This is a genomic window from Eubacterium sp. An3 (genome assembly GCF_002159465.1).
Lineage (GTDB): Bacteria > Bacillota > Clostridia > Lachnospirales > Lachnospiraceae > Anaerobutyricum > Anaerobutyricum stercoris.
Genome location: NZ_NFIR01000005.1, coordinates 1 through 115,343, shown reverse-complemented (window position 1 = coordinate 115,343; position 115,343 = coordinate 1). Strand labels below are relative to the sequence as shown.

Here is a 115,343-nt window from a genome sequence, read left to right as displayed (position 1 = left end):
TCTCTGCCCCTTGATGGAACTATCCGCGGCAAGATTACATTTTTACAGGTGGACGATGCGGGAGAGTATGATATCACGCTGGAAAATGTACAGTTTTCACCGGAAAAGAAAGTCTGGCGGAGTATCCGGGGAAGGTGCCGCGTGCTGCATTTAAAAACAGATGCTGTGACTGTCTGGCCAGGGGAATGGATCACATGTGAAGGCAGCCTGACAGCGTTGTCAGTACCTACAAATCCCGGGGAGTTTAACAGCGAGGTATATTATCAGTCCCGCGGTATTTCCTGTCAGTTTTTTGCCGATAGCGGGTACCTATATGCCAGAGGACGGTTCTCTCTGGCTGGCGTCGCCTGTAAAATCAAACGGCGCATCGACAGCGTCTATGACAGAATGATGGGGGAGAATCATGCGGCTCTGCTGAATGCCATGGTGCTGGGAGATAAATCTTCGCTCTCGGAGGAACAGAAGCGAAAATATGAGGATAACGGCGTGGCGCATCTTCTGTCGGTATCAGGACTGCATGTATCGATCCTGGCCGGAAGCTGGTTTCGTTTTCTGCGAAAGAGAAAAATTGGTTACGCTCCGGCTTGTCTGGGCGGCATGTTCTTTCTGGGATTTTATGGATGCATGACCGGATTTGGCAGCTCCATTGTACGAGCGATTATCATGTATGCGGTATATCTGGGGGCAGAATACTTTGGAGCACAGTACGACATGGTATCTTCCACAGGGCTGGCCGGTATCCTGATGCTTTTGGATTCTCCGTGGAGGCTTCGGGAAGGAGGTTGTCAGATGTCTTTTGCCGCTGTCATCTCCATTGCGCTGGTACTGCCCTGGATAAAGGAACTGGCAGAAAAACGAAGGGACGGGAACGATGGAAGAATTTATCGCTTTCCCCGTCTGCGAAAGAAGTTTAACGAAGCGCTCTTGTCCAGTGTGGTCATCAGTGCCGTGACGCTGCCTGTCGTTCTTCGGGTATTTTTTACCTTTTCCCCGTACAGTGTTTTTATCAATCTTCTGGTCATACCATCTATGACTCCGATGATGGTCAGCGCTATCGCAGCCGGGATTGCCGGGGTTTTTCTGCTGCCTGCGGGGACGGCGGGGACCGCGTGCAGCAGTGTGGTGGAAAGATGTGCAGCTTTCGCCGGAGACGTTTTTATAAAACTGTTGATATTGCCGGCGGAGGCAGTGCTCACTTTTTTTGATTTTTTTCTGGAACAGATGCGGCAGCTGCCCGGGGCGGTCCTGACGCCCGGCTGCCCCGCTCTCATGGAGATGGCGGCGATTTATGCGCTGGAAGGTATGATTCTTTACATTTGGTACCGCCGCCGCTGGAAACTGGGAGTGCGGGCGGCTCTTCTGCTCGGTCTCTGGTTTCTTCTGGTGCCCTCTGACGGGCGGCTTAAAATTACTATGCTCGATGTGGGACAGGGAGACAGTATTCTGCTTCAGCTGCCCGGGGGAGAGTCGGTGCTGATCGACGGAGGAAGCACTTCGCGTTCCGGCGTGGGTCAGTATGTGATTACGCCGGCATTGCAGTATTACGGAATAGCGGAGATTGATTATGTGGTCGCCACCCATATGGATGCCGATCATGTGTCGGGTATCGAAGAATTGATTGAGACAGGATATCCTGTCCGGTATCTGCTTCTTTCTGCCGGAGAATACGGGAAGCCGCCGGACGGACAGACCGGAGAAAGTTCCGGCGGACAAAAAAGAGAAGAAACGGAGCTCGCCGCTTTTGCGCGAAAAGCGGAGCGTGCCGGAATCAAGGCCGTGTATTTTCAGAGGGGAGACGGGATACAGTTTCAAAAAGGGGTGGCTCTTTGCTGTCTGCATCCCTTTGCAGGTTTTGAGGCGGATGATAAGAACGCAGCTTCACTGGTCTTTCATCTGAGTTACGGGAGATTTGACGCACTGTTTACCGGAGATCTGGAATCTTCCGGAGAGGAGGCGCTCTGCAGCTTTCTGGAAACCGGCGCTGAGCCGGAAGAGGGCAGGGGAGAAGGAACCGGCGCATCGCAAAAAGAAAGCGGCCAGGAGAAGGAGATAATCTGGGAACTGCTGAAGGTCGCCCATCACGGCTCCAGATATTCCACGGGCCGTACATTTCTTGAGACAGTTTCGCCGCAGGCTGCGCTCGTCTCTGCCGGAAAGAAAAACAGGTATGGGCATCCCCATGAAGAGACGCTGGAAAGACTGGCGGACTGCGGCGCAAAGATTTATATGACCATGGAAGCCGGGGCTATTTTTGTGGAGACAGACGGAATACATTGGGGAGTGGACACATTTTCTTTGTCTGAAAGACAGTTTTTTTAATAAAGTTGCTATTTTAGCTAAAATAACATATAATAATTTTAGCTAAAAGGAGGTGCTTTTTATGATGACAGCGACAACGACAGAGGTGCAGAACAATTTTGGAAAGTATTTGCAGAAAGTGCAGGAGGGGGAGGAAGTGGTCGTATTGAAAAATGGAAAAGCAGTTGCCCGGATTATGTCTTACGCGCAGAGTCTTTCTTTCCTGACAGATTCTCTGACGGGAGTTCTGGAGGGGGATTATGATGATAAAAAGACCCGGGAAGAGAGGATGAGCCGCCATGAAGCTGCTGATTGATACCAATATTATTCTTGATGTTTTGTGCAAAAGAGAAGGTTTGTATGAAGATTCCGCAAAAATATTCAAACTGTGCGAGCTCAGACAAATGGAGGGAATCATCAGCGCCTTATCAATCCCTAATATTGTATACATTATGCGAAAAGAACTGGATGGAGACAGGATTCGCGACATTCTGGAAATCTTGTCAATTATTTTCAGGATATCTGATTTGAAAGCGGATGATCTGAAAAAGGGGGCGAAGATGAATTTCAGGGATTATGAAGATGCCCTGCAGAATGTCTGTGCGGAAAGAATGAAAGCGGACTATATCATAACAAGAAATAAAAGAGACTTTGCAGGGAGTAAGGTGCCGGCTTTCTCGCCGGAAGAATTTCTGGAAATTGACGCACCTGTCAATACATGTTAAAATGACGGGGAAAATAAATTGACGGAAAAGGTAAAATGAAGGAAATCAGAAGACAGATCAAAGAAAAAGAATTTCATAAAGTATATCTGCTGACGGGAGATGAAAGCTATCTCATTCTCCAGGCGAAGGAGCTTCTGACTCATGCTCTGGTGGCGGAGGGGGATGAGATGAATTACGCGGTTTTTGAGGAGAGTAAGATTGATCTGCAGCAGCTTCGTGAACTGGCCATGACGTTCCCGCTTTTTGCGGAGAAGAGGGTGCTGGTGCTTGACCGGACGGGTATTTTGAAAACCGGAAAGGATACGCTGATTGATATTTTTCAGACATTACCGGAGACCACCTGTATGATTATATGCGAGCCGGAGATAGACAAGCGTTCCAAAGCATATAAATGGATCAAGAAGAACGGCTATGTGGGAGAGTTCTTAAAGAAAGACCAGACAGAAAAAGTGCTCATGCGCTGGGTGGCGGCCCTTCTCGGCCGGGAGAAAAAACAGATTCGGGAGAGTGACGTGCGTTTCTTCCTGGAGCGGGTGGGCGACGACATGTTTCAGATTAAAAATGAGACGGATAAGCTCATTTCCTATGTGGGAGAGCGCCCGGAGATCACCAGAGAGGATATTGAGGCGATCACTTCCGGCGAGGTGCAGAATAAGATCTTTGATCTGGTGGCGGCCATCGCCGAGGGCAATAAGCGGCAGGCGCTCGCCTATTACGACGATCTGATTCTTCTGAAAGAACCGCCTATGCGGATTCTGTTCCTTATCGTGCGGCAGTACCGGATTCTGCTGCTCATCGCCAATATGCGCGGTCTCCACAAACCGGACAAGGATATCGCCCAGGCAGCGGGGATTCCCGTCTTTGCCATCCGTAAAAATGCGGCGCAGCTCCGGGGCTACACCATGTCCTCGCTGGAGCACTGCATTGCCTCCTGTATGCAGATTGAAGAGGAGGTAAAGACCGGACGCATCGGCGACCAGATCGGATTGGAGACGCTTATCGTGGGCCTGTCGGAGCGGATTGGAATTTGAATTTTTCGCGGAAGCAAAAAAAGACCCGGAAAGCAGCCGCTCTTTCCGGGTTATATTTTTGAATGTTCTCTCGTCGGTAAAAACTAAGCAATCTTGTTGACAGCTTTTGTCAGACGGGAAATCTTTCTTGCAGATGTGTTCTTGTGGTAGATTCCCTTGGATGTTGCTTTGCTGATCTCAGAAATAGCAACCTGTAAAGCTGCGTTAGCTGCTTCTTTATCGTTCTGTGCGATAGCAGCTTCCACTTTCTTTACACAAGTTTTTACTTTAGATTTGATCATCTTATTTCTTAATGTTTTTTTCTCGATTACAGAAATTCTTTTTTTCGCAGATTTGATGTTAGCCAATCTGTACACCTCCAAAATATATTCACTTCTATGTTTTGCCTTACATTCATACTGGACACGGTAATGTAAACATACCACTATATTTTAGTGATTCCGCTTTCGTTTGTCAATACTAAAAATGAAAAAAAGTCACATTTTTTTCGGCTTTTTGTATAAAAAATTCTGTCGTGAGTCCGCGGTGAAGGAAAAGGTAATATTTCAAAGACTTTTGGGGACGATAGTAACAGAAAGGATTGTGCTTATGAGACAGAAAAAGAATTTTATGCATACGGATCTGGCGCTGGAGCTGCAGGAAGAGCTGGAAGCGGCGCAGATACAGGTTGGAAAAAAGCAGCCGGAAGACGGGCACGGCAGCGGTGGAAAGAAAGGCGAAGCGGAGGATGACACCCGCTCTTTTGGCAGCGGCATCAATGTTGAGAAAAGAAAGAGGGACGGCGGTCGACTGAAAGAGGTCGTCATCACGGTAAAAAATGAGGAGGGCGAGAGGATCCTCGGGAAGCCTAAGGGAGTCTATATTACGCTGGAGGGCGTGGATCTGGCGGACAATGACGGGAAGTTTCACGAGGAGATGAGCGCCCTTCTGGCGGAGTATCTGGAAAAGCTGCTGGGCAACAGGAAGAAGATTCTCGTGGCGGGGCTTGGCAACCGGGAGGTGACGCCGGACGCGCTTGGGCCGCTGGTGGTTCAGAATCTTTTTGTTACCAGACATCTTAAGGAATATCCGTTTGCCCGTAAGATGCGCGCATCCATGGCCATCGCGCCGGGAGTTATGGCGCAGACCGGCATGGAGACCGGGGAGATTCTCCGGGGTATCATCGGGAAAACCGCGCCGGAGGTGCTGGTGGTCGTCGACGCCCTGGCGGCGAAGACCTCGGGGCGGCTCAATAAAACCATCCAGATCTGCGATACGGGCATCGCACCCGGCGCCGGAGTGGGCAACGAGCGTCAGGAGATTTCTGAAAAGACCATGGGGATTCCGGTCATCGCCGTGGGCGTTCCCACGGTCATCTCGGTGCCGGCCATGGCGGGAGATATCATGCAGTCGTTTCTGGAATCTCTGGGAGATGAGAAAATGCTTAATATCTATGAGTCCTGGTCAGATCAGGAGAAGTATCGCTTCATGGCGGAGTCTCTCCACGAAGAGCTGTTTGGACTTTTTGTGACGCCAAAAGAGATTGACGAGGCGGTGAAAAGAATCAGCTATACCATATCGGAGGGCATCAACCGGGTGATCGCCCGGAAACCGGCGTGATAAAGCACAAGAAAACTCCCGGCATATCATCCGGCGGACAGGCATACATTAAAATAATGGAAGTGTACGGTCGCCGGGACGGGCGAGACAGATGATATACATGGAAAGGAGCCGGGAGGATATGGAGCAGAGCTTTAGCCGCATGGGGCGCATGGTGGAAATCCTGCTGATTTGTGTGTTTGTTGTTCTCTGGATTACGATGGTGTCCGGCAGTAAGCCGGGGCAGGGCAGTTTGTGGCGGGAGCTGAAAGAAAAAATTCCGCTGCAGGCGGAGATGATAAAAGACGCCGGGATTAATCTGATACGCAATGCGAGAAATGAATTGGTTCCGGTGCTTTCCTATGAGAATTATCTGGAGGAAGACAGCCTGTTTCTTCCTCTGTTTCGTTATGCGCTGCAGCAGGAAATGTTTCCCGTGCAGCAGTACAGTGTGGATTACTGGGAAGGCGTCGATAATTTTTCTTCTCTCTACAGCGACGCGGTACCGGATTATTTTACCGAATCCGATGATGAATCAGTGGAAAAGAAGAAAAAAGATGCGGGAACCATGGAAACTACCGGAGTGGGAACCAGCTACACTATCAGGGAACTGTCAGATTATGATTTCCTGCTCAATCATTTTTATATCGTGGACAGTACTACCACCATGACCAGAGAAGATCTCAACGGAGAGAAACTGGTTACTCAGGATTTATCTGTGGATATGGGAGAGAGCGGCGGGAAGGAACCGCTGGTGCTCATCTATCACACCCACGGCAGCGAGACCTACAAAGAAGAAAAGGGAAAGAGCGGCAGCGTTCTGGACGTGGGGAAGACGCTTAAAAAAGAACTGGCGTCCTACGGCATCACCGCAATCCACGATACGTCCATTTACGACCAGGTCAACGGAGAACTGGACAGGAATGCCGCCTATGACTATGCCGGAGACAGCGTGGAGACGACGCTCAAAAAGAATCCCTCCATTCAGGTGGTGCTCGACCTGCACAGGGATTCTGTGGAAGATTCCATCCATCTGGTGACGGAGGTGGACGGAAAAGATACCGCACAGATCATGTTTTTTAACGGAGTGAGCCGTTTGAAGAGCGGACCGCTCACCTATCTGGAGAATCCCAATAAGTCGTCCAATCTGGCGTTCAGCCTGCAGATGCAGCTGCTGGCGGCAAAATATTATCCGGACTTTACGCGGAAGATATACATAAAAGGGTATCGGTACAATCTTCATCTGGCAAAGAGAGCGGTTCTCATTGAGGTGGGAGCGCAGAATAATACGGTTACTGAAGCTAAAAATGCCATGAAACCTCTGGCGGAGATGCTGTATCGGCTGCTGAGCGGAGAAAAGGCATATGAGGAATAAAAGAATTGACAAAGGATGGATTCTGTGTTCTAATTATTTTTGATGAAAACATCATATGATTTGTTCTTAAACCGTTGACGCGGGAGTAAAAATAGTTGTGCGCGCACAGAGAGTCCGGGGTGGTGAGAGCCGGGCCGAACGCAGATTATTAAATGGGCCGCAGAGGGCGCAGTCAAAGACCGGAAGCAGAGAGGTTGAGTATACTGCGACGTAAGACATACGTTAGTTGTCAGAGATATGTTGGTATCTCGTAAAGAGCACAAGATATTGTGAATCAAGGTGGCACCGCGGATGTAGTGCCGGAGCCGTATTTTGGAAGCTGTTTTTGAGACAGAGTCCGGAGTACATTTTCTGGATTAGTATACACCCGTCCTTGGCAAAGTAACTGTTACATTGTCATGGACAGGTGTTTTTTCGCGCATAAGAGATTTTTCAGCTTCTGCAGATTATACATTTTTCCATGACAAAACAAAGCGAATGGAGGAATGCAAAATGATTCGAGAAGCAATTATGACCCTGAGCCAGAAAAAAGATTTAAGCTACGATGTGGCAGAGACTGTCATGAACGAGATTATGTCGGGGGAGGCCAGCGATATCCAGATGAGCGCTTACCTGACGGCCCTTGCCATGAAGGGGGAAACTATCGATGAAATCACTGCGTCTGCGGCAGGCATGAGATCGCATTGCGTACGCCTTTTAAATGATATGGATGTGCTGGAAATCGTAGGGACCGGCGGCGACCAGTCCAACTCCTTTAATATTTCCACCACATCGGCCATCGTTATTGCGGCCGGAGGCGTTCCGGTGGCAAAACACGGAAACCGGGCGGCGTCAAGCAAGAGCGGAGCCGCCGACGTGCTGGAAGCGCTGGGAGTGAATATCATGGTGTCGCCGGCAAAAAGCGCGCAGATGCTGAAAGATATCAATATCTGTTTCCTTTTTGCCCAGAAATACCATACTGCCATGAGGTATGTGGCTCATGTGCGTAAAGAATTGGGAATCCGTACGGTGTTCAATATTCTGGGACCGCTGTCCAATCCGGCGGGAGCCAGCATGCAGGTGATGGGCGTTTACGAGGAAGAACTGGTGGAGCCGCTGGCAAGAGTGCTCGCTAATCTGGGCGTAAAAAATGCCCTGGTGGTGTATGGCCAGGATCGTCTGGATGAGATATCCATGAGCGCGAAAACATCTGTGTGCGAGATCAGAGACGGGAGTTTCTGTTCTTATGAGATTGAGCCGGAGCAGTTCGGTTTTGAAAAATGTAAAAAAGAAGAGCTGGCCGGAGGAACTCCGGAGGAAAACGCACAGATTACTCTGGCAATCCTGAATGGAGAGAAAGGCCCGAAAAGAAACGCAGTATTAATGAATGCAGGTGCAGGACTCTATGTGGCCGGGAAGGCGGAGACTTTGAAAGAAGGAATTCGTATGGCGGAGGAATTGATCGACAGCGGCGCTGCAAAGGCGAGACTGGAAGCATTTATCCGTCTGTCCAACGAAGAATGATCAAAGACAAACTCTGACGTTTAATGTGGAGAAAGCTCCCTTTTTGTCACATGTAGATTCTGCAGATGACAGGAAGGGAGATTTTTTATGACAAAAGATATGACAGAGGGCAATCCCCTCCTTTTGATTCTGAAGTTTGCTCTGCCGCTGCTGGCTGGAAATCTGCTGCAGCAGGGATATAATGTGGCGGATGCCGCCATTGTGGGGCGGTTTCTGGGAACAGATGCACTGGCGGGTGTCGGCGCTTCCAGCAGTGTGCAGTTTCTTATCCTTGGTTTTTGTATCGGGACATGCACTGGCTTTTGCGTGCCGGTGGCTCAGAGATTTGGGGCAGGAGACTACAGCGCCATGCGCCGTTTTGTTTTCAACAGTTTTATTCTGACAGCGATTCTGGCGGTAGTGCTGACCATTCTGTGCGCGCTGTTTTGTACACAGATCGTAGAGCTTCTTGCTACACCGCAGGATATTTTTGCCGATGCCTATATTTATCTGCTGGTGATTTTGCTGGGAATTCCATTTACGCTGCTTTACAATCTGACATCCAGCATTATGCGGGCGGTGGGGGACAGTCGGACTCCGTTTCTGTTTCTGGCATTTGCCTGCGTCGCTAATATTTTTCTGGATATTTTCTGTATCACTACCCTGAAATGGGGAGTTGCCGGAGCGGCCATTGCGACTATCACTTCACAGCTGATGAGCGGCGTTCTTTGCCTTATTTACATGATGAAAAAATATCCGGTGCTGAAGATGGAGAAAGAAGAGCTGGAGATGAGAGGAGATTTCATGAGGACGCTGGTGATCATGGGATTTCCCATGGGACTGCAGTTTTCCATCACAGCAATTGGAAGTATGGTCATGCAGGCGGCTACCAACAATCTGGGAAGCGTGTATGTTTCTGCCAACACAGCGGCGTCCAGACTGAAAAATTTTGCCATGTGCCCGTTTGATGCCATGGCGGCGGCAGTTTCCACTTTCTGCAGTCAGAATTACGGGGCAAAGAAAGTGGGCCGTATCAAACAGGGACTGCGGCAGGGTACAGTGGCGGGAATCCTTTACGGAATCGTCATAGGGGGCGTATTGATATTCTTTGGAAGACCTCTTTCCATGATTTTCGTGGATGGAGGCGAGACGGCGGTTCTGGATGCTTCCCGTGATCTGCTGTTTTATTCCGGTTTCTTTTATTGGATTCTCGGCATCCTGATCATTGTCCGGCTCTGCGTGCAGGGTTTGGGGTATTCCGGACGGGCAGTTTTGTCCGGCGTGGTAGAGATGATCGCCCGTACGGCAGTGAGTCTTATCTTTGTACCATTCTGGGGATTCACCGCCATCTGCTTTACCGACCAGGCTGCCTGGGTGTTCGCAGTCTGCTATATTGTGCCGACATGTCTGTACTGCCTGAAAAAAGTGGAAAAGGAATTGGCGCCTAAAACAGATGTGGAAGTTCTTGAGAATTCGTGATATAGTAAGCTGGATGCAGTTTATCAGATAGAATATATATAGAAGATTCCCGCTCATAAGGGCGGTGAGAGTGGAAATAACAGGAGGAAATCATCTTGGCTGGAATTGATCAGAGTAAGATTCGGAATTTTTGTATTATTGCCCATATTGACCACGGTAAGTCCACCCTGGCGGACCGGATCATTGAGAAGACCGGTCTGCTCACAGACAGGGAGATGCAGGACCAGGTTCTGGACAATATGGATCTGGAGAGAGAGCGCGGCATTACCATCAAGTCTCAGGCCGTGCGTACCATCTATAAAGCAGAAGACGGTGAGGAATACATTTTCAATTTGATTGATACACCGGGACACGTGGACTTTAACTACGAGGTGAGCCGCAGTCTGGCAGCCTGCGAGGGAGCCATCCTTGTGGTGGACGCTGCCCAGGGTATCGAGGCGCAGACCCTGGCAAACGTATATCTTGCCATTGACCATGATCTGGAGATCATGCCGGTCATCAACAAGATTGACCTGCCGAGCGCAGAGCCGGACCGGGTAGTAGCGGAGATAGAGGATGTCATCGGCATTGAGGCCGAGGATGCTCCGCAGATTTCCGCCAAAAACGGCATCAACATCGACCAGGTGCTGGAGCAGATCGTAAAGAAGATTCCTGCTCCGGGAGGCAGCCCGGACAACCCGCTGCAGGCGCTGATTTTTGACAGCGTGTACGATTCCTACAAGGGCGTTATCATTTTTGCCCGTATTATGGAAGGAACCATCAAAAAGGGAACAAACATGCTTATGATGGCCACCGGAGCCAAGGCGGACGTGGTGGAGGTGGGAACCTTCGGTGCGGGCCAGTTCATTCCGTGCGACGAGCTTTCCGCCGGCATGGTAGGTTACATCACTGCCAGCCTGAAAAATGTGAAGGATACCCGGGTGGGCGATACGGTCACCGACGCGGACAATCCGTGCGCAGAACCTCTGCCTGGTTATAAAAAAGTAAATCCGATGGTGTTCTGCGGCGTTTATCCGGCCGACGGCGCCAAGTATCCGGATCTGCGGGACGCTCTGGAGAAGCTGCAGCTTAACGATGCGGCGCTTCAGTACGAGCCGGAGACCTCCGTGGCGCTGGGATTCGGCTTCCGCTGCGGTTTCCTGGGACTTCTCCATCTGGAGATCGTTCAGGAGCGTTTGGAAAGAGAATATAATCTTGATCTTGTGACAACTGCGCCGAGTGTTATCTACAAGGTACACCTGACCGACGGCACGGTCTTCGACCTGACCAATCCGACCAACCTGCCGGATCCGTCCACCATTGATTATATGGAGGAGCCAATCGTTTCCGCGGAGATCATGGTGACCAAGGAGTATGTGGGCTCCATTATGAAGCTTTGTCAGGAACGGCGCGGCGTCTACGTCTCCATGGAGTACATGGAAGAGACAAGAGCGCTTTTAAAATATGAGCTTCCGCTCAACGAGATCATTTACGATTTCTTTGACGCTTTGAAATCACGTTCCAGAGGTTATGCTTCTTTCGATTATGAGATGAAAGGCTATGTTCAGTCAGATCTTGTGAAGCTTGACATACTCATTAACAGAGAAAATGTGGACGCCCTTTCCTTCATTGTCCATGCTTCCTCTGCCTATGAGCGCGGCAGAAAGATGTGCGAGAAGCTCAAAGAGGAGATTCCAAGACATCTGTTTGAGATTCCGATTCAGGCGGCCATCGGAAGCAAGATCATCGCCAGAGAGACCGTGAAAGCTGTCCGCAAGGACGTTCTTGCCAAATGTTACGGCGGCGATATCAGCCGGAAGAAGAAGCTTCTGGAGAAACAGAAAGAGGGAAAGAAACGTATGCGCCAGATCGGCAATGTGGAGATTCCACAGAAGGCGTTCATGAGCGTGCTGAAGCTGGATGAGGATTAGAAGATCTGTTGAAAGCGGGACAGATGTCCTTGTTGAAATATTTCCTCCATGTTAAGATACAGACATCAATAATCATGGAGGAGACAGGATGAAGAAAATAAGTTCTTTGCTGGCACTGAGTATTACAACAGGAATTTTCTGCGGCATATGGACCTGGCTTTCCGGGGCAGTGGGACTGCTTGGCTGGGCAGGCTTCGCAGGATGTACGACCTATTTTGCCACGGGAAAGCATGGCGTGGCAGGATTGAAAAATGCCATTATTCCCAATCTGGCAGGAGTGATCTGCGGCATGTCCATTATTACTCTGGGGAATTTCTTTCCTGTCTGGGGGAATCTTGGAATCTGGAGTGGAATCATTTCCTTTGTCATCTGTATTATCACAAAGTTTAAATGGTTTAACTTTACACCAGGAACTTTTCTAGGCTGCTTTGTGACTTTTGCAGCAGGCGGTGACTGGAAATTGCTGGTTCCTTCTATTATAATAGGAGCTTTCCTGGGATGGACCTGCGATACCAGCGGCGCATGGCTGTACCGGGTGGTATCCGGAAATGCAAAAGAAGAAACAGAAAACTGAATCTAAAATGTAAAAGAACGTAAACACAAAAGAAAATGCCATAAGAGCGGCAAAAGAAAAGAGCTGTAAATTCATGATATAAGATCAGGAATTTGCAGCTCTTTTCTTTTATTATAAAACGCCTGATGTCATTTTATCACCCTGCCTGTTTTTGCCATACTGCTGGAAAAAGTATCGGAGACGGGAGGGTTTTGAAAAAAAGAGACAGATTTTAGGGAAAAAATTTTTTTGAAGCGGTTGACTGTGCATTTACGGTATGAATTAGAATCCTTGGTAACACATCAAGTGTGCGTAAAAAATAAAAACAAAAAGCTACAGGAGGTATGACAGTGAGTACAAGAAGAAAAGCAGTATTAAGTTACAAGATGACGACGGCGGACGCCAACGACCCGGAAGGAAGAATTCCTTTTGGGCGCCAGTTTGATTTTATCGGGGATGTGGAAACAGAGCTGATGATCTTAAATGATGGAGACGAATCCCTTTGTCTTGGCTATACGGATGTGGAACTTTATGAGGATGCCTATATCGGCGATCAGCTTGATTTTGTGGCGGAGATGGTAAAGATAGGAAATACTTCAAGAACCTGTCGGATCGCCACATATAAGGTGGCGACACCGGCGTCACGGATGGGAAAAAAGGATGCGAAACCAGGCGATATGCATTATTTTGAGGAACCGAAGCTGATCTCGGAAGGTACAGTGGTGCTTGTTGTGAAAAAAGAACTGCAGAGGGGGGAACAGCCGGACAGTGCGGTTATTGATCCGTGGAGAGAACTGGATCTTTAAAAATGAGAAAGCAGATGCTGTGTTAAAGAAGAAAAAACAACGGAAAGGAAGAGAAACGATGGCAAGAGAAGTGACAATGCGGTACAGAATGTCGGACAGAGATGTATTTTATGGAGGCGGAGTGGTGAACGGCGCCCGCTCCATCACTTATATGGGCGATGTGGCAGAGAGACTCATGGCAAAATTATATGGAAATGTGGGACGGTGTAGCAAAGTAAGGAAAATACGGCTGTTTGTGCCGTGCCATGCTGGTGACTATATGGAATTTAAGGCAAGACTCAACGAGGAGACAGAGGGAAAAGCAGTGATTGAAGTTCGCTCTTTTAAGGTTTGTGAGCTGCCGGAGAATCCGCCGTTTCCGAGTTCCATCGATATGATGACGGATCCGCCGTTGTCCACTGTGGGAATCTTTGAATATGAGATTCCGGAAGGATGGGGAAATGCGGCAGAAGGAGAGGAATAATATGAAGGCTTTGGAAGGGCTTAAAGTGCTGGATCTGACCAGTGCGTTAAACGGACCGTTCTGTACCACAATGCTTGCCGACCACGGAGCGGAAGTGATCAAATTTGAGCCGCCGGCGGGCGATCAGTGCAGAACTTGGGGACCGATTGACGAAAAAAGCGGGGAAAGTGGTTTTTATGCTTTCCTGAACAGAAATAAAAAAGGATGTACACTGAATCTTAAAAATGAAAAAGCCCGGGAAATGTTTTATGAACTGGTAAAAGACGCCGATGCTGTGGTGGAGAATTACCGTCCGGGTGTGACCAAAAAGCTGGGCGTGGACTATGAGACATTAAAAAAGATCAACCCTCGGATCATCTATGCTTCCGGTTCAGGGTTTGGCCAGTATGGTCCGATTGCTCACCGGGCGTGCTACGATGTGGTGGCACAGTCCATGGGAGGTATGGTAAATCTGACCGGATTTAAGGATACGCCGCCGGTAAAGGTGGGGCCTTCCATCGCTGATCACGTGGCGGGTATCTATCTGTGCGTGGGGTTTCTGCTCGCCCTCTATCACCGGGAGAAGACCGGCGAAGGGCAGCAGGTGGATGTGTCCATGATGGATACGATTTTTACACTGCTGGAAAATTCCATCGTAAAAACAACCATGCAGGGAATCATACCGCAGCGTCAGGGCAATATTGATCCGTCCATCGCGCCATTTGATATCTATGAGACGTCAGACGGATATGTGGCTCTGGGAGTCGGCAATGACAGGCTGTTTCAGAAATTCTGTGATGTGATCGGACGGCCGGATCTGGTGGAGGATCCGCTGTATCTGACCAACGACCTGCGCTGCCAGAATTATGAGAAGGGCCTGCAGCAGATCATTGCGGACTGGACGAAGCAATATACCAAAGCGGAGCTGGAGGAGATTTTTGACGAGGCAGGCATCCCGTGCGGGCCGGTGCTTAATATGAAGGAAGCTATCGAGCATCCGCAGATTCAGGCGCGGGAGATGATGGTGCATATGGAGCATCCGGCCATCGGGGATATGTATTTTCAGGGCTGCCCGGTGAAACTCAGTGCAACGCCGCCGAGCATCGATACTCCTGCGCCTCTGCTGGGGCAGCATAATCAGGAAGTCTTCCATCTGGATGAGGAAGCCTGTGAGAAACTAAAAGAAGAAGGCGTTTTATAACAGCGGGAGGTGCGTTATGGATTTTACTTTGACAGAAGGGCAGAAAATGCTGCAAAAAACAGCGGCGGAATTCGCGGAAAAGTATGTGGAGCCGCGGGCAGAAGAGATAGACCGCACCGGAGAGTTTCCAAGGGATATTTTTGAGAAAATGTGTCAAGTGGGATTCGCCGGAATCGGAACGCCGGAAAAATACGGCGGAAGCGGCGGGACAGACATTGACAAAGTACTGGCTGTGACAGAAATCGCCAAAAAAGACGCGTCCTGTGCGGCGATTCTTTCCATACACACGATTTTCGCATCAGTGCTGAATCAATTTGGAACAGAAGAACAGAAACAGAAGTATCTTCCGGAAACAACAAACGGAGGGGCGCTGGGCGCATTTGCCCTGACAGAGCCCAATGCGGGATCTGACGCCGGCAATGCAAAGACCACGGCGATTCTTGATGAACAGACGGGAGAGTATGTCATAAACGGAACAAAATGCTTTATCTCCGGCGGAAGCCAGGCAAAAAATCTTCTGATCTTTGCCCTGACGGATCCGTCCAGAGGAACGAAAGGATTGTCCTGCATTCTGGTGGAAAAAGGAACGCCGGGATTTTCTGTGGGAAAGATCGAGGAGAAAATGGGAATCCACGGTTCTGAGACGGCCGAATTGATTTTTGAGGACTGCCGGGTTCCGAAAGAGAACCTTATTGGAAAGGAAGGACAGGGATTTAAAATCGCTATGACAGCTCTGGACGGCGCCAGAATCGGCGTGGCTGCTCAGGCTTTAGGCATCGCGGAGCGGGCTTTTCAGGAGAGCGTGAAATATATGAAAGAACGGGTACAGTTTGGAAAGCCGATCGCGGCGCTGCAGGGACTGCAGTGGTACATTTCTGACATGACCGTGAAGATCGAGTGCGCCAGATGGATGATCTTCCGTGCGGCCTGGCTGAAAATCAGCGGACAGCCGTACACCAAGGAAGCAGCCATTGCCAAGCTGAATGCGTCGGAGACAGCCACCTTCGTGACGAACCTGGCGCTGCAGATTCACGGAGGATACGGATATATGAAGGACTATCCTCTGGAGAGAATGTACCGTGATGCGAAGATAACTGAAATATATGAAGGCACATCGGAAATACATAAGGTGGTCATCGCCAGGGCTGCCCTGAGATAAAAAGGCAGCCGCACCATCAAAAATACCGGGAGGAAATAAGATGAATATTATTGTATGTATCAAGCAGGTGCCGGATACCAACGAAGTAAAGATCAATCAGGAAACAGGCACACTGATTCGTGAGGGAGTGGAGAGCATCATAAACCCTGATGATAAGAATGCGCTGGAGGCAGCGCTTTGTCTGAAACAACAGACCGGAGGCAACGTGGTTCTTCTTTCTATGGGCCCTCCGCAGGCGAAAGCGGCACTGAAAGAAGGACTTGCCATGGGAGCCGATGAGGCGTGGCTTCTCTCTGACAGAGCCTTCGGCGGTTCCGATACCTGGGCGACTGCTACCATTCTGGCGGCGGCCATCGAAAAAATCGGAAATTATGATCTGATTATGTGCGGCAGACAGGCCATTGACGGGGATACAGCTCAGGTAGGACCGGAAATTGCAGAATTTCTGGGAATTCCGCAGATTACGTATGCTAAAGAGATTGTTGTGGAAGGGGAAAAACTCCGGGTAACCCGGCTGACAGAAAACGCAGATTATGTGATGACGGTACAGACGCCATGTCTGCTCACAGCCATCAAAGAACTCAATGAACCGAGATTTCCGACAGTGTCACGGATTTTTGCCGTCTATGATGGAGAAGAAGATCCGATTCACGTGCTGACTTTTGATGATATCACAGTGGATCCGACGCAGATCGGGCTGAAAGGATCGCCGACCAACGTACTGCGCTCTTTTGTGCCTGTGAAGGAAAAGAAAACAGAGCTCATTGAAGGAATCAGTGAGAAAGAGAAGGCCGCAGTTCTCACAGAAAAGCTGATAGCGCTGAAATTATTTTAGGAGGTGAAGCAGAGTGCGAGCAAAGGTAAATCAGGATATTTCCCTGCAGGATTATAAAGACGTCTGGGTTCTGGCAGAGCAGCGGGAGGGAGAAATCGCCCCTGTGACTATAGAACTGCTTGGAGAGGGCAGAAAGCTGGCGGATCGCCTCGGCAGAGCTCTTGTCGCTGTGGTAAACGGATATCAGATGGAACAGGAGACAGAAAAACTGCTTCACTATGGTGCGGACCGTGTGCTCTATGCAGACAGCCCGCTGCTGAAACACTTTTCCACCGACGGCTATGTGAAAGTGTTTGCAGATCTGATCCGGGAGAGAAAACCGGAGATCGTTCTGGTGGGAGCCACTTCTCTGGGGCGGGATATCGGACCGAGACTGGCTGCAAGACTTGGAACAGGACTGACGGCCGATTGTACAAAACTGGAGATTGATGAAGCGGATTCCAAGCTGTTGATGACACGTCCGGCTTTCGGCGGTAATCTGATGGCCACCATTGTGTGTCCGAAAAACCGTCCGCAGATGTCCACTGTCCGTCCGGGCGTCATGGAAAAAGCGGCATATCGGGAAGAAATCACCGGTGAGGTGGAAAAAATCAATCCCGCATTGACAGAAGAAGATATCCGTACTCATCTGGAAACGATCATTCCGGACGAGAAGAAAACTGTGAATCTTACGGATGCAAAAATAGTGGTATCCGGCGGCCGCGGCTTAAAAACGGCGGACGGCTTTGCACTGGTACAGGAACTGGCGGATGCTGTGGGAGGCGTAGTCGGTTCTTCCAGAGCCTGCGTGGAAGCAGGATGGATCGACGCCGGTCATCAGGTGGGACAGACAGGAACCACTGTGCGTCCGGATCTCTATATTGCCTGCGGTATCTCCGGGGCAATTCAGCATCTGGCAGGAATGAGTGAGTCCAAATATATTGTTGCTGTCAATAAGGATCCGAAAGCGCCGATATTTGAGGTGTGCGATTATGGAATTGTTGGTGATCTTCACAAGGTCATTCCGGCCATGATCGAAGAGATCAAAAGGAAAAAAGCATTTGAACTGAAATAATGAGGAAAATCTCCTGTAACTTGTCATTGCCAATATATTTTGCTATAATACATTTTATCGTGAGTATAAATTGTCTACACATCAGAGTGTTCTATAGAGCAATAATTTGACAATGGAGTGAGTTAAATGGAAGAAAAAAAGTATTATTCAATTGGACAGGTATCAAATATATGCAAAATTCCCATCAAGACTCTGCGTTATTACGATGAAATAGAGCTGCTGGTACCCAAAATCCGAAAGGAAACCAGCAATTACCGGTATTACAGTAAGGATCAGCTGATTACCGCGGTGATCATACGCCAGCTTCGTTCTCTGGGATTTAATCTGAAAGACATTAAGGAGATCATTAAGAAGGACAGCATGGACAGTTATATGGACAGCATTCATGGGAGGATCCGGGAGATTGACGAAGAGATTGCCTGCCTGCAGAAAAAACGCAGAGAAAATCTCTGTATGCTGTCCCGGTTTGCGGAAGGAAAACAATATGCGGCTGCCCCGGATGGACCGGAGGAGTATCTCATTGAGAATATTCCAGAGATTCATTTGCTGACATCCCGTTCCATCATCAAATCCTATCATAACGAGGAGGTTAATCTGGAGCGGTGGATCTCAGTAATGGAGAAAGCGGAGAATAGCCGGCTGGAGATAACGGGTCCCATCTATGTGACCTTTTATACAGAGATGTTCGGTCAGTTTATCTCCAAGGACTGTGATATAGAGTTTGCCATACAGGTAGCGGAATCACCTGCAGATAATGCGGAGATACGGAAGTTTGGAGGATTTACAGCGGCGACAACCATCTACCGGGGGCAATATGAGGATATTTTCAAGAAATATATTGCTCTGAAACGTTGGATTGATGAAAATGGATATGAAATATGCGGGAAAGTTACGGAAGAATTTCTGATTTCTCCGCTGGATACCGCCAACATGAATGAGCACGTTACAAAAATTATCGTTCCGGTCAAAACTACCGGGAAGAAAAAATAAAAGGAAAGAAAGACGGTTTTATTAAAAAGAAAAGAATCTATTTAATAAAATTGACTTTCTTTCTTTTTTATTTGAAAATCATATTAAAAATATGTTAATTATTTAATAAAAATAAGCGTAAGAATTGCTGAGTATAAACCGTCCATAGGTGGAGAGTTTTATAAAAAATGCATAAACTCATGGCGAAAAAAATAAAAAAAGTACTTTACTTACCCAAAACTGTATGAATTAGAATAAGATTATCAAAAGTTGCTTGTTAAAAATTTGATAATGTGGAAGCGGAAAAGTGGAAGCAGAAGGAAAAAGGAGAAAGGCGGTTTTTACATTATGAGTAAAACAATCATGACACCGTATGCCCGGAGATCAGAGAAAGGGTATGATTTAAGAAGAGCGATGGAGGAAGCATCCCGCTGTCTTCTCTGCCATGACGCACCTTGCAGTGAGGGCTGTCCGGCGGGAACAGATCCGGCAAAGTTCATTCGTTCTCTTCGCTTCAAAAATGTTTGGGGAGCGGCGGAAACTATTCGGGAAAATAATCCTCTGGCAGGATGCTGCGCCGACGTCTGTCCATATGATTATCTGTGTGAAAAGGCCTGCAGCAGAAGCGGCATCGACAAGCCGATTCAGATTGGTAAACTGCAGAGCTTTCTGGTGGAGCAGGAAAAAGAAGAGAAGATGAACTTTATGAAACCGGGCGAACCAAATGGAAAGAAAGTCGCATGTATCGGCGCAGGTCCGTCTTCCTTATCCTGTGCCAGAGAATTGGCGCTGCAAGGATATGAAGTTACTGTGTATGAAGCCAATGAAAAGGCAGGCGGAATGCTCACCTATGGAATTCTTCCTTCCCGGCTGCCGCAGGAAGTGGTGGATTTTGATATCGAGACAATAAAACAGGCCGGCGTCAAGATCGTATGCGGCCATAAAGTGGAAAGAGAAGAACTGGAGACGCTGAAGAAAGAGTATGACGCCGTTTATGTGGGAGTGGGACTGTGGAAAGCCAAAGAAGTGGATGTTCCGGGAACAGAGCTTGCCGGTGTCGAAAATGCTCTCGATTATCTGAAAGCGGCCAGGAGCGGTGATAAAGATTTCAAGGTGGGAGAAAATGTGATCGTCATCGGCGGCGGTGATGTGGCTATGGACTGTGTGTCCACGGCCAAACAGATGGGAGCCAATGCAGTGATCGTTTATCGTCGTACCATCGAGGAGGCACCAGCCAATATGGAAGAGGTGCAGTCAGTACAGAAGATGGGTATTCCAATCTTCACACAGTTTGCTCCGGAAGAGATCCTGGGAGAAAATGGAACAGTGACCGGGCTGAAAGCGGCTGGAAGAGACGGATATTCCTCCCTGATATTAAAGGCAGACCAGATTGTCTTTGCCATCGGACAGGAGCAGACCGATGCATTTGCAGGACTGAGACAGGAACAGGGACTGTTCATGGGCGGAGATATGCTGTACGGAAAGGGACGCACGGTAGTGGAAGCAGTGGCGGACGGAAAGAAAGCCGCTGAAGAAATTGCGGAATATTTAAAATAGGGGGAACGAAATTATGGCATTAAAGAAAGATTTATCAATAGACTTTTTGGGAGTAAAATGCGAGAATCCATTTTTTCTCTCTTCCTCGCCGGTGGGAAGCAACTATGAAATGTGCGCGAAGGCTCTGGAAGCCGGATGGGGCGGTATATATTATAAATCCATCAGTGTGTATATTCCGGATGAATGTTCTCCACGTTTTGATATCGTTACAAAAGAGGATACTCCGTGGATGGGTTTTAAAAATATGGAGCAGACCTCCGATAAACCGATTGAAGTCAATCTTGATTATATGAGACGTCTGAAAGAGGACTATCCGGATAAAGTCATTGTGGCAAGTATTATGGGAAGTAATGATGAAGAGTGGGCATATCTGGCAAAGGCAGTGACGGAGACAGGAATTGATCTGATCGAATGTAACTTTTCCTGCCCGCAGATGACCTCCTCAACCATGGGTTCCGACGTGGGAACAAGACCGGAGCTTGTAAAACATTACTGTGAGATAGTGACGGCAAACACCCATCTCCCGGTTATCGCGAAAATGACGCCGAATATCACCAACATGGAGATTCCGGCCATCGCGGCTGTGGAAGGTGGAGCAAGGGGGCTGGCGGCTATTAATACCGTAAAATCCATCACCAATGTGGATGTGGACTTAAATGTGGGCATGCCGGTAGTCAATGGAAAGTCTTCTGTATCCGGATATTCCGGAGCGGCAGTGAAGCCGATTGCTCTCCGGTTTGTGTCTGACCTGAAGCATGATCCTAAGCTTATCAACATCCCGTTATCCGGCATGGGAGGAGTGGAGACCTGGAAAGACGCCCTGGAGTTTATCCTGCTGGGATGTGAAAATGTACAGTGTACTACAGCGATTATGCAGTACGGCTATCGTATCGTGGAAGATATGATCAGCGGTCTCTCCCATTATATGGAAAGAAACGGCATCGACCGGGTGCAGGATCTGGTGGGAAAAGCGCTGCCAAGTATCATTGGCGCCGACGAGCTGGATCGTTCTTTCAAGATTCTTCCACAATTCAATGAAGAATCCTGCGTGGGATGCGGAAGATGCTACGTTTCCTGTTTTGACGGCGGTCATCAGGCTATTGAGTTTGATACGGAGACAAGAAAACCGAAACTTTTGGAAGAAAAATGTGTGGGCTGCCATTTATGCTTAAATGTCTGTCCTGTCATGAACTGTATCACGCCGGGCGAGCTGATTTTTAAAGAGGGCAGAGAGAAACATGATGTAATACTGAAAACAAAATACGAATAAGCACAGGACACGGAACAGGGAGAAAGCAGTAAAGGAGGTTTTGCTATGAAACAGTATGATCTGATCATCAAAAATGGAACAGTGGTGACTACCACGGATATGTATGACTGTGATATCGCCGTGAAAGACGGAAAGATCGTGACCATGGAGGCGGATATCGCTCCGGAGCTGGCGGAAAAAGTCTGTGATGCATCCGGTAAGCTGGTGCTGCCGGGAGCTATTGATGTACATACCCATCTGCAGATGCCGTTTGGAGGGACGGTCTCCGCAGACAGCTATCTTTCCGGAACCAGGGCGGCGGCCTGCGGCGGCGTCACCACCATTTTTGATTATCCGGTGCAGCATGAGGGAGAGACCATTCTTGGTCTTGTAAACTCCAAAAGAGCGATCCTTGAGACCGATGCCTGTGTGGATTATGCCATGCACTGCTGTATCACCAACTTAAACGGCGGAGAAATACTTGACGAGATGGAGAAAGCAGTGGAGGAGGGTATTACCAGTTTTAAATGCTTTCTGGTATACAAAAAAGAGGGCATGATGGTCGACGACGCCACTCTGGCCCGTCTGATGCTCCGTGCCAAAGAGCTGGGAGCCATGATCAATATCCATGCGGAAAATCCGGATTTGATCGATATGTATACAGAACAGTTCTTAAAAGAAGGTAAGACCAGCGCATGGTATCATTATTTGAGCCGCCCGGAGTTTGTGGAAGCGGAAGCGGACAAACGTGCGGTTCACTGGGCAAAACATCTGAAAGCGCCTCTGTATGTGGTACACATGGCGGACAAAGAAGGACTGGAAGCCTGCATTGATGCGAAACGGGATGGAGCGGATGTCTACGTGGAAACCTGTCCGCAGTATCTGGAATTTACCTGTGATGTCTATAAGAGAGAAGACGGAAGAAACTTCGTCTGCTCCCCGCCGATGAAAGGACAGGAGAGTCAGGACGCTCTCTGGCAGGCGTTGAAAGCAGGGCTTATTGATACGGTGGCCACAGATCACTGTCCGTTCCAGAGTTATGAAAAGGACTGGGGAAAGGATGATTTTACAAAAATTCCTAACGGCTGCGCAGGAGTGGAGAATCTGTACCCGTATATGCTGGACGCCGCCAACGCAGGAAAGATTACTTTCCAGCAGGCAGTTGCCCTTTGTTCCACCAATCCGGCAAATATTTTCGGATGTGATAACAAAGGTTCCCTGGTGGTGGGAAAAGATGCGGACATCGTGATATATGACAGAGATAAAGATTTCACCATCAGCGTAAACAATATGCATTCCGACTATGATCATACTATCTGGGAAGGAAAGAAACTCCACGGTTATCCGGTGCAGACCTATCTTCGCGGACAGCTGGTTTACGATAACGGAGACTTTGTCGGAAAACCGGGTATGGGTCAATATGTAAAACGGAGTCCGAGAAAAAAATAAGGAGATAACGTGGAAGCGGAAGTAAGAGAAAGTAGGAAAGCGTTGCAGACAGCCCTCAATATCGGGGCGCAGATGCTCTCCTCGGGGGCGGAGATCAGCCGGGTGGAAGACAGCATCGTTCGCATGTGCCGTGCCTTTGGGGCGGAGACCGTGGAATGTTTTGCCATCACCTATGTGATCGTTGTGACCATATCGGGGGAGAATCTGACAGAATTGACAGAAATCCGGAGGATAAATACCTTTGACAGAAATATGTATAAGCTGACCGAACTGAATGCTCTGTCCAGGGAAATATGTGAGACACAGATGAATCCGGAGCAGGCATCTCAGAGGCTTCGGGAGATTGAAAACAGAAAATCGTATTCCCTGTCCGGGAAAATGTTCATTTTTGCCCTGATTTCTCTTTCCTTCACGCTCTTTTTCGGGGGCAGTCTGAAAGACATGGCAGTGTCCGCCCTCATCGGAGGGCTGATTGCTCCGGTGGAGAATGTACTGTCCCGGTCAGCGATGAACCGTTTCGTACAGGTTTTTTTATGCTCTGTTGTGGCAGGGCTTTTGTCCATCGTCATGGCAGGTATCTGGAGAGGGGTATCTTCAGAGCTGGTAAGCATAGGAAATATTATGATTTTTATTCCGGGAGTCATATTTACCTGTGCTGTCCAGGAGATTTTTTCCAATAATATGCTGTCGGGACTGACACGGCTGGCGGAGGCGGTCATTATAAGCCTGGTGATCGCCACGGGATTTGTGCTGGCCAATGTGCTGCTCTGAATAAAGTGGACAACAGACTTCGGGAGTGGGGAAGACAAAAAAGCGGACAGCAGAACTTCCGGAGTGAAGATAATATAAAGAAAAAGGAGAAAGAGGATGGATTGGATACAGATTGTCAGCGGCTTTTTCGGGTCAGTGGGATTTGCGCTGTGCTTTCATTTGCGAGGAAAACAGGTGCTGTATACGGCCATTGGCGGCGGCCTTGCATGGACGGTTTATCTGGCGGCGGGCCTGCTGATTTCGTCCTACGGGGTGCAGTTTGTGATTGCCGGAATTGCTCTGGGTTTTTATATGGAAATTATGGCGATCTATACCAAAATGCCCCGGACAGCGTATATCGCCGTGGGAATTATTCCGCTGATTCCGGGAGCCGCCCTGTATCACACCATGTACTATTTCTTTCAGGGTGAGACAGAGAAAGGACGGGCAGCGGCTGTGGAAGCACTGGTCACATCAGTGGCAATCGCAGCCGGCCTGCTCCTGGCCATGGATATGTGGAAACTTTTGAAACAGCATGGAAAAAAAATCAAGAATTAATATACAGGAAATGGAGTCAATATTAAAGACAGGAGGAATGGAAGATGTATATATGCAGTGAAAAACGTATGGAAGATAAAATTAAAACATTCAGTCAGTTTGGCGACGCCGGTCACGGAGGAATTACAAGATACTCTCTGTCTCCGGAGGCAAAGCAGGCCAGAGCTGAGTTTGAGAGAAGAATGAAGGCCATCGGAGCGGAGATCAAGACGGACGATATGGCGTGTATGTATGCTACTCTCAAAGGTTCCGAGCCGGAGCTGCCGGGAATCGTCATGGCATCCCACTGTGACTCTGTAAAGAACGGAGGAAATTATGACGGTATCCTCGGAGTTATGGGAGCTATGGAAGTGCTTGAGACCGTAGCAGCGGAGAAGATTCCTCACAGACATAATCTGACCGCAATGATCTGGACCAACGAGGAAGGTTCTCTGTATCCGCCGTCCATGATGGCTTCCGGCGTTCTCTGTTACGACTATCTGCCGGAGAATATCCGATATAAGTTCAAACATGAAGATATGCTGCAGTCCAAATCTATTCTGGATGCCAGCCAGACCTTCGGCGATGCGCTGGAGGCATCCGGCTACAAGGGACCAAAGGAAAATCGCCTGAATCCGAAAGATTATAAAGCAATGTTCGAGCTTCACATCGAACAGGGTCCAATTCTGGAAGCGGCAGGCAACGATATCGGTGTAGTAACCTGTGTGCTCGGTATGCTCTGCTACCGCATTAAGACTTACGGACAGGCAGACCATGCGGGTACAACTCCGATGAAATACCGTCATGACGCATTTTATGCAGCTGCAAAGGTTTTGCAGTATCTTCATGATGAGCTTGATAAACTGGATCCGGATCTGGTTTATACCACGGGAGAGATTGTGCTGCACCCGAACGTACATACAGTAATTCCGGATTATGTGGATTTTTCACTGGATGCAAGACATGAAGACCCGAAGGTCATCGAGCAGGTGGTGAAAGTCATTGAAAATATACCAAAAGAAGTGGCAGGCTGCAGGGTGGAGTATGAGCCGGCGTGGACTCGTGACACTGTTTACTTTGACAAAAAGCTGGTAGGATGTGTGGAAGAAGCCGTAAAAGAGCTTGGATACACCAATCAGAGAATTAATTCCGGAGCCGGACACGATGCACAGTTCTGCGCTTATATGATTCCTACCACTATGATTTTTGTTCCGTCCAAAGACGGACATTCCCACTGTGAGCCGGAGTTCACCTCTGTAAAACAGTGTACACAGGGAGCTTCTGTGCTGTTGAATGCAGTGCTGAAGTGTGACGCAAAATAATATGGCATCGGAGGAAATGCTCTCCTTCGGAGTTCCGGCGCTTCGCGTCATGGCGGCAGGTTATCTGTTCATGTGGCTGTTGACAAGATTCTGGGGTATGACCGGCGTGTGGCTTGCCTTTCCGTGTGCGGAGATAGTGACATGTATCTGCTGTGTATGTATTATCTTAAAAACAGGACTATTGGAGAAAACGGATGGATAAAAAATGCTTGACAACAGCTCTGCCTTTTCTGAGCAGGCTCGATAAAGAACGCAGAAAGCAATTTGAGGAATATTTTGAAACGGCGCCGCAGTGGCTGCTGGAATCCATGCGGATCGAGGAGACAGAAAAAGAAAGTATCATTTTTTATGAGGGAGACGACGTCCGCACCGTATGTCTGATCGGAGAGGGAATGGTGAAGGTAACAAATTGCAGTCTTCAGGGCATGTCCTACAGCCACCGGCCCTTTACCAAGGTGTACGCCTACGGAGGGATGGAGATTCTCATGGAGGTGCAGGAACACAGCCATACACTGGAGACGATTACGCCGTGTACTGTGGTTAAGATTCCCAGGAAGATATTTGAACACTGGCTGCAGACAGATATTGCCGCTTTGAAAAGAGAGTCCAAACTGATGGGAGAGTATCTTTTTGAGCAGGCCTGCAGCAGCAGAGATTTTCTTTTTCTGCAGGGATCCAGCCGCCTGGCATGTCTTTTCTCTGACTGGTATGAAAACTATGCGGAAAACGGTATTCTCCGCATCCGTCTGGTCCGTCAGGAACTTTCCGATTACACAGGCATCTGCGTTCGCTCGGTAAATCGCTGTATAAAAAAGTTCACCGGTGACGGATACATTTCCAGGAGAGGAAATGTGATAGAGATTAACCGGAAACAATATCTGCTGTTGAAAGAAAGAGCCGGCGAGGTGTTTAAGGAGGCAATTTAATAAGGATTGAACATAGAAAGAAAAAGGGACTGTTGGTGCAGCCCCTTTTTGCGTCCGAAGAGAAAAACTATTCTTCGCGCCAGCGTTTTATGATAAGGTATTTTTGCATATGGAAATCTGTCTATGCCATATAATGAATTTCTTTCGGTACAAGGCAGGCTTCCAGTTTTTCTTCAAGATAAGCCCTAAGCTTCTCCATGTCAGGTTCAGCGGCACCGGTGATATCCGCGCAGAGGATCAGACGGTGCTCCGGTCCCCAGCATGTGTAGGCGGAAGCAGAGGAGATTCCATCGTAACCGGTCAATGTATCTTCCAGCTTCTCAAGGTCAAGGTAATCACGGCCAGTAAGATTTTCCACCATGATGGTTCGTCCGCAGCGTTCCATGATATCCAGAGAGCCATCCGGAAGGATTCTGGCATGAAGCCCTGTCTGATAAAGCATTCCACCGCTGTATGGATTGGTGATCCGGTCGCTCCATCCTTTTGTCGGATGATCCATGATATAGAGGGATCCCCATGCGCCGTATGGCTGTTTGCGGCAGGTCTCGTCAAAGACGTAGGCTTTTACCAGAGTGTCCGGTGTGACATCGTGAATCAGCGTGGAGCCGGCGGCTTCATTGACATCTCCGGCTTTCACAAAATAATGTTTCGGGAAAAGACGTTCCGGCAGATGCTTTTTCAGGCGGCGCACAGAAGGTTCTGTGAGCATAGCGTTGACAATGATGTCCATACATTCCATAAAGATCTCAAGCTGCTGTCTGTCAAAACGATTCTCCCAGTACCGGAGTTCATAGTAGTAGAATCCTTTTTTGTTGGACATGATCTGCAGATGGAACGGCAGAGAATCAAGCTGGATTGGTTCTCTTTCTGCCGGTGCACCGCCGATGTCATCAAGATTCAGAATATCACCCTGGTATTGAATGAACATTTCATCCGCGTGCAGAGTGGAAGTATGGCAGCGCATGGTCTCCATGATTTCACGGGCGTGTCTGCGCAGAAGCTGCGGTACAGTCTCATGAGGCACGTTGGTGTAGCGGAAAAGATAAGTGGTAAACAGGCAGCCGGCCAGTCTGGTCCAGCGGCTGTCGGTTCGCCCGCTGTGTATGCTGGTGCTGACCACATCTTTTTCGTTGGCGAAAATGCTGATACAGTAGTTATAAGCTGTCAGGAACATAACATTTTCAGATATTTTATTTTTCCGGCAGAAAGCGTTCAGCTGATTTGGACTGATGGTAAAACGACCTTTCAGAGAAGCGTTGACGCCTTTGTCCAGATCGTGGAAATCTCTGCGGGTAAGGATGCTGTTAGATACTTTAAAGTCTTTCATCAGGTTCAGATAGTATGCCACATCCTGATCCCGTTTTCCTTTTTGATCCCGGGCTTTTTCGTCCAGAGCATATTCAAACATGGTGTAACTTTCTTTTTTCACCGGATTGCCCAGGTAAAGGCTGTTCAAGTCTTCAAAAAGAATCTGGAGAGTAATGCCGTCGCCGACGATATGAGCGATATCCAGGAAAAGGAAATTGGCACTGTCAGTCTGATAAATACCTGCATGATAAAGCGGTTCATTTTTTCCATACATAAATGGTACTAACAGATTCTTTCTGGTTTCTGCAAATTCTTCATCGCTCTGACGGATGATCGGGATATTGATTTTCGCATCGTCATGACGGAAACTCTTAAATACACCTTCATCCATCTGGATCACAGCCTTCAGACCAGGGTGTACATCAAACAGATCTTCCACCGCTTTCTGCAGACGGATGAGGTCCACGCTATTGTCAAGACGGATTAAAGAAGGCAGATTGGCAGTGGTATTGCCGCGCATTACATAAGCAAAATAAATCTGCAAATTGGTCAGCGGATAAACCGGGCGCACGGAATAGTCTACTTTTTCTGCATTTTGTGTTTCCTTATAGTAGGTTTCCAGTTTTTCTACGGTGGCGTGAGCCATTAAATCGTCCAGGGTGATGGAGAAGTTCATGTTGTCGGCCAGATCTGTGAGAAGCATGACGCTGCCCATGGAATCCATGCCGGCACGGTAGAAGTCGGTGGTAATGCCGAAATTCTGATGTCCCAGAACAGCAGCCACACTGTCATATATCTGCTGCTGCAGATCGTTCTGCGGCATAACGATTTTTGCGCGCTGTTCGGCTTCCAGCTTCTTCTGGCTGAAATAATTGGAACGTTTAATTTTTTTGGATGTTGTCTTTTCAAACGGATCGCGGCGCACGCGGTGATTTAAGATTCTTTTGAAGGTAGGAAGCTGCTGATTGATTTTGGCAATGCTTTCACCTACAGCGCCCTCGATATCGGTGATGTCACTGGCTTCTGCGTATTTGAAGTTTGGATAAATCTCAGCAGTGATAGTGTCATTTTCTTCAAATACGAGGATGTCTTCCACGATAGCTTCATCGGTAAACATATTTTCAATCTGTTCCGGAGCTACATTTTCACCGTTACTTAATATAATCAGGTTTTTCTTTCGACCGGTCAGATACAGAAATCCCTCATCATCCACATAACCAAGATCTCCGGTACACAGCCAGCCGTCATCGGTGATGGCTTCCGCGGTATTTTCAGGATCCTTATAATATCCCATCATGACAGAAGGGCTTTGTACCTGAATTTCTCCGTCCACGATGCGCACCTGGCAGCGGTTGACGATTTTTCCCACGGAAGAAACCTTGTCCGGGCGGTCCCAGTCGGCAGCAGAGATAACAGGAGAACATTCGGACATACCGTAACCCTGTGCGATGGACATGCCCAGATCACGATAGTTCTCTGCCAGCTCCGGCGTCAGATAGCCGCCTCCGCAGCTTACCTTCCGCAGCCGTCTTCCGTAGACTTCCGCCTTTATTTCTTCATCACTTTTCTCAGGCTGCTGTTTTTTCAGAAGACAGTAACGGTTATAAAGAGCTTTTGCTACCATCGGCACAACACTGAAAGCCGTCGGTTCAAATAATTTAAGATGATCTACCAGTTTGCTCATGTCGCGGTTTAAGCACAGGAGACTGCCGTCGCGCATTGTTACCAATACATCGCTGTGTACACAGAATACATGATGGATTGGCAGAATGTTCAGATAAACTTCATTTTCCGTGAGTGCGGTGTCGGTGGTACAAAATGTATTGTCGATGAGATTGCGGTTGGAAAGCATGACGCCTTTGCCTTTTCCGGTAGTTCCGGAAGTAAAGAGAATCATGGCGCAGTTATTTTCCGATACGTTCGGAGTGGCGGTGCGTCCCGCAAATTCTTTTAAGATATTGTCAGAGCATGGCACGTGTTTTCCGTGCTGCAGTGATATGTAAGATTTGATTCCAGGGCAGAGATTTTTTACGCCTTCTACCAGCGGCTGATGTTCCCAGTCATAAAAAAGAATGTCCACATCCGACCGGTTTAAGCAGTCGGCCAGCGTTTCCACATTCATCTGGATATCCAGAGGAACGACAGCGTTGCCGTTGGACATAACGCCCAGCATGACGGCCAGATAGTGATGGCTGCTGCTTCCGAGCAGGCCCACCTGAATTCTGTGGCCGATGGAGGCGTCCTGTTCTTTGGTCCATGCAGCAATGGCGTGGCACTCTCCCATAAATTGCCGGTAGCTGATATCAAAGACCATATCATTTTCCTCATAACGGAGGAAAACTCTGTTGTCATAATCTCTGCCGGCATGTTCTACCAGATCATAAATCGTTTTTGTGTTTTCGTAAGTAATCATAATCTCCCTCATTCAAAATAATGAATATTGCGTCGGGCAGAGCCGGATTCCTATATGTCAGGATAATAAGTCTGTGGTTAGTATTATAGAATCAGGTTTTTCCCGGCTATTTCTTACTGTTACGCATTTACTATAGCAAATACGGACAAAAATTGCAATTTGTCCATCAAATTTTTTTGCCTTATTTTTGAAAAAAATCAGGGGTGCAGACGTGTTTGTAAACAGAAAGAAAAAAGGAGGTACAGACAAAATAAAGGATAGTGGAAGTCCGGTACAGAAGATGATATAGTAAAGAAAAAAGTAGGAGGAATCTGGCATTGGAACTTTATATTCATATCCCTTTTTGTGTAAGAAAATGTAATTACTGTGACTTTCTGTCCTTTCCGGCAGGATCGGAAAGTATCGAAAGTTACTGCCGGGCGCTGGATGAGGAAATTTGTCGGACGGCAGAAATCATATACGAAAAACAGGAAGACAGGAATACCGGAAGGATATCCACGATCTTTGTGGGCGGCGGTACGCCGTCGGTGCTTGCGCCGGAGCAGATACGCCGTCTGTTTTTCTGTCTGCGACAGAATTTTTCTATCAGCCCGGACGCGGAGATATCCATGGAGGCCAATCCAGGTACACTAACCCGGGAGAAACTTGCTGCCTGTATGGAAGCGGGCGTCAATCGTCTGAGTATCGGATTGCAGAGTTCTGACGACGCGCTGCTAAAGGTGCTTGGACGGATCCATACCTGGGAACAGTTTCTGGATAATTACCGGGAGGCAAGGAAGACGGGATTTCAGAACATCAATATCGATCTGATGAGCAGCCTGCCGGGACAGACTTTATCCGGCTATCTGAAAACACTTGAGCAGGTGACAGAACTCCGGCCGGAGCACATTTCCTCTTACAGCCTGATTCTGGAGGAGGGAACGCCGTTTTTCGATTCGGAGGATATCCGCAGGCGCCTTCCCGATGAGGCAGTGGACAGGGAAATGTATGAGAGAACAAAAGAACTTCTTCATGAGAGAGGCTATGAACGGTATGAGATATCCAATTATGCAAAAGAGGGCTTTGCCTGTCGCCATAATATCGGCTATTGGGACGGCGTGCCGTATCTTGGTCTGGGACTGGGGGCTTCTTCTTATTATGATAACGCCCGTTTTTCCAACGAAATTTCTATGAAAAAATATCTGGAGCATCCCTTTATTCCGTTTCAGGAGCGTCAGGATTATTATGTGACAGAAATAAAAGACCGGATAGAGGATTATATGATATTCGGTCTGAGAAAAATGTCAGGCGTATCCTTATCCCGTTTTGCCGGAGAGTTTGGAGTTTCCATGGAAAAAATATATGGCGGAGTAATCCGCAGGTATGCGGACATGGAGCTTTTGGTCATGGAAGGAGACACTCTTCGGCTCACGGATGCCGGGATTGATGTGAGCAACCGGATTTTTGAAGAATTTCTATTATAACTTATAACTGCAGACTAAGAGATCTGTCCATGAGCTCAAGAAATCTTTTCAGCACTGGTATATCATGTTCATACCGGCAATAAATGCCGAAAGATACCTTTGGGAGATCAGTGACCGGGATATAGCACAGTTCATGATCCCGGGCTGCAGGGATATCCGGATAAACTGTATAGCCGATTTCCGCTTTGACAAGAGCAAAGGCGCTGTCTACGTTGTCGGTGAGGAAGCGGTTTTTAGGCGGAAGATTTACCAGAAGCTCATTCTGGACGGCAAAAAAGGAATCGGGTACCGGCCGGGGCGTACAGGCGATGAAGTTTCCCTCAAGTTCTCTGGTGGTGAGCGTTTCATAACGGGACAGCGGATGGCCGGGAACACAGACGCAGGAGCAAGGCGCCAGACATAATTCCCTGTAGAAGAGAGAGGAGCGCTTCTGTGTTTCTTTCAGCCCCAGAGCGGCATGAATCTGGTTATTTTCAATCAGATTTACAAGGGATGGAAAAGGAACCAGGCGGATATTGGGCCGGAGCAGTGGAAATTCTTCTGAGAGAACTTTCAGTACCGGCGGCAGCATCCGAAGCTCAATCTGATTATGGCAGCCCAGTTCCAGCGGCAGGAAGTGTTCCTGATTGCCTAGGCGTTCTCTGGCAGACATTGCAGTTTTTAAAATAAGCTGCGCGTCGGCAAGAAAAAGAACGCCCTCTGGAGTGATAGTGACATTTTTGCTGGTGCGGTTAAACAGTTTTACGTCCAGCTCTTTTTCAAGCGATTGAATCTGATGGCTGACTGCGGGCTGGGACATCTTCAGCACCGTGGATGCTTTGGAAAAGTTAAGATATTCGGCTACAGTGACAAAACATTCTAGTTGAATCGTATTCATTTTTTAACCTCGTCTGTTATTTGCAAATGTTCAGGATGTTGCGGTCATGTCTTATTATAATCTACATATTTCTTAATATCAAAAACAAAATTGATATCTATAAAAAATTTTTATAGAAGATAAAATTTTTGAATTTCACATTTCTTAAAAAACGAGTTAGAATCCCTCTGTGAACAGATTGTAAGTTAATGAACTGTTCGGTAAGAAACTATTTTGCGGATCAGGAAAATTCTGTATATGGATGCATTATAGTAAAAAACAGAAAAAGAACAGGAGGTGTTCGCAGTAATGACCGATGATTTCAGAGCAGAAGAGCTGATTTATTTTATGAAGAAAATCGGGTTGGATCTGGCGGCGCTGATGGACTGCTGTCTCAGAAATGATGAACTCAGCGGAATTCAGGTTTATTTTCTCGTATATCTTCTGCGGCATCATTCGGAGGGGACCTACCTTACGGAGCTGTGCCGGGAGACAGGCATGTCCAAGGCAACGCTGTCTGCTCTGATCAAAAAGCTTAGAGAAAAAGATTATCTTTATTTTCGGGAGCGCCCGGAGGATATCCGGAAGAAAGAAGTGCTCCCCACCAAAAAACTCCTGGAAGAAAGCGAAGAGTTTTTTATCAAGACAAGGCAGATGGAAGACGAGGTCTGCGTCGCTCTCTGGGTATTGTACTGCAGGATACCCACTTGTTCACCGGCACTGTCATGGATAACATCCGTTACGGTAAACTGGACGCCACCGATGAAGAATGTATCAAGGCGGCCAGACTGGCCAACGCCGATGGATTTATCCGGCGTCTGCCGGACGGCTACGATACTATGCTCACCGGCGACGGCGCCAACTTGAGTCAGGGCCAGCGTCAGCTCCTTGCCATCGCCCGCGCGGCCGTGGCCGACCCGCCGGCGCTGATTCTCGACGAGGCTACTTCCTCCATCGATACCCGTACTGAGAAACTGGTACAGGACGGCATGGACGCTCTGATGAAAGGCCGTACCACCTTCGTCATCGCCCACCGTCTTTCCACGGTCAAGAACTCTGACTGTATCATGGTCATGGAACAGGGCCGCATCATCGAGAGAGGTACCCACGACGAGCTGATTGCCGCCAAGGGCAAATATTATCAGCTCTATACGGGTAATTTTGAGGAGTAAATACGAGAATGCATGATGAATTATTGTAAAGGAGCAAGTGTATATAATGGTTAAAACCGTTGCCTGACGGTAATGTGTATTTTATTTATGCAGAGCGGAAAGCTGTTTTATAATAGAAACAGGACTGTCCGCCCTGCATTTTTTATCATTTAGATATATGTGGACATAAGGATAGAGTTATTGTAAAATATAAATAGCTGGTGTACTACAACATTGACGAGAAAGGACGGAAATTTATGAAAAAATCTATCAAAATGGCTGTGCTGACTGCTGCCGCCTTTACTTTTATGGCAGGCGCCGGCATATCTGTGAAGGCAGCGGACAGCGTGGTGATCAATGAGGAAAATTTTGCGCCGGCAGTGATGGAATACGCGCAGGAGGCGGATACCAATGAAGACGGATTTCTCTCTTCGAAGGAAGCGTCAAAAGTGAAAAAGATGCGTTTTGACACACGGCAGTATATCGATTCGTTTCAGGGTATCAAATATTTCAAAAAATTGAAACAGTTCGATTATGAAGTAGCGGAGTATCAGCAGGACATGACGGCCGCGCCGGATTTGGATTTGAGCGGACTGAAGAAATTAGAAAATGTGTCGATATATTCCGAGAGTATGCATATTGGAACGATCAATCTGCAAAACTGCACAAAACTGCGGCAAGTGGGGATTGTTCCCAATTCGGAGCATATTGTTTATATTGACAGTATGAATTTGCAGGGATGCACAAATCTGGACTCCTTTGTATGCGGAGGCCAGATAGAACAGATCGATTTATCCGGTTTAAAAAATTTAAAGTCTGTCATGTTTACCGGCGAAACGGAAACGCTGAATTTGGATCGCTGTTCCAAACTGAAAAATATGTATATCATCAGTGATACTCTGAAGACATTGTCGCTAAAAGGGGTCAGAAATCTGAGAGGCATCACGATAAAAGCTGCTTCTCTGGAATCGCTGGATCTGAGTAAAAATTCCAAATTAAAAAATGTGAATTGCCATTATACTCAGATTACTTCTCTGGACTTGAGCGGAAACAAAGATTTAAAGTATTTACATTGCCAGAACAACCGGAAATTAACCAGCCTTGATGTGACTGGATGTACCAGCCTGAGATATCTTCGCTGCCATAATACTGCTCTGACAAAGATTAACGTAAAAACAAACATAAATCTTGAAATATTAGGTTGTAAAAATACCAACATAACATCTCTGAATCTCAAAAAGAACAGAAAGTTAAGATTCTTAAGCTGTCTGGGAACCAAAGTACAGAAGCTGGATCTTTCCAAAACCAGTATCAGGGGTGAAGGCAGACTGCGGTGTGAGAAGACAGTAGATGTTACTTATGCGGCAAGAAAAAATTAAATGTATGGATAAATGTATGGAGGGGCATTACAAGAAGGATAAGGAGGGAAATCTATGAAAAAAATGAAGTTATTACAGGGAGTGATACTGGGCGGATGCCTGTTCCTGGGACTGTTCTTTCTGCATTCCTTTGACGCGAAGGCGGCAAGTGTGACCATGGATGGTGTACGTTACTGGTTGATAGACTGGGATTCCGAAGCGAAGGGACACGCAGAACTGGACCCGGATTCTGATCTTTCGGAAGTCTACATAAGAAATGAAGTGGAATTTCTCGGTAAATCCTATCCGGTGGGTTCATTCTGGTGGGATGAGGACGATTTTATGGTTGATTCCGATGATTCTTTTGGCGAAGGATGGGGGCAGGCGGATTTAAAAGAAACCAATACCGCCCACGAGTCTCTGAGAAAGATTACATTTGCTCCGGGCATTACAGTTCAGGGCAGAGCGATCAGTTTTAAAAAGCTGGAAGAAGTTGTGTTCGAGGGAGAAGTTTCCTATATGGATGAAGTCAGTTATTTTAACTGCCCGAAATTAAAAACAATTGTTCTTCCGTCCAGCTACGGGGAGCCGGTTTACAGATCAGAGTTTGGAATTGATATAAAGAGATGTCCGTCAGTACAGATTGTCGCGGATGAGTCCAACCCGCATTTCCAGGTCATCGATAACGACGTATATTCCAAAGATGGAACCATTCTTTATAACGTGACCAGCAGTGCTAAAACATACAAGGTGAAAGATTTTGTCCGTCACATCGGAGAATACGCTTTCAATGGAAACAATACAATCCGGTCCGTGACCATGCCGAACTCGGTGCAGACTGTCGGAAGATATGCCTTTGGTGAAATGAAGAAACTGTCTTCCATTCGTCTGAGCAAGTCTCTTCAGAAGCTGGAAGAGGGTGTGTTCCTTGGTTCAAAGAAGTTAAAGAAGCTGACTCTGCCAAAAAATATCAAGCGATTTGACGGGAATTTTGGCTGGAAAGAAAACAAATTTGAAAAATTAGTGATCCGCACCAAAAATATTAAAAAAGGATCGTTTTACGATCTCTCCAAAAAATGTACGGTGTATGTCCGGAACAAAAAGGTGAAAAGACAGCTTCGGAAATTTGATTTTGACGGAAAAATTGTTGTGAAAAAGAAAAAATGATAAATGGGGAAAGGGCTGCTGCTGGCAGTCCTTTTCCACGTAAAAATGATAAGAAGATATTACGATGAAATATCGGATGAGAGAAAGGAAAAAAAATATGAACATCACAGTGAGAGAATACAATAATCAAGACCTTTCTTCTATGACTGCCATCTGGAACGAGGTGGTGGAGGAAGGCGTCGCCTTCCCTCAGGAAGAATCTCTCACCGCGCAGACCGGCGCGGAATTTTTTGCGCAGCAGAGCCATTGCGGCGTGGCGGAGGACACGGACACAGGAAATGTACTGGGACTTTATATCCTTCATCCAAACAACGTGGGACGCTGTGGGCACATCAGCAACGCAAGCTACGCCGTGGCCTCCGAAGCACGGGGACAGCACATCGGAGAGCTTTTGGTGCGGGACAGCATCGCACAGGCGCACAGACTGGGATTTCGTATCCTGCAGTTTAACGCGGTGGTAAAAACCAACGCCGGGGCCCGGCATCTCTACGAAAAGATCGGATTTAAGCAGCTTGGCGTGATTCCGGGCGGGTTCCGGATGAAGGACGGCAGATACGAGGATATCTGTCCTTATTATATAGAAGTGTGAAGGATTTTCCTGAACTGTTAAAAATAAAAATTTGAAATTAATGCTTGACAAGAAATGTATATAGTGCTAAGTTATCTATAAAGATATTAGCACTCAACATAAACGAGTGCTAATAACTAAGAAAGAAGGGACACAGTTATGAATCTGGATGAACGTAAGATGAAAATACTGAAGGCAATCATATCTACTTACCTTGAGACGGGTGAACCGGTGGGAAGCAGAACCATTGCCAGAGATTCTGATTTGCATTTGAGTTCTGCAACCATTCGTAATGAGATGGCAGATTTGGAAGAGCTGGGATATATTTTACAGCCGCATACATCTGCTGGCAGGATTCCTTCTGATTTGGGATACCGTTATTATGTGGATCATCTGATGGAAGAGAAAGAGAGCGAGTTTGCAGCCCGGGAGAATGAGCTTCGGAAGGAACGGCAGGCTCTCCTGCAGAAGATGGACCGTATGGAGGAAGTTCTTAAGAACGTGGCGGATGTACTGGCGGCCAATACCAATTATGCCACTCTCATCACCACGCCGCAGATTAAGGAATCAAAGATAAAGTTCATACAGCTTTCCATGGTGGACAGCCGGAGACTTCTTGCGGTCATTGTTCTTGGCAATGACACGGTGCGGAATCTTCTGATGAATATCGAAGATCCTCTTGGCAATGACGAGATCCTTAAGCTCAACATATTATTGAATTCTTTCCTGCAGGGGCTGACGCTCAAGGATATTAATCTGGAGCTGGTGCATACCATGAAGGTGCAGGCAGGAATGCATGCCTCCATTCTGGAAGGCGTTTTTAATGGAATTGTGGAGGCGATACACGAAGCAGACGATATGGAGATTTACACCAGCGGCGCCACAAACATGCTGAAGTATCCGGAGCTGGTAAGTCCGGATCACACCATGGCGCTTCTTGATACTCTGGTGGAGAAGAAAGCTCTTGTAAAGCTTGTGGATGACACGGTGAACCAGGAGGAACGCCATGGAATCCAGGTTTACATCGGTAATGAGACCCCGGTGCAGACATTGAAGGATTGCAGCATCGTGACTGCGACCTATGAACTGGCGGAAGGGGGAACCGGAACGGTCGGTATCATCGGACCGAAACGGATGGATTATCAGAAGGTGGTAAATACTCTCAAGAATCTGACGGATGATTTAGATGAGATTTTCAATAATAAATCATAGAAAATAAATCACAGAAAGGTGGTACTTAAGTGGAAGAGAATAAAAAAGAATTCGACGAAAGTATCGTAGACGAAAACATTTCTGAAGCTGCTCAGGATGAGGAGCAGAAGGAAGACGCTTCTGAGGAAGCGAACGCAGCTGAGACAGCGGAGGCTGCCGGCGATGCTGCAGAAGGCGAAGAAGAATCCGATGAGCCGGACAGCAAGAAGAAAAAGAAGAAATCTGCCAGGGCTCTGGAGATAGAATTAAAGAAGAGCCAGGAGATGCTTGCCGATATCACGGACAAATATCAGCGGCTGATGGCGGAGTTTGAGAACGCCAGAAAACGTAATGCCAAAGAGCAGAGCCGCATGTATGATATCGGCGCAAAGGAAGTTCTCGCAAAGCTGCTTCCGGTGGTGGATAACTTTGAAAGAGGCTTGGATGCTCTCTCCGAGGAGGAAAAAGAGGGCGCATTTGCCCAGGGCATTGAGAAGATCTACCAGCAGCTCATGACCGTCTTTGATGAGATTGGCGTGAAAGCGATGGATGCAGCCGGTAAGGAATTCAATCCGGATTTCCACAATGCGGTGATGCATGTGGAAGATGAAGAACTGGGTGAGAACCTGGTAGTGGAAGAGTTCCAGAAGGGCTATATGTACAAAGACAGCGTGCTTCGGCACAGCATGGTAAAAGTTGCCAACTAGAGCTGATGGAGCAGACCGCTGGCCGGTCGGCAAGATCAGTGATTACAGATATAGTTGATTTTAGGAGGAATGAATAATGAGTAAGATTATTGGTATTGACTTAGGTACAACAAACTCATGTGTAGCAGTTATGGAAGGTGGAAAGCCTGTAGTTATCACAAACGCAGAGGGTATGAGAACAACCCCTTCTGTTGTTGCATTTACAAAGACAGGAGAAAGAGTTGTCGGTGAGCCGGCAAAACGTCAGGCAGTAACCAACGCTGACAAGACTATTTCTTCCATCAAACGTCATATGGGTACTGATTACAAAGTAGATATTGACGGCAAGAAATATTCTCCACAGGAGATTTCCGCTATGATTTTACAGAAATTAAAATCTGATGCAGAGAACTACCTGGGCGAGAAAGTAACAGAGGCAGTTATCACTGTTCCTGCATACTTCAACGACGCACAGAGACAGGCAACAAAAGATGCCGGAAAGATTGCCGGACTGGAAGTAAAACGTATCATCAACGAGCCTACAGCAGCCGCTCTTTCCTACGGCCTTGACAACGAGAAAGAACAGCAGATCATGGTATACGACTTAGGCGGCGGTACTTTCGATGTTTCCATCATCGAAATCGGCGACGGCGTTATCGAGGTACTGGCAACAGCCGGTGACAACCGCCTGGGCGGCGACGACTTTGATAATGTAATCACTCAGTACATGCTGGATGATTTCAAGGCAAAAGAAGGCGTTGACTTATCTTCCGATAAGATGGCAATGCAGAGATTAAAAGAAGCAGCTGAGAAAGCAAAGAAAGAGCTGTCTTCTTCCACAACAACCAACATCAACCTGCCGTTCATCACAGCTACATCCGAAGGACCAAAACACTTCGAGATGAACCTGACAAGAGCAAAATTCAACGAGCTGACCGCTCATCTGGTAGAGAGAACTGTAACACCTGTAACAACCGCTCTGAAAGATGCCGGACTGACAGCTACAGACTTAAGCAAAGTATTACTGGTCGGCGGTTCCACAAGAATCCCGGCTGTTCAGGATAAAGTAAAACAGTTGACAGGCAAAGATCCGTTCAAAGGCATCAACCCGGATGAGTGTGTAGCCATCGGTGCTTCCATTCAGGGTGGTAAGCTGGCAGGAGATGCCGGCGCAGGCGATATCCTCTTACTGGATGTAACTCCGCTGTCCCTGTCCATCGAGACCATGGGCGGTGTTGCCACAAGATTGATCGAGCGTAACACAACAATCCCTACCAAGAAGAGCCAGATCTTCTCCACAGCAGAGGATAATCAGACAGCCGTTGATATCCATGTTGTACAGGGTGAGAGACAGTTCGCGAGAGATAACAAGACCTTAGGCCAGTTCCGTCTGGATGGTATCCCGCCGGCACGTAGAGGTGTTCCTCAGATCGAAGTTACTTTCGATATCGACGCCAACGGTATTGTAAATGTTTCTGCCAAAGACCTGGGAACAGGTAAAGAGCAGCACATCACCATCACAGCAGGTTCCAATATGTCCGATGAAGATATCGACAAGGCTGTAAAAGAAGCCGCTGAGTTCGAGGCACAGGATAAGAAGAAGAAAGAAGCCATCGACGCAAGAAATGACGCTGACAACATGGTATTCCAGACCGAGAAAGCTCTGGAAGAGGTCGGCGATAAGATTGACGAGGCTGAAAAGACCACAGTACAGGCTGACATCACCAAGCTGAAAGAGATTCTCGACCGCACAACGGTTGACAACATGACTGATTCTGATGTTTCCGAGATCAATGAAGCAAAAGAACAGCTGATGAAAGATGCGCAGGCACTGTTTGCAAAGATGTATGAGCAGACACAGCAGGGCGCTCAGGGCGGCCCTCAGGCAGCTCCTGGCGGAGATGCCAACGCAACCTATAACGCAGATGATGTGGTTGACGCAGATTACAAAGAAGTATAAAATCAGAATTCAATACAATGACAGAGGAAGAGGAGACGGGGCTGCCCTGTCCCCTCTTCCCTTGTCGTTCACCGGGTGAAATAATTTTCATCTGATATACGCTCCGCGAAAGATGCGCAGGGGCAAGCCTTGAATTTGGAGGATAGTATGGCAGATAAAAGAGATTATTACGAGGTTCTGGGCGTAAATAAAAACGCCACAGAAAATGAAATAAAGCGTGCGTACCGGAAGGTGGCAAAAAAATATCATCCGGATATGAATCCGGGGGATAAAAATGCGGAAGAAAAGTTTAAAGAAGCTTCTGAGGCTTACGAAGTATTAAGTGACCCGGATAAGAGAGCCCGCTATGACCAGTTCGGCCATGCCGCCTTTGAGCAGGGAGGCGGAGGAGCCGGCGGATTCGGCGGATTTGATTTCGGAAGCGGAGATATGGGCGACATTTTTGGCGATATTTTTGGTGATTTCTTTGGCGGCGGCAGCCGCAGCAATGCCAGAAGAAACGGCCCGCGTCAGGGTGCGAACCTGCGGGCGGCTGTCCGTATTACATTTGATGAGGCTATCCGAGGCGTAGACAAAGAGCTGGAGATTACCCTGAAAGAGAAATGTAACACCTGCGGCGGCAGCGGCGCCAAGCCGGGAACCAGTCCGGAGACCTGTTCCAAATGTAACGGAACCGGTCAGGTGGTCTATACGCAGCAGTCCATGTTCGGCATGGTAAGAAATGTACAGCCGTGTCCGGATTGTAACGGAACCGGTCAGGTAATCCGTTATAAATGTGCCGATTGCTCCGGAACCGGTTACATCAAGGTGCGCAAGAAGATTAAAGTTCCGATTCCGGCAGGTATTGACAACGGTCAGAGCGTGCGGATCCGCGAGAAAGGCGAGCCGGGTATCAACGGAGGACCGAGAGGAGACCTGCTTGTCAATGTAAATGTATCCCGTCATCCGAAGTTCCAGAGACAGGAATACGATATCTTCTCCACGGAGCCGATTACATTTGCACAGGCAGCTTTGGGTGCTACCATTAAGATCGACACAGTAGACGGACCGATGGATTATACCATTAAGCCGGGAACACAGACTGATACGAAAATCCGTCTGAAAAATAAAGGTGTGCCTAGCCTTCGGAATAAAAACCTTCGTGGTAATCATTTTGTCACCCTGGTGGTACAGGTGCCGGAGCGCATGACAGAAGCGCAGAAAGAGGCGCTGCGCCGGTTCCAGGAGGCCATGGGAGAGGTGCCGCCAGCGCAGACAGATGCTTCAGGCGCAGCAAAAACAGAGCCGGAAAAGCATGAAAAGCATGAGAAACATGAAAGAAAAGGCTTCTTTGGCGGAAAGAAGAAGAAATAAATGGATGAGACAGCTTCGCGGGAAATATCCCGCGGGGCTTTTTGAGTATTATTATAATTTCGATATCTATCATGAACAAAGGAGAACGTTATGTCGGAAACAAAAAAGGAAAGCTTTTTGAAGAGAAAAAACGTTGAGATTTCTTTTAAACGGTATGGAATCGACGCCATGGGCGCCATGGCATTAGGCTTATTTGCATCTTTGCTGATTGGAACTATTTTTCAGACTATTGCGGAAAATATTGGCACTGCGGGCCTCATGGCTACTTTATCAGGTTTGAGTGGTGACGAATTATCCGCACAGACTGCGGCTCTTGGCGGTGTGGACAGCGTCTGCTGGGTGTTATACAGAATCGGTACTTACGCCACTGCCGTAACGGGAGCGGCCATGGCGGCAGCCATAGGGTATGCTCTGGACGCTCCGCCGCTGGTTCTGTTTTCGCTCTGTGCGGTCGGTCAGGCAACCAATACCCTGGGCGGCTCCGGCGGCCCTCTGGCAGTATTATTTGTGGCGATCATTGCCTGTGAATTTGGTAAACTGGTATCAAAGGAGACGAAGATTGATATTCTTGTAACGCCGGCAGTTACGATTGTAATCGGAACTCTTTGTGCAATGGTTCTGGCTCCAATCTTCAGAACCATCTGTGATGCACTCGGAACCTTCATCGGATGGGCGACAAACCTGCAGCCATTCCTGATGGGAATCGTTATCTCAACAGTAGTGGGCATCGTACTCACTCTGCCAATCAGTTCCGCGGCTATCTGTGCGGCCATCGGAATCAGCGGCGGCGCAGTGCTGGCAGCTCTCGGAGATGGAACGGTCTCCATAGAGGTATGGAACGGTCTGGCGCTGGCCGGCGGAGCTGCCACAGTCGGCTGCTGTACACATATGCTTGGTTTTGCAACTCTCAGTTATCCGGAAAATGGCATCGGAGGATTTGTGGCGCAGGGTATCGGAACTTCCATGCTGCAGGTGCCGAACCTGATGAAAAAACCGGTGTTATGGCTGCCTCCGGTTATCACATCCGCTATCCTGGGACCGATTGCAACCTGTGTCTTCCAGCTCAGAAATAACGGAGCGGCGATATCTTCAGGAATGGGAACTTCGGGTCTGGTAGGACCGATTGGTATTATCACCGGATGGGGCAATATGCCGGAAGGCTATGCGGCCGGAGTAAAAGACTGGATCGGATTGATTCTCCTCTGTTTTGTTTTACCGATTGTCCTCAACTGGTTCATCGGCAAGTTCATGAGAGCAAAAGGGCTCATCAAAGAGGGAGACTTAAAAATAGATCTTGGTTAAGACAATTTGAAAGGAATATCCCGGGCAGGCTTTGCCAGCCTGCCGCAGGATATGAGAGATAAGCAGAAAGCGCTGTGTATAGCATCACTTTCTTTTTTTGTGCGCATTTTTATTTGCAGATTTTTATTTGCAGATGAATAAAAGAGTGCATTTTTTGTCATGCTTATGTTACAATAAACTATGTTTTTAACAGATTGGGAAATCCTGCCGTGCAGGATTCTTTCTCATCACAGAAGAGAAATGGAAAGGAGATAATATATGTCGATGATAAAGATTACCGTAGATAATTTTAAAGAAAATGTACTGGAAGGAGCGAAGCCTGCTCTGGTGGAGTTTTCCGCCCCATGGTGTACTTACTGCCGCCGAATCGGGCCTGCCATGAAGAAAATCGCAGAACAGTATGCAGATACCATGGTAACCGGCGAGATTAACATTGATGAGCAGGAAGCGCTGGCAGAAGAATACAAGGTGGAGGTCATCCCGACCCTGATGATATTTAAAGATAGAAAAATGCTCGGCAGTATTGTGGCTCCGGATTCCAAAGCGAAGATTGAAGCTTTTATCGCGGAGCATCTGAAATAAAGGAGGATATATGAATGGAAGACATTTATGACGTTGTGATTATCGGAGGCGGGCCGGGCGGCTACACGGCGGCTCTCTATTGCGCCCGCGCCGGCATGGATACATTGATTCTTGAGAAACTGTCCGCCGGAGGACAGATGGCTCTCACCAGCCAGATCGACAACTATCCGGGATTCGACGAGGGCATTGACGGATTCGAGCTGGGTGAGAAAATGCAGCAGGGAGCCGAGAGATTCGGCGCAAAAACGGAGCTGGCGGAAGTGGAGAGCGTGCAGCTGGCCGGCGATGTGAAAGAAATCGTCACCAGCGAGGGAACGTTCCACAGCCGGACGGTGGTCATTGCCACCGGCGCCACGCCAAGGGAGCTGGGAATCGCTGACGAGGCGAAGCTGGTGGGCCGCGGCGTCAACTACTGTGCCGCCTGTGACGGTATGTTCTATAAAGGAAAAACCGTGGCGGTCATCGGCGGAGGCAATTCTGCCGCCGGCGACGCATTGCTTTTGTCCAAAATCTGTGAAAAAGTTGTGATCGTTCACAGAAGGGACACACTCCGGGCAGAAAAAATCTACCACACCCCGTTGATGCAGGCGGAAAATGTGGAATTCTGCTGGAACAGCACGGTGGAAGCCTTCTTATATGAGGATAAGGTGAACGGAATCCGGGTGAAGAACAAACTCACCGGTGAGGAAAAAGACGTTGCCTGTGACGGCGTCTTCGTGAGTATCGGCCGTTCCCCGGCCACAGAACTTTTCAAAGGGCAGGTGGACATGGATAAGGCAGGATACATCATCGCCGACGAGACGACCAAAACCAGCGTGCCGGGCGTATTTGCCGTGGGCGACGTTCGTACCAAAGTGATGCGCCAGGTGATTACTGCCGCCGCAGACGGGGCAGTGGCGTCACATTTCATTGAAGAATATCTGGCAGAAAAAGAATAGAATGGATAGAATTATGAAGTGGAATAAAATTACAATTGAGACAACGACAGCAGCCGAGGATATGTTAAGCTACGAGCTGCAGGAAATGGGCATCGAGGGAGTGGAAGTGGAAGATCATGTTCCGCTCTCAGAGGAAGATCGCAAGATCATGTATGTGGATCTTCTGCCGGACGAGATTGCGCCGGATGACGGAACCGCAAGGATCTCCTGCTACATTGACGAGCAGGAAGATCTCGATAAGATGCTGGACAAAATCCGCGCCAAAATCGAAGAACTCTCGGCATTTCTCCCTATGGGAACCGGAAAGATCACCCTGGGGACCACCGAGGAAGAAGACTGGATCAATAACTGGAAAGCATTTTTTAAGCCGTTCCGGCTGGACGGCAACATCGTCATCAAACCGACCTGGGAGACCCTCGCCGATCAGAAAGACGACGATATCGTCATCGAGATCGACCCGGGAACAGCCTTCGGCAGCGGCTCCCACGAGACAACCAAGCTGTGCATTTCCCAGCTTAAAAAATACATAAAACCGGACACTGAGCTTCTGGACGTGGGAACCGGCAGCGGCATCCTCTCCATCATCGGACTCAAACTGGGCGCCCGCCACGCCATGGCAACGGATATCGACCCCAACGCCATCCGCGCCACGGAAGAGAACTTTGCCATCAACGGCGTCGCCGGACAGGCGGAAGTCCACCGGGTCAACATCCTCGATGAAACCGAAGCCCGGGAATTCTACGAAAACAACCACGGCAAACGCTACGACGTCATCGTGGCGAACATCCTCGCTGACGTCATCATCCCCCTTTCGGGTATCGTAACCCCGCTTCTCACCGACGACGGCGTGTTCATCACCTCCGGCATCATCAACACCATGGAGGAAGCCGTGAAAGAAGCCATGCTCGCCAACAACTTCGAGATCCTCGAGATTCACCACATGAAAGACTGGGTGAGCATCACGGCGAAGCCGAAAAAATAGAACGATACAGAGCAGACGGATAAAAAGATTGCGCCTCCTTTTCTAAAGTAGTAAAATGTAGCTATATTCAGAAAGGGGGGGGGCGTTTTTTTGTGGCAAGAATATTTAATGTGAACGGCGTATGCAGGCCGAACCGCCATTATATGGTCGATCTTTCTTCCAGACTGGCTGCTATCAAAAAAATGGTGGACGACGGAGCCTACTTTACAATTAATAAAGCACGTCAGTATGGAAAAACAACAATGCTGCAGGCACTGGCGCATTATTTGCTTTTCTGGTATCAAGACTCTGCAAACTGATGGATGAAAAGCTGGCAGGCAGCGAAGAATTTCCTTCAAAGAAATCTGTCTGGACAAAACAGGGATTTCTGGAAGCGGTAAAACTCCTGCTGGCTGAAAAAAACTCTTTATTTGAATCATTGATAGGTAAGCTCAACGATTATCCGGATTTGAAAAAAATGATTTATCAGCTTTTGTTTCAAGGTCAGACGATCACATATAATGCCGATGATTTCGCTACAGATATGTTGCTTATGTTCGGTTTTGTGAAAGCGGAACGGGAAACTGTGCAGATTGCCAACCGAATTTTTGAGAACCGCCTGTACAATTATTTTTTGACCTTGCCGGAGGTACAGAACGGAGAAATGTACCGGATGGCGCTCTGGAATAAAAATCAGTTTATCAAAGATGGAATATTTATAAGTTCAGTTAAGTAAAGGCAGATTTCGTAAAAAAGACGAAATGTCTAATAAAAAGCGGCAGAAAATAAATTTCTGTCGTTTTTTTCATAAAAGGGATTGACAAAAACATAAAATCTGATATTCGTAAGTAGTAAGTAGTAAGGAAAAAATTGATATGGGAGGAAAATATCATGAGAGATTTATCAATTACACAGGAATACTTAATTTGTACATTAAATAAAAAAGGCGCGCTGCCTTCGGCCAATCCGAAAGCAGGCATCTGCATGATCATAGGCGGATTACTGGAGATGCAGATGGAAAAATGTATTTCTATGGAAGATAAGAAAGTGATTGTATCTGCAGAGCTGCCGGAGCATATGTCCTACCTTAAACCGCTCTATGATGTGATCAATCAGAAGAAGCCTATGAAGGCGCAGAAAGTGGTGGAAACATACTATGCTTCTTTTACTGGTAAAAAGCTGAATATGCTGTTGGATGCATTGCTGGATCAACTGAAGTCTGCTGATGCAGTAGAACCTGTAAAAACGGGGCTGTTGGGTAATAAAGAAGCTTTTGCACCGAAAAAAGAAGCGGTGACAGGTGTTATCGAAAAAATCCGTGCTGAATTGCTGGAAGATGGTGATGTATCTGAAGATGTTATTGCACTTACCGTTTTACTGGATAAGTCCGGACAATTAAAAGAATATTTCTCAAAATATGAACAAAAAGAACTGAAAGAAAAACTGGAAGTCATAAGAAAATCAGAAGCAGGAACAACTGTAAAAGAATTACTCTGGTATATTGATTCACTGGACGCTTCCATTATGATTTCTACAATGATCTCTTCTACAATGTAATGAAGGTGATAAAATGTCAAGACAGAGAAGTATGGAAGTCATAGCTAACGCAGAATATGTGACCATTGGAGAACTGGTAAGGCTGACCGACGTGAGATACAGCACGCTGAAATACTATACAGAAGAAGGACTCCTGTCTTTTGAGCAAGCCGAAGAGAACCTGACACGTCGCTATAAAAGAGAAGAGAGCATGGCACAGATTCAAAAGATTAAAGAACTGCGTCAGGAAGGGAAATCCATAGCGGAGATCAAGGGAATATTGAAGTAAAGTTGGAAGTTAAGACAGCATTATTGGTGAAGCTCTGGGTGCCTGCACGCGGCCTTTTTAGAAAAACTCCAAATGTCTGCCTTCTCTAAAACAGCCTGTGCGGCATACCCAGAGCCTTGTAAAGCTTAATTTTCCACTTCCGGCAATATTTCTACCTTTCCGGACCGGGTGTGATAGTAAGCCCCCACGATTTTCAGGCTTCCGTCGTTGATGGAAGTCTGAAGCAGGGGGCTTTTTTTGATGCGCTCCATGCTGTGGAAAATGTTCTTTTTCTCACAGCAGACAGGGTCGGTTTCCGTGCCGATAGCCCGGCGGATTTCATCAGTGATATGTACGATGGAATCATGGCCGGCATTGTGAATGGCGGCATCCACGGCGCCGCAGCGGCTGTGGCCCATTACCATGATCAGTTTTACTCCCAGATGTCCCGCGGCGTATTCGATGCTGCCCAGCTCAAAATCTCCGATGACATTTCCCGCCACCCGGATGGTGAATATTTCGCCGATGCCCACCATGAATATCTTCTCCGGGATGACCCGGGAATCGGAGCAGGCAATGACAATGGCGTAAGGTTTCTGTCCATATTCATGGGTAAGGATCCGTATTTCCTCGGAAATATCTCCTTTTCCCTCTTTCGCAATGAGATACTCTTTATTTCCTGCCATGAGGCGGTTCAACGCGGTTTCGCAGTCTGTTACATTAATATGTTCCATGTTTTTTGTTCCTTTCCGTTAGTTTGTTACATTTTACCACAGAAAGCGACAGAGAGGCAGAGAAAGTTGACCTGTAAAAAACCCTTTCCAATTACCGGGTGAGTTGTGCTATAATAAATGCGTTTCAGAAACCGAAAAAAAGAGAATGGAAAGGTCAGTATGTATCAGTTTTTTATTCAACCGGACAATATAACAGAAGACGATATTCTGATCACAGACGCTCAGGATGTCAACCACATAAAAAATGTACTGCGGATGAAAAAGGGGGAGAAACTTGCTCTCTGCTGCGAGGAGACAGGAAGAGAGTATCTCTGTGCTGTGGCGGAGTTTGAGGAGAACGGTATTCGTGCTGCCATCGAGGATATCAACGGGCAATCCCGGGAGCTGCCGGTGAAGATTACATTGTTTCAGGGATTGCCGAAAGGCGACAAGATGGAGCTGATCATCCAGAAGGCGGTGGAGCTTGGCGCGGCGGAGATTGTTCCCGTGGCTACGAAGCGGGCTGTCGTGAAACTTGACGCAAAGAAGGCGGCAAAGAAGGTGCAGCGCTGGAATGAAATCGCCAAAAGTGCGGCGAAGCAGTCAAAACGAACCATGATTCCGGAGGTAAAGCCGGTGCTTTCCTGGCGGGAAGCTGTGGAATATGGCAAAAGCCTTGATATGCTTCTGCTTCCTTACGAAGATGCCGAAGGCATCGGTCATTCCAGAGAGGTGCTGGCTTCGGTGAAAGGAAGGCAGAGCCTTGGCATTTACATCGGGCCGGAAGGCGGCTTTCAGAAAGAAGAGGTGGAACAGGCCGCTGAAGCCGGCGCGCAGACCATCACCCTGGGCCATCGGATTCTCCGCACGGAGACGGCGGGAATGGCAGTGCTTTCTATTTTGATGTTTATGTTGGAAGAGGACTGAGAATGGATTTTTTTGGTGGCAGGGAGGAATTCAATGAAGAAAATCGGACTCGAGCCTAAACTAAAAGAAACAGGAATCAGGCCCATTGTAATAGAAGAAATCCGGAATTTTGCCCGGAAGAACGGGATAAAAAAGGTTGTGCTTTTCGGCTCCCGGGCCAGGGGAGATTACTGGAGAGCCAGTGATATTGATCTGGCAGTCTGGGGTGGAGATATCCAGAATTTTGCCTTTGATGTGGATGAAGAGACATCAACGCTCCTGAAATACGACGTGATCGACATGGACAAGGGAGTGCAGGAAGAATTGCGGGAATCCATTGACAGGGAAGGAATTGTATTATATGAAGAAGTTTGATAATTATATTTCGAATCTTGCGGTACTCTGTAAAGCCGGTGAAGAAGATTTGAGCAATGAATTTATTATCAGTGGAATTATCGATAAATTTTTTGTTCAATTCGAGCTGGGGTGGAAAGTGTTAAAAGAATTGCTTCGATATGAAGGAGTGGAGGCTTCGGCTGTCGGTTCACCCCGTGTGATCATTAAAGAAGCCTATAAGGTTTTTTCTTTTGTGGACGAGGCTGTCTGGCTTTCCATGCTCCGGGCCAGGAATGATATGACGCATATTTATGACAGGCAGGCTGCGGGACGTCTGGTGCAGGTTATTTTAAAAGAATACATTCCGGCATTTGCGAAATTAAAAAAAGATATTATGGAATATTATGGAGGAAACATCCCGGAGGTTTGAGAAAGGTGCCAATCGGAATCTGCAGGACGGGGAGTATGAAGCAAAAAACTGCCGGGATTTGGTTTTAATCGAGAACGGAGGAACGACATGGTAGTAATTGATGAAAAGAAATGTATCGGCTGCGGTCTGTGTGCGGCCGATTGTATTACCTTAAATATTGAAATGGAGGAGAAGGCCAGTGTCAAAAAGGAGTGTATGCAGTGCGGACACTGCGTGGCGGTCTGTCCGAAGGGAGCAGTCAGTATTCCGGAGTATGATATGGACGATGTGGAAGAATATGATGCGGACAGCTTTACTCTGCAGCCGGAGCAGGTGCTTCACAGCATAAAGTTCCGCCGGAGTATCCGGGATTATAAACAGGAACAGGTGGAAGAGAGTGTGCTGCGTCAGCTGGTGCAGGCGGGCCGGTACACCGCCACGGCAAAAAACAGCCAGAGCAACGGTTTTGTGTTTGTGCAAAAGGAACTGACGACCCTTAAGGATAAGGTCTGGCAGTTTATTGACGACATTTCAAAGAAAGATATCAGGGAGATTGACAAAGCCCTTCTTCCGTACATTATGTTTAATCAGAGGAGGAAAAAAGACGCTGCAGACGATTATCTTTTTAGAAATGCGCCGGCAGTGCTCTATATTGTGTCGGATTCCCCGTTGGATGCGGGACTGGCAGCGCAGAACATGGAGACCATGGCGGTTTCCCTGGGACTGGGCGTGTTGTATAATGGGTATTTGGCCAGAATCAGTGACGTCAATGAGGAGCTGAAACAATGGCTGGGCATCGGGGACCGGACTATCCGCGCTTGTATGCTTCTGGGATATCCGGCAAGACATTACGTCCGGACAGCGCCGAGAAAGGCACCGGATGTGATCTGGAAATAAAAAAGTCGTTGTTTTTGCCCTGAATAGCGCATGGCTGAATAATTACAAAAAAAAACGAGAGGAGACCTACAATGGCAGGTTCAACATTTGGAACATTATTTCGTATTACAACATGGGGAGAGACCCACGGAAAGGGCGTCGGCGTGGTGGTGGACGGCTGTCCGGCGGGGCTGCCCCTCTGTGAGGAAGATATTCAGAAGTATTTAGACAGAAGAAAACCGGGACAGTCCCGGTATACCACCAAAAGAAATGAGGGCGACCAGGTGGAGATTCTCTCAGGAATCTTTGAGGGAAAGACCACGGGAACGCCGATTTCCATGGTAGTGTTTAATAAAGATCAGCGTTCTAAGGATTACTCCAACATTATGGACATTTATCGTCCGGGACATGCGGATTATACCTTTGACAGCAAATATGGTTTCCGGGATTACCGGGGCGGCGGCCGTTCTTCGGGCAGGGAGACCATCGCCAGAGTGGCGGGAGGAGCCATCGCGGCGAAGATTCTGAAAGAAATGGGAATAGAAGTTTTTGCTTACACGGAGGCAATCGGACCGCACAGCATTGATAAAGAACATTGGAATCCGTCGGTGCGGGATGAGAATCCATTTTATATGCCGGATGCCGAAGCGGCGGAGAAAGCTGCGGAATTTGTGGAACAGCGGATGAGGGAAAAAGATTCCTGCGGAGGCATCGTAGCCTGCCGGGTGAGCGGTATGCCTGCCGGCGTGGGCGAGCCGGTGTTTGATAAGCTGGACGCGAAACTGGGGCAGGCGATCTTGTCCATCGGGGCTGTAAAGGGCGTTGAGATTGGCGACGGATTCGCCGTCACCCGCTCCACAGGTTCTAAGAATAACGACCCATTCTGTATGCGGGATGGCAAGGTGGACAAGGAGACCAATCATGCCGGCGGAATCCTGGGCGGCATGAGCGACGGTACGGAAATTTTCCTGCGGGCGGCCTTTAAGCCGACGGCATCCATCGCCTCCACCCAGAAGACGGTGGACATCCACGGAGAAGAAAGAGAAATCAGTATTCACGGGCGCCATGATCCGGTCATCGTGCCGCGAGCCGTTGTTGTGGTGGAGTCCATGACTGCCATTACTCTGCTTGATGAGCTTCTTATGAACATGAGCAGCCGTCTGGATAAGATCAAGGAGTTTTATGAGAGATAAATGGGGGATATGGGATGTTAGTAAAAGTTTTGATTGACAATATTTCAAAAAATGAATTGCTCTGTGAGTGGGGATTGTCGGTCTACATTGAGTACAGGGATAAAAAGATTCTGCTGGACGGCGGCACCTCGGGTGCTTTTGCCCGGAATGCCAGGATGATGGGCGTTGATCTGAATGCCATTGATTTTGGCGTGCTGTCCCACGCTCATTATGATCACGCTGATGGCCTCGCTGCATTTTTTGAGGAAAACGACCATGCGCCGGTGTACCTGCGGGCCGGTTCAGAAGAAAATTGTTTTAAGAAAGAGGGAACGGGTTACAAATACATCGGTATCCGGGAAGGATTTCTGGAGGAATACGCAGACCGACTGAAATATGTGGAAGGCGATGTGGAACTGGCGCCGGGCGTATATCTTCTGCCCCATAAAACAGAGGGACTTGAAAAACTGGGAGAAAAAGCCCATATGTACCGGGAGGCAGAGGGCCTCTGGTCGCCGGATGCCTTCACCCATGAGCAAAGCCTTGTCTTTGATACCAGCCGGGGTCTGGTAATATTCAACAGCTGCTCCCACGGCGGTGCGGACAATATTATCCGGGAGGTGGGCGAAACATTTCCTGAGAAACCGATTTATGCGTTGTTCGGCGGACTGCATCTCCATGAATCCGCCGATGAAGACGTCCGGGCGCTGGCGGAGCGGGTTCGCCGGACAGGAATCCGGAAAATCTACACCGGACATTGTACCGGAGACCGCGCCCTGGAGATTCTCAAGGAGGAGCTGGGCGATACGGTGGAAGCCATCTATTCCGGGTTTACAGTTGATGATATGTGAGACAAAAAGAAAGAAGGTAATATACATGGAAAAATTAGCGAGAGAAGATGCCTGGAGCTTGCTGACGGAGTACACGGAGACTCCGGCTCTCCAGCAGCATGCGCTGATGGTGGAGGCGGTCATGCGGCATTTCGCAAAGTTGGCCGGAGAAGATGAGGAAGTCTGGGGAGTGGCAGGGCTGCTCCATGACCTGGATTATGAGAAGTATCCGGAGGAACATTGTAAGAAGGCCACGGAGATCATGGAAGAAAAGGGCATTGATCCGGTTTACATCCGCGCCATGAATTGCCATGGCTATGGCATCTGCACCGATGTGAAACCGGAAAGCGCCATGGAAAAGACCCTTTACACTGTCGATGAGCTGACCGGGCTCATCCATGCGGCCTGTCTCATGCGCCCGTCCAAAAGTGTTCTGGATCTGGAGCTGAAATCTCTCAAAAAGAAATTTAAGTCCAAATCCTTTGCCGCCGGCGTGAACCGCGACGTAATCCGCCAGGGCAGCGAGATGCTCGGCATGGAACTGGACGATGTGATGCGGGAGAGCATTGAGGGACTGAAAGAGAGCGCCGACATCACAGGATTGCGGGGAAATCTTTAAAGAGATTGAACGGGCTTTAATAACACACAAAAGAAAAACCCTAAAAATGAGGGATAAAATTGAAGAAAATCCCTTGTTTTTAGGGTTTTTATATGCTATTCTGAGGAAAACCTTATATGAAAGAACATCAGAGTTAAAATATAAATTGAGACAAATAAAAATAAGAGTGTTCATTTGCAACAGAAAGACGGGGTAAAAAATGGAATTTGCAATTCAGAAAACGTTTTCTTCGGAAGAAATAAAGCGAATACGGAAAAAACTAAATTTGAAGCAGAAGGATTTTGCAAAATTAGTAAATGTGTCAGTCAAAACAGTAGAACACTGGGAAAGCAGCGGAGGAGAGGTAAAAGGGGCAGGAGCAGCTCTTTTGAACATTCTTCGGGAAAGAAGCTGGCTGTTGGAAGAGATGGAAATTCCGGAGAAAAAGATGCCTTTGCGTCTGAAATATTATCATGATGATCAATTATGTACGATTGTAGATGTGGATGACAGACAGCGTCAGATCCGTATAAAAAATTATGTCACAGATCCATTATTTTGCGCTTTTGGCAGAAACGAACATCCAGATTATAAAGATTATGAAGCATTTCTTGAATCACGGTGTTTTCCTTCGTCGCGGGATAAAATGAAAATCATATTGAAAGAACTGAATCTTCCTTTTTATGACCCGTTTATGATTATTCAGAAAACAAAAGGAAGAATGGCAGAAGACAGGTTTTGGATTCAGATTGAGAGGTAAAAAATGGTTATAATGGGTGAAAAAACGTACGTTTATTTTCCAAAAGAAATAAAAAACAGAGTGAAAGATATTCTTTTGCAGCAAAGAAGAAAATACTCTTATCTATTTTGTAGTTGATGGGGCTGCGGCCACTGCGATTCCCGCTGCCCGTTCCATGTGGAACAGGGAGCGCGGATGCAGGAAATAAAAGAATATTTCGGAGAATAAAAAATCTTCGGGAGGCTTTATTTATTCTCGCCATTTGGCACTACGCTGGACATACCGTTGCAGATCAGCTTTGTGGCTACTTCTATCAGGTCTTCCAGAGGAAGTTTTTTGCCGTCGGCCACCCACTGGCGGTAGAGTAGCGTGGAGTTGGCGCCGTAGTAGGCAAAGACCAGGTTCTCCGCGTATTCGTCCATCTGGAAGACTCCTCTGTTGGTTTCCCGCCTGTGTTCCATTATTTTTTTATTGATTTTTTCCCAGACAGGCTGATAGCTGCCGCTGCACAGAAGTCTTTCGTGGAAGAGCGGCATGTGAGCGGCATGTTCAAAGAATAGCCGGATTAAAGCTCTGATGTCATTCATGTTGCTGTAGGATACCTTTCTTTTAATAAAATTGTCGGCAAGTTCGTTCTGAAGTTCTTCCAGCAGGTCGTCAAGCCCTGCGTAATGCAGATAAAATGTCTTTCGGTTAATTTGAGCCCGCGCGGTCAGTTCCTTGATAGTAATTTCGTTATAATCCATCTCACAGATCATTTCTTTAAAAGTCTGGTGAATCGCCTCGCGGGTTTTTCTCACCCGCAGATCTTCTTTTTTCTGGTAGTTTCTTTCATATTTCTTTCAAACCTCCTGTAAATACACATGATTGCTGTCGTGTGCGGCATAAACCGCAAAAGAAAAAGGAGTGGTCATTGCTTTTGACCCATAATCAAATTATAATGCAAACATGAGGAAAAATCAACACAAAGGAATTAAGTAACTGTATGTGGCTTATTGTGAAAGGAGATTCCCACATGAAAAGAAAACGAAGTATTGCAGCGATTTTAATGGCATGTTTCCTTGTTCTTGCAGCGGTCGGATGCTCTTCCGGACAGACGCCGTCTGACACGTCTTCTCCGGCTGCGGAAACAAGTACCGGACAGGAAAGTACCGGGCAGACAGAAGCAACCCAGGCGCCGGAGGCTGCGTCTGCAGCAGAAAATAATACGACTGATGCGGCTGGCGGTAATGTTTTGGTAGCTTATTATTCTTACACTGGAACCACCGAAGGAGTGGCACAGCAGATTGCCGATTTGACCGGCGGAACTTTGGCGGAGATTCAGCGGGTGGAAGATTACGGTGATCTGCAGGAAGAAGCGGAGGCAGAGATCAATGATGGCGTCCGCCCGGAGATTACCGTCAGCGTGGACAATGTGGAAGATTACGATACCATTTTCGTGGGATATCCTAAAATGGAGCAGGGTTATATCTGTGTATAGCGGTGTATTGCGTGGAGGAAGGAGGGCGAATAGGTACAGGAAACACAACAGAAAGAAAAAGTGTGTATAGAGTAAGGTAGGAACGACCATGAGAGTGGTCGCTTTTTTTATGGGAAAAATCCCCCTATCCTACAAGCTATAAGGAAAGGATTTCAGACATGCAGGATACAGAGGCAGAAAAGAAAGAAATCAAACGCCGCTTCCAGCTCTGGATCAGACCGTCCACCTTGGAGCTGGCGGACACTCTCTATGAAAAAGACAACTGCGACAGCCGGAGTGAATTCATCGAAAAAGCAATCTTGTTTTATGCTGGGTACCTTTCCGCAGAGGACAACAAAACCTATCTCCCCAATATCGTCACCTCCACGCTGAAAAGCATTGTGGCGGAAAGTAATCATCGGCAGAACCGGATGATTTTCAAGCTGGCCGTGGAGCTGGCGGTCATGATGAATGTGGTCGCAGCGAATAACAACATCGATCCGGTGTTACTGGAACGCCTGCGGGGAGAATGTGTCAAGGAAGTCAAAAGGCTGAATGGCTCCTTCTCTTTTGATGATGCGGTGAGCTGGCAGAAAGGATGGGAAGAAAACGAGTAGCAATTGAAAACGAATTGCAATCCCCGGTTCCTCTTGATATAATAATGGTTAGATATCACTAACTCATTTGCATATAGGAGGATAGATAGCCATGTCCGAATTTGGTATAGTAGAAGATACAATGTTTATTCCTATGGTGGGAAGGATTTACGCCAGCGAAAAGTTTCCGGGTATTTTATATGATAAAAAAGCACTTTCATTAAAAGAAAAGCTGCCATCCGCACTGTTGGAAACAGGAAATCAAAGTCAATACACGCTACTGGCTTCTGCATCCCGTTCCGCTAATATGGATCGGCATATCCAGAACTTCCTGAAACGTAAGCCGGATGGTGTTGTCATACAGTTGGGCTGCGGACTGGAGACAACATATGATCGCAATGACAATGGGCAAACCCAATGGTATGCTGTAGACCTTCCGAATGTAATCGAATACCGGCGCAGTTTGCTCCCGGAACCTGAGAAGGAAACTTATCTTTCAGGGGATGCTTTTTCAGACGGATGGCTCAGGCAGATCCGAAGGAACATGCCTGATACGCCTCTTCTGGTTACTGCAGGAGGTTTGTTCCATTACTTTCAAGAGGAAAAAGTTTTTGGCCTTCTGCAGATGCTGGAAGGTTTCGGGAATATAGAGCTTGTGTTTGATACGGTAAATAAAAGCGGCATGAAAATGTTGCAGAAGAAATATATGAAGCAGATGGGACATGAAAATGCCCGAATGTTTTTTTATGTGAATTCGGCTGAAGATCTGGTTACCACACTAGGTAGAGGTGTCAAAGTATTGGCGGATGAACCATATTACAAGTTTATCAAACGAGATGGATTAAAAATCATTACAAAAATCAGTATGGATATTTCAGATCGATTTGGAATGCTCAAAATGATCCATCTGGAGTGGAGGTAATGTAAATATGGTGGTCATGATAGAAAGTCTGATTGGTATCTTATTATTCACAATCCTGATTGTGTCGCCGACGCTGAAAAATCCCCTTGCCTCAGTGGGAGATTATCCCCGGCCATAAGGGAGAAATGTATGGAATTAGGATTAATCGAAAAAAGAGAACAACGTTTCCCAGGTCAGATATCATCTAGAAAGGATGGTGTGGTATAAAAAAAGTTGACAGTTTATTCTCAAGGATTTCATAATAGAATCATGAGAATAAGGAGGTATTCAAAATGGCACGTAAATATGACCATGAATACAAAGTACAGGCAGCAAAGCTTGCCAAAGAAATCGGTGGCGCTAAGGCTGCTAAAGAATTAGGAATCCCTGAAGGAACCATCCATACTTGGCTGAAAGCTGTAAGGGCCGGTAAGTTAGATATCGGGGAAGGTTCCCAGACCCCTGCCAGTGCAATGAGCCTGTCAGAAGAGATTACTATGCTGCGTAAGCGGGTGAAGGAGCAGGATAAAGAAATTCGCCGCTTGAAGGAAGAAAACGAATTTCTGGAGGAAGCCAGCGCTTTTTTCGCCGCCAGCCGTCGGAAGTCAGCAAAAACCAGAGAATGATATTTCTGGCTTTGAAAACAGAGGACGGCAGGATTACCGGAAAAATCTCATTTTATTGCCGGATGCTTGGTATCAGCCGGCAAGGTTTCTATAAATATCTTGCGAATAAAGACCGTCCTTGGAAGTACCAGGACTTGGCGGATGCCATGAAAGAAATCATCAACGAGGACGAATGTAACGATACTTACGGACGGATCCGGATGTATCAGGCACTGTTGCTGAAACAGCCGGAGGGAGTCCATATCCCAAGTGAGCGGACTGTATACCGGGTTATGGATCAAATCGGTCTGAGTCATCGGCCAAAGAGAAAACCGAATGGACTCACAAAGGCAGACCGGGAAGCCATGAAATCGGATGATCTGCTGAAGCGGGATTTCCATTCCGATGCCCCATTAGAAAAGTGCATTACAGATATCACAGAGATCCCGGCTTCCAATGGAAAACTGTATGTATCTGCGATTTTCGATTGCTTTGATCTTAGCGTCCTCGGTCTGGCAATGGAAACAAACATGAAAGCAGATTTGTGTATCCGAACACTGGAAAACGCCCTGACTGCTTATCCCACGCTGGAAGGTGCTGTTATCCACAGTGACCGTGGGACACAGTATACCAGCGAAGTCTATCGTCAAGCTATCCAGAAATACCATATCCAGCAAAGCATGAACAGTGCGGGAGGGCGCTGCCATGATAATGCACGCTGCGAGAGTATGTGGGCCAGAATGAAGACAGAGCTCCTTTATGACCGTTATGATACAAAGCAGATGACGGTAGAGGAATTAAAGGTACTCATTTGGAGATACTTCCTCAGCTACTGGAATAACCGGAGGATCTGCTCTGCCAATGGAGGGGTTCCTCCCATGGTAAAACGTAGGCAGTATTATGAGACTTTGGAGCTGGTGGCATAGTCAGTGATATCCTTGAGAAAAATGTGTCAACTAATCTTGACAATATCAGAAGCACTGAAAGGGTCGGACGACTGGTATTCGCCGCCCTGTTTCAATAAAAGGCGCTCGATCTCCTTCGGGGGAGGCGTCCCCGCCCGTTCCGCAAGGCGCAGGAAGTGGGAGCATTGGACGGGGCTTAAAAAGTATTTCGGCAGAACGCCGCCCTCCAAAATCGGCCACGACAAAAATCCGCTGCCTTCTTGCCAGCCTCCGGGTTCCTGCCCAATACTGGGCGTCCATGAGCCGCCAGGACACATCAGGCGTTCCCCCTCGCACCATTCCGGCGTTTCCCCATCTTCCCGAAGGAGGCATTGGAACTTCGGTGTCTGCGAAGGCGGATAGGACGGCTCTAAAATCCATCCGGTCATTTGTAGAAAACGCTCCCATGACGTTTTCCCAAACAAGGATAACTGGATATAGGTTATCAGTGGCATCCCTCATTTCATGTACAATACGGAAAGCCTGATAGAACAGGCTTGATTTTGCCCCGGCAAGGCCGGAGCGGTTGCCGATCAGTGAAAGGTTCTGACAGGGGGAGCCGAAGGTCAGCACATGGACAGGCTCGATTTTCCCGCCGTCTATCTTCGTAATGTCCCCCAGGTGTTCCATTTCCGGGAAGTGCCTTTTGGTAATGGAAATAGGGGCCTTTTCAATCTCGCTGGCCCACACCGGACGGATACCGCACCGGGAGGCCGCAAGCGGAAAGACCCCTATCCCGTCAAAGAGGCTCCCCAGCTTAATATCCGGCACCGTCCGGGGAACCCTGCCCCTTCACGTTCATAATGCCTTCCAGCGTGGTCGCCGCAATCCCATACCGGGCGGCAACCGCAATGTCGTTTTTCACGTCCTCGTCCACAGTCCCGCCGCAGACAAGGAGCATACGGGAGCGTTTGAGCATATCCCGGCCCATGTCGATACCGTCCTTGTGTTCCTCCGGCACGCTGTCATTGAGGATCAGCGGAAGGTACAGCTTCGGGCAGATAGGGGCAAGGCCCGCTTCATAGGCTGCCCGGCAGAACTCCACGGCAAGGTCGGTGTCCACCTCGGGAATACCACACCATGCGGCGGTGATGTATGCTAAAGGTCGCTTCATTTCTGGTTCCCTCCATTTCACTTATTAAATAAGGTAAAGCAAGGTACGCCCAACCCCTCCGCCCCTTCCCCCGGGGGAAGGGGGACGGCTCTGGAGAATTTATATCCCCGTCGCTTGACTGTGATAAAGCATAACCGGGAGAAATCCGTCAAGGGTGCCTTTGGCACCGCCTGCGGCGGCTCTGCCCTTGAACTGATTTTCCCGGCTATGCTACGGAATAACTGGCGACGGGGAATAATTTTATATCTCCAGAGCTTCGGGGCGTGGGGCAGAGCCCCACAGGTCTTGTGTCCTCGGGCCAGTATGGCCCGAAGTCCCGCTTATTTCTCCTTCTCGTTTTTCTTCTCCGGCTTCTCGTGTTCCTTCTGCTGGCCCTTCCAGTCGTCCAGCAGCTTGATGATCTGGTCCTTCATTTCCCTCGGGGTGGTTTCCTTCCCGAAGTATTTGCTCAGTTCAGCGCCCGTCAAAATCACTTTGTCTACCTCCTTCTTGTCCTCCATCATAATGCCGTCGATCACATCCCCGTTTAAGAGTTTCTTCTCGTCCAGTTCCCTCATGCGCTTTGCCTGTGCCTGGGACGGGGAGGACTGCTGGCTGTCGATGGCAACGGCGATATAGTTCTGGTTCTTCTTGCTGATATAGGAGAGCTCCACGGCAGTCGTGAAGCCCAGCTTCTTTGCGTCCATGAGGGCCATCAGGTCAGGGACAAGCTCATTGAGCCGGATATACCGCTGCACCTGTTTGACGGCCATCTTGTTGCGCTCGGCCACGATCTCGTTGGAGCGTTTGCCCGCGTCCTTCGGGTCAATCTGGCCCGAAGTGCGGGAGCCCTGGTGCTTGATGGCTTCAAGCTGCATTTTCAGCGCCTTTGCCCGCTCACTGGGGAGGATTTCTTCACGCTGGTTTAAGTTGTCCTCCACCATCTGCGTGATGGCCTCGTCGTCCGTCAGATTGCGGACGATACAGGGCATATCCGCAAACCCGGCAAGCTCGCTGGCTTTCTGGCGGCGGTGGCCGGAGACGATCTCATAGCCGCCGTCCTCCCGGGGCCGGACGATAGCGGGCTGGGTAACGCCCTTATCCTTGACGCTGGACACCATAGCCCGCATTTCCTCATCGTCCCGCACCTGGAACGGGTGGTTCTTAAAGGCGTGGAGCTCGTCCAGCTTGATATAGACGATCTGTTCCTCCCCACGGCGGGGCGCTTCTTTGGGCGGCTCCTGCTGCTTCGGCTGTTCCGGGGCCGGAGACTTCACAGCGGCAGAACCCTTGTCAGCCGCCTTTTTCGGAGCGGGAACCTTCGGGGCCTTTTCCTTGCCCCCGGTAGCTTTGTCCGCCGGTTCCTTCCAGATGGAAGTTTTCTTCGGGGCGGCGGGTTCTTTTGCCGGAGCGGTCTTTTTCTTGTCCGCCGGAGCTTTCGCCTGCGCCTCCTTCGGAGGGCGGCCCCTGCGCTTCGGTGGCTCCGCTGTTTTGTCAGGCTCCTTCTTTACAGCCTTATCCGGCTTTTCGGGCTCCTTTCCCTTATCCGGTGAGGTGGCTGCTTTCTCCGGCGCTTTTTCTTTTTCCGCCGCTTTCTTCTCGGCCATGATTTCCGAAAAGTTGTAGACGGAAACATTCGGGCTTTTCTCTGCGCCTGCCTTCTCGGAAGTGGGGGACTCCTTATCCTTCGGCGGTGCGGCTTTGTCTGCGTCCTGCTCCGGGGGCTTCTGTTCCGGCGCGGACGGTTCGGTTTTCACAGGCTCCTTGACGGGGGCCTGTTCCGGGGTCTTGCCCGGCCCGGTGTCCGGCGCTGCCGTCTCCGGGGCTTTTGTGGTTTTATCATCTGGCATACACGTTTACCTCCTGATTTTGAGCATGAAAAAAGGGGCCTGATTTTTCATCAGGCCCCGGTGGGGTTGTTCCTCCTTTCTTGCCAAGCTACAAAAATACCGCCCGTAGTCTCGTTTGGGCGGTATCTCTGCGTAAGATTGGCAGTCCATTGTTAAATTTTATAATGTTCCCTTTGTACACCGTTGCAACCGCTTTTGTATATCCATCACACAGTGCATGTCCTTCTACCAACGCTCCATATGCTGTAGAGACATTTTCTCCTTCCAACGTATAAGTGGTATGTGTCGCAACGTAATCAAAGATTGCCAATGTCTTTTTTGTTTTATTTAAAGTTTTGGGGATAGATTTTTTGATCTTTTTCACTTTCCGGCTTAATCTTTTCTGCATCTGCTGAACTTTTTTAGAACTCTGATCCATTGGATAAGTGATGCAAACAGTATCGGTGTTTCCCTGCCATATCATGTCCGTCCAGAATATTTCGGGATGCCGATATTTGAACCCAGTAAGATCTCTCATCGATGCAGAAACACCTGGTATGGTATATCCTCGTTGTTTGACCACTTGGATCACTTTCTCTTCGTCAGAAATGTCGTATGCAGAAACTGAAATGGACGAAAAAATAAGAAATAAAACGAATAGAAATGAAATAGTTTTTTTGTGCATAAATTATACCTCCAGTCATTTTCTAATTTTTTGAGTATCACAGGATTAATATGTGACTGAAAATAACTGGAAGTTAAAAAACACCTATGCGGAGGATGTCAAGAAAATGTTTGACGCAGTGTGAACATGGATATTGTCACTGTACAAACATAAGTTTTGTTGGGGAGACATGATCAAAAAGGCGGGGAGACCCCGCCTTGAAACTGTGTTAACAATCTTCTTCAGATACATAATCAGATAGATTGTAAACCTCATCATACCCAATGACTTCTACATTGTTTTCATACTCTCCAAAACCGTAGAAAGTACTATCTTCATCCGAGTCAAAAATGATCTTGGTATACCAATCTCTTTTGAAATCTTTATAATACTGGTTAATCTTTTCTGTTTCACCGTAAAACTCATTCACAAAACGGCATAAATCTTCAATACATCCCTTCGGTGCATCTGTTATCATGATAACAGCATCGTTACTCATGCTATCGGTAAACAACACCTTTCTTTTTTCGGACATAAATTTTTCGTTTAATTCACTAATCCGATCATTTAACCGCTGCATTGCTAACGTTATGATCGGATCACCTTTATATGCAGACGACGAAACTTCTTTTGTGCGTAAAGCTAAAATCTGTGCCGCAAACACGATTTCTTTATCCTTTACATATTTTTGTATATCTTCTTTGGTTACATCTTTCATAAATTATTCCTCCTACTTTCTCTTAGATAATGATAGGACAGTCACAAAGACGCCCATTCATGGCTACTTCTACTTCTTTTTGAATCGTATCCCTTGAAAATCCCTCTTTTGTAAAAAAAATGATCAATTCCTCTTTGATCTTTTTCTGTGTCAGCTGCGGTAACGTGCAGATATACCTTGTTTTAAATATCCATTTCTCCTTTATCTGTTTTTTTGCTAGGACAATATTTTTTTCTCATAATCGAGGATGTCCTCCCATGTAAGCCATTGTGGCTTTCCATCTTCCGGAAATTTTTCCCATAATTCTTTCATTTCCTTGATATGTCCCTGGGGATCACCGCCTAATATGGATGCAGCTTTTCTCCCATAACCAAGATAATAGTCACAGTTCATACGCATCCGATCTAAGAGCATGTACTCAAATTCATATGGATTCTCCTGATACGGCGCCGGATCAAAGAGAGATTCTGCCTGGATTGGATACAACGGTTCCCCATCCGGATCATTCCCTGTTACAGAATATAGTTCCGGTTTTCCCCGGCCCATATTAAGATCCTTCCAAATGTTTCCTTCCTGATCTTTGTACACCGGATGGGAAAAGTCATCCCTTCCAATGTATTTCATTACTAATGGTTTCATATAATCCTCCTCTCATTTGAAAATTGTTTTACGTAAGCAATATGGATGAATCACCTGATTTTTTTCTAAGAAATATAGAATAACACTCAAAAAAAATACCCGCCGGAGCGGGTATTAAAATATCAATTCCTTTTGCGTATATGGATGCTCATAGCTGCTTCAACTGTCTTGTACCCATATCCAGAACAATCACGAATAACCTCCCCTGTCTCCGGGTCAACGATCACATACCGGCTATTCCCTGGGCTGGAAAGAGTCGGTGATAACAAGATCTGATACCCGTCTGGATGAATCACATTTCCCTGTTCTTTCTTATTTGGTGTTAACTTACTATCTTCAATAGCCTGTGGATAAGGGAAAATTTTGAATTCGTTTCCGAACGCCATATAAATCTTATTTCCGTTAACATCTAGGACTTTCCCTTTCCCATATTTTTCATGATATAAGGTATCACCGTTCTTCACATTCACCTTATGTCTTTCAATTTTTCCATCAAGCACCTTAAATGGTATCTGTTCCGTCTTACAGATCTTCATCATCTGTTTATAATACGGGGATGGCTCTACTTCATCATCGTAATACGTTTCCGGCTTGATGATATACAGCTGATCCTTTGCACGGGTCATCGCAACATAAAACATCCGACGCTCCTCTTGCAGTTCCAATGCGGTTTCTGCATTCTTATTTGGGGTCACGCCATTGACCGCATTGACCACAAACACCACCTTATACTCAAGCCCTTTGCTCCCATGCATCGTTGTCAGACTCACAGCATCCGTGCCTTTTTCCCATTTCGTCTGCTCCATGATACGTTCATGGTAAGCTTGTCCAAATTGCATCCAATCTTTCATGGTAAGAAATCCTGAAGCATCTTTTTCCAGGTCGTCAAAGATCATATTTAAAAGATCGATGCTTTCATGCATATATTTTGCGTAATTTTCCAATCCTTTTTCATACCCTATCGCATCCCGGATATACGCTATCAGATCTTTCGGACGTGAAAAATTCTTTAATACCTGGATCCTTTCTCTAAACTGGATGATATCTTTCGTTTTTCGCCGGTTTCCTTTCTCAAGATACCATTCGATGATTTCATCGATATTCCTGCATTCTTTAAAGCACTGCCCAGTGATGTACAACGTTGGTCGTTTCATTGCCCGCTGCCATTTCTTATAATCACGTGACCCATTGGCGATCTCCCAAAAATTCAGGATGTCTTTATAGATGAAATGGTTATAGATATCGATGATATCATCTTTTTTCGCATAAAAAGGAATATCTTTCTCCATAAATTTTCCAATGATCGGCTGGCTTTCTTTATTGGTCCGGTAAATGACAGCCATTTCCCCATACGGCGTCCCTTTCTCATGTTCCTGCCTGACCATTCTCAGAATAAAATTTGTCTCTTCATTTTCATCTTCTGTCTGTACAAAACGGATACCTTCCAGCGATTCTCGATTTGCCTGCAGGTTCTTTGGGTAACGTTCCGCATTTTTTTCAATGAATTTCCGGGTTGCACGTACAATATTCCCGTCTGAACGGTAATTAACTCCCAACACTACCTTCTCCGCTTCCGGAAACGCTTTCCTGAAACTCAACATTATGGATGGGTCCGCCGCCCGGAAACGGTATAATGACTGGTCGTCATCCCCAACGATCGTTATATTCCGATATTTCTCTGCCATCAGATAAAAAATATCTGCCTGTATCCGGTTGGTGTCCTGAAACTCATCGATCATGATATATCGGTATGTATCTTGTATCATGGACAGGGCTCCCGGTTCCTCCATCAAGTGTTTATGGCAAAGGAGAAGGATGTCATCAAAATCATACTTGCCTTCTTTTTCCATCTCTCCCATATAGGAAAAATACATCTTTTCCATCTGGTAATCAGAAATCCCTTGAAAACCGGCAAATGTTGATGGATCCTGTACATCTTTCCGCATATTTTTGATATTACTGATCCCACTGGCTGCCGCTTTAATGAATTTCCGTTCATCTCCCGTTTGAAAACGGTATTTTTTATAAATGGAATACAGTTTCCCATATTTTTCATTTTCTGCACACAACTTCTCGTATGAATATCCGAAGTAATTTCTTAAAATGTTCAGACAGATTGCATGGATCGTACCGAAATTCACGCCGTTCCCGCCCGGTGGACAGATCTCCTTATATCTCGCTGCCATTTCCAATGCCGCATTCTTCGTGAATGTTGAGATTAAGATCTCCTGCGGCTTTATATGATATGTATTGATCAATTCCTTCGCACGGTTCACTATCACCGTTGTTTTCCCTGACCCCGGGCCTGCTACTATGATCAGCGGCCCATCTTTATGAAAGATAGCCTTTTTCTGCATCTCATTAAATCTACTTGACATGTTTCTTCCTCCCTGTATATCTTTATCCCCGCCAGATTAAATAAACTGAATCCGCGTTGTTATTTCTTACCAAAGTTTTCTCTTTACGCATCATTATACAAAAACTCTCTTTAGGATCATTGTTTCCCTGCGCAAATCCCGCTGCATATCTACATCATTCCTAATATACAGAAATTCATTCTATTTATTTGTTGAATCACCTTGGGGAGAAAAACAGGAATATCTATTTTTATTCTAAACTTCACTTTTCCACCGGAACCACCTTTGAAGGAACGCCTCTTTTACTTTTTCTATGTTATGTACTTCTATTTTCTTCGGAGCACCATTAATTTTAGAAAATCTATTCATATTCTAAATTTTACAGATAGCTTCTATACATCCATTTTTAGAACATCTATTTCTATTCCAAGTTTTCATACTTCCTATCTTTTAAGATACTTTTTACCATTTTAAAGCTTTACACACCTCTCTTTAGAATATCTATTGCTATTCCATACTTTTCATTCGCTTATATTTTAGAATACCTATTTTTATTCTTATTTCTTATTTATTTCATTTTTTAGAATATCTATTATCATTCCATTTTCCTGTTTTTCACTTATTTTTTAGAATATCTATTATTATTCTAGTTATTTAATCTTTTCCTTAATTTAGAACATCTATTATTATTCCATTTTTCATGCCCTTCTCTTTATTTTTAGAATATCTATTTTTATTCTAAGGTCTTGCTCACATCATATTTTTTAGAATACTAATTATTATTCTAATTTTCTAACTTCTCATCATTTTTAGAATATCTATTATTATTCAAATTTCCTCTCTTGCTTTATTATTTAGAATATCTATTTTTATTCTAAAATTTTCTCTACACAGCATTTTTAGAATACCTATTTCTATTCTATATTTTTTCTTCTTCAGCTTTCATACTCAGTAGTCAACCTTCCAGTTCCTAAAACCCTACACTTTCCTTCTCAAACCACATATTTTTATCCTTTATTACTTCTTTAAATCTTTTTCTGTGTATTTATTAGTGTACTTATTATCAAACAAACAAGCCTCTGTCTCACCGGCCCTTTTTGCTCATTCTTTCCCCTTGTACTTTTTTGCACTCCTTTACCCTTCTTTTTCTGGCATTTTTTGTCATTCTAAAACTATTCAAAAATTTTTCATCCCTTCACTCAGTCTTCAAAATCCAATCTCTTTTTACCTGATTTTCAAAAATCCGTATAACTTATTATGGATTTTTATTTTTCTCCTTTTAAACCTACTTTTTTAAAAAAGAAAAGTCGACAGCTCTCCAACAGATCAAGGACTATCACAACAAGAAAATGCAGGATTACCCTCAGAGACGCGCTTTACTACATGGCAAAAAATCATCTTACGTTTCATCTCATTTTGAATGATTTTTTTTCATTCTTTTTAAATTAATTAGCCTCCATCAAAAAGACTGGCGATTATTGCAGGGAAGCAGCGATTTTAATCCCGGATTTATTACGATGGTGGTGTAACAAGCTGTAATAGCAATAACAGGAGGAAACAAGATGACAGGAGAAAAGAAACAGACAACACAGGAACTTTATCAGGCTTATATGCCACGGGTAAAAGAACTCCATGAAAAAGAACTAGTAGGAACTATTTCAGAGATGGAGAAGAAAGAGCTTAAGTTGAGAAAAGAGGTGTTATTCAACAGTATTAAAAAATTTGGATATTCTCTCGTGCATAGCATGATTGCTGGACACAAATTTCCACCGGATATGTTCGTTGAAATTGAGGGAGAGTTATTTATCGAATTTTGTAATGTCCTTTACAACTATGATCCATACTATACGATGCCGACTACGTATTTTGTGCGTCCGTTTAAGGGAGCAATCAGTAGATACATGGCTTCCCGTAACGGAAAGACCGCATATGAAATCCAGAACTGGAAAAGAGTAAACCGGTGCATCCAGTTTTACGAAAGCAACGGAATGGAATGGACACCAGAAATGATCGCCAGTTCGTCAGGCTTATCCCTTCGGGTTGTACAATCCACTTTGGAAATCTGGTATCGTTCTCAATTGGTTGATATCGATGAAATTTTTGATATCAAAGATCAGAACAAAACACCGGAAGAAGCATTTATCGAACAGGAACGGCAAGAAACTATTGATAAGGTGATAAGAGAAACATTAACTCCGGAGGAATACCAATTATTTTTGACTCGTTTGAATCTGGACGGAAGAAAATCACTATCATTTGATAATGTAGCAAGAGTATCCAATCTGTCATTAAGGGAGGTTAGAGCTCAGCTTAGTAACATTTCAGTAAAGCTTTCTAAAGACCCGACTTTAAGAAAATTATTCAATATCTGTGAAGATAAACAAAAAGAGCTGGAAAAATCTTTATTGGAAGAACTCCCATTTGAAGATGATGAACCAACTCTGGATGATATTCTGGAGCAGTTTAAAGGTTTTAAATTTTAAAAAATTATTATTTTTTCTGCTCATGTTATTTATATAATTTTTAAACAAATAACAGGGAGGAAAGAATATGATCACAATGACATTAATAAGAACAACAAATCCGAAGATCCAGAATGAATTTCTGGGAGCAACAATAATGACTCTGGATATGCCAGATCTGGAAACTTTGCCGAACGATGAATTATCCGTTAAGTGGTATGGGAACGAAAAATCTGCAAACTTCTGGGAGATCAATAATGACTCACATAAAGGTAGCAGCGGATTTTACTGCCGCCCAGTACATATCGTAAAGCAAAAAAATCGGCTTACTATATATACGGAATATAATTCCTATGAATTCATTGTAAGGTAAAAATTTTAAAGTAAAAAAGCGGGTAGATCCCGCTTTTTTTACACCATTCCAAAACATTATTTTATCATATTTCAGCGAGAAGACCCCGACTCAATTTTGAGTCGGGGATGAATCGCTCTTTTTTGTGTAAGGACGTTTAGGCTTCCCCGGGTCTTCAATATATTGGCGGACGGTATCCAGACTTGCGCCCCCTGTACTGGAAATAAAAAAGCTGGATGACCAGAAAGCGTCGCCCCACAGATACTTCCTTACATCGTCTGGAAATTGTTTCTTGACCAGACGAGATAGGGTATTTTTTAGCGACGCTACAAAATGAGACAGGTTCAGGTTTGGGGGAAGGGACAAAAGGAGATGGATGTGGTCTTTGTCGTGGTTTCCCCCTATCAACGCTCCGTTTTTTCCCGCGATGAGCCTTCCTGCTTCCCGGATCAGAAAGTCTCCCATCTCCTGCGTGATGCATGGTCCCCTGTATTTCACAACAAGTACCAGATGGTATGTCAGCCGGTACACAGTGGTCTGTCTTCCCATACCCTTCCATGATACACCTCCAAAAAATCTCATAGTCAGCCATTACAAAACTTTAAATACTCAGGTATCTATGTTATGATTGTAATATATACCGACAGCATTGTTAATGAAAAAGAGGTGTGTTGTATGATCGAAAAAGAAGCTACGACCACGATCACTATCCCATCAGAAAGAATCTATATTGATACATGGGAAGAGAAGGATCGTATGGCAGTCTATCAGAACTTGTCCTGGTTTAACCGTGCAAAAGAATATCTTTATAACCTCCATTATGATAATACATTCCTTCTGGAGAAAAAAGACCGGATCAAAGAAACGTCCGCAATCAAAGAGTGGATCCGAAAGGAACTTCATATTGAGCCAAAAGACTATTACATCACTTCCCTGCTCGATCTGGCTCGCGGCATGGTCTCTTCCCAGAAGGAACTGATGAAGATATATGAGGATCAGGATAAAGCCGCTTCAAACCGACGGAAAAAGAAACTGCGGGAGTTAGAGAAAAAACTCAAGATCTGCCAGAGGTCCAAAAGATCCCTGGTGAAGCACTCCAAGAGACCGAAGGCCAACTTATATATCCCGGACGACTTTTTAAAGCACTGCGGGGACATATCCTCACCAGAATGCCTCTATCTGTATGAGGTATGGCTTGACCGTGAGATAAAACGGATACAGGCACGTATGGCTAACATCAAGGAAAAAGACCGTGTGTGTGCGGAAACCGACCGACAACAGACATCTCTATGGAAGAATGGCATAAAAAGAGGAACCTTGCAAGGAACCATAGCATGCTGTTTGTCGGGCGTTATGATGCGAAGAGGAAAAACTGGCTCTGTAAGTATGATATCCACACTAAGATCATGTCTATCGGCATGATGGACAGGACGACCCTGTGTTTCCCTGTACATTTTCCATACCGGGAAGATGACCTGCGTTCCATTTTGGACCATAAAAAAGAAAAAGGATACACCATTGCCTACTGGCTGGAACTGCACAAAGACAAGGCTGGCAGGGATTATATCCTGATCAAAGCGACTTTCCCCCTTAGAAAAAGCGTGTTCCAGGACACTCGGGGAGGGGTATTCTCCGTTGACCTGAACCTTGATAATATCTCCTGGGCGGAACTGGACGGGAAGGGGAATCGTCTCCGTGGTGGAATGGTACGTTTTTCCTTGGACGGGACTTCTGGGCAGAATAAGGATACCATCGGGAAAGCCTGCCGGGAGATCATGAAGCTCTGCATCCCTACGGGGAAGCCATTGGTGATGGAAGACCTGGATCTCACAAAGAAGAAGAGCCAGATGGCGTATGGGAACCCGAAGGCAAACCGTGGCTCTTCCATGTTTGCTTATAGTAAAATGATATCCTTTTTGGAGGGGCAGGCATTTCGTGCCGGAATTGGTGTGATCCGTATCAACCCGGCGTATACCAGTTTCATTGGGAAAGTAAAGTATATGCGCCGTAACCGATGCGCGATACATGTTGCCGCTGCTTATGTGATCGGCCGGCGCGCCATGAGGTTTTCTGAAAAAGTCCCTTCATATCTGAAACAGCTCCTGGAGGAAAAGACGCTGCGCAGACATCACTGGGCACACTTCGCGGCTCTTTTTAAAAACAAAATGGTCAGGGAGATCCGGAACTTTAACATAATGATCCCAGCCTTTTCAAAATAGACATTATATATGACAGGTAACATAAGATCTTATATAGACGTAACCCGTTGATCAGCCGTAAGGCTTTTCATAGATGCAACCCGTAAACCAGAGTGGCTGTACCGGCACATCGATGCATGACAAGGTAAGTTGTGTTTGGGTGTCGTGGCCGGATGGAATGCTCCACTCTACAAATAGAGGTACTCGCAAACTACAGCTGAGAACATATCACCGTTCAGGCTTTAGACTGAATGAGCCGTGTGTTACCGCTATCAGGTTTAGCATGCTGCAGTGGAGTCCCTCTGCTCCTACTATGGACTGTCGGAGCGGTATCTCCCCCGCTTTTGCTTCGGTAAAGGTGAGGCTAGGTACGGAATCCGCGACTCAAGCCTGATTGAGTCGCGGTAGTTCAATGTATTTCTCATACAGTTCCTTCTATAATTTAAGAGAATTCAGTTTATAATTTAGAAGAAATACGTTTAAGGTTGCCTTCTTCCCATCCAAAGTGAGATTCCACTTCTTTTTGCCACTGCTTTTTTAAACATTCCGGGCAGAGAAAAACATAACCCTGCACATTCTTTTCACCTTTTTTGCCTCTAATTCTGATCTTTTTGAGTGAATTTTTATTTTTGCATAGAATGCATCTTTTATTTTCCATAGGACACCTCCTGTAATCATAGCTTTATTCTAACATATAAAGTACAACGATACAAACATATGTTTCATCCAGATAAAAGACAGAACTGGAAAAAGGCAGGAAAAACCTGCCTTGAAAGAATTATCCACGATCGACATCCGCCGCTGGGTACTTGTCTATCATTTTCCTTGATTGCCTGCTGCACCAATGGGTGTTCATTAAAAAAGATCCTGTCTTATGACAGGACCTTTTCTTTTAGATAAATGGCAGCTCATCCTCTATTCCTTCCGGAATCGTCATGAAACCGTCTGAAACCGGCGGCTGCCCATAAGGCTGCTGTGTATACCCATTCTGCTGTGGCGGCATTGCCGCATTAGCCGGGTTCGGGTATCCAGTCGGCGCCTGTGTTGGCTGCTGTGCATACCCATTCTGCTGTGGTGGCATTGCGGCACTAGCCGTGTTAGGAGCGCCAGCCTGCGGCTGTGCTGGCTGCTGTCCCGTATGCTGCTGTGACGCAGCCTTACTTTCCGCAAAGTTCTGCTCTTCCACAACGATATCCGTCGTGTAGCGCGTTTTACCTTCCTTGTCTGTGTAAGAACCCGTCTGGATTCTACCGCAGATAACAATCTTCGTTCCTTTTTGCAGATATTTTTCTGCAAATTCTCCCTGGCGACCAAAGGCAACACATCCTATAAAATCTGCTTCCTGTTCACCTTCTCTCCGGAATCTTCTATCAACCGCTAAGGTGTATCTCGCTATGCACACTGGTTTTTCTCCCTGTGAATAACGAATATCTGGATTTCGTGTTAACCGTCCCATTAAGATAACTTTGTTTAATGACATAATTAGTACCTCCTTGTTTTTGAAATTTATCATTTACATTTTTATTATGAAAGAAACAAAGAAAAATTTTTTTCGATTAAAAAAACGCCGCGTTTGCCAAAAAAAGCATTCACGGCGCAAAGAAATGTCTTATTCCATATCAGTTAGCTGGAAAAAATTATGGGATTGGATAATCTGCGGCGTTAGGATACTGTAAGTTATTCTCTTGGGATTGAATATCTTCTGGTGTAGGAAGAGCCGTTACATAAGCAACCGCATTATCCACATCCTTTTTCAAATCATCATAGTCATCATATCCTTCATATTGTGACAAAGCGTTTTCGGCATCTGCCACAAGCTTTTGGGCACCTGTTCCATAGACCTCCCGGTCATACATAGCGTCAATATACCATTCCACGATATTTCGCTTTTGCGTTTGTAAAGCTTCTGCTGCTTCATCCTCTGATTCAGCTGTGTCTTCAGCCATAGATAACTGTTCTTTCTCTTTAGCAGCTTCTTCTTCTGCAGCAATCACGTCATCCCATTTATTTTCCACAGACTCTTTTAAAAGCCCATATTTATACGCGGCCCGTTCCAAGTAAGGTGCTTGCTCTGTATCATTTTCAATCTTATCGATCACATCCAGTACACCGGCGTATTGATTCTCTAAGTTTTTTGCCTGCGCTGTATTCTTGATAGTGAAATCCTCGAAATCAGATACTGCTTTTTCCGCTTCCTGCTTTTCCTTCTCAATCCGTTGTTGTAACAAATATGCTTCCCGTTTTTCATCATTCAACCTGGAATAGTAATCGTATTCTTTGGGGCGCAGAGTGTATAAATCATTCCCATTAAGAATGGATGTGGTATCTCCTTTATCATATTGCGCTAAATACACGGTATCCGGAATAGAAAAATCCTGCGATGCATCCGTAATTTTATCCATAAATGAGCAGAAGATCTCTGCTGGATAAGAAGATCCAGTAAGCCCTTCTATTGTTTTCGGGGTATCACACCCTGTCCATACAACAGTTGTATAATCAACAGAGTATCCACAAAACCACGCATCTTTGTTATCATCTGTAGTACCTGTTTTTCCTGCTAATATTTTTCCTTTCTTGTATAACTGGTTGGCAGTACCATACTCTTCCCTGAAAACACCCTGCAGCATATCTGTAAGCATATAGGCAGTATCTACTGAATATATTTCTTTTGTATTTCCGTGCGGCTGATAAACAATGGAGCCATCTTCTCTTTCCAATTTAGTGATACAATCATTATCTACATATTTTCCGCCATTTGCTAAGGTACTGTATCCTTTTGCCATATCAACAGGTTTTACTCCATATGTCATCCCACCAAGGGATATGGATGCAATCGTTGAATCGGCATAGCATAGCGAAGAAAACTTCATCTTTTCGAGGTATGATAAGCATACGTCGTTTCCTGTTTGCTGGAACAGTTTAACAGCCACTGTATTGACAGACCGGGCCAATGCCTCCCTAACTGTAATCGGACCAAGATGACCGCTATATGCGTTTTTCGGGCTATACCCATTATAATCGATTGGCTCATCATTTAAGACAGTAGCGGGGGTTGCCACACCTTCGTTAAGAGCCGGTCCGTAGTCCAAGAGCGGCTTAATAGATGAACCCGGATTCCGCTCAGAAAGGAATGCTCTGTTAAACTCATCCTTTTCTGATTTTCCGCCTACGATTGCTACGATCATTTGGCTGGAGTTATCGACACACACCGCTGCGCCTTCCAGTTCTTTGCTGAGACCTTCTGTAACAGATTTCTGTAGTTTTTCCTGGATAGATTGATCGAAGGATGTATAAATTTTATATCCGCCAGAACGGATTTCTTTTGCACACTCTGCATAAAGTGAAGAATACTTTTTATTGTATTTCTTGTATTCCTTTCCTGACGAAAATCCATATTTGAACTGGAAACCTTGCCTTTCCATCAATCGTAAAGTCGCACAGTGTACTGCATAACTCACCATGTAATTATCGTTATCTGTATCATCAGGCTGCGCCACGACTTCTGGATTTTCTTTTATTGCAAGGTTATATTCTTCCTGCGTGATATAACCTTCGGAAAGCATATTTTTAAGCACTTCTTCTTTTTTCCTGGTTGCGTTTTTATAAGAATCAGCAGGATTATAATCATTTGGACGGTTTGAAGTTCCAACGATCATCGCCGCTTCAGCTAAAGTCACTTCCTTTGCGGATTTCCCAAAATAATACCGGGCGGCGCCCTCTACGCCATAACACCCGTTACCATAATAATTGGAGTTGCAATAAAACTCCATGATCTGTGATTTTGTGTAAATTTTTTCCAACTCGAAAGCCGCCAAAGCTTCTGTAAATTTACGGGTAAACGTCCTTTCGCTTGATAAAAGGTTATTTTTTATCACCTGTTGCGTTATCGTCGAGCCACCTTGTGTGATCACTCCCCTGTTTTTGATATACGACACGCCTGCACGGACTAGAGCTTTATAATCAACGCCATGATGCACAGCAAAGTTCTTGTCCTCCTGGGCAATATATCCATTCTTAATGTAAGTAGATATGTCAGAACTCTTTACATAAGAATAATTTTCATTTCCAATCTTTCCAATTTTTGCACCATCTTTATCGTAAACATATGTGTTTCCATCCCTGCGAAAAGTACCTTCGTCCATCTCCGATGTAATTTGAAAAACTTTCTCTTTCGTATCTACGTAAATCGGATGGATAAACTTATAAGCAACGACCAACGCAGAAATACCGATGATGAAAAACAATAATAAAAAAATTTTAAGTCCTGTTCCTTTTTTCTTTCGCACTACTCCCTTACTATGTTTCATAAAAATAAGGCGGGGCTTATATAAAACCCCGCGTCCCCCTTCCTATTCCTGTATTTTTTCTTTCACTAAATATCCCTGGACAGCAAAACGCTTGGAGCCATGCTGTGTACAAGTCGATAAAGTAACGATGCGGTCACTGACAGAAGGCTTTGTTCCGGCATCATACATACTGTTATTCACCCACGTATCAATATACTCTTGATACTTTTCAAGGTCACCAAAAGCATACGTATAAATAGATGACGATGGCTGTATCACACTGGCGGAAAAGATCTGATATTTTAACATCCGCCCATCCCTGGTATAGATATAAAAATAAGGATGTTTCGAATAGAATTCCTCATCCATCAATTTTTTTAAGGAGCCGAACATAGTGCCATCTGCCATATTGTGTCCATAGATGATCGTGTTCTGGTCTGAGAAATCAGGATCATTGTGATAGTCCATAAAAATGGAACCAGCGAAAGAATATTGTTCCTTCGTATTACGGTGCAGGTAATAAGAATTGTCATCAGCTTGCATGATCGGATAAGAAATTTCCTCAATGGATTTAAACCGGATCCATGCGACAGCATCCTTATTTTTGATCTTATTCCAATTTACCTTAAAACCATCCCCTTCCTCATCATCCTCATTCTGCGTGATCACGTCCTTCCGCAACTGATCAAATGCTGTTCCATCTCTTACATACAAAGCTGCGATAGATGCAATCACGATAACACACAAAAGCATAATAACTTTTAAGAACACATTTCCTTTTTTTCTTTTTACAGGTACACCAAAATTCCTATAATTGTCCAACGTCTATCACCTCCGCTATTAATATGAAAAATCATACCGAGTGAAAACCCATATGGATTTTAAAAGAAATACGTCACTGCTTTTCAATTTGATTATGATGCATTCACAAAACAGATGTAATCAACATAATAAAAAAGGCAGGTATATCAATGGGATATTGTTTTTTATCGCTCCAAAAAGTTAAGACTTTGGGGCAGTTGAAATCAAAATTTTATCATAACCACCGAATTGCCGACGTTGAGAACGCCGACCCTATGTTAAAACATTTGAATAAGAATCTTATCCAATGCCAATTGATGGATGGAACAAAGACGGATTATGCTACAGCATGGAATGAGCGGATTGATAATCTGGATTACTATAAAAACCACAAAGTATATGCGAATGCTGTAAAGGCGATGGAAATAGTTATGACATTTTCCAGAGAGGACAGCATTGATATTGACGCTTGGCAGAAAAAAAACATCTCATGGCTGGAAAAGACATTTAATGTAGCTGGAGATGGACGCAGCAATATTATGGACGTAACCTATCACGCTGACGAACCAGGTAACGTACATCTTCATGCGATCGTCATACCAATCGATGAAAATGGGCATTTAAACGCTTCCCGGTTTACCAATGGATCGAGAGTAATGAGCGAAATGCAGTCCAGTTATGCCAGGGACATGGAAGAATTTGGGCTGGAACGTGGTCTGCGAGGAAGTAAAGCAAAACACAAAGATATCCGTAAATTTTATGCGGAGCTAAACCGGAGTATTAAAAGTGTCCCAGAGCCAAAACGAGGGGAAAGCGCTTACGAATATAAAATGCGCGTCTTAGAAAACCTGGAAACAACTTATGCGGCAGCATTAAGAAATATAGAAAAAGAAAAACGGAGACAGATTGAATATATCACCGCATATTATAGAGAACACTACAGTGAGTATCAACGAACAGAGGAACAGATAAGAGAAAATGTGGAATTACTTAATCAGCTATCTTCAAAAACCAGTGAATCAAAAGAACAAAACGAACAACTACAAAAAGAAAAAGAACAATTAGAAGACGAAATATATAAAAAATTAGAAGAACTTCGTACTGTTCAAAACGAAATAATAAAAATATACGAATTAACGGAGGACGTTCACCAAAGTATAAATAATAGGAGACGGAATAATAATGAAATAAAACAAGACTCGTCTATTTCTTATGAGCAAGAGCAAAACTCTGAGATCATCAATAGTATCCGGCAGGAATTACTGGCATTAGGAACGATTACAGAGGAGGAATACTCAGATATGATGAATAAAGAATACTATAAAAAGATATGTGAAAAATTACAGGACTCTGTCCCAAAGGAATATGAAAAAGCGGCTGAAAAAACAGCAGAAGAACTCGGATGGAGCACACATAACAAAGAAGCCGTTGCCCGTGATTTGCAGTGAAGCTGTATTACACTGGAAAGGGAGTATCTTCCGATGTAGTTATCCAGAACAATGGCTTACTTCCCAATACGAAAACCGCAATTTGAGGATAAATGCAATAGCATTCAGCAAAAAAAGAGTCTTCCGGACTTATCCAGAAGACTCAAAATGCTTTTATTATTTTAAAGTGACGGCTAACACTCGTTACTTTAGTCATGGGTCATTGACAAACCGAATATTTACAACATGGCTATCTGCCACACATAAACATCTTCCCCAGTATATAATACGGCACTGTCATCGCAAATGCACGACATGTCTTTAAAGATGTCATCCCAATCATCTTCTGATGGACAGCTTTTTTCATACTGATTTCTCATTGCTTTTACAGACAAATCCTTACTTGTGAACAATTCATAAGAGATTGATCCTCCGTCAGAATAGGGCAGGAGCGATTGCTGCTCCGTCGTAAAAGGATTATCCTTTAAGAGATAATGGCATCCCTTTGACAAAAGGAACTGCTGCCATCGCAATTCTTCGTTGTAGGTATCCACACCATCCAGTTTCAACCCGTCTTCCCGTAAAGTAATAAGACTGGAGATTTTCACTCCGCTATAACATGATATTCCTATCAGATAAGCGAGTACGATATTCTCTTTTTTGTCTTTCTTAATGAACTCAATCATTTTAGGCTTAAAAATAAAGTTTAGAGCTGCCTTAATTTCGCTGTTACTTAACGTCATTAATGGTCTGTACATCATGATAAAAAATCCTCCTTGTTGTGTTTTTTTATTAAGACCAATATGAGTTAAGAGTCTCCAAAATATTATTAAAAAGAAAAATGAATCTGTTTGTCATCCCCTAAGATCAGACAGGCGGAAAAGGGAGTTCCTTTCTTACTGGTAAACCCTTCTATTTCCCCCGTCTTCTTTTTCTTCACAAGTGACATAAGATCACGGTCAGACAATCTTTTTTTTGCGATATTTCGAAATAATTTCAATCCACAAGAATCGCAGAATATCCCATGTTCTGTCATACGGGCATTAGCATGGCAAATAGGACAAACAACGGATCTTTCATCTGGGTTTACAAACCGGACTTTCTTCTCTTTTAAATTTATTTGCACCGCAGCTTGAAAAGAGGAACCATCCTTCTTTGTAAAATCATGTTTTCCTGATGTTTTACCTTGAAGCATATCCTTGATCTCTTTTTCTGAAAAACGTATGCCACATAAGTACGATGGAATAGAAAAACCACAAGTACAATCATAAGAATATCGTTCCTTACTTAAAGGTTGCCCGCAGCAAGGGCATACATACTGAGAAAGGATTTTTTTTAACGGCTTTTCTTCTACTTGCTTACAAAGTCTTTGTAAGTCATAAAGCATATTTTGGTATCCAGCAGTAAAATCCATCTCTTGGCGCTGGATCTTTTTAATCTGAAGATCCAGTGTAGCTGCAAAAACCGGTGAAAGGATGTCCACGCCTTCTAAATTTTCCACATATGTTTTTCCTTTTTGTGTAATAAATAATCCCTTCTTCTTATCTTCTACATATCCTTTGGAGATCAACTCTGAAATGATAGCGGCCCGTGTAGCAGCAGTACCTATACCCTTTGATTCAGCTAAAGACTTCCTTAACGCAGGATCCTTTATCTTACTGGCAATGGTGATCATCGCACGTAATAGGGTAGCCTGAGTCAAACGTTTTGGCGGTGTGGTGACTTTACGGACCGGGGAGATAGACTTTGCTGAAACAGTCATCCCTTCAGTCAGTTCAGGAATATACTTCTCTTTTTCTCCTCCATAGAGGATCCGCCAGCCAAGCTCTATGATAGATTTTCCTTTAGCCAGAAACGGATATTGACCATGGTGGATCATCACCTGCGTCACCCGCTCCTGTAACTTCGGAAGGAACTGCGCCAGCATCCGTGTATAGACCATTAAACAGACGGCTCTTTCGTTCGCAGTCATTGCATCTAAGTTTGGCGCAATGGTCGTAGGGAGCAGAGCGTCATGGGATTCTTTTGCTACTTCAGCATCATTTACGACTTTCTTATCAGAAAAGATAAAAGAAATATCACCAATAGAATCTGCCGCCTGGGATAATTCCGGAAAAACTTTCGCCTGTTCAATGAACTGAGCGAACTCTTTCGCCTTTTCTGTAGAAACATATCGGCATTGGGTACGTGGATAAGATAAGCATTTATGCTTTTCATACAAGGACTGGACAATATCTAATGTTTCTGTTGGGGAGAGATGAAGTTGAGAAGCAGCCTCCGCCTGAAGCGCCCCAAGATCATAAAGCTGCGGGGCATGTGTCGAGGTAGTTTTTGCTTCTACCTGTTGGACCTTACCGTCACGAGGAACATCTGGGACAGCATCCGGAGAAGGGAAACGCATCACAGAGCCATCATCAGGATTCAGCATAGTAGAGACAAAACCTTCCTCGTAATCTGCATTTACGATATAATAATACTCTGGTGTGAAATGGTCGATAGCCATGGAATTATCGTAAACCAGTTTCATTGTTGGAGCCTTAACCCGTCCAATATTCATAGGGGAACCGAGACGCACAGACATGATCCGACTAAGATTCATCCCAAAGAGCCAGTCTGCCCGGGAACGGAGCAAAAAAGACTGTGTAAAGGCGATATGGACAGGATCCGAATGAAAATCTGTCATAGATAACAAAGACTCCAGAATCTCCTTATCGGTCAAGGAACGTTCCATAAAGCGCAGAGCTTTCTTTCCGGTGAGCTGTAGGAAATTTTCTAATAAAAAATAGATACCATATCCTTCCATATCCGAATCAGTACCAACAATAAATCCTTCGTAAGAGGAAGCCTTCTGTGAGATCTCATGCAGTAATTTTTTAGATTGGGGATTATCAATAGGCTTGATACCCCACTGCTGCGGTACCATAGGGTAAGTTACTTCATCCCAGTGCAATCCAGACCAAGGGGCATCTTCATAATCGTCAGGCATAAAATTCGTGCATAAATGTCCAGCCATCGCAACGAAGTCAATTTCACCAACTCTGGAGATAACCTCGGTCTTATGATTATTGTAGCAAGACCGGACCGTCCGCATTAAGGAGGGTTTTTCAGCAATAAACAAATATCTCATGATAAATGATACCTTCTTTCAATAATAGTTCAGTATAGTATCAATATGAAAAAATAAAAACACAATGGATCATCAAAAGGAAAGCCCTGCCTGATAGGCAGGGCTAACAACATAGAGAAGTGAATAAATCGCTGGAAAATACATTTTGGAAAGCTTAGATATCAGCATCAGGTTCCAAAATATCCTCAGCTGCTGCAAAAGTAGTAGCATCAGGAGCAGTAGCCATACGGATATCCATATCTTCCACTCCATCATCCGGATCGACCGCAAGGGAGGCATCCTCAGAAGATTCCTCGGCATTGCTGAGCGTGTCAGCGTCATCGGGAGCATATTCCAGGACCTCCAGCCCCTGTGCAACAATATAACCAACCCGAAGAGGGTGGGATTCCCCGGTTTCGGCAGAGGTAATCACACGGTCAGCCAGTCGGATATGCCCCTCGATCTTAAGGGTATCATCCAACACATAATACCGCGTAGCACGGGCAACCCGCCCATTACTGAGAATGGTGATGAAAACAGTACGCGGTCCGATACCAAAAGGTACGGCAATAGATAAGGAGGAAGATTCAGAGACACGCCCCTCCTCGGTATAACCAGAACGGTAACGTGCAACCCTTGTCACTTTGCCAGATACAGTGATCTTGTTACTGTGAGGAGTATCCTCAGCAACAGGTAACAGTTCAGTGATAAGGATATACATCTCCCGACGTCTGGTATCACCATCATCAGTAAGATAAACAGCAAGACGGAGTTCTCCAACTGCCTGTACAAGATCTCCGGAACATGGGATACGCCCACGAAATGGTGCTAATGCATAAGAAGAGACCATTAATGGGATCTCATCGAAAGGCACCACTTCATCACCAACAGCACGACGGCGGTCAACATGGATAGCCGTCCGATAGAAAGTATCCCCGCCAGTAGTATGGTCACTGACTAAATCAGATGTTAAGGTACCAGTTAACATAACCTCATTCACATTCATCATCAAATACCAATCCTTTCTAAGTAAAATTCCGTCCCCATCCGTAGATAAGGGATAAAGTAGTAATTATCGCCGAGGAAGCGAGTAGTGGAATCCATGAAAACAGGAGAAAAAAAACAGGAATAAAAGTAATAGAGAAACCAACTACTGAAAAAAAGTGTATCCATAAGAAACACATAGCTTCCGTACCGGCATAAATAATATGAAAAGAAAAGCGTTGGAAGTTTACAAAGGATATGAGAAAAAGATTCACTGAAGGAAAAGACAGAAGGTTCATAGCCCCGGAAGGGGGTTACGCAGCGGTACCCGCTGCGGCGATAACGGCGGCGCTCCGCTTGCCTAATAATATCTAATGCCTTCCAAAATTGAAATCTCGCCTTTGAAGATTTCTTTACTACATTGCCGTTTTACGCCTATTTTTTCTGAGAACTTCCAGCTTTTTATCAAATTCTTCTACCATATTTTCTTGTCGCTGCATTAATTGTTTTTGAACATTTTCCTGTCTTTCTTGTTTCTTCTTATACCCTTCTTCCAAAATAAAATACCTATTCAACTCTTCTGGAAAAACATCGATCAATAATCGATAGGTACGGTGATCTCTTGTGATAAACGGCACTTTTTTGTATTTATCCAAACAAAGTCCTGCACGAATGACTGCTATGATATCTATTTTCTCCCCGGATGCAATAGACAAGACGGCTTCCAGAAAGTCCTGCATTTTTCTTATAGATGGACGGCTGCTATTATAAAGTCCTCCTAACACCTTACATCCATAGCATGCGACTTCATATTGCAAACGCACCAAAAGATATTGTTGTAATGCAGAACGGTCATTTAATACTCCCGCCTTTAACATTTTTTTCTTTTCTTCCCGTTTTGCTTTACGGATCTTTTTAAAATATGCACATGCTTCCTGATACTTTGTCTCCCTCTCTATCCCTTCCCGAATGGATGCTGTATATTTGTAAACGGTATTAATCGAACATTGCGCTTTTTCTGCAATTTCTTTTATAGGGATCACATCCATATCTTTATATTTTTTCGTTCTCCCATAACGGTAAAGTCTTTGTATAAGCTGTATCCGTTGCTGCTTTTTTTCTTTGCGCCGCATATCTCTGGCGCGGTTTTTGGATGTACTATCGCTGCCTTTAAAGGAATAATAAGAATTTATTTCATCATTTGTCATCGCCGCTTTCTCAAAAAAACTGGCATCTGTATAAAGATATCCTTCTTTTTTTGTATTGCATTTGACCAATGCCTTGACCTCTCTGTCTTTTAATGGTACAGGAAAAAGACGGTTCAATTGATGAACCGCCGAAACAGCGTCAACTTCCGGGAGCGAAAGAGCAAAATTATGATACAGAAATAAAAGATTCTCCCTGCTTTCCACTTCTCTTCCACTTTTTATGATTGACTCGATCACTTTGCAGCGTCTCCGACAAACAGAAGATAAATTGTATTCTTCTGTCGAAAAAAAACGCTTTGTTTGGAGAGTTGAACTATGTTCATTTTTATGGTGGGAAGGCACTACATTTTTTCTGTTTGGAGAACAAGACACTTTCTTCTTTAGATCAATAGATAAAAAGTCCTGTAGTTCCTGTAAAGGATATCGGTGCTCAGATAATCGTACACACTGGGAAAATACATGAGCATTTGGGTTATATGTACCTGGAATCCGAAAAATGCGATTGATTCCTGTGGATGCTGTTTTATCTATTGTCATTCCCTGTTCGTTTGCGAATGCCTGCATTTGTCCACAAAGACGTTCTGCTACAGCTTTATATATGAAATCTAATTTTTTAGAACATGGTTCTAAAAAATACCAAATTTGTATCCCACGTCCAGTAAAATTTACCATGTTTGGAATCGGGATAGCATCCTGTTTCTTTATCCAGGAAAGAAATTCATTCGCTTTACAGATATTGAGATAGGAAAAAGATTCTGCATCTTCTTCCTTTGGGTCATGGCAATCCATATCGATTACGATATTTTTTAATGAAAAAATATGGTCCTCATCCCGGCATTTCACTTTCATGGTATAGGAATTTGCCCCGATATATTGGTGATCTCTATTACCGCTTTGTAACACTTTTTCAAGATTACTAAGAACTCGTTTCTTACTTGGGTTTGCCGCCCAATAAAATCCCTCATCTTCCGTCATCTGGCAAGATACATAAGATTCTTTGAACATCGTTCCGTTATCTGATTCAGGTACTGGGCCTAATATATCTTTCAAGAGTCCTTTGTAATAATCAATCTCTTCTTTTGTATATTTTTTATATTGTGTGCCATTCACGAAAGTTATTCCTGAATGAAATCTTTTCTCTATATCTGCATTTTTAAGCAGTACGTGCCTTGCCCCATCTGCCATGACATAATTCCTTTCTACATTTCTTGCTATCATCTGTACGATTAATATGAAGAAAAAGAAAGTTTGACTTTATCGGCATATTGGCTATGTAAAAAAAAGAAAGACAGGAGGATTTACAGAAATGATTAAAGATTTAAAAGAAAATGTGGCAACGCGAGAAACTTTATTATGTCAGGCTGTGGAAGAAAAAGTGACAAAAAACGGGGATACCTACGTTGATCTGTTGCTCAGTGATAGGGAAAATTCTATAAAAGTGAAAGTATGGAATACAAACAAAGGGTATATGGAAACATTCGTCGGAAAAGTGATCGACCTGACAGTAACTCCAGAAATTTATAATGGGAAAATGAGTTATAAAGGGGATATGATCGCACTGAAACCAGACGCTTCTGTTGCTGATTTTGTACCAAGAGCACCTTATCCCTCAGACCGGATGTTTGACGCACTCATGCAAAAAGCAGACAGCTTTCAAAACGAGGATGCAAAAAAATTGGTGCAGTTCCTCATGACAGAGTATAAGGAAAAACTGTTATGCTACCCGGCAGCGCAGACCATCCATCACAATTGTTACGGTGGACTGCTTTACCATATGTTCCGTATGGCTGGTACGGCATCTTATTTTACCACGTTATATAAAACCGTGAATAAGGATATCCTCCTTGCCGGTGTCATCTTGCATGACATTGGTAAATTGGAAGAATTAGACGGTACATCTATGGGTACGGCAGAATATTCGGTATCCGGGCATTTATTCGGTCATATCTATCTTGGAATGCGGATGGTAGAAAGGGCGTCGGAACACTTAGGAATTGACAAAAGTGTAGAACAACAGGTACTGCATATCATCGCTTCCCACCATGGACAGCCAGAGTGGGGTGCTATCGCACGACCACAGACTCTGGAGGCTTTTTTAGTACATGAACTGGACATGATCGACAGCCGGGCATACCAGTATGAAAAATCAATCCAGACGATCAGACCGGGCGAATTCACACAAAAAGTATTTGGGTTAGGGACGTCCGTTTACCGCCCAATGGAGAATGGCGGTGAAGATGATGCATAAAAAAAAGAAGATTTATTATATTGCGGATCTTCACCTGTATTCACAAGCGGTGAACCAAAAGTCCGGGCGTCCATTTCCTAATGCAGTAGACATGACAGAAACGATCTTACAAAATTGGAGGGATACCGTATCCGCATCTGACAAAGTATATGTTATCGGGGATGTCTGTAAGTACAATCTGCCTGATGGTCGGCTCCAGCAAATATTCCAGGAATTACCAGGAGAAAAGCACTTGATCTTGGGAAACCATGACATTGTGTACCGATATAAGAAAGCTTTCTTTCGTTGTTTCAGCACAGTAAAAAAATATGATAAGATTATTGACGCTGGTAGACACGTTGTGCTGTTCCATTATCCTATGGAAGCATGGGATGGAATGAACTACCAAGATGCGTATCATATCCACGGACATGTGCACGGGAAAGATGAAGAGCTTATGTACCTTCCAAAAAGGTATAATGCAGCAGCAGACCATATTGGGTTCACTCCCTGTACATTAGATGAATTTATTCAAAGAGATAAAAACAGGAGGCGCTGATGCGCCTCCTTCTCTTATGCAGCAGAAAACTGCCACAATCCTACGTCTTTTCTGATAAAAATGGAAGGGTTGATCTGCAGCGTCTGCCTGATCTTTGCTTTCCAATGAGCGTTTTTCTTGCATTTCTGATGCCCTTCTATTTCCGCATACAGTTCATCCAATGTGGCTATACCACCACGATTGGATAGCGCTGCGGCAACCACATCTTTCCACGTTGCCTGTCTACTATCCCTAATATCCATGGCATAATCCTTTTTTATGGAAAAGTTTATGATATATGGGGAAATCTTTTTTAATACAAGCAAGTACTCGTGTGATATCGGGACGAAGTTTTTATTAGAATAGTTTGACACGGTACTCGTTGTATTATGTTGTGCTTTGATGATCACTTGCTCAAGCTGCCCAGGTTTGACGATATCCATGAGCATGGAATGAAGTTTACCTCGCCGCACATCTCCCATCAGGATACCCATACGCCCTCCGCTCATTAATGCGGAATAATATTTCATCACGATCTTATTTAATGCAGCCATGAATTCATCCCAAGGCATATTGCCAAGATCTTTTCTTTTTAGGTCGCCAGATGGATCTGGATATCCAGCACGCTCCCCGGCCCAGTGTATCCTACAGACATTGGAATAAGGCGGATGCATGAATATAAAATCAGCATCCATAAAACCTTCTGGGACTTCTTCTTCCATTGCGTCAACAGATAAAATGCCTGGCCGGACAGGCGAAGGGTTCAAATCCGCGCCTATGTATTGTACTTCCATATCCTGTGCTACATCGTATCCTGTGCCAGATCCAGAAAATAATTCTGCCATCTTCCTTACATGGTACTTCCATATGAGAAATGCTTGAATCCAGCCGGAACAGTTCCCACGGTATCTGGAATCTCCCCAGGGACCTCTGTCCGGAAAAGAGAGAATGGTGCTATCAGACTGTTGCAGTCGATTGATAATTTGCGCTTTATCCATCTGATCACACCTCCTTCTCAGCGATCGTCGTCTCATATGCAGCTTTATAGAACTTATACAGATCCTGCAGCTCTTCTGTTTGTTTTAACATACCCTCATATAATTGTATAAAGATACGGATATCTGCTGCGGAAACAGTTTCCCCGCCTACGGTTACCTTTCCGCTGTCAATGCCAACAGCAGAAAATGGCGGACATGAGATCGTCTCTTTCTCTTTTGCATATACAACAGCACCACTTGGCAGCTGCATCCGCAGGATCTTTTCACCCTCATCTACGATGATATTTGTTACTTTTGCCTTAATAAAGGCTTCCTTTCCTTTCACCTTCATGTTGTATTCCTCCTTCAATTATGATTTTTAATCAAATCTAATATTGATAGGAGAACGAAAAAATATTGAAGAAGGATCATTGCATGTTTTTTATAAGCTTTTTCTTTTCTTTTTCTGAATCAACAAGACATAAATGTTCCCTAAGAAAACGGTTGATCATGCTTAATGAATACTCCGCTTTCCTGTTATTTGGTTTTGCTACCTCTGACATATAGATGAGGAACGTCACCCATTTTTCGGGTTCCTGCTCAAACAACGCGACATCATCTTCCTCCGGCCAATATTCCCGGATCTTGATGCCCTGGAACTGTTCCAGCAAGTTATCGTATTCTTCAAAAGTCCTCACAACGATTTTTTTATTCCTGCTTTCTTTCATCCTGTCATTTCTCCTTCCGTTTTTGTCTAATATACCAAAAAATAAAATTTTTTGCTAATTTCCAGACGCTTTTAAAAGAAATGTTCGGATACCACACATATTTTTATTGACATTAATATCAAATGAAGGAGGAAAACAAAATGGCAAAATATTTGAAATCAGATGAAGATATCCGAAAGATACGGACCGAGAAGGAACTCGCTGAATACATCGCGTTTCGGAAAAGTGACGATCACTGGTATGCACCAAACATCAGCGAGATCACTGCGGTAGGGATAGAGAACATGCCTCTCAATATCTCAGAAATGCTGGAGGAATACCACCTGCCGGAGACAGATTCTGTAATGGAAACGATCCAGAATTACGGGATATTTTTGAAATTTCCACATGACGGTAAAGAAGCATATATTCCTATTCGTTATACGGCGTTTCCCGGTTTGTGCAAAGTATCCGGGACAAGCTGCCGGGCCGTGACCAATTACACACCACGAGCCAAAGATCGGGTATTGCCTTTGCAGACAAAGGTGGAGTGGATCACTACCGGCTGCCGGCTCCGGGATATTCCCTGCAAAATCCTTCTAAGGGATGAAAAGGTCAGTTCCGTTGTAACAAGGCGCTATGCGATTTTGCCGCAATGGGAATTGTTAGATGCCTTAACTGGGCGTCTGGACACAGAGTTTCAGGGAAAATATGAATTTGATGAAGCCATCATATCCCATGATTATTCCTGTTTCTCTTACCGGATCGATGATGAAGAAATGATCGATTCTGTGAAAGGTTTTTTGCAAAACTGCCATATCAACTGTAATACGGTGACATGCGGTGTATGCATGGCGACATCTGATATCGGATTGTCCAGGGCATATGCCTATCTCTACATAGAATACGATGGGATCCGGATTCAGTTGAGTGATGTTGCTGATGTGATCCATGATTTTGGAAACACTGTGGAGACATTCAGTAACAGCATGGTCAATATTGGAACGGCGTTCCATGAAAACGAAGACCAAATCGAAGAGCTGGGTAATACGCCTATCTCCGATATCTCAAGTTGTATAAAGAATATCCTGGAAGCGTATCCGCTGTTTCCTGCAAAAACTGCAGACACTGTGTTACAAAGCATAGCAGCCCGGACAGGAAATGTAGGAACCGCCGCAGATTGTTTCTTAAGCTTCTTTGAGATGGCAGACCTGACACGGAAAAATGGGGAAGACAACTTACGATTGTATCTGGAAATGATGCAGCGGGTTTCAAAATTACTTTGGATCAATTATAAGGCGTTTGACAAATAAGAAATGATGAAAAAAGAGGTATTTCCAAGCATTTTAATAGGATAAATACCTCTTTTTTGTTTTTTAGATTGGAGGAATTATGTACGCATATTTAATTAATATAAATACACAAGGGAACCATAATAAATACTATGAGATGAAACAGACCGACAAAAATTTTTTCCAGGTTTTATATGGCCGGGTCGGTGCCAAACCTATGGTACGCAGTTACCCAATTTCTGCATGGAGCCGTAAATATAAGGAAAAATTAGATAAAGGATATGTGGACCGGTCTGATCTGCGTAACGTGACAGATATGACAGGTTCCACTGTGTCCCCTGCAGCTATTATGGGGTATTCCCCTATCTCAGATCCAAATGTCCGGGATTTCATGGACGATATCTTGCAGTGGTCCAATAAAAGCCTGACTCGGAATTACCGGGTCAAAGCATCTGAAGTATCACAAAAAATGATCAATGAAGCGCAAAAATTACTTGACCTGATGGACAAAGAAGATACTGTCGTATCCCTTAATAAATACTTGATGGAATTATTTACAGTGATCCCACGCCGTATGAGCAATGTGAAAGATCAGCTTCTCACTGATATGACACAAAAAAATGATGTACTGTACAGGGAACATGAGCTGTTGGACCAGATGGCAGCAAGAGTAGATTATTGCGAAAAAGAAAAAAGCGGTGGAAAAACAATCCTGGATGCATACGGATTAGAGATCGAACTGGTTCAGGATGGAAAACGGATTGCCCAGATCAAATCCCACTTAGGGGAAATGGAAAATAAATTTTTCCGTGCTTTTCGGATAAAGAATAAACAACTGGATGACGCATTTTATAAAAAAATGCATAAAGAAGGTTATACAGAAAAAGATATCCATTATCTGTATCATGGTTCGCGAAATGCGAATTGGTACGGTATTATGACCCAGGGCCTTATTCTCCATCCTAATGCAGTGCGTAACGGTTCCATGTTTGGAAATGGGCTATATTTTGCTAACAAAGCTAGGAAATCCACAGGATACTCTTCTCTCGATGGCTATTCCACATGGGCGAAAGAACATGAGGAAAAAGGATACATCGCCGTATACAAAGTGTTATACCGTAACGCAAAGCATGTATCCAAATGGAAGTCAAGCTATAGCTCTTTAAATAAGAATAGCATCAAACCGAGTGACGCATTATTCGCGCACGGTGGCGTAGATCTGTATAATGATGAGATCATTGTATATGATGAAAAACAGGTAACGCTTCAATACGTTATCGAATTTAGAAAATAATTCAAAGACCCGGGGATATACCTCGGGTCTTATATTTAGGCAGTTTTTTGTGATTTCTGCTGTTCCTTATATTCTTTTAACCAAAACGCTGTCAATTGATCTATATTGGATGTACCGTATCTTGGTCCATATTTTTTAATAAATTGGCTTTCCAGGTTATCCAGATCAATCTCATGAAATAATTCTCTTGAATACTTATCTTTTTTGCAGTCCCAGCATTTGTTCCTAAGATCCCAGAAAATATTTCCGTATCGATCATCATTGAGGTTCAACTTGATTCGCTGCATACTAGGCTGTTTCGGATTAATAGATAAAGATGCCCAGTTCAGATGTACCGTTCTCTTTTTGGGAGCATCATAAGAATCAAGGATTGCTTGTTGATATACTTTAATACAAGACCGAAATACAGTCTCTGAGGCCCTCACATCGTCAATTGCACTATGGTATGTCCAGTCTCCTTCTGGATGGCAATACTCTGCGATAGTAGATAATTTAAAATCATCAACCTCCCCAATATAACAGTCCCGCGCCATAGGAAGCAGATCCAATACTGGCCGCTTTTCTACTTGCTGTTGGCAACGATACGCCATTCCAATGATTTTTTTATAATCAAACATCGCATTATACGCCATCCAAAAATCTGCTTTTCCTAGAAAGTCCAATATAGCAGGAGCCACCTTTCCTTCGTCAGGTTCTGTGCATATAAACTCATTGGATATCCCAGTGATCTTTGTAATCTTCTTTGGAATTATTTCCCGTGGATTTATAAAAAGATTGATCGTTTCCTTCTCACTAAAGGTGAGTTTTTCATTATCGATTTCATACAAAACACCTGAAAACTGTAGGATCTTATCAAAGTCTTTTAAACCCATGGTCTCTGTATCAAAGATGATGAAACTTTTATAACTGGAAAGGGTATGCATTAAAAACCCTGCTGTCTTTAATTTGTTTCGCCACATTTTATCACCTCGTAGTCAAAATCCCTGCGGATATCGCAGGGATGGCAGTTAGGATACCATATTTTTCATGCAGGAAAAATATGCTTCCTTCAATAAATTAGTTTCTTTTTTGTGTAAGCGGACACCCGCAGTCTTGTGGCAAGCAGCGCGTATACAAGATTGTCCACTCTGCCCGGACCAGGTTTCCGCTTCTTTTATGAATTCTAAAAAGCGGATCTTCCCTAAAGGCTTTTTTAATGGTAAAAAGATCTTTTTGATGTCTTTTTTATCAACGACAACATCTTTTAATAAGATCCATAACAGCTCAAACTCCTGAAAAGAGCTTGGGATACCATTCATTAATTTTTCCCAATTGCTGTCCTTATTGTGAGCAGCGGTATTCTTTTTGATGTAAATCTCTGCACCTTCTTCAGTCCTTGATAACGCCACGACAGATATGGAATACCCGGCTGCCCGACCAATGGATATTTTTACGACATGATGGAACCCAGAAGCATACAGCTTTACATATGCTGTGGAAGCCGTATTCGATATCTCCCATCTTTCAATAGAATAGATATAATGTTCAGATAGAACATCCAATAACTTTCCCATCACTTTTTCATGGGAAAAATATTGATAATTGCGTCCAACAATGCTTAGTATCGGGCGTACTTTTTTGCTTTTGCCTCCCGGCAATTCCTGTACAAGGAAATTAACTTCCTTCTTATTCACGATCCTGCTGGCTATAAGGAAAGCAGGCCCGAGAAGACAGTCATCCATGTTCTTGAATGCTGTTGAACAGTCGATGAAACGGGCAACTGTTGGAAGAGCCTCGTATTTCATAGGATAGCAAATGCCAGAAACCGTATCGTAAAACGCCAATTTTGTTTCTAACATGGCAGCATATTCCTCTTCTGAAAATGATAGCAGGATTGTTTGGAGAGTATACTCCCCATTTTTCACAACGTATGGTTCTAAAGGATCTATCAGGAACCATCGTGTTTTCACATGTCCTTCTACACTCCGTTTTGGTAGAGTGCTTTGATAACAAATTACGGAAAAATTAGAACTAAACGTTTTTTCTTCTGCAGCATTTAAAGCAGTAAGAAAAGATTTCATAGTTTTCCCTCTTTGTCTGATCTTTTGTAAAGGTGCATTATCTACCGATAATTTCCAATACAACCGTCCGTTTTTACGAAGAACTTCAATATTCCCCGTCTGGTTATTCAGGATAAAATTATCGATTGTCGTAATGCTGTCTATCTCAGACAGCTTCTGTAGTAATTGGTCTCTTCCTGCTCCTTGTTGGATCAGTAAATTATCCATATCTATATCCTCCTTCTTTTTGTTTTTTTTCAAAAGTAATATAAAGAGGACAAAATATATTTTTTTATCAAAAAAATACTCCCTAGATATCAAATTTTTTTAACGTCTCTTCTAATTTTAATTCTGTGTCTGTTTTTATATTATTGAGATATTCAACAGAATAAGGGATGATCTCAGTGGAAAAATCATCGAAATCATAACGATTCCCACACCATTGGCATTCCATCCTGTTTTTTACCTTTCTATTTCTTATAAAACCATCGATCATGATCAGAGATCCCTCTTTCAGGTATTTGAGATCTCTCGCCCCCTGCTCCCCATAGGAATACACGAAAGGATAATCAGTTACTATAGTCGATTGCGTAGGGACGAAAACTTTACGGTCCACGGAGATACAGTATCTTGCACAATTCTGCACCATAAGTTCCGGCACCTGCGCCACATATCCCAGTAATAATGTATGATTGGACACTTCTTCGTAGATATTTTTTAAGTATTCGTCAATCGTTTTGCTTCCATCATCCAGAAATGAAATATCTTCTTCCGTGAAACCAGGATCCACTTTTTGTATGAATAACGGATAGACATAACAGGAAATACCGTGTTTAATATTATGTTGCCCACATTCACTGCAGATACTCTCCTTCTCCGTATACAGGACGTTATAAAGACCTTCGATATCGACAAAATCCCCTTTCTTTATTGTCTTCACAATATTCATTATTTTAGGATTCCCATCACATAACACAGGGATCTTGTCTACAGCCAGCCTTCCCTCTGCCCGATAACCAGTTGGGTTACGGTGTGTGACTGCCACAGTAAAATGTGCCATTGCTTCATCTATATCATCTGGATTTTTAATGATAGGGTCTTCAGGAAGGTATCCCAAAAGCCTTGATTTATTGTGCATTGCCATAAAATACAGCCTCCTTCCTATGTATGCACTTCTTTTTCGTAACTTAATATGAAAAAAAAGACACTGTGAGCTATTCGACAACAAAAAAATTTTTTCATTATTTTCTTGCAAAAAAAATCTAATTATTGTAGAATATTTGTGACATAATTTTTTTTATATATGTTTAATCTGTAAAAGAAATCCCTGTGTACTGTTTGTCGTACGCAGGGATTTCTTTTGTTTTAGATGATCGGAAGGTCAGGAAGCTCTTCCTCAAATGGTGGAGTCATCCCTAAACTTCTGATAAAATCGTCTTCCTCTACTTCCTCTTCCTTTTCCTCTTGTGAAGAAGATGGAGGATTCATAAACGTATCGCTTTTTGTTTTTGGATAGTCCAGATTTTCCTGACGATCATCTTCTGTTGTTGATATGGAATTCTTTTTTACCTCTTCTTTGGTTATCTCTTCAGTCTGATGTTCGGCAGGTTCCTGTTCTACTTCTGTTAACGTGATGGAAGTTGCCACTTCTGCCGGAATCTCCAGAATATTGAACATTTCTCCAGAAAGAGAAAATACAATATAGATCGGCTGTGCTGTTTCTTCCATATCCTCCACAGATAAACGGCAAAGCAGGCTGGAGCCAGATGCGTCGTTTGTCGGTCCTTTAAAGGAAAACTCTGCGATATATTCCAGCTCATCTCCTTCTGCGAAGACGATAGAAATATTCTCTTTTAAAGTGTCGATACCTTTTCGTCCTTTTGGATAATGAGGTTTACCATCTTTTCCCATCCATTTATCTTTATCAAAAAGACGGGTGAGGATATCCAGGCTTCGTTTCATAGGTTTCGTAAAATTACTCATAAATCATTTACCTCCGTTATTTGTTTTTTTTTAATATGTACGATTAAATCATTATTTTTTTAATTTAATCCACCACACCGCCACCATAATACATCTCAATGGTCTCGTGGGTAGCTTTCCAATTTTGATATTTTTCTTCCAGCTCAGTATCCTGAAAGTCATACCTGCGGGCATTATCATATCTGCCACTTCTACGAAGCGCATACATCTGATAAAAACAATCTTCTAATGTATTGCCCTGTAATACATGAACATAAACCAATTTGTCTTTGTAATCGCTGTAAAACCAGTTGATAATTTCATTTACTTCTACTGTCATGATGTTATCCTCTTCATTCTGCTCCCAGTATCGCTGCTACGCCGCCAGGATACCTGTTATCGAACCATCGCCAAACGTCTTCATATTTATCCACTCCTTTTTCGAAGAAAAGGAAGTCAGACTCAAGTTTCTCGGATTCAGGATTGACAGGCACATCTTCAAGTTTGGACCACAATTTTCTAAGAAGAACATCTGTTGTTTTATTGATATCTCCTTCCATTAATTTCCCCCGCTTCTTTTTTTCTTCCATTAAGACAACTTTTAGTTTTTCCTCATCATTTGGAATCGGAAAACTCGCCTGGTATTTTCCAAGCTGTGGGTGTCCATATTGCCATTTAGACAACTCGGAAGCTGGGTAAATTGCTGTTCCATTTTCAAAAACAAATTCGCAATTATCTGCATGGACAGCAGACTGCCGGACTGTTTTTACATGGAAACGGTAATTCAACTCATAGAGATTACCTACCAACACACCATTTTTAATACCAGTAGACTCGATAGCATACGCAAGGATCTTTTCATTGGAATTTTCATAATATGTCCATGTCTGATGAGCCGTGCTATTTCTCATGAATACTTCTTTTTCAAAAAAGCACCAAGTCCCACAGTCACGGGACATCCATAGCATGATCTTTGGATGTTTCCTTTTTGCATTTTCCAGCAGCATTTTTTTATCAACTTCGAAATCATATTGCAGATAATGATGCGTATTGTCTGCTGCAATGATCTCCAGTGCCTTTATGATATCAATGTTTTTGTATTGAAAAAATTTCCTTTTCAAAGTGTATCCTCCTCCCTTGTGTTTCCCTTTGAATGATGGGCTCCCCAATTAACTAAGGTGTCTATAATTTCTGATTCCAGATACCCATAGTCCGAGCCATATAAGATAGCTGGATCGTCGCTCTCTTCTTTTTCTTCATTGGGAATATTGATTCCTTTTTCTTCCAGAAAATCTTCAAAAATGTCAATAAGTTGTCCGACAAATTCGGCGCGTTCACCCTCATCAATATCTATTTTTATAGACTCTGGGGTTAAGCATAAAGGTTTTATTTTGACATGTCTCAGATCAATATCTTCGCCAAATATTGGTCCGTTGGGTAATTTGGGGCGTGTTTGTTCACTACGTTTCATGTTTTATCCTCCTTACATTTGAAATACTTATAATCCCAATATGAGCGCAAGAAATATATTTTTTTTGTAAAAAAAAGCAGCTGCACATTCGTGCAGCTGCCAGACTGTCAATAATTATCCTTTCACATTCCGGGACACCTCATCATAAAATGCCGCTGTTGCCGCATTCATGTATGGGATAATCCACAGGAATCCAATTCCAAAAGTCAAAATACCCAATAGCATCCAACCAATGAAACTAAGTCGAAGGCAAAATAAACGGAATTTATTTCCATCCATCATCTTCATAGACATTTCCATCGCTTCTTTGGCAGATATCTCGGGGTTTTCTGACATGATAAATCCTGCCATGCTATAGGAATAACTTTTGACGATTCCTGGAATGATCAACAGCAGCATCCACAGAAGGATAAATATCCCAGTCCTTACCTGAAGCCAGATTGCTTTTCCCCATATGGATGTGTGGCAAAACAACTGTTTCCAATAGGCCGGCTTTTTATCGATCAAGGTCAAATTGTACTGCATCAGACCGAGGCTGACGAGACTTCCAATAGCAAGACGGATAATGTTGATGGCAAAGATCAAAATAGACTCATCCGCGATATTCAACAATGTGTAGATAAAGCTCGTACTCATCGTAATTTCAGCCCCTGTTAAAAACGCAAGAAATGAAACTCCTATCACGGGTGCCCAATGTCCCCGCAAACTATCCCTGGCTATCATCCGAAAATCATAAGCTCTTTTCATGTGATCCTCTCCTTTCTTTTAAAATTTGCCTTTCAGCATTATTAATATGGAAGTGCCGAGCAGTGAAATTTAAAAATATCCAATCTTTTTCTTGAACTCTCCCCGCCTATAATCTTTGGATTTAGGAAAGTTCGGCGACTAATCCTCGGCAATTCAATTGTCGAGTAGTTCACACAGGAAGAGTTCACGGGATTTTATGAATTAAAAGAAATGAATTTTCCATGCATTCCCTGGAAAGAATATTACGCCGGAGATATTTTGGATGACCGTTTCACGATGATCTGTGGAATATGGTTAAGATGGGTACTCAAGATGTGACAATCATTATTAATAAAGAGAAAAAGAACACAGAAACAATAGAAAATAAAAACCTGCTTTTAGGGGCAGAATTAGAAGAGATTTTGTCACATGTATAAAAGAGACGAAAACGATTCTGTGCTCAACTTTTTACCGCCGGATAATTACCGGCGGTATTATTATTTTGATAGATTTATACATTGCAAGATTGATTTGTTCGTATTTATTTAACTGTTAAGCAGAATACTCCCGGTTAATACCGGGAGATGAATGCGCCCTCAATTACAAAATAAGACGGTTACTAACCCTCGGTTTTTGCATAAGATCTTTGCGCGTGCCGCAGGGATGTTCTTGGTATTTCCATGAAGGGCTTTGTAATATTGTCCGTTAGTGATCTGCAGCTTCATAATATAAGTTTTTCCCTCGAACTGGAATACCGCCCCAGGAAGTGTGCGGTCCGGATCATTATAAGAACGGCTGCTCTTCTTTACTTTCAGCCTCGAACGCATCTTCTGTGCCTCTTTCTGATCCATCCGCTTTCTTCGGTTCGCAGCGACTCCTGTGCCATCCAGATAATACCTTCGTTCTGTCTGGCGATGGATCAACGCACGGTCGTGCCGGCGGAACTGTTGGATCTCATAGTGTCCTTTTGGACTGGCGATCCCGGCTGAGTGTTCCAATGCCATACAGGCAATACAATAAGCATCGTTCTCGTGCGTTTTCTTGATATGGTGCTCATCCCGGAACTGTTTTGTTTCCCATCCCTTTACGCCATAAGCCTGGTCCCTGAATATATCTCCCAGGTGATCGGCAAGGTATGGGATGATCTGATTTACGGTGGAGGCTGCACCATACTTGTTGTTCCGGGCGTTCGTCTTTTTCTTCAGATCGTCTTCCATCTTCTTATCATGATGGAGTTCCTCGTGGCATTTTTCGCAAAGCCCGGCCAGATTAGAGAGACGGTCGGTCCCGCCCAGGTGCCTCGGGTAGATGTGGTGCTTCCGGGTGATCACTCCCTTTTTACAGAGCAGGCATTTCCCATTTTGGATATCACGCAGGGCTTCCATCTGGTCTTTCTTTCCATACATCGGGCCTTGCTGATATTCCCACCACAGGAGTTTCCTTCCAGCTTCCAGTTCCATAAACGAAAACTTGTTTAATTCCAGGGCCACGCGGGAGACCGGCAGGATCTTTTGGATGTTCCGTACCAGATTGATATGCGTCCGGAGAAGCTGCGTGGCAGTCGGTGTCAGCCATCCTTCCTCCCGGTGCCGGTTTGAGAATCTCGCTTCGGTGTTGATGATGTCTTTGAACACAGACGGTTCTTCGCATCCCGGCAGTATCCGGAAAAAGCACCCATCGATCTTGATGTTCGGGCGTTTCCCCATCGGAGTATCGAAGTAAACGATCTTCGTGTGGATCGTCCTTTTCTTTGCTGCCCGGCGCTTCTTACGAAGACGCTCCCCGCGCCGGGAAGCCTGACGGTGGGCCTTCCTTTTCTGCATCCTCTTCTTGATCTTCTTATTCTGCGTTTCGCAATGCGCCGCATACAGACATGTGCCATCTTCCCGGACGGCAGCGACGCCGATATTTTCCCGTCCCGGATCGATCCCCAACGTGATCTCCTGTAAGACAGGATCCGTGGTCCTGTAGAACAGCCGGATCGTAAACGGCATTGTCCGCACGGCCTTTGCCTTCCCGGACTTCAAGGCCCGGCGTACCCATCCATGCCGGTTTGTAGGCATGAGTGAGTCCCCATTCTGATCTAAAACATAAACCATAGTTTTTCCTTTAAAATACGATAAGTCAGGACAGACTCAGGTATAAACCAGAGCATGTCCTGTTGTGCGCCATAACCTCGGCCTGCCTGCACAAGTGTCCAGAGCTTGGCATCACCCTGGAGTGAACGGCAGGTCATGGTTCTGCTCATTAACACCTAGCTAAAGCAAGGAGCTTACCGAGGCAAGCCTCTGACTTTAGTCAGGGGTTATTGACCTAACTTCTGTACATCCATTATATTTCCCCTTTCGACTCTCGTTAACATACAGTCTAAGCAATATATCTTTTTCTTCATCACTTAAATGATCTAACATATCTTGCATATTTGATTCCGACACAACGGAAAGATTCTCCTTCAATGCTAACATTTCGTCGATTAAGTCTGTTGCAGCATACTTCATTTTTGAAAATCTCCTTTACATATTTTTCTTCTTTGACTAAAGTAATATTACTCATTTAACTTAGGAAAGTACAGGATATAATTACGTCCCATATTATCTGATTTTGGATATCCAGTTATTGATAACATATCGCCAACGCTTAAATCCTCGTCTCCGTCAATAATATAGGCAAATAGATCACTTACCGTTTCCAGTATATTATCACATACAAACCCTACACAGCAAGAGCCGTACATCCCTCGACCAGAATAATCCTGCAAAAATTCATATCCTTCGTCATAACAAAACTCTTTTATTGCATCAATGATATAGTCTTTGTTCGTCATTATATTTTATTTCCTCCCTGTTCCTCTTACTTACTAGTCCATGGACACATAGTACCAACCGGTATACATATCTACTTCATCGTTTCTTTTGTCTTCGATCGGATCATAATATCCGGTCACAATAACCACTTCAATTTCTTCCTTCTTATACATCAGTTCTAAAATATTCGCGATTGTTTCTGCTGATTTTCCATCTTTGCATAAGATCATAGATCCATCCGACCAGATTTCTTCTTCCACATTGGAAGGTAAGCTTTTACAAAAAGCTAAGAAGTAATTTGTACCATGCTCTTTTCTTATGTAATTTATGATGCAATCATAAAACACTTCTTTTATATCTTTTGAATCTTCTTTTGAGATAAAGCTTTCAAATGATATTTTTTCAGCCATTTCTTTAAGTTGATCAATGGAAACATCTGCTAATTCTCCGATTCTACAGATAGCGTAATTTCCTTTACCCTTTTTACAATAAGATTGTATCGGGCATTTTCCGCACGGTACATACTTTTCCAACCATCCAAATGTCCTTTGTTTTGAAGGAAAATACGATGAAAGCATCCAAAAAACCTGTGTTGGATCTAACTCATCTACTAAATGCACCAAATCATCCGGACAAATATCTGATGGAAACACATTTCCAGAATATTTTCCAGAAGAAGACACTACCTTGCAAGCAATATCTTTATCCTGGGAATATGGAAAATTATGACATGGATTATCCAATGTCACTTCATGGGTAATTATGTTAACATGGCAACATACAGAGTCTATGATTTTTCCACTAAATTCATCGACTACCTGGAGGACACCTTCTGTCATTTGATCCTTAAAAAAACTACGGACAGCATAATCTAAGGCTTCGTTGAGTATTCCCCAATCTTCATCTGTACAATCAGATAAGATCTGGAATGAACCTCGTTTTACAGCTTCATCAATAATGCGTTCACGATTCTGTATTGCAGGTGCATACGGTAAAAATGCGGTTGGGCAGTCCTCATGGATTAAATTCTCAAGTTCACCCTCCACATCTTCCCGACTCCACAATTTTGCAGCAACACAATCATTTCTGTCCAGAAGATCCAGTTCGGCATCATCTGTTTTTCCTTGAATCACCTTTTCTAATCCCGGATATTTCCTCTCTGAAATTACCAATAATTCCCTTATTTCTTTCACTTTCATCTTATTTACCTCCTTGTTTTGAAAATAGTTTTACATAAACAATATGGATTAAGTTTTAGGTAAACATTAAAAAAGCGCATGCGATGCATACGCTTTCTCATAGTGAAAAGATCATAAATTATATTTTCTCATTCGTTTTTCTGCCTCCTTATATACTTTTAAGAATAAGAACGGGAATTCCCGCTCATATTCTTAAAGACATCGTAATATCTCCTCTCTCAGACGGAAGTCCAGTCACAAAGAATTTGATACGCTTTTTTCAGCATATCAAGGTCAAACCAACCGAAATGGCATTCTTCAACGGGGATGCCTAATTCTGTGGACAAACGTTTATATGCTCGCTTTCTGGCGCTATGCCTTTTTTTGGAAGAAGGAAAGTCTTTCCAAAACGAGTCAAACTTATGATGGCATTTCATCTTCCAATTTCTCATTTCCTTGTTAGAGAGGATGCCAAACGCTTCGTTTGGGCGAGGTACGTGTGTACCAACATATGCATGGCAACCTGTACAGTAATAGCATTTTCCAGATCCATAAGATTTTCCATAAACCAGCGTATTGGATGTGAAAACTACTTTTCCACCGCACAGATTACAGACGGTTGGATGTAAATTCATGATTCATTCCTCATTTCTATTTTATTCTTTCATCTTTTTAAAAATTTTATTTTTTGTATCATAATAGTATAATTCATCTGACAGCTGCTCTTCTGGTGCAACAGCCTCTTTGTTTACAGCCTTAATGATTTGTTTTAATTCATCTGGGCTTTCAATGATTGTATCTGGAACCACCAGCACTTCATGGATAGAAGATGGTAGAATGTAATAATTTCCATATACGATTTCTGAACCTATTTTGTCCATGATTCCCGGATAAAAAAGTGATGCTGCCCCATTGATTCCTTTATCATTAGTAACGACAGTCATAAGGATCGTATCGATGAATCTAGCAGGAAACAACGTCATGCTACTTTGAACAGTATCTTTGTACAGCGTTTCAATACAAACCCCATAGTCTTTTAACATTTGATGAGTAACGGTGGCAGATGCCATATCCTGTTCATCTTGTCCGACCAAAATATGGAAAGTTAAAGCTAAGTCTTCTACTGCTATGTATGGAACATTTTTTAAGAAAGCAGCGTTCTTTTTAATGGAAGACACTCTTAAGAACAATTTTTCCTTTATGGATTCATAATCCAAAATGTCAGAGACATCCATTTTTTTTACATTATCAGGAAGAGTTAACAACGTGTTCTCGATGTGTTTCATTACTTCTGTCATATCATGTGCGTGATCCTGATACATTTGTGTCAAATTAATGACTGGGGAAGCAACAGAATCCTTGGGATAAATGGTAAGTCCTGTGTAACAACTGTTTATCTTCCTGTGCTCGATAACCACAACTTCTGCATCTCGATACATTTCTGGTAAATGATCTTTTACCGTATCCTTAACTTCATTTACAAATTCTTCAAAGTTCCTCATTTCTATACCTCCTACTTGTTTTGATGATTAATTTTTGCAAATTCAATATGTACCTTCTTTCAAAAAATTCTTAAAAAAAGCTTATGGGACATCCCATAAGCTTTTCATCATTATTTTTTCCTTGCATTCTGTCCTACTTCGGCATCTACCTTCACTTTATGTACTGCGTCCTCTGGAGATAATCCCCTTAACATCCAACGTATGGCGAATAAGCGGTACGACTCTTTCTCAAACGATGACTCAAGCATTTGTAGTAAATCATTCTCTTCTGCATATTGTATGAGAATGTCTTTTTTCATTGAAGAAAAAGAATCTCTACCGTGTGTCTTCAATACTTGGAAATCTTTAAAGGAACGTTTCTTTTTTTAAGAAAAGCCTCCATGGAATGCTTCCCAGTATCCGTCATACCTCCAGTAAAAGAATGAGAGAAAGTATTTCTTTGGATTCACGTACATTAAGAAAACCTCCTACATTTTATTAAGATTTGCAATTTTTCCATTTCACTGAGCCAACTTTGGAAAGTTGTCCCATTTGCTTTTTGGTTGTTGTCAACTTTTGTCTTAAACATCCGGTATGCATCGCGCATGGAAAAAATCTCTTTTCGTCCATCTTCATAATATGCATACCTTATGGACTTATTATTGATATCCGGCATCGATTACATCACCCTCCCTTTCATTGGTTCTACTGCATCAAAATATGCTCATTATAACGTTCCTTAGAAGCAAGTATTTCATCCTGCCTGTCCTCACTCAAATCAGTGAACAAAGTGATACCAGTATCTACATCAAATTCCATATCAAAGAAATCAATTGGATATCCTTCTTCTTCTCATTGAAAAACCTCCTTGCTTTGATTTAATTACACTCCTAATATGGCATTTCTTTATTCTTTATTTTCGCAAAAAAAATATACCCCGCTCCATGTAAGCGGGGCAGTGATTCCTTATCTAAAAAATTCTTCATCCGGCATATCTCTATACATTTCTTCCGGTGGAACAGAAGAATGTCCATAATTTGGGATGTCAGAATAATCTTTATCCTCATCGATATCCAGATCAAGATCATCGAATTCCTTTTCCGGCTGTCCATCTAATGCCAATTCCTCTGTAGGCTGACATTCGCAGAACTTATACTTTACCGTTGATGATTCATACAATGGGAACTGTTCCCTTTCATAATCCAGAGCAATATCGCGGCATTCCGCTGCATCTTGATAATATTCCTCAACCTTTTCCAAGAATGTGTCAAAATCTTCTTGTGAGAGTGTGTGCGGTTCAGGAATATGGATAGGTTCTGATTCCTGCATTTTATAACTAAATCCAGAAATTTTTTCATCTAAATTCATAAGGTGGATTTCATTTCCATCAGAAGTAGCCATTGCACAGGAATTATGTTCATCAATAAATAAAATTGGTTTTCCATTAAAAATAGTTTGCTGCTCCCCTTCGGATAAAGATCTTATAGGTTCTTCGGTACAGATATCAGAAATGTGTTTAACATCAGCAAACTCACTAGGATCGATATAGCGATGATATACCACTCCATCTGCATGCCGGAAAAAAGATAGTTCTCCATCCTTCGTATGAAGGGCATTCCAGTCAACGGAAGAACGATTTAAGAAATGTTGAAATTCTTTCTTATCTATATTCTGTGCATATGCGATATCCTTCCATGTTTCAGCTATAAACGGGATATCCCTCTTACTATCTCCATCCAGTTCATACATTACATTTTGTCTACGATCAGCCTTAGAAAAATCGCCCTCATGAAACGGAACAACATAAGAATCAATTTCTTTTTTAGGATAATACTGCAAGATCTGTCCGTCTCTACATACCAGATGAGCACTTCCATCTGAAATATCCCCTACCCGGCAATCCATGTAATCCTTCACTGCAGGTGCATATAACGATGTGATAGCAAAAGCCTTTCCTGGCGAGACTTGCCCTGTACTAATTAATGTCTGACGCAAAGCGGTAAGATCATAGTCGGACTGAATTTCTGTATCTACAATTTTCTCTCCCGCAGCGGATACAATGATATGCCCTTGTACATCTTGCTGAATACTTAACTCATCAGAAATCTGAAAAGATGGCGTAAGATTCTTTTCTGCTATTTGGTGTGCATAGGTTGTCACTGGTTCTTTTATGAGCATTTCGAGGTTGTTTGGATTAATGAACATAGATTCCGGAATATTGCCTGCGATTTTTTCACCATTGAAAAACACTGTATACGCTCCATCATTTTCTGTTTGAATATCTACTTCAATATGTTCCGCTCCTGCCCCAATTGGAATCCGTAAGTTTTGCGGCTGCTGACTGATAGCTGCTGCTAATAGGGCAGAATTCATCGCTGCTTTTACGATTCCATTGCCATCTCTGGACAGAAATGCTGAAACAAACATATCAGCCGTTATCTCTTTTCCCTTGAACGGGACAATAAAAGAGTCTTGTCCGTCTTTAAAAGCAATCTTTTCCAGATCCTTTGTGATTTCTGCATCATACCATTTAAGCCGTTCATTATAAAATGATCTGGGTTTGAGTGTATGGATAGGTGAATTATTTTGCTTATCTAAATTGGGGTTATCTTTTTCTTTTTTCTCTTCATCGCTTCTATTTTTCTCTAACTCCTTGCCTTTATTATTCTCTTTTACATCATTGCTTTTTTCTTTTTCGTCAATGTTTTTATCTTTTCGATTTACATTCTTATCTTCTTTTTTATCGACATCTTTCCCACGGATCCGTGAAGCCATAGAATCCTGAACTCTTTCACTCCAAAGGAGATTCCTTACTACAGTACCGATTGCCTGTGAAATAAAGTCTACGACAGCAAGAAAAATGCCCCGGATACCACCAATCACACCATTCTTTGCGGCATGCTCCCGGATATATTCATCGGTTGTCATGTTTTCTTGCGTATCCATATTATCTGTTTGCATTTCAGGAGAGCTATTTTCTTGTTCTTCATGCTCTTGTGAAGCCCTGAAACTAAATTGGTTGTTGGTTGCCATATATATCCCTTCTTTCTATATAATTGATAGCTTTAATGTGTTCGTAAACACAAAAATAATTTAAAAAAAATCCCAAACGGAAGCCCATATTACATTTGATAAAAAAATCATAATTGAAGGAGGATATGATCATGAACAAATTTAAAGTAAATGAAGCGTTGATCCCATATCTCAAAAAGCTTCATGACAGAAAAGGAATAACATGTCAGGTGTTATATGACAATGGCACATGTTACATGAGAACACCTTTATCTGGCAATGCGTTTCACCGTCAAGTTAAAGTGGCACGGTGCCAGAAAAAAGAGAAAGAGGAAGGCTTACTGGTTCCGATCCTTACGGCAGAAACAGCTGCCGATGAAAGAAAGAAAAAGCGGGTACTGCTGAAATATGGTACCCGGACTTATATCCTGCCAGAGCAGGAGTATAAAAAAATAAGTAATTATTAAACAAAATGTTCTAAAGGAGGACACACATGAAAGGATTAGAGATAAAAAAAGAAATGAAAGTATGGAGCAAGCAAATCGAAAGTATCGTAAGTACTTTTGGTGAAAGGGATATACCTGAACACGCTTATATGTATCACACTCATAAGTCTGATCAGGACCTGATCAATCGTTTACTCCACGAAGGGAAAAGATATGCGACTACATTCGATATATCTATGGAGTTGGTCGCAGAATACATCCGCAAAGACTTGATGGATGAAACGGAAAGGGAATGCTTTCTATATGCGCTACTTTATAATAGTAGCCACAATGTAAAAGTGTACCATGATATTTGGACCGATGATATCATTGGGCATGGATACAGCAAGTCTCCTTCCCATAACTGGAAAAATGGACCAATGTATTGTAAAAATATTGGTATCTATGCGGTGAAAGATATTCATTCCCGTTTTGGGTTTTCAATCATATCTGTATACCCAATCTTTGGTGAGGAGGGAGAAATTTAAATCAATATAGAGATGACCATGGGAGTTTATTCTCTTCTGTAGGAGCTATCGCAAATTTAACGCAGGAAAAGGCGAAGACATATTACATACATGGACAGATATACTTGAACAAATCCGATCAACGAACATCCGATCAATTCACACATTTTATCCGGATGGATGGGCATCAGATCATCCTTCCAACAGAAAGCTTAGGTACATTTCTTCCCGCTGTAGCATCAAAAGGACTGGCAATTAGAAAAGCATAAAAAAATCCCCGTTTGTCACAATACAGACGGGGATACAAACTATTCATACGAAATCATTTCTTAAAAAATCTCAAATAACTCAGTAAAATATTCTTTTTAAAGACAACATATTAGATCCGCAATAAAAATCATAATCAGGAGGAATAAAAAATGGCAAAAGAACGAGAAAAAAATGATGTTGTACTTGATTTTCGGAATCTTGACTTCTCAACGATGAAAGAAAAGGGAATACCAGATCCAGATAGAGATGGACAACCATTAAAATTATTAGAATTGTTTGGCGGGATTGGAGCGCCACGAAGAGCATTACAGAATATCGGATATGACCCGCGCTCTATAGATTATGTGGAGGTACTGCCTTATGCAGTTCTTGCGTATAATCAGATTTTTGATTGTGGACCTAAACCGCAGGACATACGGATTTGGGATATGAGCCCGGATATTGTTGTACATGGCAGCCCATGCCAGGATTTCAGCAATGAGGGAAAAAATAACATGAACACTGGGCGTTCAATCTTATTTGAACGCACCCTGCAGATTCTCGACCCTACACCGGCGCATGGAAATCCTGAATTATCCAGGAGGCCAAAAGTCGTGATATGGGAAAACGTGCGTGCGACTTGTTGCTAACTGAAAAGGTTAGCTGCAAACTGCATAATTATATCAGTTTGTAAACTGATAACCCGAAAAGTGGAATGAAGGGGTAACGCCTGGAAACGCTTCCTTTGATACTGCGGCATGCGTGATAAAACGAAAGTTTAACCGTATGAAGCCCGCTGAAGTCGGCAGAGAGATACCGTAACATTAAGTTGACGAAAGTGGTTTAGAGGTAAGCTATGTATCCTATATGCCGGAAGTCTATAAAATACCCATGGTTAGAATGTTCCAAACCGAAGGAACTGACGAACTTGCGAATGTACGAGTCTAAATTTCCAAATTGTAGAAATGCAATTTTCCTTAATTGGAAGTTTGATGTGGATGAGTAAAATTTGTACGTTATGAAAATCCATAATACGTTACAGGCGTATTCAAGTCAAACAGGCTTAGAGTAAGAACCTAAAGGTATATGTAAAGATAGGGTTATCGGAACAAGGAAAGGTATCAGAGATTCAAATAAATCTAAACTGACGAAGAACAATAAGCAGTTGAACTGGTGCTGAAAAGTAGAGGTCGAAGTGTTGATAACTTCTGTAATGGAAGTAGGAGTAATGGCCTCAAGTCGATTTAATTTCAAAATTCAGTACATTGTTCGTAATAGGGATTTCGAGTATGACCAAAAGAAGTCCCTCCGATAAGGAGGTGATGCCCTATGGCGAAACAATATGTAAGGAAGAAGGAAGAAGTTTTACAAACAACAGTGACAAGTATCCGACACAATGAATATTACAATATGCAAAAAATGTTTGACGAACTATATGAAAAATCAAGCAAAAATGAAAGTTTTGAATCATTAATGCCAATCATACTAAGTAAGGAAAACATTTTGCTGGCATACAGAAATATCAAAACTAATGGTGGCAGCATCACTCCTGGTACTGACAAGATCAGTATTAAAGATTTAAAGAGTCTGTCATCAGAAGAAATCATTGAAAATGTTAGGCATATTGTAACGGGAAAAAGAGGTTATAACCCAAGAGCTGTACGAAGAAAAGACATTCCCAAACCGAATGGAGAAACAAGACCATTAGGAATTCCTTGTATGTGGGACAGACTAATACAGCAATGTATAAAACAGGTAATGGAACCCATATGTGAAGCCAAATTTAGTAATCATAGCTATGGGTTCAGGCCTGGACGTTCTACAGAAAACGCAATAGCTGAACTTGAAAAATATAATGTATACTCGAACTTGCATTATGTTATAGAGTTCGACATTAAAGGATTCTTTGATAATGTAGACCACAAAAAGCTTATTAAACAAATATGGGCTTTAGGAATACATGATAAACAGCTCATTTATGTAATCAAACAGATTCTAAGTGCACCAATAATGCTACCAAATGGAGAAAAGATTAGGCCCCTAAAAGGAACACCTCAAGGTGGTATAATATCTCCCCTCTTAGCCAATATAGTGTTAAACGAATTGGACCACTGGATTGAAAGCCAATGGGAAAATAATCCTGTGGCGTATAAATATTCAGTGAGAATGAACAAAAATGGCAGTGAAAATAAAGGTAGCGGATATAGAGCCATGAAGAAAACGAAGCTAAAAGAAATGTATATTGTCAGATATGCAGATGATTTTAGAATAGTATGCAGAAATAAAAAGGATTCAGTCAATATCAAAATAGCCGTTACAAAATGGCTGAAAGATAGACTTAACCTAGATATTTCTGAGGAAAAAACTAAAATCGTTAATATAGAAAAACAGTATTGTGATTTTCTTGGATTTAAGATTGGATTAAAGCATAAAAGAGGAAAATTTGTTACGGAATCACATGTCGCTGATAAAAATCTAGCCAGAGAAACAGAAAAACTTAAAAAGCAAATCAAAAGAATAGCTCATCCTGCTGATGATAAAGATGCTGCAACACAAACATATAGATATAATTCTATGGTTATGGGGATGCAGAATTATTATCAGCATGCATCACATGTAAATAAAGACTTTGCAATTGTGGCATGGAAGATAAATGATTTGTTGTTACATGAATTAAAGCCATCGAGACAAAAAGGTAGATTAGCCAGAAAAGGTAGAGAATTAACACCAATGGAAAAGGAAAGATACGGAAAATCTAAGACTATCAGATATGATAGTATGACTGGAATCCCGATTTATCCAATTGGCTACGTGCAAACAAAGGCTCCTTCCAATTTTAAAAGAGGTAAAACTCCATATACAGAGGAAGGTAGGAAGATGATGCACAAGGACCTGTCTATAAATACGACATTAATGCATGAATTAATGAAGCAGACTGTACACGGGTCTATTGAATATGCAGACAATCGCATATCTTTATTTTCGGCCCAACATGGCAAGTGTGCTATCACAGGAGTTGAATTTAGAGATGTCAATGAAATACATTGTCATCATAAAATTCCTAAGTCTCAAGGCGGAACAGATGAGTATCAGAATTTAATGTTAGTATTAAATGAAGTACATATTTTGTTACATGCAACCAGCAATGAAACCATCCAAAAATATTCAGAGCTATTGCAATTAGATCCAAAACAGAAAGTTAAGCTTAACAAGTATAGAAAGTTAATCGGACTAGAAACAATTTAAAAGTAAAACAAAAGAAAACTACCTTAAATAGTTATGTTAGTTATGAACAAGTAACTGAAAGAAGAAATTAAACCGAGGGAACGCCGTGTGCGGTGAAAGTCGCATGCACGGTGTGGAGCGGGGGAAAAGCTGGAGATTACATCAAAGGCTTACCTATCGCTATCTAGATTGCTGTGGAAATTTAAAGACTGTCATCAATATTACGTTGATGTGATGGAAGAGTTTGGATACATATCTTATTCGGATGTCCTTACAGCTTCTGACTATAATATCCCACAGAATCGGGATAGGGTATTCGTAGTATCGATTCTAAAAAATGTTCCAAATGCAGAAAATTTTGTTTTTCCCGAGAAAAGACAACCACGATGGAAGTTAAAAGATTTCATCGACATCTCGGTTGATTTTTCTGCCCCGGAAGTCCAGCTGACTGAACGGGAAAAATCAATACTCTTCCGATTGGAAGACGGAACTTTAGCTGTCAGAGAAGGAACAAAGAAAGGATACAAAGAGATCAATGAATGGCAGATCATCAATCTGAGTATACCAGGATCAAAAAATCGTAGAGGTCGGGTTGGAGACAACGCGAAAACTATCACGACCTCTCCAAGGCAAGCTATTTATTATGATGGTAAAATCCGGATGCTTACGGCAAAAGAATATCTCCGTTTAATGGGTTTTAAAGATATTGATTACAAAAAGATGCGTGCTGCTGGAATTACGGATAATCAGATATGTAGCTTAGCTGGTAACAGTATTTGTGTTCCGGTATTAGAAGCTATCTTTTTACAGCTTGTAAAGTTGGGTATTATAAAGACTCCTGCATAAAACAGATTGAATGGGAAGTGTTGCGAAAACAATGCTTCCTATTTTAATTGAAGTTAAATTAGCTCTTGCATTTCACAGTTATTTACTTTTTTGTTATTTTATAACATTCTTGAAAAGTGGTAAAATAGTGGTAAAAATCCACCTGTAACTTTTCATAAGTAGGTATAATGCTGTATTTTAGAGCAATATAATATGTTGCCGTGGCAGATCGCTAATACTCTAATCATATATAAATATTCCTCCCGATAGCAATTGTTCCTGCCCATTAGACAACAGGAACCTAAACTTTATCTAAACTGCGCGCCGAAAGAACGTTATTTTCTCACCCGCCGCGCTCTATTACAGTATACTGAAGTATAGCATATATTAAAAAAGAGTTCCAATCATTTTAGGAAAGAATCCCGGAGGAATATTCTGTAAGGGAAAAAGCCGGATCATGCCAAACAGTGTGGAGAAAGATATAAAGAATGCCAGAAAAGCCAAAGCAATAGAAATAAGGGCCGCCCAGTTTTTTTGCAATGTCAGAAGCGGTCATCACATTTTATGCCGTCGGTCCAAGCTTTGTCTAAAGTCATACGGTTCTGGGTGAGAGTTCCGGTCTTCTCCGCCTTACTCTCCTGTAAAATGGTCATTCAAACCATGTTCCAGGTCCGATTGGAAGCCCCGCGCAACGTCTTGAATATCTTCATGATGTACTGTCATTGCAAAACCTCCTGTCGTTTTATTATGTATCCTATTATATGAACAAATACATAAAAAATCATTGGACACCAATAACAGCGCGTCTCAAATTCTCACGCGGGGCGAAAAACGTTACTTTTGGGGACGGGGAGGAGGGAATGTCCAAAGGGGGTTTTGAAAATTCTTTGGATTTTTACTACCTTATTCCCACTTGAAGAATCTCACCGCAATTCCTCCGCAAATAATAATCAGAGCCACCATAACAACCAGAGGGAACCAGGCAACTTCTATCGGTAAGCCCAGCGAAGCTGCTTTTAGTAATTTAATCCCCTGTGTCAGCGGTAAAATATCTGCAATCCTTTGCAATGCTGTCGGCATCACCTCGTATGGGAGAGTTGCCCCAGAGAAGATTAACATGGGAAAATACAAAACGCTGGCAACAATACTGGCGACCTTCATGTTCGGAGCGACTCCGCCCACCATCACTCCAATGCTGAATGTGGAAAACATCACCAGAAGATAGGAGGCCAGAAAAATTCCCACAGAACCGGGCAACCGCACGCCGAAGAACAGACTTCCTACCAGATAGACCAATATCAAAGAAAGCAGCGAGTAAATAGCATAAATAGAAACCTGTACTGTCAAAAGCAAAATGGGGCTGGTTGGCGTTACCTTATATCGTTTCAGTATTTTCTTCTGCCGGTAGTCAGAAATCACCAATGGGAGTCCCATAACGCCACCGGCACAGATCGCAATTGTGGAAATTGCACCAAAGGACTGCTCTAAAAAGGAATAACCTGCTCCCTCGAAAGCGGGCTGATTTCCATAAATGATGCCAAATAGTACCACCACCACGACCGGCAGGCAAAGTGCGAAGATCACCATGTCCATACCTCGAAAAGACAGCTTGATTTCTGTTTTCAGCATTGTAACATATTTATTCATCGTCCGTTTCCTCCTCTCCGGTAAACCACAAATAGGCTTCTTCCAAATTATCATACGGGCTTTGGTGAATTGCCTCCTGAACGGTTCCTGTGAAAATGAAATTTCCATCCTTCAAAATGGCGATTGTATCGCACAGGACTTCCACCTCGTCCATAAAATGTGAGGAAAGAAAGATGGTCAGACCCTTTTGCTTTAGTGCGTCCAGACTTTTCCAAACACTCCTGCGTGCTTTTGTATCAAGACCCGTTGTAAGTTCGTCCAGAAAGACGACCTTCGGATCAGGCAGGAGCGCTAAAACAATAAATAGCCGCTGTTTTTGTCCGCCTGATAGTTCATTTACAAAAGCTCCTCGTTTCTCCCACAGACCAAACTGCCTCAAAAGCTCCTCGTAATTTGCAGCTTTCCGGTAAAGGCAGGCGGTTTCTTCGCACAGCTCCCAAACCTTAATTTTGTCCGAGTAGCTGGCTTCCTGAAATTGCACGCCAACCTGCTCAAAGAGTTGCTTTCTGTCTTTTCGAGGATCCAATCCTAAAATAGAAACAGATCCCGCATCTGCCTCCCGGGTGCCTAAGATACACTCTATCGTGGTAGTTTTGCCCGCGCCATTCGCTCCGAGCAGGCCGAACACCTGGCCTGTTCCAATCGAAAGCTCAATGTTACTGATTACTTTGTTTCCGGCGTAAGATTTACTCAAACCGGTTACTTTGATGGTTTCATCCATGCCTTTATACCTCCTATTTTGATGTATAAAGGTTAGCATGGTTCAGTGGTATGGTGGGTCAATGTAGGCTTTTATTTTGTCATTTTCTGCATTTTTTCAATTTGTCCGGCCACATAGACCGCATTTTTCCGTGCCTCGGCCAGAGAAGTAAGCAGCTTGTCGCACGCCTTAATAATATCGTCATCCTCATTAGGTGTATCAATGACTGTACGTATATTTGCGGCGGGATCGTCGCCAACTGCCCGCAGCATCCGTAAAATAGCAGCCAGTGAGTAATTCGCGCAGCGAAGAGAACGGATGATCTTCAAACGTTGTATATCCTTCTCCGAATAGACACGATAACCGTTCTCTATGCGCTTGATTGTAAAGAGTCCATTCAATTCCCAGTTCCGCAGCGTGTCTATGGTAACGCCGAGAAAATCCGCAGCTTCTTTTCGTGTGAAGTAAGTGCCTGTATGTTCTCTTTCATCCAACCCGGCAAGTATTTTCCGGGTAATCTGAATTGCTTCCTCCGCATTTTTTCGCTCCTGATCCACCTGCTGGATATAGCGGCGTGTCAATACGGCAGCTTCTTCATAATTTCCGGCAGCGGAAACCTTTATGATATTCACCGCTTGCTTTCTGAGGCCGTTTTGAAGCACCTCCACCCGAAGGGCCGCACGCGCCAGCTTGAATTGCTCTATATGTAGGTCGGTAAACACTCTGTATCCATTTGGTAAGCGTTCCGGCTTAGGAATAAGAGCACATTTTTCATATAGCCGGACGGTATTCACATGGATGCCAATTATCCTTGCTATGTCTATTGTCTTATATGTATTCATTCAACGCACCTCCATCCCTCATTATGTCATATTTTATAAGTCTGGTGTTATAATGTAGGGTTTTTAGTTTGACGTAGAATGCCCTGAATAGCAAGTTTATTTTCAGTCTATCTAAATATTGGCTCAATATATGTTTTGATTAAATCTATCCTATCTTTTACCTTTGGCACAAAAAGCGCAGAAGATGACACAACTATTTTATCTTTTGTATTCACGTAAATTATATTTCCTCCATCCCCCATCGCTGCATAACCATCTTCATTTACCCACCATAAATATCCATACGATAAATCATGTTTCTTCCATCGGCTATGCTCTCTCGTACTTTCTTCCACCCACTTTTCTGATACAATTCGTTTTCCGTTCCATATGCCTTTATTCAAATATAACTGACCAATTTTTACCATATCCATAGGGGAAAGTGTAAGTCCCCAACCCGCTGTATGAATCCCTAATGAGTCCCGTACCCATCCGCTGGTATCTATAGATTCATTAAATGCCAGTTGTTCCTCCTTGCTTTTAAACATCAAATCTCCATCTACATGAATTTCTAATGGTGAAAATAAATTTTCATCTGCAAACTCAAATACCGACTGCCCTGTTGCTTTTACTAATATTCCTGAAAAAATATCCGGACCAATCAGAGGTGCATATCGGAATGTTCCGATCTTCCCCCGGCCCCCTAGCAGGTCTAAAGAAAATTTCACCCAATCCTCACTAGTAAAATATTTCACATATGGAGCAAAAAAACGATACTTATAAGGTGCTGTCATTGTCAGCATATCCTTGACTGTGATATTTTGGATGGTGTTTTCTCTCTTTCTTACTATGTATCCAGGGAAAAAATCCAGCACTTTCTGATCAACACTTTGGATATATCCTCTATCTACTGCAATCCCAATCAGTATTGAAATAATACTTTTTGTTACAGAATAAACATGAACCTGGCTTTCTCTTGTACATCCCTTAAAATATTTTTCATATACCAATTTTCCTTCTTTTAATACCGCCACACCTGTGGTATTCCCATAATCAGTGCTGATTTTTTGTTCGAGTTCTCTAATCCTTTTCTGATCCATGATATCTCCTTTCCTTTAACCTATTTGTAAACACTTTTTTTCTGTTTTATTTTTTTAATATCTTTTTTACTGGATAATAGACCTCTGTAATGAAATCGCTCTCCTGCAAAACCTCCGAAGGACTTGTTACATAAACTTCATAAAGTGCATTACAATTTTCGTACCCTTCTTTTTCTGCCCATTCAATTTGCTTCGCATAAACAGAAGAGAGCTGAGAGTAGGAACCATGCACAACAGTTTTCAAACAAAGTCCAGGATAAAAATCCCTTGTTCCCGTTGCATACTCATTGATTGGGACAGCAAATTCTGTATCCAGTCCAAATGGACTATATTCATCACTATGGAATAAAACCATCGGTGGAGCGGATGCTGTCAGGTTCTTTTCCTTCATTTTCTTAAACAGCTTTTCAAAGCAATACCCATACTCATCAGGAAAATCCTGTTCCTGAATCATCTTTCGTATGGACAGAAGATACATCTTTGGCACCTCCACCAGTTCTATACCAATATCTTCCATATATGACATAATCGACTTGCCCTTTCTTATGGCAGACATATCAGCATCTATCTGCTCCAACATATTTTTGTACATCATCATTTGCATTGAAATCTCTTTTTTCTTTTTACTAAGAGCCGCATATAGTTTGTCATCCATTGCCTCCTCTGACTCAAGAATTGCCTTAATCTCTTCCAACGAAAAACGATACGCCTTCAGCCGATTAATAAACAGCATAGCCTCCAACTGATTAATAGAATAATAACGATACCCATTTTCTGGATTGATTTTTTCTGGAAGTATCAATCCTATTTCTGCATAATACCGAAGTGTTTTTGTGGATACTCGGCATATACTCGAAAATTCTCCAATCGTCAACATATAATAGGCCTCCTTTCCAGTACCAGTATAAACTTTGCCCCAAGGGAAAAGTCAACGGCACTTTTCATACGCATTTTCAAGGTAGTCGCATATTAATCGAATATAAAAAGAATTGCAAGTTTTATCTGATTTAACAATCCTGTCAACTCGGAACCTCTTTTATCGTAAACGGTAGATATCTCGTACCTGTACAAATCTGGAGCAAACCTGTATGATAAGGACAGATTTGCTCCAATCTTTCGCTCACTTCTCTTTTCCGGATTTCCGGCAGTTCGCCGGCAGG

At 44.1% G+C, this 115,343-nt stretch carries 113 protein-coding genes and 2 pseudogenes (1 of these 115 running past the window's edge); 70 read left to right on the top strand and 45 right to left on the bottom strand.

From position 1 onward, the window contains the following. From B5F87_RS07170 to holA, 4 genes are all read left to right on the top strand, one after another. Nucleotides 1-2,319, top strand: partial view of a ComEC/Rec2 family competence protein gene (locus tag B5F87_RS07170; protein WP_087278939.1) — the 3' portion only. 267 nt of this gene lie to the left of the window's left edge; the window shows 2,319 of its 2,586 coding nt (coding positions 268-2,586); its start codon lies off the left edge, out of view; it ends in the stop codon at nt 2,317-2,319. Between the two features lie 61 nt (nt 2,320-2,380). Then, nucleotides 2,381-2,614, top strand: coding sequence for a type II toxin-antitoxin system prevent-host-death family antitoxin (locus B5F87_RS07165; RefSeq protein WP_087278936.1), 234 nt, complete (start codon nt 2,381-2,383; stop codon nt 2,612-2,614). Continuing rightward, on the top strand, nt 2,598-3,023 hold the full coding sequence (locus B5F87_RS07160; protein WP_087278933.1) for a PIN domain-containing protein: 426 nt from the start codon (nt 2,598-2,600) through the stop codon (nt 3,021-3,023). Before B5F87_RS07165 ends, B5F87_RS07160 begins: the two co-directional genes overlap by 17 nt. Before the next feature lie 35 nt (nt 3,024-3,058). Then, entirely contained in the window at nt 3,059-4,054 is a 996-nt protein-coding gene (gene holA / locus B5F87_RS07155) for a DNA polymerase III subunit delta (RefSeq protein ID WP_087278930.1), read from the top strand. 83 nt (nt 4,055-4,137) lie between these two features. Here the strand turns inward: holA and rpsT are convergent, their stop codons facing one another. Continuing rightward, nucleotides 4,138-4,401 (bottom strand): 30S ribosomal protein S20, encoded by a 264-nt coding sequence (gene rpsT / locus B5F87_RS07150; protein WP_158096988.1) that lies wholly within the window; start codon nt 4,399-4,401, stop codon nt 4,138-4,140. 241 nt (nt 4,402-4,642) lie between these two features. Between rpsT and gpr the strand changes: the two genes are divergently transcribed. The 21 genes from gpr (at nt 4,643) to B5F87_RS07045 (ending at nt 26,687) form a co-directional block, all read left to right on the top strand. After that, on the top strand, nt 4,643-5,653 hold the full coding sequence (gene gpr / locus B5F87_RS07145) for a GPR endopeptidase (RefSeq protein ID WP_087278924.1): 1,011 nt from the start codon (nt 4,643-4,645) through the stop codon (nt 5,651-5,653). A 91-nt stretch (nt 5,654-5,744) separates the two neighbouring features. Beyond that, nucleotides 5,745-7,007, top strand: a complete 1,263-nt coding sequence (locus B5F87_RS07140) for a stage II sporulation protein P (protein WP_087278921.1) — start codon at nt 5,745-5,747, stop codon at nt 7,005-7,007. 492 nt (nt 7,008-7,499) lie between these two features. Continuing rightward, a complete protein-coding gene (gene trpD, locus B5F87_RS07135) occupies nt 7,500-8,510 on the top strand; it encodes an anthranilate phosphoribosyltransferase (protein WP_087278918.1) in 1,011 nt (336 codons plus the stop codon). A gap of 87 nt (nt 8,511-8,597) precedes the next feature. Continuing rightward, nucleotides 8,598-9,968, top strand: a complete 1,371-nt coding sequence (locus B5F87_RS07130) for an MATE family efflux transporter (RefSeq protein ID WP_087278915.1) — start codon at nt 8,598-8,600, stop codon at nt 9,966-9,968. 95 nt (nt 9,969-10,063) lie between these two features. Next, nucleotides 10,064-11,878 carry a translation elongation factor 4 gene (gene lepA / locus B5F87_RS07125; RefSeq protein WP_087278910.1) on the top strand — a complete coding sequence of 605 codons (1,815 nt, stop codon included), beginning with the start codon at nt 10,064-10,066 and terminating at the stop codon, nt 11,876-11,878. An 88-nt stretch (nt 11,879-11,966) separates the two neighbouring features. Then, the gene (locus tag B5F87_RS07120; RefSeq protein ID WP_242964301.1) at nt 11,967-12,452 is read left to right on the top strand and encodes a DUF1097 domain-containing protein; all 486 of its coding nucleotides are present in this window, start codon (nt 11,967-11,969) and stop codon (nt 12,450-12,452) included. 329 nt (nt 12,453-12,781) lie between these two features. Then, complete coding sequence (locus B5F87_RS07115) at nt 12,782-13,237, top strand: beta-alanyl-CoA:ammonia lyase (protein WP_242964300.1); 456 nt, start codon at nt 12,782-12,784, stop codon at nt 13,235-13,237. Nucleotides 13,238-13,295: 58 nt separating this feature from the next. Then, nucleotides 13,296-13,700, top strand: coding sequence for a hotdog fold domain-containing protein (locus B5F87_RS07110; protein WP_087279133.1), 405 nt, complete (start codon nt 13,296-13,298; stop codon nt 13,698-13,700). Between the two features lies 1 nt (nt 13,701). Continuing rightward, a complete protein-coding gene (locus B5F87_RS07105; protein ID WP_087278908.1) occupies nt 13,702-14,880 on the top strand; it encodes a CoA transferase in 1,179 nt (392 codons plus the stop codon). A 16-nt stretch (nt 14,881-14,896) separates the two neighbouring features. Further along, nucleotides 14,897-16,039, top strand: coding sequence for an acryloyl-CoA reductase (acrC, locus tag B5F87_RS07100; RefSeq protein ID WP_087278905.1), 1,143 nt, complete (start codon nt 14,897-14,899; stop codon nt 16,037-16,039). Nucleotides 16,040-16,079: 40 nt separating this feature from the next. Continuing rightward, complete coding sequence (locus B5F87_RS07095) at nt 16,080-16,874, top strand: electron transfer flavoprotein subunit beta/FixA family protein (RefSeq protein WP_087278902.1); 795 nt, start codon at nt 16,080-16,082, stop codon at nt 16,872-16,874. 37 nt (nt 16,875-16,911) lie between these two features. Beyond that, nucleotides 16,912-17,928 carry an electron transfer flavoprotein subunit alpha/FixB family protein gene (locus B5F87_RS07090; RefSeq protein WP_343215735.1) on the top strand — a complete coding sequence of 339 codons (1,017 nt, stop codon included), beginning with the start codon at nt 16,912-16,914 and terminating at the stop codon, nt 17,926-17,928. Between the two features lie 126 nt (nt 17,929-18,054). Further along, nucleotides 18,055-18,918, top strand: a complete 864-nt coding sequence (locus tag B5F87_RS07085; protein WP_087278896.1) for a MerR family transcriptional regulator — start codon at nt 18,055-18,057, stop codon at nt 18,916-18,918. A gap of 327 nt (nt 18,919-19,245) precedes the next feature. Then, complete coding sequence (locus B5F87_RS07080) at nt 19,246-20,454, top strand: FAD-dependent oxidoreductase (protein WP_087279130.1); 1,209 nt, start codon at nt 19,246-19,248, stop codon at nt 20,452-20,454. A 13-nt stretch (nt 20,455-20,467) separates the two neighbouring features. Continuing rightward, the gene (gene preA / locus B5F87_RS07075) at nt 20,468-21,724 is read left to right on the top strand and encodes an NAD-dependent dihydropyrimidine dehydrogenase subunit PreA (RefSeq protein WP_087278893.1); all 1,257 of its coding nucleotides are present in this window, start codon (nt 20,468-20,470) and stop codon (nt 21,722-21,724) included. A gap of 45 nt (nt 21,725-21,769) precedes the next feature. Continuing rightward, nucleotides 21,770-23,152 carry a dihydropyrimidinase gene (gene hydA / locus B5F87_RS07070; protein ID WP_087278890.1) on the top strand — a complete coding sequence of 461 codons (1,383 nt, stop codon included), beginning with the start codon at nt 21,770-21,772 and terminating at the stop codon, nt 23,150-23,152. A gap of 9 nt (nt 23,153-23,161) precedes the next feature. Then, nucleotides 23,162-23,923, top strand: a complete 762-nt coding sequence (locus tag B5F87_RS07065; RefSeq protein ID WP_087278887.1) for a threonine/serine exporter family protein — start codon at nt 23,162-23,164, stop codon at nt 23,921-23,923. Nucleotides 23,924-24,019: 96 nt separating this feature from the next. Then, entirely contained in the window at nt 24,020-24,460 is a 441-nt protein-coding gene (locus tag B5F87_RS07060; protein WP_087278885.1) for a threonine/serine exporter family protein, read from the top strand. Between the two features lie 44 nt (nt 24,461-24,504). Further along, entirely contained in the window at nt 24,505-25,761 is a 1,257-nt protein-coding gene (locus tag B5F87_RS07055; protein ID WP_087278882.1) for a Zn-dependent hydrolase, read from the top strand. Further along, complete coding sequence (locus tag B5F87_RS07050) at nt 25,748-25,963, top strand: hypothetical protein (protein WP_143405228.1); 216 nt, start codon at nt 25,748-25,750, stop codon at nt 25,961-25,963. The genes B5F87_RS07055 and B5F87_RS07050 overlap by 14 nt, the downstream gene beginning before the upstream one ends. Continuing rightward, nucleotides 25,956-26,687, top strand: coding sequence for a Crp/Fnr family transcriptional regulator (locus B5F87_RS07045; RefSeq protein WP_087278876.1), 732 nt, complete (start codon nt 25,956-25,958; stop codon nt 26,685-26,687). The genes B5F87_RS07050 and B5F87_RS07045 overlap by 8 nt, the downstream gene beginning before the upstream one ends. 121 nt (nt 26,688-26,808) lie before the next feature. Here B5F87_RS07045 and B5F87_RS07040 read toward each other — a convergent pair whose 3' ends face one another. After that, nucleotides 26,809-30,408 (bottom strand): AMP-binding protein, encoded by a 3,600-nt coding sequence (locus tag B5F87_RS07040; protein WP_158096987.1) that lies wholly within the window; start codon nt 30,406-30,408, stop codon nt 26,809-26,811. Nucleotides 30,409-30,725: 317 nt separating this feature from the next. Here B5F87_RS07040 and hemW point away from each other — a divergent pair, with 317 nt between their 5' ends. Next, nucleotides 30,726-31,871 carry a radical SAM family heme chaperone HemW gene (gene hemW, locus B5F87_RS07035; protein ID WP_242964299.1) on the top strand — a complete coding sequence of 382 codons (1,146 nt, stop codon included), beginning with the start codon at nt 30,726-30,728 and terminating at the stop codon, nt 31,869-31,871. 1 nt (nt 31,872) lies between these two features. Here hemW and B5F87_RS07030 read toward each other — a convergent pair whose 3' ends face one another. Further along, nucleotides 31,873-32,748 (bottom strand): LysR family transcriptional regulator, encoded by an 876-nt coding sequence (locus B5F87_RS07030; protein ID WP_087278867.1) that lies wholly within the window; start codon nt 32,746-32,748, stop codon nt 31,873-31,875. Between the two features lie 288 nt (nt 32,749-33,036). Between B5F87_RS07030 and B5F87_RS21390 the strand changes: the two are divergent. From B5F87_RS21390 to B5F87_RS06945, 17 genes and pseudogenes are all read left to right on the top strand, one after another. After that, nucleotides 33,037-33,327, top strand: a pseudogene (locus B5F87_RS21390) (helix-turn-helix domain-containing protein); the annotation flags it as partial. A 68-nt stretch (nt 33,328-33,395) separates the two neighbouring features. Further along, nucleotides 33,396-33,899: pseudogene (locus tag B5F87_RS07020) on the top strand (ATP-binding cassette domain-containing protein); the annotation flags it as partial. A gap of 236 nt (nt 33,900-34,135) precedes the next feature. Continuing rightward, nucleotides 34,136-35,257: a hypothetical protein gene (locus B5F87_RS07015; protein WP_087278861.1), complete on the top strand. Its 1,122-nt coding sequence runs from the start codon at nt 34,136-34,138 to the stop codon at nt 35,255-35,257. 54 nt (nt 35,258-35,311) lie between these two features. Then, nucleotides 35,312-36,403, top strand: a complete 1,092-nt coding sequence (locus B5F87_RS07010) for a leucine-rich repeat protein (protein WP_087278858.1) — start codon at nt 35,312-35,314, stop codon at nt 36,401-36,403. A 97-nt stretch (nt 36,404-36,500) separates the two neighbouring features. Continuing rightward, entirely contained in the window at nt 36,501-36,992 is a 492-nt protein-coding gene (locus tag B5F87_RS07005) for a GNAT family N-acetyltransferase (protein ID WP_087279127.1), read from the top strand. A gap of 138 nt (nt 36,993-37,130) precedes the next feature. Next, entirely contained in the window at nt 37,131-38,183 is a 1,053-nt protein-coding gene (gene hrcA, locus B5F87_RS07000; protein WP_087278855.1) for a heat-inducible transcriptional repressor HrcA, read from the top strand. A gap of 29 nt (nt 38,184-38,212) precedes the next feature. Next, nucleotides 38,213-38,869 carry a nucleotide exchange factor GrpE gene (gene grpE, locus B5F87_RS06995; RefSeq protein WP_087278852.1) on the top strand — a complete coding sequence of 219 codons (657 nt, stop codon included), beginning with the start codon at nt 38,213-38,215 and terminating at the stop codon, nt 38,867-38,869. A gap of 76 nt (nt 38,870-38,945) precedes the next feature. After that, the gene (gene dnaK, locus B5F87_RS06990) at nt 38,946-40,808 is read left to right on the top strand and encodes a molecular chaperone DnaK (RefSeq protein WP_087278849.1); all 1,863 of its coding nucleotides are present in this window, start codon (nt 38,946-38,948) and stop codon (nt 40,806-40,808) included. A gap of 147 nt (nt 40,809-40,955) precedes the next feature. Then, on the top strand, nt 40,956-42,161 hold the full coding sequence (gene dnaJ, locus B5F87_RS06985; protein WP_087278846.1) for a molecular chaperone DnaJ: 1,206 nt from the start codon (nt 40,956-40,958) through the stop codon (nt 42,159-42,161). Between the two features lie 90 nt (nt 42,162-42,251). Further along, nucleotides 42,252-43,463 carry a PTS sugar transporter subunit IIC gene (locus B5F87_RS06980; RefSeq protein WP_087278843.1) on the top strand — a complete coding sequence of 404 codons (1,212 nt, stop codon included), beginning with the start codon at nt 42,252-42,254 and terminating at the stop codon, nt 43,461-43,463. A gap of 258 nt (nt 43,464-43,721) precedes the next feature. Continuing rightward, nucleotides 43,722-44,045, top strand: a complete 324-nt coding sequence (locus B5F87_RS06975; protein ID WP_087278840.1) for a thioredoxin family protein — start codon at nt 43,722-43,724, stop codon at nt 44,043-44,045. Nucleotides 44,046-44,059: 14 nt separating this feature from the next. After that, nucleotides 44,060-44,983 carry a thioredoxin-disulfide reductase gene (gene trxB, locus B5F87_RS06970; protein ID WP_087278837.1) on the top strand — a complete coding sequence of 308 codons (924 nt, stop codon included), beginning with the start codon at nt 44,060-44,062 and terminating at the stop codon, nt 44,981-44,983. 13 nt (nt 44,984-44,996) lie between these two features. Then, nucleotides 44,997-45,965, top strand: coding sequence for a 50S ribosomal protein L11 methyltransferase (prmA, locus tag B5F87_RS06965; RefSeq protein ID WP_087279124.1), 969 nt, complete (start codon nt 44,997-44,999; stop codon nt 45,963-45,965). Nucleotides 45,966-46,057: 92 nt separating this feature from the next. Continuing rightward, the gene (locus B5F87_RS06960; protein ID WP_087278834.1) at nt 46,058-46,264 is read left to right on the top strand and encodes a hypothetical protein; all 207 of its coding nucleotides are present in this window, start codon (nt 46,058-46,060) and stop codon (nt 46,262-46,264) included. Next, nucleotides 46,264-46,680 (top strand): hypothetical protein, encoded by a 417-nt coding sequence (locus B5F87_RS06955; RefSeq protein ID WP_087278831.1) that lies wholly within the window; start codon nt 46,264-46,266, stop codon nt 46,678-46,680. Before B5F87_RS06960 ends, B5F87_RS06955 begins: the two co-directional genes overlap by 1 nt. A gap of 155 nt (nt 46,681-46,835) precedes the next feature. Then, entirely contained in the window at nt 46,836-47,501 is a 666-nt protein-coding gene (locus tag B5F87_RS06950; RefSeq protein ID WP_087278828.1) for a GPP34 family phosphoprotein, read from the top strand. 13 nt (nt 47,502-47,514) lie between these two features. Next, complete coding sequence (locus B5F87_RS06945) at nt 47,515-47,769, top strand: helix-turn-helix domain-containing protein (protein WP_087278825.1); 255 nt, start codon at nt 47,515-47,517, stop codon at nt 47,767-47,769. Between the two features lie 125 nt (nt 47,770-47,894). Here B5F87_RS06945 and B5F87_RS06940 read toward each other — a convergent pair whose 3' ends face one another. Then, a complete protein-coding gene (locus B5F87_RS06940) occupies nt 47,895-48,482 on the bottom strand; it encodes a carbonic anhydrase (protein WP_087278822.1) in 588 nt (195 codons plus the stop codon). Between the two features lie 159 nt (nt 48,483-48,641). On the opposite strand from B5F87_RS06940, the gene B5F87_RS06935 reads away from it, so the two are divergent. The 8 genes from B5F87_RS06935 (at nt 48,642) to B5F87_RS06900 (ending at nt 54,348) form a co-directional block, all read left to right on the top strand. Then, on the top strand, nt 48,642-49,388 hold the full coding sequence (locus tag B5F87_RS06935; protein ID WP_087279121.1) for a 16S rRNA (uracil(1498)-N(3))-methyltransferase: 747 nt from the start codon (nt 48,642-48,644) through the stop codon (nt 49,386-49,388). Nucleotides 49,389-49,421: 33 nt separating this feature from the next. Further along, nucleotides 49,422-49,742, top strand: coding sequence for a nucleotidyltransferase domain-containing protein (locus tag B5F87_RS06930; protein WP_087278819.1), 321 nt, complete (start codon nt 49,422-49,424; stop codon nt 49,740-49,742). Continuing rightward, on the top strand, nt 49,729-50,133 hold the full coding sequence (locus B5F87_RS06925; protein ID WP_087278816.1) for an HI0074 family nucleotidyltransferase substrate-binding subunit: 405 nt from the start codon (nt 49,729-49,731) through the stop codon (nt 50,131-50,133). Before B5F87_RS06930 ends, B5F87_RS06925 begins: the two co-directional genes overlap by 14 nt. 87 nt (nt 50,134-50,220) lie before the next feature. Further along, nucleotides 50,221-51,009 (top strand): nitroreductase family protein, encoded by a 789-nt coding sequence (locus B5F87_RS06920; protein WP_087278813.1) that lies wholly within the window; start codon nt 50,221-50,223, stop codon nt 51,007-51,009. A 71-nt stretch (nt 51,010-51,080) separates the two neighbouring features. Next, complete coding sequence (gene aroC / locus B5F87_RS06915) at nt 51,081-52,181, top strand: chorismate synthase (RefSeq protein WP_087278810.1); 1,101 nt, start codon at nt 51,081-51,083, stop codon at nt 52,179-52,181. Between the two features lie 14 nt (nt 52,182-52,195). Continuing rightward, nucleotides 52,196-53,011: an MBL fold metallo-hydrolase gene (locus tag B5F87_RS06910; protein WP_087278807.1), complete on the top strand. Its 816-nt coding sequence runs from the start codon at nt 52,196-52,198 to the stop codon at nt 53,009-53,011. A 25-nt stretch (nt 53,012-53,036) separates the two neighbouring features. Continuing rightward, entirely contained in the window at nt 53,037-53,609 is a 573-nt protein-coding gene (locus B5F87_RS06905) for an HDIG domain-containing metalloprotein (protein WP_087278804.1), read from the top strand. Between the two features lie 199 nt (nt 53,610-53,808). Continuing rightward, nucleotides 53,809-54,348 (top strand): helix-turn-helix domain-containing protein, encoded by a 540-nt coding sequence (locus tag B5F87_RS06900; protein WP_087278801.1) that lies wholly within the window; start codon nt 53,809-53,811, stop codon nt 54,346-54,348. Between the two features lie 224 nt (nt 54,349-54,572). On the opposite strand, the gene B5F87_RS06895 is transcribed toward B5F87_RS06900, so the two are convergent. Then, nucleotides 54,573-55,127, bottom strand: a complete 555-nt coding sequence (locus B5F87_RS06895; RefSeq protein WP_087278798.1) for a TetR family transcriptional regulator — start codon at nt 55,125-55,127, stop codon at nt 54,573-54,575. 215 nt (nt 55,128-55,342) lie between these two features. On the opposite strand from B5F87_RS06895, the gene B5F87_RS06890 reads away from it, so the two are divergent. From B5F87_RS06890 to B5F87_RS06870, 5 genes are all read left to right on the top strand, one after another. Continuing rightward, nucleotides 55,343-55,807 (top strand): flavodoxin, encoded by a 465-nt coding sequence (locus B5F87_RS06890; protein ID WP_158096986.1) that lies wholly within the window; start codon nt 55,343-55,345, stop codon nt 55,805-55,807. Nucleotides 55,808-55,965: 158 nt separating this feature from the next. Further along, the gene (locus tag B5F87_RS06885; RefSeq protein ID WP_087278792.1) at nt 55,966-56,403 is read left to right on the top strand and encodes a hypothetical protein; all 438 of its coding nucleotides are present in this window, start codon (nt 55,966-55,968) and stop codon (nt 56,401-56,403) included. A gap of 91 nt (nt 56,404-56,494) precedes the next feature. Further along, nucleotides 56,495-57,304: a class I SAM-dependent methyltransferase gene (locus B5F87_RS06880; protein ID WP_087150162.1), complete on the top strand. Its 810-nt coding sequence runs from the start codon at nt 56,495-56,497 to the stop codon at nt 57,302-57,304. A gap of 272 nt (nt 57,305-57,576) precedes the next feature. After that, nucleotides 57,577-57,909: a transposase gene (locus tag B5F87_RS06875; protein WP_087278789.1), complete on the top strand. Its 333-nt coding sequence runs from the start codon at nt 57,577-57,579 to the stop codon at nt 57,907-57,909. Then, complete coding sequence (locus B5F87_RS06870) at nt 57,906-58,814, top strand: IS3 family transposase (RefSeq protein WP_087278785.1); 909 nt, start codon at nt 57,906-57,908, stop codon at nt 58,812-58,814. The genes B5F87_RS06875 and B5F87_RS06870 overlap by 4 nt, the downstream gene beginning before the upstream one ends. A 45-nt stretch (nt 58,815-58,859) precedes the next feature. Here B5F87_RS06870 and B5F87_RS06865 read toward each other — a convergent pair whose 3' ends face one another. The 7 genes from B5F87_RS06865 to B5F87_RS06835 form a co-directional block, all read right to left on the bottom strand. Then, complete coding sequence (locus B5F87_RS06865; protein ID WP_204246058.1) at nt 58,860-59,603, bottom strand: DNA cytosine methyltransferase; 744 nt, start codon at nt 59,601-59,603, stop codon at nt 58,860-58,862. Continuing rightward, nucleotides 59,590-59,946: a hypothetical protein gene (locus tag B5F87_RS06860; protein ID WP_087278782.1), complete on the bottom strand. Its 357-nt coding sequence runs from the start codon at nt 59,944-59,946 to the stop codon at nt 59,590-59,592. The genes B5F87_RS06865 and B5F87_RS06860 overlap by 14 nt, the downstream gene beginning before the upstream one ends. Before the next feature lie 320 nt (nt 59,947-60,266). Next, a complete protein-coding gene (locus B5F87_RS06855; RefSeq protein ID WP_087278779.1) occupies nt 60,267-61,775 on the bottom strand; it encodes a ParB/RepB/Spo0J family partition protein in 1,509 nt (502 codons plus the stop codon). A gap of 88 nt (nt 61,776-61,863) precedes the next feature. Continuing rightward, on the bottom strand, nt 61,864-62,439 hold the full coding sequence (locus tag B5F87_RS06850) for a hypothetical protein (protein WP_087278776.1): 576 nt from the start codon (nt 62,437-62,439) through the stop codon (nt 61,864-61,866). Between the two features lie 208 nt (nt 62,440-62,647). Further along, on the bottom strand, nt 62,648-63,136 hold the full coding sequence (locus B5F87_RS06845; protein WP_087278773.1) for a hypothetical protein: 489 nt from the start codon (nt 63,134-63,136) through the stop codon (nt 62,648-62,650). Between the two features lie 216 nt (nt 63,137-63,352). Then, on the bottom strand, nt 63,353-63,775 hold the full coding sequence (locus tag B5F87_RS06840; protein ID WP_087278770.1) for an LPD11 domain-containing protein: 423 nt from the start codon (nt 63,773-63,775) through the stop codon (nt 63,353-63,355). A gap of 122 nt (nt 63,776-63,897) precedes the next feature. Further along, nucleotides 63,898-66,153 carry an ATP-dependent helicase gene (locus B5F87_RS06835; RefSeq protein ID WP_087278767.1) on the bottom strand — a complete coding sequence of 752 codons (2,256 nt, stop codon included), beginning with the start codon at nt 66,151-66,153 and terminating at the stop codon, nt 63,898-63,900. Nucleotides 66,154-67,694: 1,541 nt separating this feature from the next. Between B5F87_RS06835 and B5F87_RS06830 the strand changes: the two genes are divergently transcribed. Together B5F87_RS06830 and B5F87_RS06825 are read left to right on the top strand one after the other, a co-directional pair. Next, complete coding sequence (locus B5F87_RS06830) at nt 67,695-68,615, top strand: hypothetical protein (protein ID WP_087278764.1); 921 nt, start codon at nt 67,695-67,697, stop codon at nt 68,613-68,615. A 67-nt stretch (nt 68,616-68,682) separates the two neighbouring features. Then, nucleotides 68,683-68,967, top strand: a complete 285-nt coding sequence (locus B5F87_RS06825) for a hypothetical protein (protein WP_087278760.1) — start codon at nt 68,683-68,685, stop codon at nt 68,965-68,967. 90 nt (nt 68,968-69,057) lie between these two features. On the opposite strand, the gene tnpA is transcribed toward B5F87_RS06825, so the two are convergent. Next, nucleotides 69,058-69,495 (bottom strand): IS200/IS605 family transposase, encoded by a 438-nt coding sequence (tnpA, locus tag B5F87_RS06820; RefSeq protein WP_158096985.1) that lies wholly within the window; start codon nt 69,493-69,495, stop codon nt 69,058-69,060. 126 nt (nt 69,496-69,621) lie between these two features. Between tnpA and B5F87_RS20945 the strand changes: the two genes are divergently transcribed. Beyond that, nucleotides 69,622-70,368: a hypothetical protein gene (locus B5F87_RS20945; RefSeq protein ID WP_158096984.1), complete on the top strand. Its 747-nt coding sequence runs from the start codon at nt 69,622-69,624 to the stop codon at nt 70,366-70,368. Continuing rightward, a complete protein-coding gene (locus B5F87_RS06815) occupies nt 70,281-71,165 on the top strand; it encodes an IS200/IS605 family accessory protein TnpB-related protein (protein WP_158096983.1) in 885 nt (294 codons plus the stop codon). The genes B5F87_RS20945 and B5F87_RS06815 overlap by 88 nt, the downstream gene beginning before the upstream one ends. 436 nt (nt 71,166-71,601) lie before the next feature. On the opposite strand, the gene B5F87_RS06810 is transcribed toward B5F87_RS06815, so the two are convergent. The 4 genes from B5F87_RS06810 to srtB all read right to left on the bottom strand — a co-directional run bounded on the left by B5F87_RS06810 (nt 71,602) and on the right by srtB (nt 76,252). Further along, nucleotides 71,602-71,802 (bottom strand): hypothetical protein, encoded by a 201-nt coding sequence (locus B5F87_RS06810; protein WP_087278749.1) that lies wholly within the window; start codon nt 71,800-71,802, stop codon nt 71,602-71,604. A 234-nt stretch (nt 71,803-72,036) separates the two neighbouring features. Further along, entirely contained in the window at nt 72,037-72,624 is a 588-nt protein-coding gene (ssb, locus tag B5F87_RS06805; protein ID WP_087278746.1) for a single-stranded DNA-binding protein, read from the bottom strand. A 157-nt stretch (nt 72,625-72,781) separates the two neighbouring features. After that, complete coding sequence (locus B5F87_RS06800; protein ID WP_158096982.1) at nt 72,782-75,430, bottom strand: transglycosylase domain-containing protein; 2,649 nt, start codon at nt 75,428-75,430, stop codon at nt 72,782-72,784. Between the two features lie 63 nt (nt 75,431-75,493). Continuing rightward, nucleotides 75,494-76,252, bottom strand: a complete 759-nt coding sequence (gene srtB, locus B5F87_RS06795) for a class B sortase (RefSeq protein WP_087278740.1) — start codon at nt 76,250-76,252, stop codon at nt 75,494-75,496. A gap of 149 nt (nt 76,253-76,401) precedes the next feature. Between srtB and mobV the strand changes: the two genes are divergently transcribed. Further along, a complete protein-coding gene (gene mobV, locus B5F87_RS06790) occupies nt 76,402-77,679 on the top strand; it encodes a MobV family relaxase (protein WP_087278737.1) in 1,278 nt (425 codons plus the stop codon). Between the two features lie 218 nt (nt 77,680-77,897). Here the strand turns inward: mobV and B5F87_RS06785 are convergent, their stop codons facing one another. The 4 genes from B5F87_RS06785 to B5F87_RS06770 form a co-directional block, all read right to left on the bottom strand. Continuing rightward, nucleotides 77,898-78,419 carry a hypothetical protein gene (locus tag B5F87_RS06785; protein ID WP_087278734.1) on the bottom strand — a complete coding sequence of 174 codons (522 nt, stop codon included), beginning with the start codon at nt 78,417-78,419 and terminating at the stop codon, nt 77,898-77,900. A 68-nt stretch (nt 78,420-78,487) separates the two neighbouring features. Continuing rightward, a complete protein-coding gene (locus tag B5F87_RS06780) occupies nt 78,488-80,785 on the bottom strand; it encodes a DNA topoisomerase (protein WP_087278731.1) in 2,298 nt (765 codons plus the stop codon). 154 nt (nt 80,786-80,939) lie between these two features. Next, complete coding sequence (locus tag B5F87_RS06775) at nt 80,940-81,773, bottom strand: hypothetical protein (RefSeq protein WP_143405227.1); 834 nt, start codon at nt 81,771-81,773, stop codon at nt 80,940-80,942. 391 nt (nt 81,774-82,164) lie between these two features. Further along, entirely contained in the window at nt 82,165-84,141 is a 1,977-nt protein-coding gene (locus B5F87_RS06770; protein WP_087278725.1) for a hypothetical protein, read from the bottom strand. Between the two features lie 121 nt (nt 84,142-84,262). On the opposite strand from B5F87_RS06770, the gene B5F87_RS06765 reads away from it, so the two are divergent. Then, nucleotides 84,263-85,204: an HD domain-containing protein gene (locus tag B5F87_RS06765; RefSeq protein WP_087278722.1), complete on the top strand. Its 942-nt coding sequence runs from the start codon at nt 84,263-84,265 to the stop codon at nt 85,202-85,204. Next, nucleotides 85,194-85,742 (top strand): metallophosphoesterase, encoded by a 549-nt coding sequence (locus B5F87_RS06760; RefSeq protein ID WP_087278719.1) that lies wholly within the window; start codon nt 85,194-85,196, stop codon nt 85,740-85,742. The genes B5F87_RS06765 and B5F87_RS06760 overlap by 11 nt, the downstream gene beginning before the upstream one ends. Before the next feature lie 14 nt (nt 85,743-85,756). Here B5F87_RS06760 and B5F87_RS06755 read toward each other — a convergent pair whose 3' ends face one another. The 3 genes from B5F87_RS06755 to B5F87_RS06745 form a co-directional block, all read right to left on the bottom strand. Continuing rightward, a complete protein-coding gene (locus B5F87_RS06755; protein ID WP_143405224.1) occupies nt 85,757-86,566 on the bottom strand; it encodes a DNA modification methylase in 810 nt (269 codons plus the stop codon). Between the two features lie 157 nt (nt 86,567-86,723). After that, nucleotides 86,724-87,050: a hypothetical protein gene (locus tag B5F87_RS06750; RefSeq protein WP_087278714.1), complete on the bottom strand. Its 327-nt coding sequence runs from the start codon at nt 87,048-87,050 to the stop codon at nt 86,724-86,726. 76 nt (nt 87,051-87,126) lie between these two features. Then, nucleotides 87,127-87,426, bottom strand: coding sequence for a hypothetical protein (locus B5F87_RS06745; RefSeq protein ID WP_087278711.1), 300 nt, complete (start codon nt 87,424-87,426; stop codon nt 87,127-87,129). Nucleotides 87,427-87,566: 140 nt separating this feature from the next. On the opposite strand from B5F87_RS06745, the gene B5F87_RS06740 reads away from it, so the two are divergent. Both B5F87_RS06740 and B5F87_RS06735 read left to right on the top strand, forming a co-directional pair. Further along, nucleotides 87,567-88,718, top strand: coding sequence for a hypothetical protein (locus tag B5F87_RS06740; RefSeq protein ID WP_087278708.1), 1,152 nt, complete (start codon nt 87,567-87,569; stop codon nt 88,716-88,718). A 79-nt stretch (nt 88,719-88,797) separates the two neighbouring features. Continuing rightward, nucleotides 88,798-89,991, top strand: coding sequence for a hypothetical protein (locus tag B5F87_RS06735; RefSeq protein ID WP_087278705.1), 1,194 nt, complete (start codon nt 88,798-88,800; stop codon nt 89,989-89,991). A gap of 35 nt (nt 89,992-90,026) precedes the next feature. Here B5F87_RS06735 and B5F87_RS06730 read toward each other — a convergent pair whose 3' ends face one another. From B5F87_RS06730 to B5F87_RS06650, 15 genes are all read right to left on the bottom strand, one after another. Further along, nucleotides 90,027-90,950: a 3'-5' exonuclease gene (locus tag B5F87_RS06730; RefSeq protein WP_087278702.1), complete on the bottom strand. Its 924-nt coding sequence runs from the start codon at nt 90,948-90,950 to the stop codon at nt 90,027-90,029. 48 nt (nt 90,951-90,998) lie between these two features. Next, a complete protein-coding gene (locus B5F87_RS06725; RefSeq protein WP_143405222.1) occupies nt 90,999-92,258 on the bottom strand; it encodes a hypothetical protein in 1,260 nt (419 codons plus the stop codon). 82 nt (nt 92,259-92,340) lie between these two features. Continuing rightward, complete coding sequence (locus B5F87_RS06720; protein ID WP_087278696.1) at nt 92,341-93,174, bottom strand: single-stranded DNA-binding protein; 834 nt, start codon at nt 93,172-93,174, stop codon at nt 92,341-92,343. Between the two features lie 221 nt (nt 93,175-93,395). Beyond that, on the bottom strand, nt 93,396-94,013 hold the full coding sequence (locus B5F87_RS06715) for a hypothetical protein (RefSeq protein WP_087278693.1): 618 nt from the start codon (nt 94,011-94,013) through the stop codon (nt 93,396-93,398). 64 nt (nt 94,014-94,077) lie between these two features. After that, nucleotides 94,078-94,332: a hypothetical protein gene (locus B5F87_RS06710; RefSeq protein ID WP_087278690.1), complete on the bottom strand. Its 255-nt coding sequence runs from the start codon at nt 94,330-94,332 to the stop codon at nt 94,078-94,080. A gap of 13 nt (nt 94,333-94,345) precedes the next feature. After that, nucleotides 94,346-95,113 carry a hypothetical protein gene (locus tag B5F87_RS21165; protein ID WP_204246057.1) on the bottom strand — a complete coding sequence of 256 codons (768 nt, stop codon included), beginning with the start codon at nt 95,111-95,113 and terminating at the stop codon, nt 94,346-94,348. Then, entirely contained in the window at nt 95,110-95,463 is a 354-nt protein-coding gene (locus B5F87_RS06700) for a hypothetical protein (protein WP_087278687.1), read from the bottom strand. The genes B5F87_RS21165 and B5F87_RS06700 overlap by 4 nt, the downstream gene beginning before the upstream one ends. A gap of 114 nt (nt 95,464-95,577) precedes the next feature. Beyond that, complete coding sequence (locus B5F87_RS06695; protein WP_087278684.1) at nt 95,578-96,210, bottom strand: DUF975 family protein; 633 nt, start codon at nt 96,208-96,210, stop codon at nt 95,578-95,580. 575 nt (nt 96,211-96,785) lie between these two features. After that, nucleotides 96,786-98,288: an RRXRR domain-containing protein gene (locus B5F87_RS06690; RefSeq protein WP_087278681.1), complete on the bottom strand. Its 1,503-nt coding sequence runs from the start codon at nt 98,286-98,288 to the stop codon at nt 96,786-96,788. Nucleotides 98,289-98,483: 195 nt separating this feature from the next. After that, nucleotides 98,484-98,687, bottom strand: coding sequence for a hypothetical protein (locus B5F87_RS06685; protein ID WP_087278677.1), 204 nt, complete (start codon nt 98,685-98,687; stop codon nt 98,484-98,486). Between the two features lie 47 nt (nt 98,688-98,734). Next, a complete protein-coding gene (locus B5F87_RS06680; protein WP_087278673.1) occupies nt 98,735-99,013 on the bottom strand; it encodes a hypothetical protein in 279 nt (92 codons plus the stop codon). A 33-nt stretch (nt 99,014-99,046) separates the two neighbouring features. Continuing rightward, on the bottom strand, nt 99,047-100,192 hold the full coding sequence (locus B5F87_RS06675) for a hypothetical protein (RefSeq protein WP_087278670.1): 1,146 nt from the start codon (nt 100,190-100,192) through the stop codon (nt 99,047-99,049). A gap of 218 nt (nt 100,193-100,410) precedes the next feature. Next, the gene (locus tag B5F87_RS06670; RefSeq protein ID WP_087278667.1) at nt 100,411-100,806 is read right to left on the bottom strand and encodes a zinc-finger-containing protein; all 396 of its coding nucleotides are present in this window, start codon (nt 100,804-100,806) and stop codon (nt 100,411-100,413) included. A gap of 21 nt (nt 100,807-100,827) precedes the next feature. Next, on the bottom strand, nt 100,828-101,673 hold the full coding sequence (locus B5F87_RS06665) for a DUF5688 family protein (protein WP_087278664.1): 846 nt from the start codon (nt 101,671-101,673) through the stop codon (nt 100,828-100,830). Nucleotides 101,674-102,618: 945 nt separating this feature from the next. Further along, on the bottom strand, nt 102,619-104,685 hold the full coding sequence (locus B5F87_RS06650) for a hypothetical protein (protein ID WP_087278655.1): 2,067 nt from the start codon (nt 104,683-104,685) through the stop codon (nt 102,619-102,621). A gap of 131 nt (nt 104,686-104,816) precedes the next feature. Between B5F87_RS06650 and B5F87_RS06645 the strand changes: the two genes are divergently transcribed. The 5 genes from B5F87_RS06645 (at nt 104,817) to B5F87_RS06625 (ending at nt 109,936) form a co-directional block, all read left to right on the top strand. Next, nucleotides 104,817-105,131 carry a hypothetical protein gene (locus tag B5F87_RS06645; RefSeq protein WP_087278652.1) on the top strand — a complete coding sequence of 105 codons (315 nt, stop codon included), beginning with the start codon at nt 104,817-104,819 and terminating at the stop codon, nt 105,129-105,131. Nucleotides 105,132-105,157: 26 nt separating this feature from the next. Continuing rightward, entirely contained in the window at nt 105,158-105,637 is a 480-nt protein-coding gene (locus tag B5F87_RS06640; RefSeq protein WP_087278649.1) for a hypothetical protein, read from the top strand. A 398-nt stretch (nt 105,638-106,035) separates the two neighbouring features. Next, complete coding sequence (locus B5F87_RS06635; protein ID WP_242964295.1) at nt 106,036-106,515, top strand: DNA cytosine methyltransferase; 480 nt, start codon at nt 106,036-106,038, stop codon at nt 106,513-106,515. A gap of 679 nt (nt 106,516-107,194) precedes the next feature. Continuing rightward, nucleotides 107,195-109,111 carry a group II intron reverse transcriptase/maturase gene (gene ltrA, locus B5F87_RS06630; protein WP_087278646.1) on the top strand — a complete coding sequence of 639 codons (1,917 nt, stop codon included), beginning with the start codon at nt 107,195-107,197 and terminating at the stop codon, nt 109,109-109,111. A 168-nt stretch (nt 109,112-109,279) separates the two neighbouring features. Further along, nucleotides 109,280-109,936, top strand: coding sequence for a DNA cytosine methyltransferase (locus B5F87_RS06625; protein ID WP_087278643.1), 657 nt, complete (start codon nt 109,280-109,282; stop codon nt 109,934-109,936). Between the two features lie 882 nt (nt 109,937-110,818). On the opposite strand, the gene B5F87_RS06620 is transcribed toward B5F87_RS06625, so the two are convergent. The 6 genes from B5F87_RS06620 to B5F87_RS21160 all read right to left on the bottom strand — a co-directional run. Continuing rightward, a complete protein-coding gene (locus B5F87_RS06620; RefSeq protein WP_087278640.1) occupies nt 110,819-111,562 on the bottom strand; it encodes an ABC transporter permease in 744 nt (247 codons plus the stop codon). Further along, nucleotides 111,555-112,283, bottom strand: a complete 729-nt coding sequence (locus B5F87_RS06615; protein ID WP_087278636.1) for an ABC transporter ATP-binding protein — start codon at nt 112,281-112,283, stop codon at nt 111,555-111,557. Before B5F87_RS06615 ends, B5F87_RS06620 begins: the two co-directional genes overlap by 8 nt. Before the next feature lie 71 nt (nt 112,284-112,354). Beyond that, nucleotides 112,355-113,104 (bottom strand): MerR family transcriptional regulator, encoded by a 750-nt coding sequence (locus tag B5F87_RS06610; RefSeq protein WP_087278634.1) that lies wholly within the window; start codon nt 113,102-113,104, stop codon nt 112,355-112,357. A gap of 107 nt (nt 113,105-113,211) precedes the next feature. Next, nucleotides 113,212-114,183: a serine hydrolase gene (locus B5F87_RS06605; RefSeq protein WP_087278631.1), complete on the bottom strand. Its 972-nt coding sequence runs from the start codon at nt 114,181-114,183 to the stop codon at nt 113,212-113,214. A 46-nt stretch (nt 114,184-114,229) separates the two neighbouring features. Then, nucleotides 114,230-115,060 carry a MerR family transcriptional regulator gene (locus B5F87_RS06600; protein ID WP_087278627.1) on the bottom strand — a complete coding sequence of 277 codons (831 nt, stop codon included), beginning with the start codon at nt 115,058-115,060 and terminating at the stop codon, nt 114,230-114,232. Nucleotides 115,061-115,152: 92 nt separating this feature from the next. Further along, the coding region (locus tag B5F87_RS21160; protein WP_204246056.1) for a hypothetical protein at nt 115,153-115,343 on the bottom strand (191 nt) is incomplete at its 5' end.

Excerpts from the sequence above, each read along its gene's own strand:
- B5F87_RS07165 (WP_087278936.1), top strand. The coding sequence starts at position 2,381 with ATGATGACAGCGACAACGACAGAGGTGCAGAACAATTTTGGAAAGTAT.
- B5F87_RS07160 (WP_087278933.1), top strand. The coding sequence starts at position 2,598 with ATGAAGCTGCTGATTGATACCAATATTATTCTTGATGTTTTGTGCAAA.
- holA (WP_087278930.1), top strand. The coding sequence starts at position 3,059 with ATGAAGGAAATCAGAAGACAGATCAAAGAAAAAGAATTTCATAAAGTA.
- gpr (WP_087278924.1), top strand. The coding sequence starts at position 4,643 with ATGAGACAGAAAAAGAATTTTATGCATACGGATCTGGCGCTGGAGCTG.
- B5F87_RS07140 (WP_087278921.1), top strand. The coding sequence starts at position 5,745 with ATGATATACATGGAAAGGAGCCGGGAGGATATGGAGCAGAGCTTTAGC.
- trpD (WP_087278918.1), top strand. The coding sequence starts at position 7,500 with ATGATTCGAGAAGCAATTATGACCCTGAGCCAGAAAAAAGATTTAAGC.
- B5F87_RS07130 (WP_087278915.1), top strand. The coding sequence starts at position 8,598 with ATGACAAAAGATATGACAGAGGGCAATCCCCTCCTTTTGATTCTGAAG.
- B5F87_RS07120 (WP_242964301.1), top strand. The coding sequence starts at position 11,967 with ATGAAGAAAATAAGTTCTTTGCTGGCACTGAGTATTACAACAGGAATT.
- B5F87_RS07110 (WP_087279133.1), top strand. The coding sequence starts at position 13,296 with ATGGCAAGAGAAGTGACAATGCGGTACAGAATGTCGGACAGAGATGTA.
- B5F87_RS07105 (WP_087278908.1), top strand. The coding sequence starts at position 13,702 with ATGAAGGCTTTGGAAGGGCTTAAAGTGCTGGATCTGACCAGTGCGTTA.
- acrC (WP_087278905.1), top strand. The coding sequence starts at position 14,897 with ATGGATTTTACTTTGACAGAAGGGCAGAAAATGCTGCAAAAAACAGCG.
- B5F87_RS07095 (WP_087278902.1), top strand. The coding sequence starts at position 16,080 with ATGAATATTATTGTATGTATCAAGCAGGTGCCGGATACCAACGAAGTA.
- B5F87_RS07085 (WP_087278896.1), top strand. The coding sequence starts at position 18,055 with ATGGAAGAAAAAAAGTATTATTCAATTGGACAGGTATCAAATATATGC.
- B5F87_RS07080 (WP_087279130.1), top strand. The coding sequence starts at position 19,246 with ATGAGTAAAACAATCATGACACCGTATGCCCGGAGATCAGAGAAAGGG.
- preA (WP_087278893.1), top strand. The coding sequence starts at position 20,468 with ATGGCATTAAAGAAAGATTTATCAATAGACTTTTTGGGAGTAAAATGC.
- hydA (WP_087278890.1), top strand. The coding sequence starts at position 21,770 with ATGAAACAGTATGATCTGATCATCAAAAATGGAACAGTGGTGACTACC.
- B5F87_RS07060 (WP_087278885.1), top strand. The coding sequence starts at position 24,020 with ATGGATTGGATACAGATTGTCAGCGGCTTTTTCGGGTCAGTGGGATTT.
- B5F87_RS07055 (WP_087278882.1), top strand. The coding sequence starts at position 24,505 with ATGTATATATGCAGTGAAAAACGTATGGAAGATAAAATTAAAACATTC.
- B5F87_RS07045 (WP_087278876.1), top strand. The coding sequence starts at position 25,956 with ATGGATAAAAAATGCTTGACAACAGCTCTGCCTTTTCTGAGCAGGCTC.
- B5F87_RS07040 (WP_158096987.1), bottom strand. The coding sequence starts at position 30,408 with ATGATTACTTACGAAAACACAAAAACGATTTATGATCTGGTAGAACAT.
- B5F87_RS07030 (WP_087278867.1), bottom strand. The coding sequence starts at position 32,748 with ATGAATACGATTCAACTAGAATGTTTTGTCACTGTAGCCGAATATCTT.
- B5F87_RS07015 (WP_087278861.1), top strand. The coding sequence starts at position 34,136 with ATGAAAAAATCTATCAAAATGGCTGTGCTGACTGCTGCCGCCTTTACT.
- B5F87_RS07010 (WP_087278858.1), top strand. The coding sequence starts at position 35,312 with ATGAAAAAAATGAAGTTATTACAGGGAGTGATACTGGGCGGATGCCTG.
- B5F87_RS07005 (WP_087279127.1), top strand. The coding sequence starts at position 36,501 with ATGAACATCACAGTGAGAGAATACAATAATCAAGACCTTTCTTCTATG.
- hrcA (WP_087278855.1), top strand. The coding sequence starts at position 37,131 with ATGAATCTGGATGAACGTAAGATGAAAATACTGAAGGCAATCATATCT.
- dnaK (WP_087278849.1), top strand. The coding sequence starts at position 38,946 with ATGAGTAAGATTATTGGTATTGACTTAGGTACAACAAACTCATGTGTA.
- dnaJ (WP_087278846.1), top strand. The coding sequence starts at position 40,956 with ATGGCAGATAAAAGAGATTATTACGAGGTTCTGGGCGTAAATAAAAAC.
- B5F87_RS06980 (WP_087278843.1), top strand. The coding sequence starts at position 42,252 with ATGTCGGAAACAAAAAAGGAAAGCTTTTTGAAGAGAAAAAACGTTGAG.
- B5F87_RS06975 (WP_087278840.1), top strand. The coding sequence starts at position 43,722 with ATGTCGATGATAAAGATTACCGTAGATAATTTTAAAGAAAATGTACTG.
- trxB (WP_087278837.1), top strand. The coding sequence starts at position 44,060 with ATGGAAGACATTTATGACGTTGTGATTATCGGAGGCGGGCCGGGCGGC.
- prmA (WP_087279124.1), top strand. The coding sequence starts at position 44,997 with ATGAAGTGGAATAAAATTACAATTGAGACAACGACAGCAGCCGAGGAT.
- B5F87_RS06955 (WP_087278831.1), top strand. The coding sequence starts at position 46,264 with ATGGATGAAAAGCTGGCAGGCAGCGAAGAATTTCCTTCAAAGAAATCT.
- B5F87_RS06950 (WP_087278828.1), top strand. The coding sequence starts at position 46,836 with ATGAGAGATTTATCAATTACACAGGAATACTTAATTTGTACATTAAAT.
- B5F87_RS06945 (WP_087278825.1), top strand. The coding sequence starts at position 47,515 with ATGTCAAGACAGAGAAGTATGGAAGTCATAGCTAACGCAGAATATGTG.
- B5F87_RS06940 (WP_087278822.1), bottom strand. The coding sequence starts at position 48,482 with ATGGAACATATTAATGTAACAGACTGCGAAACCGCGTTGAACCGCCTC.
- B5F87_RS06935 (WP_087279121.1), top strand. The coding sequence starts at position 48,642 with ATGTATCAGTTTTTTATTCAACCGGACAATATAACAGAAGACGATATT.
- B5F87_RS06930 (WP_087278819.1), top strand. The coding sequence starts at position 49,422 with ATGAAGAAAATCGGACTCGAGCCTAAACTAAAAGAAACAGGAATCAGG.
- B5F87_RS06925 (WP_087278816.1), top strand. The coding sequence starts at position 49,729 with ATGAAGAAGTTTGATAATTATATTTCGAATCTTGCGGTACTCTGTAAA.
- B5F87_RS06920 (WP_087278813.1), top strand. The coding sequence starts at position 50,221 with ATGGTAGTAATTGATGAAAAGAAATGTATCGGCTGCGGTCTGTGTGCG.
- aroC (WP_087278810.1), top strand. The coding sequence starts at position 51,081 with ATGGCAGGTTCAACATTTGGAACATTATTTCGTATTACAACATGGGGA.
- B5F87_RS06910 (WP_087278807.1), top strand. The coding sequence starts at position 52,196 with ATGTTAGTAAAAGTTTTGATTGACAATATTTCAAAAAATGAATTGCTC.
- B5F87_RS06905 (WP_087278804.1), top strand. The coding sequence starts at position 53,037 with ATGGAAAAATTAGCGAGAGAAGATGCCTGGAGCTTGCTGACGGAGTAC.
- B5F87_RS06900 (WP_087278801.1), top strand. The coding sequence starts at position 53,809 with ATGGAATTTGCAATTCAGAAAACGTTTTCTTCGGAAGAAATAAAGCGA.
- B5F87_RS06890 (WP_158096986.1), top strand. The coding sequence starts at position 55,343 with ATGAAAAGAAAACGAAGTATTGCAGCGATTTTAATGGCATGTTTCCTT.
- B5F87_RS06885 (WP_087278792.1), top strand. The coding sequence starts at position 55,966 with ATGCAGGATACAGAGGCAGAAAAGAAAGAAATCAAACGCCGCTTCCAG.
- B5F87_RS06880 (WP_087150162.1), top strand. The coding sequence starts at position 56,495 with ATGTCCGAATTTGGTATAGTAGAAGATACAATGTTTATTCCTATGGTG.
- B5F87_RS06875 (WP_087278789.1), top strand. The coding sequence starts at position 57,577 with ATGGCACGTAAATATGACCATGAATACAAAGTACAGGCAGCAAAGCTT.
- B5F87_RS06870 (WP_087278785.1), top strand. The coding sequence starts at position 57,906 with ATGATATTTCTGGCTTTGAAAACAGAGGACGGCAGGATTACCGGAAAA.
- B5F87_RS06860 (WP_087278782.1), bottom strand. The coding sequence starts at position 59,946 with ATGAAGCGACCTTTAGCATACATCACCGCCGCATGGTGTGGTATTCCC.
- B5F87_RS06855 (WP_087278779.1), bottom strand. The coding sequence starts at position 61,775 with ATGCCAGATGATAAAACCACAAAAGCCCCGGAGACGGCAGCGCCGGAC.
- B5F87_RS06850 (WP_087278776.1), bottom strand. The coding sequence starts at position 62,439 with ATGCACAAAAAAACTATTTCATTTCTATTCGTTTTATTTCTTATTTTT.
- B5F87_RS06845 (WP_087278773.1), bottom strand. The coding sequence starts at position 63,136 with ATGAAAGATGTAACCAAAGAAGATATACAAAAATATGTAAAGGATAAA.
- B5F87_RS06840 (WP_087278770.1), bottom strand. The coding sequence starts at position 63,775 with ATGAAACCATTAGTAATGAAATACATTGGAAGGGATGACTTTTCCCAT.
- B5F87_RS06835 (WP_087278767.1), bottom strand. The coding sequence starts at position 66,153 with ATGTCAAGTAGATTTAATGAGATGCAGAAAAAGGCTATCTTTCATAAA.
- B5F87_RS06830 (WP_087278764.1), top strand. The coding sequence starts at position 67,695 with ATGACAGGAGAAAAGAAACAGACAACACAGGAACTTTATCAGGCTTAT.
- B5F87_RS06825 (WP_087278760.1), top strand. The coding sequence starts at position 68,683 with ATGATCACAATGACATTAATAAGAACAACAAATCCGAAGATCCAGAAT.
- tnpA (WP_158096985.1), bottom strand. The coding sequence starts at position 69,495 with ATGGGAAGACAGACCACTGTGTACCGGCTGACATACCATCTGGTACTT.
- B5F87_RS20945 (WP_158096984.1), top strand. The coding sequence starts at position 69,622 with ATGATCGAAAAAGAAGCTACGACCACGATCACTATCCCATCAGAAAGA.
- B5F87_RS06815 (WP_158096983.1), top strand. The coding sequence starts at position 70,281 with ATGCTGTTTGTCGGGCGTTATGATGCGAAGAGGAAAAACTGGCTCTGT.
- B5F87_RS06810 (WP_087278749.1), bottom strand. The coding sequence starts at position 71,802 with ATGGAAAATAAAAGATGCATTCTATGCAAAAATAAAAATTCACTCAAA.
- ssb (WP_087278746.1), bottom strand. The coding sequence starts at position 72,624 with ATGTCATTAAACAAAGTTATCTTAATGGGACGGTTAACACGAAATCCA.
- mobV (WP_087278737.1), top strand. The coding sequence starts at position 76,402 with ATGGGATATTGTTTTTTATCGCTCCAAAAAGTTAAGACTTTGGGGCAG.
- B5F87_RS06785 (WP_087278734.1), bottom strand. The coding sequence starts at position 78,419 with ATGATGTACAGACCATTAATGACGTTAAGTAACAGCGAAATTAAGGCA.
- B5F87_RS06780 (WP_087278731.1), bottom strand. The coding sequence starts at position 80,785 with ATGAGATATTTGTTTATTGCTGAAAAACCCTCCTTAATGCGGACGGTC.
- B5F87_RS06775 (WP_143405227.1), bottom strand. The coding sequence starts at position 81,773 with ATGATGAATGTGAATGAGGTTATGTTAACTGGTACCTTAACATCTGAT.
- B5F87_RS06770 (WP_087278725.1), bottom strand. The coding sequence starts at position 84,141 with ATGGCAGATGGGGCAAGGCACGTACTGCTTAAAAATGCAGATATAGAG.
- B5F87_RS06765 (WP_087278722.1), top strand. The coding sequence starts at position 84,263 with ATGATTAAAGATTTAAAAGAAAATGTGGCAACGCGAGAAACTTTATTA.
- B5F87_RS06760 (WP_087278719.1), top strand. The coding sequence starts at position 85,194 with ATGATGCATAAAAAAAAGAAGATTTATTATATTGCGGATCTTCACCTG.
- B5F87_RS06755 (WP_143405224.1), bottom strand. The coding sequence starts at position 86,566 with ATGGCAGAATTATTTTCTGGATCTGGCACAGGATACGATGTAGCACAG.
- B5F87_RS06750 (WP_087278714.1), bottom strand. The coding sequence starts at position 87,050 with ATGAAGGTGAAAGGAAAGGAAGCCTTTATTAAGGCAAAAGTAACAAAT.
- B5F87_RS06745 (WP_087278711.1), bottom strand. The coding sequence starts at position 87,426 with ATGAAAGAAAGCAGGAATAAAAAAATCGTTGTGAGGACTTTTGAAGAA.
- B5F87_RS06740 (WP_087278708.1), top strand. The coding sequence starts at position 87,567 with ATGGCAAAATATTTGAAATCAGATGAAGATATCCGAAAGATACGGACC.
- B5F87_RS06735 (WP_087278705.1), top strand. The coding sequence starts at position 88,798 with ATGTACGCATATTTAATTAATATAAATACACAAGGGAACCATAATAAA.
- B5F87_RS06730 (WP_087278702.1), bottom strand. The coding sequence starts at position 90,950 with ATGTGGCGAAACAAATTAAAGACAGCAGGGTTTTTAATGCATACCCTT.
- B5F87_RS06725 (WP_143405222.1), bottom strand. The coding sequence starts at position 92,258 with ATGGATAATTTACTGATCCAACAAGGAGCAGGAAGAGACCAATTACTA.
- B5F87_RS06720 (WP_087278696.1), bottom strand. The coding sequence starts at position 93,174 with ATGGCAATGCACAATAAATCAAGGCTTTTGGGATACCTTCCTGAAGAC.
- B5F87_RS06715 (WP_087278693.1), bottom strand. The coding sequence starts at position 94,013 with ATGAGTAATTTTACGAAACCTATGAAACGAAGCCTGGATATCCTCACC.
- B5F87_RS06710 (WP_087278690.1), bottom strand. The coding sequence starts at position 94,332 with ATGACAGTAGAAGTAAATGAAATTATCAACTGGTTTTACAGCGATTAC.
- B5F87_RS06700 (WP_087278687.1), bottom strand. The coding sequence starts at position 95,463 with ATGAAACGTAGTGAACAAACACGCCCCAAATTACCCAACGGACCAATA.
- B5F87_RS06695 (WP_087278684.1), bottom strand. The coding sequence starts at position 96,210 with ATGAAAAGAGCTTATGATTTTCGGATGATAGCCAGGGATAGTTTGCGG.
- B5F87_RS06690 (WP_087278681.1), bottom strand. The coding sequence starts at position 98,288 with ATGGTTTATGTTTTAGATCAGAATGGGGACTCACTCATGCCTACAAAC.
- B5F87_RS06685 (WP_087278677.1), bottom strand. The coding sequence starts at position 98,687 with ATGAAGTATGCTGCAACAGACTTAATCGACGAAATGTTAGCATTGAAG.
- B5F87_RS06680 (WP_087278673.1), bottom strand. The coding sequence starts at position 99,013 with ATGACGAACAAAGACTATATCATTGATGCAATAAAAGAGTTTTGTTAT.
- B5F87_RS06675 (WP_087278670.1), bottom strand. The coding sequence starts at position 100,192 with ATGAAAGTGAAAGAAATAAGGGAATTATTGGTAATTTCAGAGAGGAAA.
- B5F87_RS06670 (WP_087278667.1), bottom strand. The coding sequence starts at position 100,806 with ATGAATTTACATCCAACCGTCTGTAATCTGTGCGGTGGAAAAGTAGTT.
- B5F87_RS06665 (WP_087278664.1), bottom strand. The coding sequence starts at position 101,673 with ATGAGGAACTTTGAAGAATTTGTAAATGAAGTTAAGGATACGGTAAAA.
- B5F87_RS06650 (WP_087278655.1), bottom strand. The coding sequence starts at position 104,685 with ATGGCAACCAACAACCAATTTAGTTTCAGGGCTTCACAAGAGCATGAA.
- B5F87_RS06645 (WP_087278652.1), top strand. The coding sequence starts at position 104,817 with ATGAACAAATTTAAAGTAAATGAAGCGTTGATCCCATATCTCAAAAAG.
- B5F87_RS06640 (WP_087278649.1), top strand. The coding sequence starts at position 105,158 with ATGAAAGGATTAGAGATAAAAAAAGAAATGAAAGTATGGAGCAAGCAA.
- B5F87_RS06635 (WP_242964295.1), top strand. The coding sequence starts at position 106,036 with ATGGCAAAAGAACGAGAAAAAAATGATGTTGTACTTGATTTTCGGAAT.
- ltrA (WP_087278646.1), top strand. The coding sequence starts at position 107,195 with ATGGCGAAACAATATGTAAGGAAGAAGGAAGAAGTTTTACAAACAACA.
- B5F87_RS06620 (WP_087278640.1), bottom strand. The coding sequence starts at position 111,562 with ATGAATAAATATGTTACAATGCTGAAAACAGAAATCAAGCTGTCTTTT.
- B5F87_RS06615 (WP_087278636.1), bottom strand. The coding sequence starts at position 112,283 with ATGGATGAAACCATCAAAGTAACCGGTTTGAGTAAATCTTACGCCGGA.
- B5F87_RS06610 (WP_087278634.1), bottom strand. The coding sequence starts at position 113,104 with ATGAATACATATAAGACAATAGACATAGCAAGGATAATTGGCATCCAT.
- B5F87_RS06605 (WP_087278631.1), bottom strand. The coding sequence starts at position 114,183 with ATGGATCAGAAAAGGATTAGAGAACTCGAACAAAAAATCAGCACTGAT.
- B5F87_RS06600 (WP_087278627.1), bottom strand. The coding sequence starts at position 115,060 with ATGTTGACGATTGGAGAATTTTCGAGTATATGCCGAGTATCCACAAAA.